This is a genomic window from Larkinella insperata, from assembly GCF_026248825.1.
In the GTDB taxonomy this organism is placed as follows: domain Bacteria; phylum Bacteroidota; class Bacteroidia; order Cytophagales; family Spirosomataceae; genus Larkinella; species Larkinella insperata.
In genome coordinates, this window is sequence record NZ_CP110973.1 from 1,268,432 (window position 1) to 1,383,774 (window position 115,343).

The 115,343-nt window shown below is 53.5% G+C and carries 92 protein-coding genes and 1 pseudogene (2 of these 93 running past the window's edge); 49 read left to right on the forward strand and 44 right to left on the reverse strand.

What is annotated here, in order from left to right; all coding sequences use genetic code 11:
• Both OQ371_RS05120 and OQ371_RS05125 read left to right on the forward strand, forming a co-directional pair.
• Window positions 1-876: the 3' portion of a c-type cytochrome gene (locus tag OQ371_RS05120; RefSeq protein WP_265992710.1), read on the forward strand. The gene continues 3 nt to the left of window position 1, outside the view; 876 of the gene's 879 nt are visible here — the last part of the coding sequence; the start codon falls outside the window, past its left edge; the stop codon is at window positions 874-876.
• A gap of 47 nt (window positions 877-923) precedes the next feature.
• A pseudogene (locus tag OQ371_RS05125) lies at window positions 924-1,370 on the forward strand (DinB family protein); the annotation flags it as partial.
• Here the strand turns inward: OQ371_RS05125 and OQ371_RS05130 are convergent.
• A complete protein-coding gene (locus tag OQ371_RS05130) occupies window positions 1,339-2,307 on the reverse strand; it encodes a sterol desaturase family protein (RefSeq protein WP_265992711.1) in 969 nt (322 codons plus the stop codon). The pseudogene OQ371_RS05125 and the gene OQ371_RS05130 sit on opposite strands and share 32 nt — an antisense overlap.
• 176 nt (window positions 2,308-2,483) lie before the next feature.
• Here OQ371_RS05130 and OQ371_RS05135 point away from each other — a divergent pair, with 176 nt between their 5' ends.
• A complete protein-coding gene (locus OQ371_RS05135) occupies window positions 2,484-3,209 on the forward strand; it encodes a glucosamine-6-phosphate deaminase (protein ID WP_265992712.1) in 726 nt (241 codons plus the stop codon).
• On the opposite strand, the gene OQ371_RS05140 is transcribed toward OQ371_RS05135, so the two are convergent.
• Window positions 3,206-5,134 carry a hypothetical protein gene (locus tag OQ371_RS05140; protein WP_265992713.1) on the reverse strand — a complete coding sequence of 643 codons (1,929 nt, stop codon included), beginning with the start codon at window positions 5,132-5,134 and terminating at the stop codon, window positions 3,206-3,208. The genes OQ371_RS05135 and OQ371_RS05140 overlap by 4 nt on opposite strands.
• Before the next feature lie 137 nt (window positions 5,135-5,271).
• Between OQ371_RS05140 and OQ371_RS05145 the strand changes: the two genes are divergently transcribed.
• The gene (locus OQ371_RS05145) at window positions 5,272-6,351 is read left to right on the forward strand and encodes a ferredoxin--NADP reductase (protein ID WP_265992714.1); all 1,080 of its coding nucleotides are present in this window, start codon (window positions 5,272-5,274) and stop codon (window positions 6,349-6,351) included.
• A 108-nt stretch (window positions 6,352-6,459) separates the two neighbouring features.
• Window positions 6,460-9,354: an excinuclease ABC subunit UvrA gene (uvrA, locus tag OQ371_RS05150; protein WP_265992715.1), complete on the forward strand. Its 2,895-nt coding sequence runs from the start codon at window positions 6,460-6,462 to the stop codon at window positions 9,352-9,354.
• 162 nt (window positions 9,355-9,516) lie between these two features.
• Here uvrA and OQ371_RS05155 read toward each other — a convergent pair whose 3' ends face one another.
• The 3 genes from OQ371_RS05155 to aat form a co-directional block, all read right to left on the reverse strand.
• Window positions 9,517-10,767 (reverse strand): glutamate-5-semialdehyde dehydrogenase, encoded by a 1,251-nt coding sequence (locus OQ371_RS05155; protein WP_265992716.1) that lies wholly within the window; start codon window positions 10,765-10,767, stop codon window positions 9,517-9,519.
• Between the two features lie 15 nt (window positions 10,768-10,782).
• Window positions 10,783-11,811 (reverse strand): glutamate 5-kinase, encoded by a 1,029-nt coding sequence (proB, locus tag OQ371_RS05160; RefSeq protein WP_265992717.1) that lies wholly within the window; start codon window positions 11,809-11,811, stop codon window positions 10,783-10,785.
• A gap of 96 nt (window positions 11,812-11,907) precedes the next feature.
• Window positions 11,908-12,540, reverse strand: coding sequence for a leucyl/phenylalanyl-tRNA--protein transferase (gene aat / locus OQ371_RS05165; RefSeq protein WP_265992718.1), 633 nt, complete (start codon window positions 12,538-12,540; stop codon window positions 11,908-11,910).
• Window positions 12,541-12,902: 362 nt separating this feature from the next.
• Between aat and OQ371_RS05170 the strand changes: the two genes are divergently transcribed.
• From OQ371_RS05170 to OQ371_RS05190, 5 genes are all read left to right on the forward strand, one after another.
• Window positions 12,903-13,607: a GNAT family N-acetyltransferase gene (locus tag OQ371_RS05170; RefSeq protein ID WP_265992719.1), complete on the forward strand. Its 705-nt coding sequence runs from the start codon at window positions 12,903-12,905 to the stop codon at window positions 13,605-13,607.
• A gap of 190 nt (window positions 13,608-13,797) precedes the next feature.
• Window positions 13,798-15,003 carry an argininosuccinate synthase gene (locus OQ371_RS05175; protein ID WP_265992720.1) on the forward strand — a complete coding sequence of 402 codons (1,206 nt, stop codon included), beginning with the start codon at window positions 13,798-13,800 and terminating at the stop codon, window positions 15,001-15,003.
• A 78-nt stretch (window positions 15,004-15,081) separates the two neighbouring features.
• Window positions 15,082-16,341, forward strand: coding sequence for a glycosyltransferase family 4 protein (locus OQ371_RS05180; RefSeq protein WP_265992721.1), 1,260 nt, complete (start codon window positions 15,082-15,084; stop codon window positions 16,339-16,341).
• The gene (argC, locus tag OQ371_RS05185; RefSeq protein WP_265992722.1) at window positions 16,338-17,321 is read left to right on the forward strand and encodes an N-acetyl-gamma-glutamyl-phosphate reductase; all 984 of its coding nucleotides are present in this window, start codon (window positions 16,338-16,340) and stop codon (window positions 17,319-17,321) included. The genes OQ371_RS05180 and argC overlap by 4 nt, the downstream gene beginning before the upstream one ends.
• Before the next feature lie 76 nt (window positions 17,322-17,397).
• Window positions 17,398-19,104: an AMP-binding protein gene (locus OQ371_RS05190; RefSeq protein ID WP_265992723.1), complete on the forward strand. Its 1,707-nt coding sequence runs from the start codon at window positions 17,398-17,400 to the stop codon at window positions 19,102-19,104.
• A 36-nt stretch (window positions 19,105-19,140) separates the two neighbouring features.
• Here the strand turns inward: OQ371_RS05190 and OQ371_RS05195 are convergent, their stop codons facing one another.
• Window positions 19,141-19,587, reverse strand: coding sequence for a LytR/AlgR family response regulator transcription factor (locus tag OQ371_RS05195; protein WP_265992724.1), 447 nt, complete (start codon window positions 19,585-19,587; stop codon window positions 19,141-19,143).
• A 218-nt stretch (window positions 19,588-19,805) separates the two neighbouring features.
• On the opposite strand from OQ371_RS05195, the gene cysM reads away from it, so the two are divergent.
• The 4 genes from cysM (at window position 19,806) to lolA1 (ending at window position 25,205) form a co-directional block, all read left to right on the forward strand.
• On the forward strand, window positions 19,806-20,681 hold the full coding sequence (gene cysM, locus OQ371_RS05200) for a cysteine synthase CysM (RefSeq protein ID WP_265992725.1): 876 nt from the start codon (window positions 19,806-19,808) through the stop codon (window positions 20,679-20,681).
• 117 nt (window positions 20,682-20,798) lie between these two features.
• Window positions 20,799-21,842 carry a quinone-dependent dihydroorotate dehydrogenase gene (locus OQ371_RS05205; RefSeq protein WP_265992726.1) on the forward strand — a complete coding sequence of 348 codons (1,044 nt, stop codon included), beginning with the start codon at window positions 20,799-20,801 and terminating at the stop codon, window positions 21,840-21,842.
• 16 nt (window positions 21,843-21,858) lie between these two features.
• On the forward strand, window positions 21,859-24,396 hold the full coding sequence (locus OQ371_RS05210) for an FtsK/SpoIIIE family DNA translocase (RefSeq protein ID WP_265992727.1): 2,538 nt from the start codon (window positions 21,859-21,861) through the stop codon (window positions 24,394-24,396).
• A gap of 179 nt (window positions 24,397-24,575) precedes the next feature.
• Window positions 24,576-25,205, forward strand: coding sequence for an outer membrane lipoprotein periplasmic chaperone LolA1 (gene lolA1 / locus OQ371_RS05215; RefSeq protein WP_265992728.1), 630 nt, complete (start codon window positions 24,576-24,578; stop codon window positions 25,203-25,205).
• Window positions 25,206-25,378: 173 nt separating this feature from the next.
• On the opposite strand, the gene bshA is transcribed toward lolA1, so the two are convergent.
• Complete coding sequence (gene bshA / locus OQ371_RS05220; RefSeq protein WP_265992729.1) at window positions 25,379-26,515, reverse strand: N-acetyl-alpha-D-glucosaminyl L-malate synthase BshA; 1,137 nt, start codon at window positions 26,513-26,515, stop codon at window positions 25,379-25,381.
• Between the two features lie 199 nt (window positions 26,516-26,714).
• Between bshA and OQ371_RS05225 the strand changes: the two genes are divergently transcribed.
• Window positions 26,715-27,614, forward strand: a complete 900-nt coding sequence (locus OQ371_RS05225; protein WP_265992730.1) for a geranylgeranylglycerol-phosphate geranylgeranyltransferase — start codon at window positions 26,715-26,717, stop codon at window positions 27,612-27,614.
• Between the two features lie 76 nt (window positions 27,615-27,690).
• Window positions 27,691-28,392: a TapB family protein gene (locus tag OQ371_RS05230; protein ID WP_265992731.1), complete on the forward strand. Its 702-nt coding sequence runs from the start codon at window positions 27,691-27,693 to the stop codon at window positions 28,390-28,392.
• A gap of 49 nt (window positions 28,393-28,441) precedes the next feature.
• On the opposite strand, the gene OQ371_RS05235 is transcribed toward OQ371_RS05230, so the two are convergent.
• The gene (locus OQ371_RS05235; RefSeq protein ID WP_265992732.1) at window positions 28,442-29,005 is read right to left on the reverse strand and encodes a hypothetical protein; all 564 of its coding nucleotides are present in this window, start codon (window positions 29,003-29,005) and stop codon (window positions 28,442-28,444) included.
• Between the two features lie 183 nt (window positions 29,006-29,188).
• Here OQ371_RS05235 and OQ371_RS05240 point away from each other — a divergent pair, with 183 nt between their 5' ends.
• On the forward strand, window positions 29,189-29,569 hold the full coding sequence (locus tag OQ371_RS05240; protein WP_265992733.1) for a MerC domain-containing protein: 381 nt from the start codon (window positions 29,189-29,191) through the stop codon (window positions 29,567-29,569).
• 13 nt (window positions 29,570-29,582) lie between these two features.
• Here the strand turns inward: OQ371_RS05240 and OQ371_RS05245 are convergent, their stop codons facing one another.
• From OQ371_RS05245 to OQ371_RS05265, 5 genes are all read right to left on the reverse strand, one after another.
• Window positions 29,583-30,686, reverse strand: coding sequence for a cytochrome-c peroxidase (locus tag OQ371_RS05245; protein ID WP_265992734.1), 1,104 nt, complete (start codon window positions 30,684-30,686; stop codon window positions 29,583-29,585).
• Between the two features lies 1 nt (window position 30,687).
• Window positions 30,688-31,494, reverse strand: coding sequence for an MbnP family protein (locus OQ371_RS05250; protein ID WP_265992735.1), 807 nt, complete (start codon window positions 31,492-31,494; stop codon window positions 30,688-30,690).
• A gap of 12 nt (window positions 31,495-31,506) precedes the next feature.
• Window positions 31,507-32,700, reverse strand: coding sequence for a sialidase family protein (locus tag OQ371_RS05255; RefSeq protein WP_265992736.1), 1,194 nt, complete (start codon window positions 32,698-32,700; stop codon window positions 31,507-31,509).
• A gap of 19 nt (window positions 32,701-32,719) precedes the next feature.
• A complete protein-coding gene (locus OQ371_RS05260; protein WP_265992737.1) occupies window positions 32,720-35,089 on the reverse strand; it encodes a TonB-dependent receptor in 2,370 nt (789 codons plus the stop codon).
• A 91-nt stretch (window positions 35,090-35,180) separates the two neighbouring features.
• Entirely contained in the window at window positions 35,181-35,555 is a 375-nt protein-coding gene (locus OQ371_RS05265) for a hypothetical protein (protein ID WP_265992738.1), read from the reverse strand.
• A gap of 284 nt (window positions 35,556-35,839) precedes the next feature.
• Between OQ371_RS05265 and OQ371_RS05270 the strand changes: the two genes are divergently transcribed.
• The 3 genes from OQ371_RS05270 to OQ371_RS05280 all read left to right on the forward strand — a co-directional run bounded on the left by OQ371_RS05270 (window position 35,840) and on the right by OQ371_RS05280 (window position 40,922).
• Window positions 35,840-36,886, forward strand: a complete 1,047-nt coding sequence (locus OQ371_RS05270; RefSeq protein WP_265992739.1) for a hypothetical protein — start codon at window positions 35,840-35,842, stop codon at window positions 36,884-36,886.
• A gap of 142 nt (window positions 36,887-37,028) precedes the next feature.
• The gene (locus OQ371_RS05275; protein WP_265992740.1) at window positions 37,029-39,842 is read left to right on the forward strand and encodes a TonB-dependent receptor; all 2,814 of its coding nucleotides are present in this window, start codon (window positions 37,029-37,031) and stop codon (window positions 39,840-39,842) included.
• Between the two features lie 3 nt (window positions 39,843-39,845).
• On the forward strand, window positions 39,846-40,922 hold the full coding sequence (locus tag OQ371_RS05280; protein ID WP_374761435.1) for a phytase: 1,077 nt from the start codon (window positions 39,846-39,848) through the stop codon (window positions 40,920-40,922).
• A gap of 84 nt (window positions 40,923-41,006) precedes the next feature.
• Here the strand turns inward: OQ371_RS05280 and OQ371_RS05285 are convergent, their stop codons facing one another.
• From OQ371_RS05285 to OQ371_RS05295, 3 genes are all read right to left on the reverse strand, one after another.
• On the reverse strand, window positions 41,007-41,405 hold the full coding sequence (locus OQ371_RS05285; RefSeq protein WP_265992742.1) for a hypothetical protein: 399 nt from the start codon (window positions 41,403-41,405) through the stop codon (window positions 41,007-41,009).
• 132 nt (window positions 41,406-41,537) lie between these two features.
• A complete protein-coding gene (locus tag OQ371_RS05290) occupies window positions 41,538-43,616 on the reverse strand; it encodes a M16 family metallopeptidase (RefSeq protein ID WP_265992743.1) in 2,079 nt (692 codons plus the stop codon).
• A gap of 88 nt (window positions 43,617-43,704) precedes the next feature.
• Window positions 43,705-45,138, reverse strand: coding sequence for a M16 family metallopeptidase (locus OQ371_RS05295; RefSeq protein WP_265992744.1), 1,434 nt, complete (start codon window positions 45,136-45,138; stop codon window positions 43,705-43,707).
• 239 nt (window positions 45,139-45,377) lie between these two features.
• Here OQ371_RS05295 and OQ371_RS05300 point away from each other — a divergent pair, with 239 nt between their 5' ends.
• Entirely contained in the window at window positions 45,378-45,701 is a 324-nt protein-coding gene (locus tag OQ371_RS05300) for a hypothetical protein (RefSeq protein ID WP_265992745.1), read from the forward strand.
• Here OQ371_RS05300 and OQ371_RS05305 read toward each other — a convergent pair.
• The 5 genes from OQ371_RS05305 to OQ371_RS05325 form a co-directional block, all read right to left on the reverse strand.
• Entirely contained in the window at window positions 45,698-46,918 is a 1,221-nt protein-coding gene (locus OQ371_RS05305) for a cation:proton antiporter (protein WP_310586611.1), read from the reverse strand. The genes OQ371_RS05300 and OQ371_RS05305 overlap by 4 nt on opposite strands.
• A 36-nt stretch (window positions 46,919-46,954) precedes the next feature.
• On the reverse strand, window positions 46,955-48,418 hold the full coding sequence (crtD, locus tag OQ371_RS05310) for a 1-hydroxycarotenoid 3,4-desaturase CrtD (RefSeq protein WP_265992746.1): 1,464 nt from the start codon (window positions 48,416-48,418) through the stop codon (window positions 46,955-46,957).
• A 57-nt stretch (window positions 48,419-48,475) separates the two neighbouring features.
• Complete coding sequence (locus OQ371_RS05315; protein WP_265992747.1) at window positions 48,476-49,351, reverse strand: PE-PGRS family protein; 876 nt, start codon at window positions 49,349-49,351, stop codon at window positions 48,476-48,478.
• A gap of 190 nt (window positions 49,352-49,541) precedes the next feature.
• Window positions 49,542-50,228, reverse strand: a complete 687-nt coding sequence (locus OQ371_RS05320; RefSeq protein ID WP_265992748.1) for a hypothetical protein — start codon at window positions 50,226-50,228, stop codon at window positions 49,542-49,544.
• Window position 50,229: 1 nt separating this feature from the next.
• Window positions 50,230-50,583, reverse strand: a complete 354-nt coding sequence (locus tag OQ371_RS05325) for a PadR family transcriptional regulator (protein ID WP_265992749.1) — start codon at window positions 50,581-50,583, stop codon at window positions 50,230-50,232.
• A gap of 134 nt (window positions 50,584-50,717) precedes the next feature.
• Here OQ371_RS05325 and OQ371_RS05330 point away from each other — a divergent pair, with 134 nt between their 5' ends.
• On the forward strand, window positions 50,718-52,544 hold the full coding sequence (locus tag OQ371_RS05330) for an ABC transporter ATP-binding protein (RefSeq protein WP_265992750.1): 1,827 nt from the start codon (window positions 50,718-50,720) through the stop codon (window positions 52,542-52,544).
• 5 nt (window positions 52,545-52,549) lie between these two features.
• On the opposite strand, the gene OQ371_RS05335 is transcribed toward OQ371_RS05330, so the two are convergent.
• The 3 genes from OQ371_RS05335 to OQ371_RS05345 all read right to left on the reverse strand — a co-directional run bounded on the left by OQ371_RS05335 (window position 52,550) and on the right by OQ371_RS05345 (window position 57,499).
• Entirely contained in the window at window positions 52,550-53,623 is a 1,074-nt protein-coding gene (locus OQ371_RS05335) for a zinc-binding metallopeptidase family protein (protein ID WP_265992751.1), read from the reverse strand.
• A 188-nt stretch (window positions 53,624-53,811) separates the two neighbouring features.
• Window positions 53,812-54,873, reverse strand: a complete 1,062-nt coding sequence (xrtN, locus tag OQ371_RS05340) for an exosortase N (protein ID WP_265992752.1) — start codon at window positions 54,871-54,873, stop codon at window positions 53,812-53,814.
• Window positions 54,860-57,499 carry an XrtN-dependent VIT domain-containing protein gene (locus tag OQ371_RS05345; RefSeq protein WP_265992753.1) on the reverse strand — a complete coding sequence of 880 codons (2,640 nt, stop codon included), beginning with the start codon at window positions 57,497-57,499 and terminating at the stop codon, window positions 54,860-54,862. Before OQ371_RS05345 ends, xrtN begins: the two co-directional genes overlap by 14 nt.
• Before the next feature lie 437 nt (window positions 57,500-57,936).
• On the opposite strand from OQ371_RS05345, the gene OQ371_RS05350 reads away from it, so the two are divergent.
• Window positions 57,937-58,608: a DUF4369 domain-containing protein gene (locus OQ371_RS05350; RefSeq protein ID WP_265992754.1), complete on the forward strand. Its 672-nt coding sequence runs from the start codon at window positions 57,937-57,939 to the stop codon at window positions 58,606-58,608.
• A 104-nt stretch (window positions 58,609-58,712) separates the two neighbouring features.
• On the opposite strand, the gene OQ371_RS05355 is transcribed toward OQ371_RS05350, so the two are convergent.
• Entirely contained in the window at window positions 58,713-59,162 is a 450-nt protein-coding gene (locus OQ371_RS05355; protein ID WP_265992755.1) for a DUF4488 domain-containing protein, read from the reverse strand.
• A 223-nt stretch (window positions 59,163-59,385) separates the two neighbouring features.
• Here OQ371_RS05355 and OQ371_RS05360 point away from each other — a divergent pair, with 223 nt between their 5' ends.
• Window positions 59,386-60,972, forward strand: coding sequence for an N-acyl-D-amino-acid deacylase family protein (locus tag OQ371_RS05360; RefSeq protein ID WP_265992756.1), 1,587 nt, complete (start codon window positions 59,386-59,388; stop codon window positions 60,970-60,972).
• Between the two features lie 14 nt (window positions 60,973-60,986).
• Here the strand turns inward: OQ371_RS05360 and OQ371_RS05365 are convergent, their stop codons facing one another.
• Entirely contained in the window at window positions 60,987-62,435 is a 1,449-nt protein-coding gene (locus OQ371_RS05365; RefSeq protein ID WP_265992757.1) for a DUF1501 domain-containing protein, read from the reverse strand.
• Between the two features lie 10 nt (window positions 62,436-62,445).
• Window positions 62,446-65,631, reverse strand: a complete 3,186-nt coding sequence (locus OQ371_RS05370; RefSeq protein WP_265992758.1) for a DUF1553 domain-containing protein — start codon at window positions 65,629-65,631, stop codon at window positions 62,446-62,448.
• Between the two features lie 252 nt (window positions 65,632-65,883).
• Here OQ371_RS05370 and OQ371_RS05375 point away from each other — a divergent pair, with 252 nt between their 5' ends.
• The 8 genes from OQ371_RS05375 (at window position 65,884) to OQ371_RS05410 (ending at window position 76,579) form a co-directional block, all read left to right on the forward strand.
• Window positions 65,884-66,279 carry a contact-dependent growth inhibition system immunity protein gene (locus OQ371_RS05375; protein ID WP_265992759.1) on the forward strand — a complete coding sequence of 132 codons (396 nt, stop codon included), beginning with the start codon at window positions 65,884-65,886 and terminating at the stop codon, window positions 66,277-66,279.
• 75 nt (window positions 66,280-66,354) lie between these two features.
• Complete coding sequence (locus OQ371_RS05380) at window positions 66,355-67,422, forward strand: NHL repeat-containing protein (protein ID WP_265992760.1); 1,068 nt, start codon at window positions 66,355-66,357, stop codon at window positions 67,420-67,422.
• A 175-nt stretch (window positions 67,423-67,597) separates the two neighbouring features.
• Complete coding sequence (locus tag OQ371_RS05385; RefSeq protein ID WP_265992761.1) at window positions 67,598-69,121, forward strand: c-type cytochrome domain-containing protein; 1,524 nt, start codon at window positions 67,598-67,600, stop codon at window positions 69,119-69,121.
• A 114-nt stretch (window positions 69,122-69,235) separates the two neighbouring features.
• Window positions 69,236-72,697 carry a DUF1553 domain-containing protein gene (locus OQ371_RS05390; RefSeq protein ID WP_265992762.1) on the forward strand — a complete coding sequence of 1,154 codons (3,462 nt, stop codon included), beginning with the start codon at window positions 69,236-69,238 and terminating at the stop codon, window positions 72,695-72,697.
• Window positions 72,698-72,807: 110 nt separating this feature from the next.
• A complete protein-coding gene (locus tag OQ371_RS05395) occupies window positions 72,808-74,256 on the forward strand; it encodes a DUF1501 domain-containing protein (RefSeq protein WP_265992763.1) in 1,449 nt (482 codons plus the stop codon).
• Between the two features lie 117 nt (window positions 74,257-74,373).
• Complete coding sequence (locus tag OQ371_RS05400) at window positions 74,374-74,775, forward strand: nuclear transport factor 2 family protein (RefSeq protein ID WP_265992764.1); 402 nt, start codon at window positions 74,374-74,376, stop codon at window positions 74,773-74,775.
• A gap of 10 nt (window positions 74,776-74,785) precedes the next feature.
• Window positions 74,786-75,379 carry a GNAT family N-acetyltransferase gene (locus tag OQ371_RS05405; protein ID WP_265992765.1) on the forward strand — a complete coding sequence of 198 codons (594 nt, stop codon included), beginning with the start codon at window positions 74,786-74,788 and terminating at the stop codon, window positions 75,377-75,379.
• A gap of 90 nt (window positions 75,380-75,469) precedes the next feature.
• Window positions 75,470-76,579, forward strand: a complete 1,110-nt coding sequence (locus OQ371_RS05410; RefSeq protein WP_265992766.1) for a mechanosensitive ion channel family protein — start codon at window positions 75,470-75,472, stop codon at window positions 76,577-76,579.
• Between the two features lies 1 nt (window position 76,580).
• Here the strand turns inward: OQ371_RS05410 and OQ371_RS05415 are convergent, their stop codons facing one another.
• From OQ371_RS05415 to OQ371_RS05425, 3 genes are all read right to left on the reverse strand, one after another.
• Window positions 76,581-77,651, reverse strand: coding sequence for a helix-turn-helix domain-containing protein (locus tag OQ371_RS05415; protein WP_265992767.1), 1,071 nt, complete (start codon window positions 77,649-77,651; stop codon window positions 76,581-76,583).
• Window positions 77,652-78,042: 391 nt separating this feature from the next.
• A complete protein-coding gene (locus tag OQ371_RS05420) occupies window positions 78,043-79,383 on the reverse strand; it encodes a Gfo/Idh/MocA family protein (RefSeq protein ID WP_265992768.1) in 1,341 nt (446 codons plus the stop codon).
• 64 nt (window positions 79,384-79,447) lie between these two features.
• Window positions 79,448-80,443 (reverse strand): formylglycine-generating enzyme family protein, encoded by a 996-nt coding sequence (locus OQ371_RS05425; RefSeq protein WP_265992769.1) that lies wholly within the window; start codon window positions 80,441-80,443, stop codon window positions 79,448-79,450.
• Window positions 80,444-80,623: 180 nt separating this feature from the next.
• Between OQ371_RS05425 and OQ371_RS05430 the strand changes: the two genes are divergently transcribed.
• Window positions 80,624-82,504, forward strand: a complete 1,881-nt coding sequence (locus OQ371_RS05430) for an ABC-F family ATP-binding cassette domain-containing protein (protein WP_265992770.1) — start codon at window positions 80,624-80,626, stop codon at window positions 82,502-82,504.
• A gap of 130 nt (window positions 82,505-82,634) precedes the next feature.
• Window positions 82,635-83,288, forward strand: coding sequence for a DedA family protein (locus tag OQ371_RS05435; protein WP_265992771.1), 654 nt, complete (start codon window positions 82,635-82,637; stop codon window positions 83,286-83,288).
• A gap of 10 nt (window positions 83,289-83,298) precedes the next feature.
• On the opposite strand, the gene OQ371_RS05440 is transcribed toward OQ371_RS05435, so the two are convergent.
• The gene (locus tag OQ371_RS05440) at window positions 83,299-83,802 is read right to left on the reverse strand and encodes a Fur family transcriptional regulator (protein ID WP_265992772.1); all 504 of its coding nucleotides are present in this window, start codon (window positions 83,800-83,802) and stop codon (window positions 83,299-83,301) included.
• Between the two features lie 243 nt (window positions 83,803-84,045).
• On the reverse strand, window positions 84,046-84,558 hold the full coding sequence (locus OQ371_RS05445; RefSeq protein WP_265992773.1) for a gamma carbonic anhydrase family protein: 513 nt from the start codon (window positions 84,556-84,558) through the stop codon (window positions 84,046-84,048).
• A gap of 248 nt (window positions 84,559-84,806) precedes the next feature.
• Here OQ371_RS05445 and OQ371_RS05450 point away from each other — a divergent pair, with 248 nt between their 5' ends.
• From OQ371_RS05450 to OQ371_RS05520, 15 genes are all read left to right on the forward strand, one after another.
• On the forward strand, window positions 84,807-87,137 hold the full coding sequence (locus tag OQ371_RS05450) for an SLBB domain-containing protein (protein ID WP_265994267.1): 2,331 nt from the start codon (window positions 84,807-84,809) through the stop codon (window positions 87,135-87,137).
• A 33-nt stretch (window positions 87,138-87,170) separates the two neighbouring features.
• Window positions 87,171-88,283, forward strand: coding sequence for a GNVR domain-containing protein (locus OQ371_RS05455; RefSeq protein ID WP_265992774.1), 1,113 nt, complete (start codon window positions 87,171-87,173; stop codon window positions 88,281-88,283).
• Between the two features lie 6 nt (window positions 88,284-88,289).
• Window positions 88,290-89,270, forward strand: a complete 981-nt coding sequence (locus OQ371_RS05460; RefSeq protein WP_265992775.1) for a GDP-mannose 4,6-dehydratase — start codon at window positions 88,290-88,292, stop codon at window positions 89,268-89,270.
• Window positions 89,271-89,279: 9 nt separating this feature from the next.
• The gene (locus OQ371_RS05465) at window positions 89,280-90,623 is read left to right on the forward strand and encodes a flippase (protein ID WP_265992776.1); all 1,344 of its coding nucleotides are present in this window, start codon (window positions 89,280-89,282) and stop codon (window positions 90,621-90,623) included.
• 193 nt (window positions 90,624-90,816) lie between these two features.
• On the forward strand, window positions 90,817-91,503 hold the full coding sequence (locus OQ371_RS05470) for an O-methyltransferase (protein WP_265992777.1): 687 nt from the start codon (window positions 90,817-90,819) through the stop codon (window positions 91,501-91,503).
• Between the two features lie 217 nt (window positions 91,504-91,720).
• The gene (locus OQ371_RS05475) at window positions 91,721-92,638 is read left to right on the forward strand and encodes a nucleotide-diphospho-sugar transferase (protein ID WP_265992778.1); all 918 of its coding nucleotides are present in this window, start codon (window positions 91,721-91,723) and stop codon (window positions 92,636-92,638) included.
• Between the two features lie 49 nt (window positions 92,639-92,687).
• A complete protein-coding gene (locus OQ371_RS05480) occupies window positions 92,688-93,500 on the forward strand; it encodes a class I SAM-dependent methyltransferase (protein ID WP_265992779.1) in 813 nt (270 codons plus the stop codon).
• Between the two features lie 70 nt (window positions 93,501-93,570).
• Entirely contained in the window at window positions 93,571-94,527 is a 957-nt protein-coding gene (locus OQ371_RS05485; protein WP_265992780.1) for a nucleotide-diphospho-sugar transferase, read from the forward strand.
• 11 nt (window positions 94,528-94,538) lie between these two features.
• Window positions 94,539-95,642: a glycosyltransferase family 4 protein gene (locus OQ371_RS05490; protein ID WP_265992781.1), complete on the forward strand. Its 1,104-nt coding sequence runs from the start codon at window positions 94,539-94,541 to the stop codon at window positions 95,640-95,642.
• Window positions 95,643-95,702: 60 nt separating this feature from the next.
• Window positions 95,703-96,503, forward strand: coding sequence for a glycosyltransferase family 2 protein (locus OQ371_RS05495; protein WP_510186337.1), 801 nt, complete (start codon window positions 95,703-95,705; stop codon window positions 96,501-96,503).
• Between the two features lie 14 nt (window positions 96,504-96,517).
• Window positions 96,518-97,798 (forward strand): O-antigen ligase family protein, encoded by a 1,281-nt coding sequence (locus tag OQ371_RS05500; RefSeq protein ID WP_265992783.1) that lies wholly within the window; start codon window positions 96,518-96,520, stop codon window positions 97,796-97,798.
• A 27-nt stretch (window positions 97,799-97,825) separates the two neighbouring features.
• Complete coding sequence (locus OQ371_RS05505; protein WP_265992784.1) at window positions 97,826-98,893, forward strand: glycosyltransferase family 4 protein; 1,068 nt, start codon at window positions 97,826-97,828, stop codon at window positions 98,891-98,893.
• An 82-nt stretch (window positions 98,894-98,975) separates the two neighbouring features.
• Window positions 98,976-100,103, forward strand: coding sequence for a glycosyltransferase family 4 protein (locus tag OQ371_RS05510; RefSeq protein WP_265992785.1), 1,128 nt, complete (start codon window positions 98,976-98,978; stop codon window positions 100,101-100,103).
• 264 nt (window positions 100,104-100,367) lie between these two features.
• Window positions 100,368-101,750 (forward strand): exopolysaccharide biosynthesis polyprenyl glycosylphosphotransferase, encoded by a 1,383-nt coding sequence (locus OQ371_RS05515; protein ID WP_265992786.1) that lies wholly within the window; start codon window positions 100,368-100,370, stop codon window positions 101,748-101,750.
• A 20-nt stretch (window positions 101,751-101,770) separates the two neighbouring features.
• A complete protein-coding gene (locus tag OQ371_RS05520) occupies window positions 101,771-103,258 on the forward strand; it encodes a capsule assembly Wzi family protein (RefSeq protein WP_265992787.1) in 1,488 nt (495 codons plus the stop codon).
• Window positions 103,259-103,328: 70 nt separating this feature from the next.
• Here OQ371_RS05520 and OQ371_RS05525 read toward each other — a convergent pair whose 3' ends face one another.
• From OQ371_RS05525 to OQ371_RS05580, 12 genes are all read right to left on the reverse strand, one after another.
• Entirely contained in the window at window positions 103,329-103,847 is a 519-nt protein-coding gene (locus OQ371_RS05525; RefSeq protein ID WP_265992788.1) for an NADH-quinone oxidoreductase subunit J family protein, read from the reverse strand.
• A gap of 87 nt (window positions 103,848-103,934) precedes the next feature.
• Window positions 103,935-104,498, reverse strand: a complete 564-nt coding sequence (locus tag OQ371_RS05530; RefSeq protein WP_265992789.1) for a NuoI/complex I 23 kDa subunit family protein — start codon at window positions 104,496-104,498, stop codon at window positions 103,935-103,937.
• A gap of 19 nt (window positions 104,499-104,517) precedes the next feature.
• Window positions 104,518-105,669, reverse strand: coding sequence for an NADH-quinone oxidoreductase subunit NuoH (gene nuoH / locus OQ371_RS05535; RefSeq protein WP_265992790.1), 1,152 nt, complete (start codon window positions 105,667-105,669; stop codon window positions 104,518-104,520).
• 75 nt (window positions 105,670-105,744) lie between these two features.
• The gene (locus OQ371_RS05540; protein WP_265992791.1) at window positions 105,745-106,830 is read right to left on the reverse strand and encodes an NADH-quinone oxidoreductase subunit G; all 1,086 of its coding nucleotides are present in this window, start codon (window positions 106,828-106,830) and stop codon (window positions 105,745-105,747) included.
• Window positions 106,831-106,859: 29 nt separating this feature from the next.
• Window positions 106,860-108,200 (reverse strand): NADH-quinone oxidoreductase subunit NuoF, encoded by a 1,341-nt coding sequence (gene nuoF / locus OQ371_RS05545; protein WP_265992792.1) that lies wholly within the window; start codon window positions 108,198-108,200, stop codon window positions 106,860-106,862.
• A 108-nt stretch (window positions 108,201-108,308) separates the two neighbouring features.
• Window positions 108,309-108,806, reverse strand: coding sequence for an NADH-quinone oxidoreductase subunit NuoE (nuoE, locus tag OQ371_RS05550; protein WP_265992793.1), 498 nt, complete (start codon window positions 108,804-108,806; stop codon window positions 108,309-108,311).
• Window positions 108,807-108,960: 154 nt separating this feature from the next.
• Window positions 108,961-110,208, reverse strand: coding sequence for an NADH dehydrogenase (quinone) subunit D (gene nuoD, locus OQ371_RS05555; protein ID WP_265992794.1), 1,248 nt, complete (start codon window positions 110,206-110,208; stop codon window positions 108,961-108,963).
• A gap of 80 nt (window positions 110,209-110,288) precedes the next feature.
• Window positions 110,289-110,792: an NADH-quinone oxidoreductase subunit C gene (locus OQ371_RS05560; RefSeq protein WP_265992795.1), complete on the reverse strand. Its 504-nt coding sequence runs from the start codon at window positions 110,790-110,792 to the stop codon at window positions 110,289-110,291.
• Between the two features lie 74 nt (window positions 110,793-110,866).
• On the reverse strand, window positions 110,867-111,412 hold the full coding sequence (locus OQ371_RS05565; protein WP_265992796.1) for an NADH-quinone oxidoreductase subunit B: 546 nt from the start codon (window positions 111,410-111,412) through the stop codon (window positions 110,867-110,869).
• Window positions 111,413-111,467: 55 nt separating this feature from the next.
• Window positions 111,468-111,839, reverse strand: coding sequence for an NADH-quinone oxidoreductase subunit A (locus OQ371_RS05570; protein WP_265992797.1), 372 nt, complete (start codon window positions 111,837-111,839; stop codon window positions 111,468-111,470).
• A 141-nt stretch (window positions 111,840-111,980) separates the two neighbouring features.
• Window positions 111,981-114,119: a T9SS type A sorting domain-containing protein gene (locus tag OQ371_RS05575; RefSeq protein WP_265992798.1), complete on the reverse strand. Its 2,139-nt coding sequence runs from the start codon at window positions 114,117-114,119 to the stop codon at window positions 111,981-111,983.
• Window positions 114,120-114,315: 196 nt separating this feature from the next.
• Window positions 114,316-115,343 carry the 3' portion of a T9SS type A sorting domain-containing protein gene (locus OQ371_RS05580; RefSeq protein ID WP_265992799.1) on the reverse strand. Its footprint extends 1,585 nt past the window's final position, so only the last 1,028 of its 2,613 coding nucleotides appear in the window; the start codon falls outside the window, past its right edge — the gene reads right to left on this strand; its stop codon occupies window positions 114,316-114,318.

Below are 115,343 nucleotides of genomic sequence, written 5' to 3' on the forward strand. Positions count from 1 at the left end.
CTGATGAAAATCTTGAAGTGGAGCGGTATTTTTCTGGGCGGTATCGTGCTCCTGCTCATCGCTTTTTATACCGTGGTTTATTTCCAGACCGAATCACGCGCCAACAAAGTGTACGACGTCAGGCTGCAATCGCTCACTATTCCAGGCGACTCGGCCTCTTACGCCCTGGGTAAACACATTGCCGGAATCCGGGGCTGTCTGGAATGCCACGGTTCCGATTTGAGCGGCAAGGCCTTTCTGGATGAAAGTACACCGCTGGGTTTATTATACGCGTCGAACCTCACCCGCGGAAAAGGCGGGATTTCCTACACCGATCAGGACTGGATTCGGGCACTGCGGCACGGTTTGGGGAAAGATAACAGGTCGTTGTGGTTCATGCCATCACCGGAAGTAAGCGCTCCGCTTTCGAACCAGGACATGGGCGCTCTGATCTGCTTTTTGAAGGGCCAGCCACCCGTCGATAAAACCCATCCGGCCAAAACGCTGAAACCGTTGGGCCGGTTTTTAACCTTCCTGGGTGAATTTCCGTTATTTCCGGCCGAAGCAATCGACCATGCGGCCAAACCGGTTGACCAGATCCCGGCAGCTGTTGATCCGGCCTACGGAAAATACCTGGCCGTGACGTGCTCGGGCTGCCACGGTGCGAATTTCAAGGGCGGGCCCGGCCACAGTCCCGGCGAGCCCCGGATTGCCGATCTGACTCAGACGGGCAACGTCGGCAAATGGACTTCCGACCACTTCATCACCGCCATGCGAACCGGAAAAACGCCCGACGGCCGTGTGCTCAGCGATTTCATGCCCTGGAAGTACCTCGCAACTACTTACACCGACGATGAACTCAAGGCCATTCATTTATTTCTGCACGAACTAAAGTAAAGCCGCAGCACCGTCCGCTTTTTTCCATCATCCTAACCCACAACGCCATGTCACTTGATCAACTTCTCCAGTCGGTTGAAACCGCCCGCAGCCGCTACATTTCGTCCGTTCAGGAACTGACAGAAGAAGAAGCGCGCTGGAAACCCGATTCGGAAACCTGGAACGCGGTGGAAAACACCGAACATTTGTATTGGGCCGAACACGGTGCCATCTGGGGAATGTGGAAGATTCTGCAAGCCAAACGGGAAGGTCAACCGCCGGTTTGGACTGGCGAACTCATCCACCGGGGCCTGCCGATTGAAGTCATTGTTGAGCGCACGTGGCAACCGAAAGAAAAGGTACCGCCCATTGCCGCGCCCCGCATGGGTGGTGCGGTGGCGTTCTGGCTGGCGGCACTGGCTAGTTTGCAACAACCCCTCACCCAGCTCAGCCAGGAACTGGCCGACGAAGATGCTGAAGCAATCATTCACCCGCACCCGATTTCGGGCCCTCTGGATGTTCGGCAACGGTTTGAATTCCTGCGTTTTCATATCGACCGGCACCGGAATCAGGTGGCCGGTTTACGGGCGCTGATGCTGATTTCGTGACTTCCGGGCGGCCCACCGGGGGCCGGTACGGCTGAAACGGTATGTTGAGCAGATTACCAATCCGCGAATGCTCGTGCCTTTCCAGGTGCGTGTCAACGCCGTACCGCAGGTCTTTGCTTTCCATCCGGGCGTAGGTTCCGAACAGCCGGTCCCAGAATGGGAAAATATTCCCGTAATTGGTGTTGGTTTGCGGCAGGACGTAATGGTGGTGTACGTGGTGCATGTTGGGCGTCACGAAAAACCAGTTGAGTGGCCGGTCGATCCAGCGCGGCAGGTGAATGTTGGCGTGATTGAACTGCGACAGCAAAACCGACAGCGCCTGATACAGCATGACGATCCCGATAGGCGCTCCGGCGATGAGCACCGCCAGCGTGGTGAATCCAAACCGGAAAATGCTTTCGCCGGGATGGTGGCGGTTGGCAGTGGTCGTGTCCACGTAGGCGTCGGTGTGGTGGATGAGATGAAACCGCCACATCCATTTAACGTGGTGCTGCAGCCAGTGAATGGTCCACGCTCCGATCAAATCCAGCAGCAGCAACCCGACAACAAGCTGCGCCCAGATCGGCATATTCAGCCATTGCAGTACGCCAATCTGCTGGTGCACGACAAAATCGCTCGTTTTGAGCAGCATAAAAGCCAGCACAAAATTGACGGCGATGGTCGTCAGCGTGAAAAAGATGTTGATGCCCGCGTGCCCGGCTTTTCGGTAATCCGCATCGGCCTTGCCAAAGTGAAAGAGCGGAAGGGCGCTTTCAATCAGCCAGAAAAATGCAATGCCGCCCACCAGGATCAGGCTGCGGTGCGACGACGGAATCGTTTCAAAATACTGAATCAACCATTCCATAAGCCGTTTTCGCTTTAGTATCCCACTTCCTCTATGAAAATTACTAAATAATCAACCGAAAGACAACAAACAGAACCGTCGGGAAACGGTAAATTAAATCGTAAAATAGATTTGGGCTTTTTCGCGGAGAACTCCGCGGCTTCCGTGTATTTTAGTGCCGAACTTAAATCCTGACCATGAACTTCCAGACTTTCGCCGACTACAAAGCCCTTTCCCAACACACCGCCCAGCACATTGCCGACCTCTTAAACCGCAAGCCCGACGCCCTGATTTGTGCCGCATCCGGCGATACCCCCGTTGGCACCTACCGTGCACTGGTTCAACTGGTAAAAGACGGAAAAACCAGCGTGGACCGCTGTACCTTCGTAGGGCTGGACGAGTGGGTTGGACTAGGGCCGGAAAGCGAAGGAAGTTGCTCAAACTACCTCCAGCGCGAACTCTTCGGGCCGTTGAACATTGGCCCGGAACAATACCGTATGTTCGACGCCAAAGCCGCTGATCTGGAAGCCGAATGTGAACAGATGAACCAGTTTGTGGACGAGCGGGGCGGTTTTGATCTGATCCTGGTGGGGGTTGGCCTGAACGGTCACATCGCCCTGAACGAACCCGGAACGCCGTTTACCCTGAAAGCCCACGTTTCTGAACTGGCCGAAACGACCATCTCTGTCGGTCAGAAGTATTTCAACGAGCCAACGCCCCTGACGCTGGGCCTGACCACGGGTTTGCAACAACTGATGGACGCCCGTGAAGCCATTCTGATCGCCAGCGGCAGCAAAAAAGCGCCCGTCATCAAAGCCGCTCTGAATGGTCCAGTGACGGAAGATTTCCCGGCCAGCATCCTGCAAACGCACCCGAACGGTTTTGTCTGGGTCGACCAAGATGCGGCTGGTGACCTGGCTTAATTCGCTTCCACCGTCACCAGTGCTTTGCCAACCGCGATGCCCGCTCCGCAGGAACTGCTTAGCGACGTGATCGTGTATTCGGTTGAACTCGTCGGAGCAACCGTCAGCACGTAGGGGTTCAAAAACGTTCCGTTCACTTTGCTGCCGTCGGATAGGACGAACGACCAGGGGGGCAGACCGTTTTTGAACGCAACCCGTACCTTGGAGGTCTGGCCGGGACGGATGGTGCCTTCCCCCGCAACGATGGCCTGGCTCACATTCGGGGCCAAGACTTTGATGGTGGTTTCGGACCCCGCCACCGCCGGACTCGTCGAGGTGACCCGCAGCCGCACGGTATTGAGCGTGTCTTTCAGGTACGCCGGGTTGATCACCGCCTTCAGCACACCGTCTTTGTAGGTCGTAGCCAGGCTGGTAAACCGGCCGCTCGTGTCGGCCACCTGCACGATGTACTTGTTGTTGGCGTAAAACCGTCCGCCGGTCGTAAAGGGCACAATAATCTCCGATCCGTGGCAAATCGTGCGGGCCGACAGGTTGCCGGTCGCGATGGTCGATGGCGGGATGTTTACCTTCACAAAGGCGCGACCGCTGTATTCGCCTACCCCGCAGGCCCCGCCCGCCGAGGTGATGGCGTAGGGCGTCGGGTTGTTCGGGGTTACCCGGATCGTGTGCGGGCTTTTCACGATGTTATTTTCATAGGTACCGTCCGACAGCAGAACGAACCACGGCCCTCCCCCACCGAAATCAACGGTCAGTTCGGCGGTTTTCCCTTCGTCGATGCGAATGGTATCGTTGCGCAGCACCGCAACGGCCTGAGCTGCTACGGCCAGATTTTCGGCGTTGCTGTTGATGGACGGCAGCGTGGCCGCTACGCGAATTTTATAGGCTCCTTTGGGCGAAATACCGTACGGCAGCCGCGCCACCAGCGGACTGGCCGTGCCGGAGTTGGAAATGGTGGTCCAGTTGTTGGTTGAGTCGGCCAGTTGCACCACAAATCCGTTGCCCGCCTGATACTTTCCGGTCGCCGTAAATGCCACCTGAAACGGCGTGCCGGTACAAACCCGGAACCCGCCACTCGGTGCTTTGAGGGCAATCTCCGGGTTGGGGTTTTCGTTGACATTGACGATGATTTCGCCCGCAACCGTTCCGCTTCCGCACGGACCGCTGACGTTTACCACTTTGTAGGTGGTGGGTTTATCGGGCGTTACGGTCACTTCGTACGGCGTCGTCATCGTGTTCTGCACCTTCGTCCCGTCCGACAGCATGAACGACCACGGACCGTGACCACTCAGGGCGACGCGGAAGGTGGCCGGTTGGCCCGGCATGACGGTAACCGCATTGCTGCCGTCGGGCAACTCAATCCGGGCGGTGGGTGCGGGCAGAATGCGCAGTGGTTGCGCCGTTCCGTTAACAACGGGATTGGTGGAAGCCACCCGCAGGCTATACCGGCTACCAGCTGCGGTATTGACCGGAATAACGCCCGTGAGCGTTCCGTTTCCAAACGGTCCGGCTTTGGCAGGCTGGCTTAGATTGGTGGCTTTCCCGGCCGCATCGACCAGTTGCAGGACAAATTGGTTATCCGGCGAAAACCGTCCTCCCGACGAGCTGTAGGGCACCGACACGGGCGATCCGGCGCAAATCGCCAGCCCGTTCAAATCGCCCGTCAGCACTTCCGGCAGCGCTACTTTATGGCTGTCAGCCTGGGCGCGCAGGGCCGCCGAATCCACCCGAAACGTGGTATCCCGCTGAAACATGGCCTTGTAGGCGCTATCTCTAAGGTATTTTTCGATCAAGGTATCTTTGCGGATTTCAATCAGCGTATCCAGCCTGAAGCCGGACCGCGCGGTTCGCAGACCAACGCCCGGGCCTCCAAGGCTTATGACGCCCACAATCCCTAAAATGACACCCAATACCGTAAACTTATTCATGCAACCGGGGTTTCAATTTCAAAACGTAATGCTCTTTCCACTGGAGTTGACGAACTTTGCACGACCAGTTTTTACCTACAAAGATCGTTAACTATAACGGAAAGTTAGCAGACCTAGTACAAAGTTAATCAGCCCGCATGAACGAGGAATTGATCCAGCTTCAGGTGTCCGAAATAATTCGGGAAACACGCGATACGAAAACGCTTATTCTGCATCCTACCGACGGCCGAGTGGTTCCGTACCGGGCGGGGCAGTTTCTGACGTTATTGTTTAAACACCTCGGTCACGAAGTTCGCCGTTCCTATTCCCTGAGTTCAACGCCGGGCGACGCATCGCCGGGCGTGGCTTCTGAACCGCTCAGCCTGACCATCAAACGGGTCGAAAACGGCGAAATCTCCCGCTACCTGCTCGATCACCTGGCGGTGGGCGACACCCTGACCAGTTTACCGCCCGCCGGACGGTTTACGCTGGATACCGCTCCCGACGAACAACGGGATATTGTCCTGATCGGCGCCGGCAGCGGGATTGTTCCGCTGTACGGCATTTTGAAACAGGCCCTGCGCGACGAGCCCCAAAGCCATATTACGCTGCTCTACGCCAACACCGATGAACAGAATATCATTTTTTACCGACAGCTTGAAGCCCTGCACAACGAACACGCCGAACGGTTTCAACTGATTCACTTGCTTAGCCAGCCGTCGGACGACTGGCAGAAGGCGGGCAACATCCGGCGGGGGCGGCTAAACAACTGGCTGCTTGAAAACATGCTCCCGGATCTGCTGCGCTTTGAGCGTTCCAGGGCGCAATGGTACGTGTGCGGGCCGTTTGCCTTCATGCGGATGGTGCAGGTGACGCTCGTATACGCCGGTATCCGGCTTGATGCGATCAAAAAAGAAAACTTTGTTATCGAACCCGTTACCCGGACGCCCCCGCCCGAACTCGCCAGAGACCACCGCATCCTGTTGCGGTTTCGCGGGACGGAATATGATATTGATGTTCCGGCCTATAAATCCATTCTGCAGGCGGCTCTTGACCACGGCGTTCCGTTGCCGTATAGCTGCAAAGGTGGACGGTGTTCGAGTTGCGCAGGCCGCGTACGATCGGGCGACGTGCACATGACGATCAACGACGTGCTGACGGAGCGGGACCTGCGAAATGGCTGGATACTGACCTGTACGGGGTATCCGGCTTCGGAGGGACTGATTCTGGATATCTAACCGACATCCCATTCGCTGCCGCCCAAACCGTGGGTCTGTTTTAGTTTGGCCTCCCCGAAACTTCATCACTTTATTTTCTGTTAGAATTTAGAATAAGGCTTTCACAACGTGACAGAAAACAACACCGCCCGCAACACCGGGCTTACCGACATTGAACTGACGGGCTACGAGCAGATTGAGGTATTAGGCGCCCGTGAACACAACCTGAAAAATATTGACGTTACCATTCCCCGCAATAAACTGGTGGTGGTGACGGGAATTAGCGGCAGCGGCAAATCGTCGCTGGCATTTGATACGATTTATGCCGAAGGACAGCGCCGGTACATGGAAAGCTTTTCGGCCTACGCCCGCTCGTTCATCGGCAACATGGAACGGCCCGATGTGGATAAAATCAACGGCCTGAGTCCGGTGATCTCCATTGAGCAGAAAACTACGTCCAAGAACCCCCGCTCGACGGTCGGCACGACCACCGAGATTTACGACTTTCTGCGGCTGTTGTACGCCCGCGCCGGAGAAGCGTTCTCGTACGTGACGGGCCGAAAAATGGAGCGTCAATCCCAGGATCAGATCATTGATACGATTCTGACCCACTACGCCAACAAGAAACTGACGCTGCTGGCGCCGATCGTGAAAGGCCGGAAAGGTCACTACCGCGAGTTGTTCGTGCAGATTGCCAAGCTGGGTTATACCAAAGTGCGCGTCGACGGCGTCGTGCAGGATATTGCGCCGAAGATGCAGCTCGACCGGTATAAGGTCCACGATGTTGAAATTGTGATTGACCGAATTGTTCCCAAGCCGGAAGACCGGTATCGTTTAAGTCAATCCGTGCAGACGGCATTGAAGCAGGGGAAGGGCGCCATGCAGATTCTTGATGAGAAAAACGAGCTGACGTATTTCTCCCAAAACCTGATGGACCCCGAATCCGGCATTAGCTACGACGAACCGTCACCCAACACGTTTTCGTTTAACTCGCCCTACGGTTCCTGCCCGGTTTGTAACGGCCTGGGAGTCATTGAAGAAATTACGGAAGAATCGGTCATTCCGGATAAATCGTTGAGCATCAGCCGGGGGGCCATTGCTCCGCTGGGCGAATACCGCGAACTCTGGTTTTTCCGGGAGATTGAGGTTATCCTGAAAAAATACAAGCTCAGCCTGACGACGCCGGTTGAAAAATACCCGCCCGATCTGCTGCACGCGCTGCTCTACGGAACCGAGGACGAATCCACCATGCCGTCGAAGAAGTTTCCGGGGCAGGACTATTATAATTTCAAATTCGAGGGCGTCATTACCTTCCTCAAACGCCAGCAGGAAACGGCGGATACGGGCGGGCGCTCCGACAAAATTCAGGAGTGGCTGAAGGATTTTACGGTGGTGAAAACCTGCCCGGAGTGCAACGGCGCCCGGTTGAAAAAGGAATCGCTGTACTTCCGGATCGACAACAAAAACATCTCCGAGCTGGCCCGGATGGACATTACCGAACTGTCCGCCTGGATGACGGATCTGGAAAGCCGCCTGTCGGATCGCCAGAACGTGATTGCCAAGGAAATTCTGAAAGAAATCCGCAAACGGATCGGCTTTCTGCTCGATATTGGCCTGGATTACCTCATGCTCGACCGCCCGCTGCGGACGCTTTCCGGCGGGGAAGCACAACGGATCCGGCTGGCGACGCAGATTGGCACCCAACTCGTTGGCGTTCTGTACATCATGGACGAACCCAGCATTGGACTGCACCAACGCGATAACGTGAAGCTGATCGATTCGCTGAAAAACCTGCGCGACCTGGGCAATACGGTGCTGGTGGTTGAGCACGACAAAGACATGATGCTGGAGTCGGACTTTATTCTGGACATTGGTCCGGGAGCCGGTCGACACGGCGGGCAGGTCGTTGGCGCCGGAACACCGGAGCAGTTTTTGCAAAACGGCAGCACCACGGCGGCTTACTTGAGTGGTCGCCGGGCCATCGAGGTACCGAAAGAACGCCGGAAAGGTAACGGCGGTCAGCTAATTATTAAAGGAGCAACCGGCCACAACCTCAAGAATGTAACGTTGAAGTTACCGTTGGGGCAAATGATTTGCATTACCGGCGTGTCGGGCAGTGGCAAATCGTCGCTGATTCACGAGACGTTGTTTCCCATCCTGAACAAGCATTTTTACAAGTCGAAGCGCGAAGCACTGGCGTTCAAGGCGGTGGAAGGGCTTGAGCACCTGGACAAAGTGATTGAGGTAGACCAGTCGCCGATTGGCCGCACTCCCCGTTCGAACCCGGCAACGTATACCGGCATGTTCTCCGAGATTCGCACCCTGTTTGCGGAACTCCCGGAAGCCAAAATTCGGGGCTACAAACCGGGGCGGTTTTCGTTCAACGTCAAAGGGGGCCGCTGCGAGGAATGCGAAGGAGCCGGGATGAAGAAAATTGAAATGGAGTTTTTGCCGGACGTGCACGTCATGTGCGAAACCTGCAAGGGCAAACGCTTCAACCGCGAAACGCTGGAGGTTCGTTTCAAAGGCAAATCCATCGCCGACGTGCTAGACATGACCGTTGAACAATCGCTCGAGTTTTTCACCAGCCAGCCGAAGATTCTCCGTAAAGTCCAGACGCTGAACGACGTGGGGCTGGGCTACATTACGCTCGGTCAACACGCGACGACGCTCTCGGGCGGGGAAGCGCAGCGGGTGAAGCTGGCGGAAGAACTCTCGAAGAAAGATACCGGCAAGACCCTCTACATCCTCGATGAGCCCACCACCGGACTGCATTTTCAGGATATTTCGTACCTGCTGAATGTTCTGAATAAACTGGCCGACAAAGGCAACACGGTGTTGATCATTGAACACAACCTGGATGTCATCAAGGTTTCGGACCACGTTATTGACCTGGGACCCGAAGGCGGTAATAAAGGCGGTCAGATCATTGCAGAAGGCACGCCGGAGAAAGTTGCGAAAGCCAAAGGAAGCTACACCGGCAAGTTTCTGGCTCTGGAATTAGCCGCGGACGGAAACCGTTAAAACAGTTTGGCTCCCGGCGGTTGGCGATTCAGCATAAAATTTTGCTGAATCGCCAACCGCCGGGAGCCTTTCTTATTGGCAGATGAGAAGCTTTCGAATTGGCGAGAAACCGTCTGACTCACCTTCTGCGGAATCGATTTTTGATCGCTACCAAACTGCTGATTACCAGCGCACCTGTCCGTCGCCAACCACAACCCATTTTTCAGTCACCAGCTTTTCCAGCGCAAACGGGCCACGGGCGTGCAGTTTTTGGGTTGAAATCCCGATTTCGGCCCCCAGACCAAACACCCCGCCGTCGGTGAAACGGGTGGAAGCATTGGCGTACACGGCAGCCGCGTCCACTTCCCCCAGAAAACGGTCGACAAGCGCCGAATCCCGGGAAATAATGGATTCCGAGTGGCGGGATGAATACGTCTGAATGTGCGACAGGGCTTCATCCAGACCACCAACCACTTTAACGGCGCACTTATAGTCCAGAAACTCCCGCCCAAAATCGCTCAACTGCGCCCGCTGAAGCGCCGGATACGCAACGGCCGATAAAATCTCGAACGCTTCTTCGTCCGCAAAAACCTCCACGTTCCATTTCGTAAACCCGTCGACCAGCATCGGTAAAAACTCGGCCGCAACGGCCCGGTCGACCAGAATACCGTCCAGCGAATTGCAAACCGAGGGGCGCGATACCTTCGCGTTAATTACGATGTCGCGGGCTTTTTCCAGATCGGCCGTCTGCTCCACGTAGGTATGGCAAACGCCCGCGCCGGTTTCAATGGTCGGCACCAGGGAGTTTTGCCGTACGTACTGAATCAGGGAATCCGATCCGCGCGGAATAATGATGTCGATGTACCGCGTGGCCGTCAGCAGTTCGTTGACTACAGCCCGGTCGGGCGGCATCAGCGCAACGGTGGCTGCGGGCAGGTCAAATTCGGCCAGCACCCGATGAATTAAGCCCACCAACGCCAGGTTGGAATGATGCGCTTCCTTGCCGCCTTTCAGCACACAGGCGTTGCCCGACCGCAGGCAGAGCGAAGCCACATCAAGCGTCACATTGGGCCGCGATTCGTAGATAACGCCTACGACGCCCAGCGGAACGGCCAGCTTCCGGAGTTGAAGCCCCTGTTCAATGGTTCGTTCCAGCAACACCTCGCCATTCGGATCGGGCAGTTGGGCCACCGTACGCAGGCTTTCGGCCAAATCAGCAATCCGTTTTTCATTCAGCAACAGCCGGTCCTTTTTCGGATCGTTATCCGGCATGGCATCCAGGTCTTTCTGGTTTTCCGCCAGAATAGCCGTTGTGTTTTCCAAAACCACGTCCGCCAATCGATCGAGCAAAGCGGTTTTCTGCTCGGACGACAGGCGCCGGACCGAAGCCGATGCCGACTTCGTTTCCTGAAGAAGAGGAGTTACTGTATTCATGACAATACGGTGTTTTTACAAAAGTACAATATCATTGGCATTTGCCACCTCAACATTCTGCTGGTTCAGTTGCGTTACTAAATGGGCCGACGACAAACGGGCGCGGGCAACGGCCACCGCCGAACCGGCTTCGTCGCAAATCTCAACCACCTCACCCGCAGCAAAATCGCCCTCTACTGCCCGAACGCCAACGGCCAGCAAACTGTTCCGCCGGGTCAGGGCCCGAACGGCCCCGGCATCAATCCGCAGAATCCCCGCCGTCAGGCTGCCGCTGCCGAGCCAGCGTTGCCGCGCCGAGGGCGAGCCCACCTGGGGCGCAAAGGCCGTGCCGGTTTCACCCCGCAACGCCCGTAAAATACCGTCGGGTTGTTTAAGCCCAAAAATAGCAACGCGGATGCCCATACGGGTGGCCAGTTTGGCGAAGGTCAGTTTGGAAGCCATACCGCCCAGCCCCAGGGCCGATTTCTCATCCCGGACGATGCCAAAAACAGCCTCGTCCACCTGGTTGACCGTGGGGATGATGTGCCCCTCTTCGTCCAGCAAACCGCCCACCGACGTACAGAGCATCAGCGTCGATGCGCCGAAGCCAACGGCCATGAGCGTGGCTAGTTCGTCGTTGTCGGAAAACTTCAGCTCGCGGTCGCTGACCACGTCGTTTTCGTTAGCGATGGGGATGATGCCGTTTTTCCAAAGCTCCTGCACGGTTTCTTTCAGTTGCAGAAACTGCTGCCGATCGGCAAAGTGATGGCGTTCGCAGAGCGTTTGGGCAACCGGAATGTCGTATTGCGAAAAATAACGGTTGTACACATTCAGCAGGAGCAGGTTGCCCACGGCCGCAGCGGCTTTTCGCTGAGCGATGTCGCCCCGGTATCCCTGGATCAACCCCTTTCCGGCTCCCACGGCTCCGGACGATACCAGCAAGATGTGGTACGAGTGACGCAGTTCGGCAACCTGCCGGGCAATGTCGGCAATTACGGCTTCGTTCAGCGAACCGTCCGGCATGGTAATTGATGCCGTACCGAATTTAATGACTAAGACTGACACGTTTGAATGGAAATAAAAAACATGAACCGATGTATTCCGTCCGCGATGAAGTAAAAGGAGGTGCGAAAATACGAAAGACTACGGATTTAGAGGAATTTAGCCTAAATCCGGTTGATTTCGAAACGAAGGCTCCAGGACGGCGTCGGCAAAGTGGGCTTTCTTTTGCAGGCCTTGCTTCAGCAGCTTCATGTATTCCGTGCGCGGGATCTCGATGGCGCCAAACCGCCGGACGTTGTCGTTGATGAACTGGGTGTCCAGAAGCTCAAAATATTGTTTTCGCAAGATTTCGATCAAGTGGTGAAACGCGACTTTCGACGCATTCGGAACCCGGTAAAACATCGATTCACCAAAAAAAACGGCGCCCAGTGCAACCCCATACAAGCCACCGACCAGCTTGTTTTCGAGGTAGATTTCTACGCTGTGGGCCATGCCCATCTGGTGCAAATCGACGTAGGCTTCGATGATTTCTTCGGAGATCCAGGTCCCGTCGTGTTCGGAACGAGGCAACGCGCACGCCCGCATAACTTGCTCAAAATCAGAATCTACCCGAACTTCAAACGTTTTTTTGTTTAGTATTGGGCGCAGGGATTTGGCGGGGCGGTAGGTATCTAGAGGAATTATGGCGCGGGGGTCGGGCGAATACCAGTAAAGCGTATTGTCCGTGTCGGCCATCGGAAAGATTCCGTTTATGTAACCATAAATCAGGTCATCAGAGGACAGACGGTACATACAGGATGCGGAAAGTTCGTATAACAAATGTATGAAATTATCGATTGGTAAAAAATGATCAAATCAATGAACGTTTACTCAATATTTTCGTTATCATATTGCACAATCGAAACTATTCATTTATCATTGTCGCGCTTTTGGGTAATCACAAAAATGGCAACACCTGTCTATATACCGACTTTCTACCACACAACGCCATTTCGGTTCAGGTCCGAAAGGACCCGATCACTTTGCTTGCCTACGCGGTGAGCATCCGCCCCTGCGGTTCAGCCCATTCTAATTTCAATTTTCAACAAACTTTTTGATCTCAAATCCTGCCGGTTTACTGCCGGTCATGGGTTCATTCATTCGATCAATTCACGATGACTTCTGAAGTAAACAACGATACTTACCTTGTTCAGGTCGCGGATGAAAACCATCTTCAACTCGCCGAAACGATCTGCAAGGAAATGGAGCAAAGCGCCAAGGCTCGGGGTACGGGGATTGCCAAGCGCTCACCCCTCTACCTGATGGAAAAGATGCTGGAAGGAAAAGCCATTGTCGCCACCACGAAAGAGGGCGAGTGGGTTGGATTTTGTTACATCGAAACCTGGGAGCACGGAAAGTTTGTGGCAAATTCGGGGCTGATTGTGCACCCAGAACACCGGAAAAGCGGTATTGCAACCCGCATTAAAAACGAAGCCTTCAAGCTCTCACGCAGAAAATACCCCGACGCCAAGATCATCGGTCTGACGACGAGCCTGGCCGTCATGAAAATAAACTCTGATTTGGGCTACGAACCCGTAACCCTCAACGAACTGCCCGCTGACGATGCGTTCTGGAAAGGCTGTTCGAGCTGTGTCAATTACGACATTCTGACCCGGACCAACCGGAAGCACTGTCTGTGCACGGGAATGCTGTACGATCCGGAGCAGCACAAAAAGACAGAGGTAAAAGAAAACTGGAATTTTCTGAAAGAATCGAAACTCTATGAGCGCTGGATGCGCATCAAACAGCGTATTCTGATGCGTTTTCAGGATCGTCCCCGGACGAGGAAGCCCGAGCGTGAGCTGGAAACCGTCGGGTGACAAAGTCATTTCCTGTATTCACGTGATTTTAAGTCCCTTTCGGCGGTTGGCTGGAAGGGATTTTTTAGTTTTGTGCCTTACTTATCGAAATCATGGAGCAAAGGGGCACGGGGAATAGGGGCAAAGAAACCCAAGCTCCGCGCCGACGGCCCTCCGCAACTTTTTTCCATCCGTTCCATAGTTCACCGTGATGTCGCAACAAAAAAAAGTAGTTCTTGCGTTTAGTGGAGGTCTCGACACCTCGTTTTGTGTGAAATACCTGTCGGAAGATCTGGGGTATGAAATTCATTCCGTGCTGGTCGATACAGGCGGTTTTTCGGAGGCTGACCTGAAAGCCATCGAAGAGCGGGCGTATTCGCTGGGTGTTAAAAACCACGCCACCATCGCCAAAACCAACGATTACTACCAGCAATGTCTGAAATACCTGGTCTATGGCAACGTTCTGAAAAACAACACCTATCCGCTGAGTGTTAGCGCCGAGCGGATTTTCCAGGCCATCGCCGTGGCCGAATACGCCCGGAGCATCGGCGCCAATGCCATTGCCCACGGTAGCACTGGCGCGGGCAACGACCAGGTCCGGTTTGACATGGCTTTCCGAATCATTGCGCCCGACGCCGAGATTATCACGCCCATCCGCGACTTGCGGCTCTCGCGTGAAGCCGAAATTGATTACCTGAAATCAAAAGGCGTGGAGCAGGAGTGGCACAAAGCCGCTTATTCCATCAACAAAGGCTTGTGGGGCACCTCGGTTGGTGGCCGCGAAACGCTGACATCCGGCGGTTTCCTGCCCGAATCGGCCTGGCCGACCCAGGTGACCAAAACCGAACCGGAACAGATTACGCTGCACTTTGATAAAGGCGAGTTGCAGGGCATCGGCGACCAACCCGTCGGTGACCCGATTCAGGCAATTCAGCAACTGACCGAGCTAGCCGGACCGTTCGGCATCGGGCGCGATATTCACGTGGGCGACACCATCATCGGCATCAAAGGCCGGGTTGGCTTCGAAGCCCCTGCCCCGCTGATTATTCTGAAAGCTCACCACGCCATCGAAAAACACGTGCTGACCAAGTGGCAACAGTATTGGAAAGACCAGATGGCAAACTGGTACGGCACCATGCTCCACGAAGGCCAATTTCTGGACCCCGTCATGCGGAATATCGAAACGTTCCTGACCGACACGCAGACTCACGTTACGGGCAAAGTCCACGTTATGCTGGCTCCCTACCGCTTCCAGGTGCTGGGCATCGAATCGCCGTTTGACCTGATGTCGTCGACCTTCGGCAGCTACGGCGAAATGAACAACGCCTGGACCGGCGACGACGTGCGCGGTTTCTCGAAAGTCATGTCGAATCAGGTCATGATCTACGAGAAAGTTAAAGAAGCCAATAATCAATGATGAACGACGGGTTATGAATGATGAATTAGCGGGGAAAGATCCAATAGTTCATCATTCACAACCCATCGTTCATAATTCTTGAAGCCGTTGAACGTAATTATCGACGCCAGTCTTCCGGGTATTGGGTTTTACCACCGTCAGGCCAAAACGGGCGTGAGTCGCGTAGCCGAACAACTCATCAAAGGCTTGCTGGCATCAGACCGGGTACAGCTTTCGCTGGCGGCCCCCACCCACCGGGCCGAAACATTACGGTATGCCCGCGAAACCTTCGGAAAACAGGCTCCCCCGCTGGTCAATCCACCCGGGGAACAACGCTGGGCCAAACTGGAAAACGCGCTGCTCAATCCGTTTTCACCCCAGAGCCTTCCGTCGAAAGTCATCCGGCAACTTTTCTACCGCAGCCACAAAGCCCTGGCTACTGAGCAAGCCCGGTTTTCGGCCGATCGGCTGCCCCGGGGCGCTATTTATCATTCGCCCTTTTTTGCCATACCCGACGACATTGGCCGAATGCCGCACATCCGCAAGGTGCTGACGGTGCACGACCTGATCCCGATTCATCATCCGGAATGGTTTCCGGCGGGTGAACGTGCGGTCCGAAATGCCATCGAAAGGCTGCCCGCAGATGCTCAGGTTGTCACGGTTTCGCAGGCTACCAAAACAGACTTTTGCCAGTATACCGGCTTTGACCCCGCACGCGTAACCCCGATTCACCTGGCCGCATCGCCGGAGTTGTTTCATCCGGTAACCGATACCGCCCAAATCAAAGCTACTCAGCAGCGGTTCGGTCTGGGCCACGAACCGTACCTGCTCACGCTGGCCACGCTCGAACCCCGCAAAAACCTCGATCACCTCATTCGCTGCTTTGTTCAACTGGCCGAACGTGGTGAACTGCCGAATGAGATAAAACTGGTTTTGGTGGGTACGAAAGGCTGGAAAATGGATCAGGTCCTGGGTGAACTGGTGAAAACTGAACGCGTTCGGTCCCGGCTGGTTTTCACCGGTTTTGTACCCGACGAAGACCTGGCAGCTATCTACTCCGGGGCGCTGGCGTTTGTGTATCCGTCGCTGTTTGAAGGCTTTGGCCTGCCCCCACTGGAAGCCATGCAGTGCGGTTTGCCGGTGATTACCTCGAATGTGTCCTCCCTGCCCGAAGTGGTCGGCGACGCGGCCATTCAGGTTTCCCCTACCGATGCTGACGCGCTGGCCCAGGCCATTCTGACGGTGGTTCGGTCGTCGGATTTACGGAAAGATTTAACCGCGAGAGCCCTGCAAAGGGCACAATTGTTCTCGTGGGAACGTTTTGTCAATGAGCACATCAGGCTCTATCAAACTCTATGAATACAATCAATATTGGCATCATCGGCGGAGCGGGCTATACCGGGGGCGAACTGCTCCGGATCCTCCTCAATCACCCCAACGCCCACATTGCTTTCGTTCACAGCAAAAGCCAGGCGGGCAAGCCCGTCTACAGCACCCACACGGATTTGCTGGGGGATACGGAGTTGAAATTTTCGGGAGACGATACCCGTGAACTGGTTAACCAGGAGGGCCTTTCCGTGATTTTTCTGTGCTCCGGCCACGGTGAATCGGCCAAATTTCTGGCCGAAAACCCCATTCCGGACACTTTAAAAGTGATCGATCTCAGCACCGATTTCCGCGATGAATCAAACGGCTTTGTGTACGGTTTGCCCGAATTACAACGCGAACGCATCCAGTCGGCCACCAAAATTGCCAATCCCGGCTGTTTTGCCACCAGCATTCAACTGGCGTTGCTGCCACTGGCGCAGGCCGGACTGCTCGGCGATGCGGTTCAGGTTAGCGCCATTACCGGCTCGACGGGCGCGGGCCAGGCGTTAAGCCCCACCACGCATTTCACCTGGCGGAACAACAACGTTTCGGTTTACAAAGCCTTTACCCACCAGCACCTGACGGAAATTCGCCAGAGCATAACGAAACTTCAATCAGGCTTCGAGCAGGCCATCCATTTCGTCCCGTACCGGGGCGACTTCACCCGGGGCATTATGGCGAATGTTCATACGCCCTATGCCGGGAGCCTGGAAGAAGCCCGTCAGCTCTACGCAGCTTATTACGCCGAACATCCGTTTACGCACCTGAGCGACGCGCCGGTGGATGTCAAGCAGGTTGTCAACACGAACAAATGCTTGCTGCACTTAGAAAAGCACGACGGCCAGTTGTTGATCACCAGCATTATTGATAACCTGACGAAGGGCGCTTCGGGTCATGCCGTTCAGAACATGAATCTGCTGTTTGGTTTGCCCGAAGATACCGGGCTTCGGTTAAAAGCCGTTGCGTTCTAACGGTACGGGTAGCCCGGCGGCATAGGTATGGCCGTTTCAAGATTTGTTTTATTTTTACAAAAAACATTCCGAACCCATGAACGACTTGTCGACAGCAAAACCGTATCCCTGGCTAAAGTATTACCCCGAAGGTGTACCGGCCGACATCGATCCCGATGCCTACACTTCGTTGGTCGAGTTGATCGACGAAGGCTGCCAGCAATTTGCCGATCGGCCCGCTTACGCGAACATGGGGAAACAACTGACCTTCCGGGAAATTTATACGCTTTCCGGTCACTTTGCGTCGTACCTGCAAAACGACCTGAAGCTCCAGAAAGGCGACCGCGTGGTGATTCAGATGCCGAATCTGCTGCAATATCCCGTGGCTCTTTTCGGTATTCTGCGGGCCGGGCTGGTGGTGGTCAACACCAATCCGCTGTATACTCCGCGGGAAATGCAGCACCAGTTTAAAGATTCCGGGGCCAAAGCCATCGTCATTCTCGCCAATTTTGCCGCCAATCTGGAGAAGATCATCGACCAGACTGACATCAAACACATCATTATCACCCAGATCGGCGACCTGCTTGGCTTTCCCAAAAAGCAGGTTGTCAATGCCGTGGTGAAATACGTTAAAAAGATGGTACCGGCGTATCACCTTTCCCAGACGGTTTCGCTCAGTGAAGCCATAAGCCGGGGAAGCCGTCATGCGCTGCAAAAAGTACCGCTTACCGGTTCGGATCTGGCGTTTGTGCAATACACGGGCGGAACAACCGGTGTTTCAAAAGGGGCCGCCCTGACGCACCGGAACATTGTTGCCAACACCCTTGCCGGAAGTTACTGGATGCAGATTGATCGCATTAATGCCCCCCAGTGCATTATGATCACTCCGCTGCCGTTGTACCACATTTACGCGCTGACGGTGAACGCATTCCTGGCGCTCAAAAACGGCTGTCTGAGTGTGCTTATCACGAATCCGCGCGACATGAACGCCTTCATCGACGACCTGAAGAAGTACAAGTTCCACATGTTCGTCGCCCTCAATACGCTCTACAACGGCTTGCTGAACAATCCCCGGATCAAAGAGGTCGATTTTAGCCATCTGCAGGTCGCATCGGCGGGCGGTATGGCTCTGCAAACCTCGGTTGCCGAACGCTGGAAACAACTGACCGGCATCACCATCGCCGAGGGGTACGGTCTTTCCGAAACATCGCCCATTTTATCGTCCAACTCCGTGGATGGCCGCGCCCGGCTAGGTACCATCGGTCTGCCGCTGCCGAGCACGGAAATGAAAATCATGCAGGAAGACGGCACGGAAGCGCCCATGGGGATGCCCGGCGAAATCTGGGCCAAGGGGCCGCAGGTGTTCTCCGGTTACTACAACCGCCCCGAAGAAACCGCCCAGGTGCTGGAAGACGGCTGGTTTAAAACGGGCGACATTGGCGTGATGGATGAAGATGGTTTTTTCCGGATTGTCGACCGCAAGAAAGACATGATTCTGGTATCGGGCTTCAACGTCTACCCCAACGAAATTGAGGATGTGATTGCCAAATGTCCGGGCGTTCTGGAAGTAGCCTGCATCGGGGTTCCCGACGAGAAGTCGACCGAAACCGTCAAGGTTTTTGTGGTCAAAAAAGACCCGAACCTGACCGCCGAGGATATCCTAAAATACAGCAAGGAGCAGTTGACCAACTACAAACGGCCACGCCATATCGAGTTCCGGGAAGAACTACCCAAAAGCAATGTGGGTAAAATTCTGCGACGACCGCTGCGCGATGAGGAACTGGCAAAACTTAAGAAGAAGTAGAGAAAGCGGTTGTAAAACCGCTTTTCTTTTATCCGTTCAGGCCATGGCGTAATAAGCCGTCAGGGGCAGAAACTCCTGCTGAAACGCCACCACGAGCTGCATAAACTGGGTGGTTTTCCGGCGCGACACTTCGATTTCGTGCCCGCTTGTCAGACAAAGCTGCATGCTCTTGCCTGGGCGAATTTCCTGAAGGTAAAGCAGGTTAATGATGCTTTTTTTGTGTGGCCGCACAAAAATTTCGGAGGAAAGACGGCCCTCCAGCTTCTTGAGCGTCAACGATACAATAAGTTCGGAGCCGTCGCTGAAATGGACGACAGTATAATTCCCTTTTCCTTCCAGCCACGTAATTCGGTAAGCAGGCACGCGTTTACGTTGCCCCCAGAAAGGCAGCACAATGTCGGGCAGGTTCAGGTGGCGGGTAACGGCTTGTAACTGATATTCGGAATAACTAGTCCGGGGAGTAGCATGGATCTGTAACTTCATATACGTAGCCGAGGATTGGTAAATCTTACAAAAGTGATTCATAATTATCCACAAAAGCAAGGCCTTTTCAAAGAACCGCAAAAAAAATTGACTTTTTTTGCTTTTTATCTTTACCACTCCTGGTTTGCGCTTATTTCAGGCTTGTTCAAACGGTTTGCAACTTTGAAAAGCGTCCGCGTGTTTGTTCGAAAATGACCCTATTCTTCAGATAAACTTTCATGGCAACCTTATTAGACTTTGTTGGAAATACCCCATTGGTTGAGTTAAAGCGTGTTAACCCTAATCCGGCGGTTACATTGTACGGAAAAATGGAGGGACATAACCCCGGTGGCAGCGTAAAAGACCGCCCTGCCTACAGCATGATTAAAGGGGCCATCGACCGGGGCGATTTGAAGCCGGGAACGAAACTCATTGAAGCCACCAGCGGAAATACCGGCATTGCGCTCGCCATGATTGCCCGGCTTTATAACGTTGAAATTGAATTAGTTTTACCTATGAATTCCACGCGGGAACGCATCCTGACCATGCAGGCTTTTGGTGCAAAAGTTACGCTGATGGAAACCATGGAAGGCGCCCGCGACCATGCCGAAGAACAAGCTCAAAAAGGCGGCTATTACCTGCTCAATCAATTTGCCAACCCTGATAACTACCTGGCCCACTACCGCACAACCGGCCCCGAAATCTGGCAGGATACTCAGGGTAAAATTACTCATTTTGTTTCCTCTATGGGCACCACCGGAACCATCATGGGAACGTCCCGCTTTTTGAAGGAACAGAATCCGGCAATTCAGATCCTTGGCTGCCAGCCCACGGATGGTTCGCAGATACCGGGCATCCGGAAATGGCCCGAAGAATACCTGCCCAAAATCTTTGATCCCAAGCGCGTCGACCGGGTTATTGACGTATCGCAGGAAGAAGCTACCCTGATGACCCGCCGACTCGCCCGCGAGGAAGGCATTTTTGCCGGTATGAGCAGCGGAGGAGCCGTTCATGCGGCCCTCAAACTGGTCGAAGAATTGAACGAGGGCGTGGTCGTCTGCATCATCTGCGACCGGGGCGACCGGTATTTGTCGTCTGATCTGTTCGGCGAATAATCGGACGATAGCCGGAAGCAGCAGGGTTGTCGGGAGCTTGGAGAAATAGTTGGCCCGGCGAGCATTTATCCAGCGGGCGGCTTGCACGGCAACCCTGCCGTTCTGTACATTTGTGTTATGTACAAGCGCGTCATCCTGCCTCTTCTTTTTCGCTTTGATGCTGAACAGATTCACCATTTCGCTACCTCTTTCCTGAAAATTTCGCTGGCTATTCCGGGTTTTCGCTGGTTGGCCCGGCGGTTTTTCACCGTCGATGATCCACGGCTGAAGCGGGAAGTTTTCGGCATTTCATTTCCCAATCCCGTTGGTCTGGCTGCGGGCTTCGATAAAAACGCGGAGTGGGTCGATGAACTGGCCTGCCTGGGTTTTGGCTTCCTGGAGATCGGTACCGTTACCCCCCGCCCCCAACCCGGCAACGAACGTCCCCGGCTGTTCCGTCTGAAAGCCGACAAAGGGCTTATCAACCGCATGGGCTTCAACAACGAAGGCGCAAAAGCGGCCGCCGTTCGGCTCCGGAAACGAACTTCCGGCCCCCGGCTGATCATTGGCGGCAACATCGGAAAAAATAAAAATACGCCGAACGAACAGGCGCTGGACGATTACCTGGCCTGTTTTCACGACCTCTACGATACCGTCGATTACTTCGTTGTCAACGTCAGCTCCCCCAACACACCGGGGCTGCGGGCCTTGCAGGAAAAAGAGCCTTTGATGGCGCTGCTGCAGCGGTTGCAGGACGAAAACCGTCGTAAACCCGTTGCCAAACCGATTCTGCTGAAAATTGCCCCCGACCTGACCGACAGCCAGTTGGACGACATCATCGAGATTGTCCGCACCACCCGGATTGCCGGTATCATTGCGACCAACACCACCATCAGCCGCGACGGATTGCAGACCGACGCCCAGACCGTCGAAAAAATGGGCGCGGGGGGCGTCAGCGGAGCGCCCCTGAAACACCGTTCGACGGAAGTCATTCGTTATCTTTGTCAACAGTCGGGTCACGCATTCCCAGTGATCGGTGTGGGAGGCATCGCCACCGCCGAAGATGCGCTCGAAAAACTGCGGGCCGGGGCCAGTTTGGTGCAGGTCTACACAGGGTTTATTTACGAAGGCCCTGCGTTAGCTAAGCGGATTTGCAAAGTATTGGCAGAAGAGGTAGATTAATGCAGTTTATACGACGATGACACAACCCATCAACCGACAAAATACCCCTCGGACCGAGCGGACGAAAGCACGCCCGGCGTCGGTTCCGATGAAATGGCCTACTTTTCAGGCCGACCAGCGGTCAAGGCTGGCTTTCGGCGGGTTGCTGATGCTGCTGGCCGTTGGGCTGACCGTGGCCTTTTGCTCCTACCTGCTGACCGGGCAGGAAGACCAGAGCGTCCTGAGCACCGTCACCGATTCGTCTCTGCGCGAGTCGGGTGGCGAGATGCGTAATTTTCTGGGCGTCCTGGGAGCCTTCATTGCCCACGTATTCATTTTCCGGTGGTTTGGCGTCGCGGCCCTGGGGCTGCCCCTCATCCTGTTTCTGGCGGGTGGCAAACTGGCCTTTCACCGCGAATGGCTTCCCATCAGCCGGACGACCAAAGCGACCTTATTCTACATGGCCTGGTTTAGTTCGCTGGCGGGGTATATTGTCCTGGCCACCGATTCCATTGGCGACGGTAGCGTCTGGTGTGGTGGTATCGGCTACGAAATAAACGTCTGGCTGTTCAGCCTCATTGGCTGGGGCGGTATTGCCATCATCGGGTTTGCGCTGTTTCTGTTCCTGGTTTTTTTCTACGGGATAACCAAATTCCCTTCGGTTTCCCTGCCGAAACAACCAGTTTCAAAGCCCCGGCCTGCGTATGACAATGCGGAGGCCGAGGAGGAAGCGGAAGAAGTTGACGAAGATGATGTGGAAGACTTTATCGACGTTAAAGCCAAAATGAACGCTGTTCCCCGGCCCCAGCAACCGCCCGTCGTTGCGACGCCTGAACCCGTCGTTGAACCCGAGCCGGAGCCGCAATCTGAACCGGAACCCGAACCGAAGTTTGAAAAAGTAAATGGTAGCAGCAGCCCAAGTCCGGCCGCTAAAAAACCGCTGACCTTTACGATTTCCGACACCACGCCGATTGAACCGTCGGCGGAAGCGTCACAACCCGTTGCAGAGCCCTACGCCGGCCCGACCGATGAGGTGGACGAGGATGCGTTAAAACTGCACGGTTTGTACGACCCAACGCTCGATCTGCCCCGGTATTTGTTCCCGACCATCGACCTGCTGACCGAATACCCCGAGAACCAGAAAGCGCAGGTTTCGGCGGAGGAACTGGAAGCCAACAAAGACCGGATTGTTGATACGCTTCAGAATTACGGCATTACCATCGACAGCATCAAGGCAACGATTGGCCCCACCGTCACGCTTTACGAAATTATTCCGGCGGCCGGGGTCCGGATTTCCAAGATCAAGAGCCTGGAAGACGACATTGCGCTGAGTTTGGCGGCCCTCGGTATCCGGATCATCGCTCCGATGCCGGGAAAAGGCACCATTGGTATTGAGGTGCCAAACAAAAACCGGGAGATGGTTGCGATGCGGTCGGTGATCAGCACGGAGAAGTTTTCCAAGAGCAATTTTGAGCTACCGATCGTGATGGGCAAAACCATCTCCAACGAGATTTTCGTGGCCGACCTCGCCAAAATGCCCCACCTGCTCATGGCCGGGGCAACGGGACAAGGAAAGTCCGTGGGCCTGAACGTGCTGCTGACCTCGCTGATTTACAAAAAGCACCCCTCGCAGCTCAAGCTTGTACTGGTTGATCCTAAAAAAGTGGAATTGACGCTGTTCAACAAGCTGGAACGGCATTTTCTGGCGCAGCTTCCCGATAGTGACGAGCCGATTATCACCGATACCAAGAAGGTAGTCAACACGCTCAACTCCTTGTGTATCGAGATGGACAACCGGTATAACCTGCTCAAAGACGCGCAGTGCCGGAACCTGAAGGAATACAACGCCAAGTTTATCCAGCGCCGGCTGAACCCCGAACGCGGACACAAGTTTTTACCTTACATCGTGCTGGTGATCGACGAGCTGGCCGACCTGATGATGACGGCGGGCAAGGAAGTTGAGCAGCCGATTGCCCGACTGGCGCAGTTGGCGCGGGCCATTGGTATTCACCTCGTGGTGGCCACACAGCGGCCATCCGTCAACGTCATTACGGGTTTGATCAAGGCCAACTTCCCGGCGCGTCTGTCGTTCAAGGTTACGTCCAAGATTGACTCCCGGACCATTCTGGATGCGGGCGGGGCTGAGCAGTTGGTCGGGATGGGCGATATGCTGTTTTCGTCCAACTCGGATATTGTCCGGCTGCAATGCCCGTTTGTCGATACCAACGAAATTGAAGAAATCTGCGAGTTTGTCGGCAATCAGCGCGGCTACGATTCGTCCTACAACCTGCCGGAATTTGCCGGAGACGACTCGGGCAACAGCGAGGAGCGCGAAATTGATCTGGAAAACCGTGATCCGATGTTCGACGAAGCCGCCCGGTTGGTGGTCAATCACCAGCAGGGCAGCACTTCGCTCATCCAGCGCCGTCTGAAGCTGGGTTACAACCGGGCCGGTCGGCTCATCGACCAGTTGGAAGCAGCCGGTATTGTTGGGGCCTTTGAAGGCAGTAAAGCCCGCGAGGTGCTCATTCAGGATGTGAACACGCTGGAAGAAATGCTGAAGAATATGAACTAACGGAAAACAACGGACGAGGGTACTTCGTCCGTTGTTTTTTCTGCCCTTCCCGCATCCCTTTTTCCTCCCCTCCTCCGATTAAACTTTTTCCCGTAAATCTTGTCTACCTACAAAACGGTCAGCAACTTTGCGGGCAATTTTGAGCGAAACAACCCAGCATTTCATAAAAGACAAATCACATGAGAAAAGTAGCCTTATTATGGGCATTCATTTTAGGAATTGCACTCCCTTCGGTGGCGCAGAAAGATAAAAAAGCGTCGGAGATTCTGGATGCGATGAGCAAGAAATACCAGTCGCTGAACTCCTACAAAGCCGCGTTCAGCTACGCTGGCGAGGGCGGTAAGTACAAAGGCGATCTGACGGTGAAAAAGAATGCTTTCCGGCTCAAACTGGCGGGACAGGAAGTGTTCACCGATGGCAAAACGATGTCGACCTACATCAAGGAAACCAACGAAGTAAACGTGCAGGACTACGACGGCGGCTCGTCCGGCGAATTCAACCCGACAAAGATTTATTCCATCTACAAACAGGGCTATAATTACAAATACATCGGCGAACAGAAACAAGGTGGCCAGCCGGTTGACGTGGTGGAGTTGACGCCGGAGAAGAAAAATACGCAGATTACGAAAGTGCAGATCGCCGTCAATAAGAAAGATAAATCCGTCAAGGGCTGGAAACTGACCGACAAAAGTGGTAAAATAACCAGCTATACAATCGACTCATTTACGCCCAACGTGACCGTAGCCGATAACTATTTTGTTTTCGATAAATCGAAATACCCGGGCGTTGAAGTGGTGGATTTGCGGTAAGCCAATACCGGCTGTACGGCGTTTCCGTTTTAAGGAATGTAACATAAAAAAGGCGGCCGTTGTGGCCGCCTTTTTGGATTTTATACTTTTTGCTAGCTCTGCTTTCAGGCTCGTATTCCACAACAGCGCACCCGGCCTTGGCCGCACTTGGGTCAAAATTCGGAAATAACGCTTTAAACCAGCGCCTGGCTTTCCTGAACCACCTTCTCGTAGTAAGATTCATAAAGCGGCAAAATACGCGAAATCTCAAACTCTTTCGCCCGCTCCAGTGCGTTGTGTTTAAAGGTCGGCAGGTTCTCGTCGTTCAGAATGAACAAGGCGTTCTTCACCATGTCGTCAATGTCGCCCACATTACTGAGAAAACCCGTTACCCCCTGTACGTTCAGTTCGGGTAACCCCCCGGCATTGGAGGTGATCAGCGGGACTTCGCAGGCCAGAGCTTCCAGAGCCGCCAGCCCGAAACTTTCGTTTTCGGAGGGCATCAGAAACAGATCGGCTACCGACAGCACTTCCTCCACGGCGTCGAGTTTTCCCAAAAACCGTACATCGTTGTAAATCCCCATGTCCCGGCATAATTTTTCGATGCGGGGGCGTTCCGGTCCATCGCCCGACAGCAACAATTTACTGGGTATCTGCTGATTGATTTTATTAAAAACTTCGACCACATCATCGATACGCTTCACGCGCCGGAAGTTAGACGTATGCACAATCAGCTTTTCGCCGTTCGGGCAAATGGCCATTTTGAAGTGTTCTTTTTTCTGGCGTTTAAACCGGTCGAGATCAATAAAATTCGGAATCACCTCGATCTCCCGCCGGATGGCAAACTGATCGAGCGTTTCCTGCCGCAGGTGTTCCGAAACCGCCGTTACGCCGTCCGACTCGTTGATGCTAAACGTCACGACGGGTTCGTAGGAGGCATCCTTACCCACCAGCGTAATATCGGTTCCGTGCAAGGTCGTAACAAAAGGAACGTTGCGCCCCTGCGCCCGCAGAATCATCTTGGCCATATAAGCCGCCGAAGCGTGCGGGATAGCGTAATGTACGTGCAGCAAATCCAGTTTTTCGTACCGCACCACGTTCACCATCGCGCTGGAAAGCGCCGACTCGTAAGGTGGAAACTGAAACAGTGGATAGGTCGGTATATTTACTTCATGGTAAAAGACGTTCTCGCTGAAAAAATCCAGACGGGGTGGTTGCTGATAGGTGATGAAATGAATTTTATGGCCGGCTTTCGCCAGCGCCTTGCCCAATTCGGTCGCTACCACACCACTTCCCCCGAACGTCGGGTAACATACGATGCCAATTTTCATAAATCAGATAAACGAAGGAGTGATGGAGCGACGGAGTGAAAGCGCGAAGTCAATCACTCCTTTAGTCCTTCAATTACTTCACATAACACGAATTGCCGTCAATTGTGTTCACGGATTCGACCGGACGGAGAAAGATTTTAACGGTGCCAAGGATTCGGCCGGGAAACCGTATCTTTGGTATTGAATGTTTCGTTTGGTCATGAACCCAAAAGTTCGGAGCAAAGCAGCCCGTACGGGTACTCCGCCATTTTACGTATTTGTGTTGGGATTCCTGCGGTTGATCCGGGTGCAGAACCTGCTGATTATCGTGGCTACGCAGTATTTTGCCCGCCTGACGCTCATCGGCCCGCGGGGCGACTGGCCCAGCCTGCTGCTGGATACCAAGCTTTTCTTGCTCTCGCTCTCAACGGTTTGCATTGCCGCGGCCGGTTACATCATCAACGATTACTTCGACATCAAAATCGATATTGTCAATAAACCGGACCGGGTTATCATCGGGCGGTATCTGAAGCGCCAGATCGCCATGGGCGCCCACCAGGCCCTCAATTTTCTGGGGGTGGTGATTGGCTTTTACCTCAGCAAGTGGATTTTCGTGGTCAATGTTTTATCGGTAACATTGCTCTGGTTCTACTCGTCCACGTTCAAACGGCAACCGTTCATCGGCAACTTCATCGTGGCGTTTCTGACGGCCCTGGCGCTCATCGTGCTGGCGGTTTACTATCGCCAGCAAGTGGACCTGCTCCTGATCTATGCCCTGTTTTCGTTTGTGATCACGCTGGTTCGGGAAATCATCAAGGATATGGAGGATGTGAAAGGCGACGCCCGGTTTGGCTGCCGAACACTGCCCATCATCTGGGGACTGCGCCCGACCAAGCAAGTGCTGTACGCCATCATTGCCACCTTTATCGTTTCGCTCTTTACCATCGCGTATTTCCTGCAAAACCAGCAGTTATTCTGGATGTTCGTGATCCTGCTCATCCCGATTGCGTGGCTGGTTTACCGGCTGGTCAGAGCCGATACCAAGCGGGACTTTTCCTACCTGAGTTCACTTTGTAAGCTGATTATGCTCATCGGTGTAGCCAGCATGGCCTGGGTGTAATAACCGTTCAATCAATCGTTTGCCCGGCTCTGCTAACTTTTCCGTACTTTTTAAGTCGACAACCATCCCTCGACTCATGAAAGCACTGCTTTTCTTTTTTGCCCTTGGCCTGACAACGCTGAGCGCAACGGCTCAGGATTGTATGGGCATGAAGTTTAAACCCGGCACCAGCTACGAGATGCTGACGTTTAACTCCAAGGATAAGCCCATCGGTAAGATGGTCTACACCATTAAGGATGTGAAAAAATCGGGCGGTTCGACCCTGATCAGCGTCAGTATGCAGACGTTTGACGAGAAGGGAAAAGCCGCGCCCGAAATTGGAGTCAATTACACCTGCACGGGAAAGGAACTCATCGCAGACCTGTCGGGAATGTTTATGGGGACTTACGAAACCATGAAGGACATGGAAGTGCGGACTAAGCACAATCAACTGGCATACCCTGGCCAATACAGCACAGGCAGCAAACTGCCCGATGGCGAAATGCAGGCCGAGGTCTATAATAAAGGGACCAAAATGATGGATATGGACATGAAGGTGGTCAATCGAACGGTGGAAAGTAAAGAAAACCTGACCACCCCCGCCGGTACGTTCAGCGTCTATAAGATTAATTCCAACATGGAGATGAACAACCGGGCAATGGGCATTCCCGTTCGTTCGACACTTCGTTCCGTCAGCTACCGGGCCAGTGATGTGCTGTTCGACATCAGAACTGAGAACTACAACAAAAACGGAAAACTGCAGAGCTATACGGTTTTAAACAAATTGAGTGGCCAATGATCAACACCGGCCACTCATCACACTCTCTTACTAAGTTTGCTCCGGTTGCCTACTGCACCGCCAGGTCAAACTCCAGATCAACATCGCTGCTACCCGGCCCGGCCGTACCGTCTTTCGTCCCGGCCTGGTGCCGTAGCTGAACGCGCAGTTTACCCGATGCGGCCGCGTTTGTTTTGAGGGTTCCCTTCAAACCGATGGGCAGGTTCTTGGCATCTTTGTCGCCGTAGGTATAGGTTGCCAGCGTAGCCGGGTTGGCGGTAAATACAAACAAGTGCTCGTCACTTTCTTCCGCCACTTCGTCAGAAATGTTTTCCGCGGGGGTTTTGCTTTCATCCAGCAGTTCTACGGTCAAGTCGTAGGTTGCGTTTGGCTTCAGCGTAATTTTATCAAATTTGGTCGGGGCCTGCCCGCCATCACCGTCTTTGTCCTGCCAGGAGAAGGTCTGGGTTGTGCTGGTGCCCTGCTCCGTAAATTTCAGATTGACGGTGGTGATCAGTTCATTTTCGTCGGTCGGCTGCGGCTCGTCGGCCTTGTCATTACACCCGGCCAGCAGCGTCATCGACGCTCCCAGTGCTATCATCCACACCCATTGACGGCTTTGCTTTCTGGTCATGCTCGTTCTTTTTAACGGTTTTAATCGACGGTTTTCCACCGAATTCTTTGCGTTCAGCGGAGGCAAATGTAGTGATACGCAACAAGGTTGCAAAAATAAATGCAACTTTATTGCAAAAATTTTGTCCTATATAAGACCTTGCATTTATTTTTGCAGAGCAAACACGCCAAGATGAAGGAGACTATGAGATTAGAAGAGCTAAACCGTAAGGCCGATTACATTGGAATTAGCGGGTCAATTTTGTGCATCGTTCACTGCCTGATTACTCCGATTCTGCTGGTTTCATCGTCGTTTCTGGCCAATGATGCGGTGCGGGTGGGCTTCCTGAGCCTTGATTATGTGTTTATTGGCGTTAACGTGCTGGCCGTCTACTTTGCCACGCGGCATTTCACCACGCCCGCCGTCAAAATCGGTTTGTGGTTTTTCTTGAGCGTCTTTGCCGTCGCCATCCTGCTCGAAGAGGTAAGCGAAACCTTTGAATACGTCGGTTATGCGGCCTCGCTGAGCCTGGTCCTGACCCACCTGACGAACATCCGGCTGCACCGGCTGCGTCACACCCACTAAAACCGTCGGTGGCTCAATTCGGCTGAAAATTCCGGTTTTCCAGAAATTCGTAATCCGTCAGGGTACGGAGGAAAGCAATGAGGTCGGATTTTTCGTTCGGCGTCAGCGGGATGCCGGGTTTGCCGTTTTTCTTCAGCAACGGGTCCAGTTGGGGCGTATCCTGAACGTCGTTGATGTAATGCTCCAGCACCTGCTCCAGCGTCAGGAACCGCCCATCGTGCATGTAAGGTGAGGTTCGCTCGATGTTTCGCAGGCTTGGTACCCGGAATTTATTGTAATCGTTTAGGTCCAGCGTGATCTGATACCGGCCCAGATCGTAGTCTTTGCTGTTGGCCAGCTGCATCCGCAGTCCGTTGTTGCGGTAACGCTGGTCGGTAAACAACTCCCCGCTATGGCAGCCTGCACAATGTTCCTGAAACAACGCTAACCCGCGCGTTTCCTGCTGGGTTAGGCTCACCCCGGCCTCTTTGCGGGCATACTTATCGTATTTGGAATTGGCCGATACCATCGTCAGCATAAACTGCGACAGGGCCTTCATAAACCGCTCCGTCGTCACTTCTTCCGATCCGAAAGCCGCTTTGAACATGGGTGGATACTGGCCGCTGCTCCGGACTTTCTGCAACACATTCGCCAGCGAATCCCCCATTTCGACCGGGTTCTGGATGGGGGAAATCGGCAGCAGGTCCAAGTCAACAATACCGCCGTCCCAGAAAAAGGCTTCCTGCCAGGCCACGTTCTGAATACCGGGTACGTTGCGGGTCCCGATTTTGTCGCTAATACCGTGGCTCAGCGCGTGGTCATTGTGCGCAAAACCCGCCGTCGGCTGGTGACAGAAAGCGCAACTGATGCTACCGTCTTTTGATAGCAGGCCGTCGTAAAACAGCGTTTTGCCGAGCGCCACCCCTTCCACCGTCAGCGGGTTTTTGCTTAAGTTATAGCGCGGATCGCTAAAGTTGGCCGGTTTCTTCCAGTTGTATGGCGTGGTCTGAAACTCAACCGGCTTGGTGCCCGGACCCGGTTCAATCGGCTCCACTTTTCCGCCGTCGCTCTGACAGGCGACCGAAACGGCGTAAAAAATGATGGAAGCCAGGATTCCGACGTGTTGCCAACGCTTCATATCAATCTGCCTGAACGTTACTGATGCTAAACATTGTCGCGTAATTGGCGGCTACATCCGCCGACAGCGCCGACACCATGATCATCGGCGTTTTAGCAATGCTTAGTGGTTTAACCCCGTTGAATATTTTCATCACGTCGGCTTTCAGCTGTATTCCCGTCGTTCTATCCGCCGTAACCCGGGCTGGCGTAGCTTCAAACGGCAACTGAATGGTTTTTAAATTATTGATGGTCCTTGACTGGTAGCCGCCAAACAGACCGATGTGGTACGTAAAATTCTGTTTACCCGTGGCGTCGGCCTGGGTTGCCGTTGATGTTCCTTCCAGTTTCAGAAAGATGTAACCCGAGTTCCAGTCCCAGTACATCCCCGAAGCCGTACCGGCCGGGTCCAGCGCCCCGGTCCGTTTATCGATCCCCATCGTGTTTCGCAGGCTATCCACCCCCACCACAAAAGTAATGCCCGTGTAATCGCCCGCCGGAATGTTCCGAAGTGAAACGGTTTGCGATGCTGCACTGCGCTCCGACACCAGAAAATAACTGCTGTCCTGGGGTACTACGTATTCCGAACCGTCCGCTTTTTTCAGTTTGATGTTACTGACAAAATAATCCAGCCGGGTGACGACAAACGGTTCTCCGCTACCGTTGGTGTACGTTGTATTATCCAAGTTTAACTCCTGCGACCCAACAACGTTATCAAATTTCAGTTGCACAGTCCCGTAGTTCGGCTCTACCGGTTCTTTCTGGCAAGCCACCAGAACCGTTAAAAAGAGGAATAAACTCATGATGGAAAGGGAGAGATAATTTCTCATAGCATGCGACACTTAGAATGATTCAACCCACCTGCTTACTATAACGCTGTTTTGCCCCTCTTTCTGCTGTTCGTAAGCGACTAATACCCCCTTTTTTGTTGCCAGAACCACCGGATAGGATGCGTTCACCTCGGTTGGGGTGATGTACGTCACGGGTAAAGCCTTGCCACCAACGAGCTTCCGCAGCCCGATTCGCTGGATAAACCGGCTTTCGCCGGCCGCATTTTTAATCGCCATCGACTCGTCCCAAACCCATACCAGTTGACCGTTGACCGTTGTCATCTGGGGATGTTTGGTACGCTCCGACACCATACTTGTCACCAGTTGGGGGGCACCCAGCCGGGCCAGTTTGATACCCGGCCTTTCACCACCCGAAAACCAGGTCACGAACAGGTCACTGCCCACCTGCGCCACGTCAGGACCGGTATGCGGGCAGGCGTTGATTTTCCAGCCGTCGTTGAACACCACCTCCGGCCGGGTAAACGTCCGGCCACCGTCGGCCGAAACCGCGTGGCTGATGTCACGGGCGCCGTCGTCCAGCAAATCACGGTAGACTACGTGAATCCGGTTCTGGTTGTCCACAAACACGTTGGTCCGGCAGCACTGGCAGGCGTTGTCGTCCACCAGGATTTCTTTTCCGAAACCTCCTCCCGCTCCGGTCTGCGCAAATTTCACGGTCCGGCCTTCCTTACCCGATGCTTTTTCATCCAGCCAGGCAATTCCGATTTCGCCGTTCGGTAACCGGCTCACGTTGCTGAAGGAATGCCCTTTGCCCGGCGTCACGTCGCGGTGAACGGTTTTGGGGTCGGCCCAGGTCTGTCCGCCATCGGTTGAGGTTACATACAGCAAATCGCTGGCGCGGGGAGCGTCAGCGGTCGGTTTGGAAACCTCAAACACTGCCAGAACCGTCCCGTCCTTTTTAAACGCCACTTTCGGCATTCCCTCGGCATGGCTCGAAAAAACCGTGGGCGTCCGGACCCGGATTTTCGAACCAAACGTCCGCCCGCCGTCTTCCGATACGGAAAAATAAAAATAGGTTTTTTCTCCTTCTTTTTCCGTCCAGCTCAATACCGGATTGTTGCGCTGGTCGGTGGTCAGGCGGGGCGTCGCGCCGACAAACTGCGGGCTCGAAAGCAGTACTTCTCTGGCGGGTTTCTCCGCAAATCCGAGTAACAAAGCCGCGGCAACGAGAATGATATGTTTCATATTGAACGTGTTTGAGGACTTATTTTGAGAAATTGTACTGAATACCGCCCATTAACGTGCGGGGGGCCGCTGGCGTATAGGTGGTCCGGTCGGTGGTGTTGTTACCGCGCGTGGCGGAAGTCGCGTAAAGTTCGTTGGTTGCGTTCAGCAGGTTGGCAAACACTTCAAACCGCCGGAATGGATACCCCGCCCGCAGGTTGACAACGCTGATGCCCCGCCCGCCAAACGCGCCCCGGTCGTTGTATGAAACCGTGTTGATCTGGTTCTGGTACCACGAACTAATTCGCTGCCACTCCGCCGACACCCGCAAGCCTTTCGCCCACCGGGGCTTATAGGTCAGTTCGGTATTGGCCACCCAGCGCGGAGCCTGGGGCATGTCAAACCCGTTGACGTTCTTGACGGCGTCGGACGCTCGGGTACTCAGGTCGAAATTGACAAACCGGTGGATGGCGTTTGTGCCGCCAAATCGGAAAAACCATTCGCGGGTCGGGCGGTAAGTCAGGCTGTACTCGATGCCGCGGTGTAGAGTTTTTCCCGCCGACTGGTAATCGGTGCTGTTGTCGGGCTGGCGGACGTTGAGCAATTCATTGCGGCCCTCCATCTGGTACAACGCCAGGTCGAGGTAGATTTTGCGGTTCAGCAGCGACGCCCAGCCGCCGATCTCGTAGTTGTTGAAATAAGCCGGTTGCAGGTTGTAATAAAACAGCGGCTCACCCGGCTGAACGTTGACGCGTTTGGTGAAAATTGACGTCAGCCCCGGCGGTGAGAACCCCCGGCTGTAGTTGCCATACAAGCCGCGGTCGCGGCCCAAATCGTAGGTCACGCCCACTTTCGGGGTAAACTGGCGGTACGCTTTCCGGCCACTGCTCTGGTCGAGGTAGTTGTCGTAATGGAACGTCATCTGGTCAAACCGGCCGCCCAGTGAAAGCCGCAGGGCCGGTAACGGGTTTAAATCCAGCTGAGCATACACCGCCGAGTTCAGGATGTCGGCGGCATAATCGGCCAGTTTCAGATCGGGCCGTTCCTGTACCAGTCTGTACCGTTCCACCGATTTTTTGTCGGGCCGCAGCTGCGCTTCCAGTTCAATCTGATAGGCGTTGTAGGACGTAGGCGAAGCATCAACCATCAGCCCCGCCAGCAGGCGGCTGTTCCAGAACGGCATCCGCTGGCTGTGCTGGGCGATCAATCCGTAGCTTGTAAATGCGTTGACGTTTATCTGTCCCGTTGCTTTAGTCGACCCGCTCGTCCAGCGAATGCCGTAACTCGGATTCTGTCCGATTGAATTGTCCCGGAAAAAAGCCGTTATGTAGCTGTCCGAACCGTTTTTCCACTGGTGATCGAGCGTTAACCGGGAGCGGATGGACTTTACGTTGCGGTACGTAAAATCGGAGGTGGAAGTGTATTGGCGGTTATAAAACGCGATGCTGTCGACGCTGCCACCGGTTTGCGAATCATAGTCATTGTACGAAAACGTGCCGGTTAGCCGTGTCCGGCTGGTGAAAGCGTATTCGGCCCGGGCGTTGAACGATACCTTATCGTAGTCGGACCGGGTTTGCCAGCTGTTGCGCTGCCGGGCAACGAAACCGCCCGCGTAAACCCCCAGTTTTTTGGTGAGCATACCGCCCCCGCCGTACTGAATTCGCCCGTAATGCCACTGATCGCCCTGAATACCAATCCGAAACGTGGGTACCGCGGTAGGACGCTGCGTAATGAAGTTGATGGCGCCCCCCACTGCCTCCGGGCCGTAAAGCGACGAAGCCGGACCTTTCATGATTTCGACCGAACTGACCGCGAAGACGTTCATCTCAATCAGGGCATTGTGGTTGAAGACGCCCATTGGCCGAAGCGGCAGACCGTCTTCCAGGTATAGAAAATAAGCGCTCGTGCCAAACGGCTGCCGGATGCCCATACCGTGTTGTTCGTTGTTGTAATTGAGCATCACCACACCCGGTGTTTTGTTGATGAGTTCGGCGAGCAGGGTGGGTTTTGTCTCGTCGATCAGCGTGGGCGACAGCCGGGAAATGGCAACCGGGGCTTCGGTCCGCTTCTGGGCTTCACGACTGGCCGTTACTACGATGGTTTGCAGGTTCTCGACGGTGGGTTCCAGGGCGATTGAAAGCGGTTTTTCGGTCGGCTCGACGGTTTGCTGCTGGTAGCCAACGGCTGAAATCAGGATGCTGGGCGTGGCCGGGTGAAGGAGAAACTTGCCGCCAGCGTCCGTTATAGTGCCGGTGGTACGGTCTTCAGACGAGACGCTCACGCCCGCCAGGGGTTCTTTGGTGCGGGCGTCAAAGATGGTGCCCTGAACTGCCGATTGATTTTGGGCAAGCAGCTGAAAGGGAGCCATTACCACCAAAACGGCAGCAAGGATTTGATACAAAAAGTTCATGAAAAGCAGGTTGAAAGATGGAAAGCAGACCCGTTGGCTTTTGCCAACGGCCAGAAAACAACGCAAGCCATCAGGCTGCGCTATTCGTTCATCAAACCCGCGGAGGCTGGAAGAGAAGGGAGAGCGGAGAAGCGTAAATCTTGATCAGGTATGCGGGCAGGCTGGTGGCCAATCCCACGCTCACCGGGCGAAAGTTGAAAGGCGAAGTAAGCTGAAAGAATAATTGAAAATCAGGCGTCTTCTGAACCCGCTCGGTGGTGGCTTTGTCCTGCTGTTCCTGTTGTGCGTTTAATTTTTTGGCCAAATAACATTTTCCGTCGCAGTGTAATTGCGGTTTGGCGCGGTTTTCGCACAGGACTTTAGCAATATAATCTTTGTTGGCATGGTAATACGCAATCGTCCCCCACTGACTGAAAGTCGGCAGCAGCGTGGCAATTAGCAGGATGTAGGCCAGGACGGTGCGCATATGGTTACAAAATCCGGGCAATAGTACAAAAAAATGTTGATACTGCGTCGTGCCACCTTATTGATAAAGTTTGCAAAAGTCTGTAGATTCGCATACCGACCGTATAATATACTGTAACTGCTTAACCAAAAATGACATTATTCCGTAATGCACTAATTTTTAGTGTGTTTAATTTATTCTGCTCTACTGGTTTCTCGCAGTTAGCGCCTGCTGAAACCAGTGGCGAGTCGTTAGCACACCTATCTTCCTCTTCCGTAAAAAGTACGCTGAGCAATCGTCAGCGCGTGTCGGTTGCTGTCGGAATGGAGCAGCAATTGTTTCCGTCCTATCTGCTGGCCCGGGCGACGATGCCCGCAAAAAGCAAAAACTATCGGCTGGGCGATGGCGACGGCAACGTATCGGTGATGTTTCATAATCCGGGCCTGAACACGTCGGTCCGGGTGGAAGTATCTCCGACTCCCTTCAGCGAAGCGGCCGCCTTTGAATGCGTTTTGCAGGAAGCTGATAAAGATTACGAGATCTCCCCCCGCATCGCCTGGAATTTTGAAAAACTGCGCGGACTGCTGCAACCCACGCCCGTCAACTTTACGGTAACCACCTACATCGATAACGAAAAAGTAAGCCATCGGACGGTGGTAGCGACGATGCGGTCCGTTAACGATTGCCCATATTACTGGGAAGACGACGAAACCGGTACGGGTGATCTGGATCTGAACTACATGTACGTGGCCTACATCAATGAAGATGATCCGGTGGTGGATGAGGTGCTGAGCCAGGCCCTACAAAACGACATTGTGGACGCGTTCGACGGGTATCAGACCGGCGACAAAAAGCGGGTCGATGATCAGGTTTTCTCCATCTGGTACGCGATGCAGAAACGCGGCATCCGCTACAGTTCAATTTCAACCAATTCGAGCACGGGCGTCTCGCCCAACCTCTACAGCCAACGCATCCGGACGATTGACCAGACCTGGAACAACCGGCAGGCGAACTGCGTCGACGGCATGGTTTTGATGGCGTCAGTACTTCGCTCGATTCACATCGACCCCGTGCTGGTGCTCCTGGCCGACCATTGCGTGCTGGGCTACTACCGCGACGCCGAACACAAGGACCTCGCCTGCCTGGAAACATCCATGATTGGTGATGTGGATTTACGGAAAGTAATGTCGGTTCGCCGTCGGAAAACGTCGCGCAAACTCTTCACAGAAGCCCGCCAGCGCGCCCAGCGGCACTACCGCAACTCGAAAGATTATTTTGAGAAAGACCCGCGCTACCGGTTTATTAGTGTCGCCGACGTTCGGAAATCCGGCATCCGGCCCATCGGGCGGTAACGGGTAGATACCAGCATGCACGGCCTTCAAAATGAACTAATTGTAAGGAAGGCCCATGCTATCGTAACGATTTCATAACACCCAATCTTTGTGGCCGCCCGGCGTACGGTGGAATTTTGCATCCATGATCAAACGACATGTGATGAGAAAAATTCTATTGACCTTCATAGCCGTGTTTGTCCTGCTGCAGGCCTATGCGCAGACGGGTGTTGTAACCGGAACGATCATCGACAAACAGAACCTGGCTCTTCCCGGCGCAACCCTGAAAATCACGCCCGGCAACCGGTATACCGTTTCGGATGTACACGGCAAATTCGCTTTTTTGAACGTTCCCGCCGGAAACTACGAGCTGGAAGCTACCTACATTGGCTACCAGCCTTTTCGTCAGCAAATTCAGGTACAAGCCTCCACTTCGGCTCCCCGGCGAATCGTCATGGAAGAAGGCGGTATCCTGATGAATGAAGTGGTGGTGCTGGGCGACCGGCTGCGCGGGCAGGCCAAAGCCCTGAGCCAGCAGCGAAACAACCAGAACATCACCAACATCATCTCGTCCGACCAGGTGGGCCGTTTCCCGGATGCCAACATTGGCGATGCGCTCAAACGGGTACCCGGCATTACGATGCAGAACGATCAGGGAGAGGCCCGGAACATCATTGTTCGCGGACTGGCGCCCGAACTAAACTCGGTGACACTGAACGGCGACCGGATTCCGTCGGCTGAAGGCGACAACCGGCGCGTGCAGATGGACCTGATCCCGTCGGACATGATTCAGACCATCGAAGTCAACAAGACCCTAACGCCCGACCAGGATGCCGACGCCATTGGCGGTTCGGTGAACCTGGTTACGCGGGCCGCTCCGAATGGCCAGCGGATTTCGGCCACGCTTTCGGGAGGGTACAATCCCATCCGCGGTAAAGCCCTGTATACCGGCGGCTTCGTATACGGCAACCGTTTTGCCAACGATGCCATTGGCGTAGTGCTGAGCGGTTCCTACAACAACAACCGGTATGGTTCGGACGACGTGGAAGCCGTCTGGAGCCGCGACGATTTTGGCAACGTTTACATCAACGAGCACGATGTTCGGAAATACGATGTGCAGCGCATTCGCCGGAGTATTTCGGGAGCGTTTGATTTCAAATTAGGCACCAACCACACCATTACGGCCAACGCGATGTACAACTGGCGCGACGACCGGGAAAACCGCTTCCGCCTGCGTACGGACAACATTACCCCGACTTATAACGACAACAACGAGATTATCGGCTACACCGGCCGGATTGGTCGCCAGACCAAGGGCGGAATTGACAACAGCCGCAATAAATCGACCCGCCTGGAAGACCAGCGCGTCCAGAACTACTCCCTGCGGGGGGATCACTTGTTTGGATCGTCGCTGGATGTCGACTGGGCGGTGAGTTATTCAACTGCCAGCGAAGACCGGCCCAACGAGCGGTATATTCTGTTTCGCAAAAGCAACAACACGGTGAGCTTCAATGGCGACACCCGTTTCCCCTCTTTCACACCAACCAGCCTGAGCGCGGGAGACATTGGCCTGAACGAGATCACCGAAAATCACGATTATACGAGTGAGGACGAACTGGGCGTTAAACTGAATTTTCGGGTGCCCCTGTCCATCTTACCCGACCAGAAAGGCCGTCTTCGGTTCGGTGGTCGGTTGCGGTTGAAAACCAAGGATCGGAACAACATCTTCTACGAATTCGAGTCGCCGGGCGATGCGGTGGGCAATCTGGGCAGTGTGCCGACGGTCAACTGGACCGGTGCAAATTTCCAGGCCGGATCGCAGGTGCCGGGTCTGTTTGCCAGTCCACAGTTTTTGGGTGGCCTGGCGTTGGGTAATCCCGCCCTGTTTGAAGCCAGTCCGGTGTCCAGCGAATTTTTAGCGGTTAACTACCGGGCGAAAGAAAACATCGTGGCGGGGTACGTGCGCTGGGATCAGGATTTGAGCGCTAAACTGTCGATGATTGCGGGTGTCCGGCTGGAAAATACCGACATCAACTACACCGGTAACGTCATTGAAGACGAGGAAGACCTGACCGGGCAACGCTCCGTCCGAAACAGCTACCTGAACGTATTGCCCAACCTGTCGTTTAAATACAATGCCACAGACAACATGATTCTGCGGGCGGCCATCACCACGGCGCTCGCCCGGCCCAACTATTACGCCCTGGCACCGTACATCAGCACCCTACCGAGTGACCGCGAAATTCAGGCCGGGAACCCGGATTTGAAGGCAACCTATTCTTGGAATTTTGACCTGATGGCCGAAAATTACTTTGAGTCCATTGGTTTGATTTCGGGCGGGGTGTTCTACAAAAACCTGGCTAATTTCATCTATAATTACCGCAACCAGCAGTACAACACCGCCGACTTTGCGGCCGATTTCCCGGGCGTAGCGAACCCCATTGCAGCGGGGGAAAACTGGGATTTTATCCAGTCGCGCAACGGAGACAAGGTAAACATGTTTGGTCTGGAAGTGGCCTTTCAGCGTCAGCTTGACTTTCTGCCCGGTTTTCTGCGCGGTCTGGGCATCTACACCAACTACACGTTCACCAAATCGTTTGCCGACGGTATTTACAACTCCGACGGCGAAAAGCGCGAAGGCGTGATGCTGCCCGGTACGGCCCCCCACCTGTTCAATGCGTCGCTGTCGTGGGAGAACAAGCGGTTTTCGGCCCGTCTCTCCGGCAACTACACGGCAGCCTACCTCGACGCGCTGGGCGGCAACGACTTTGAGGATGTGTACTACGACAAACAGTTTTTCCTCGACGCCAATGCGGCCTACAAAATTGGCAAAAGCCTGCGCATCTTTGCGGAAGCCAACAACCTGACCAACCAGCCCCTGCGGTATTATCAGGGCATTGCGTCGCGGACCCTACAGGCGGAATTTTACCGTCCGCGGTATAACGTGGGGATAAAGTTTGACCTTAACCGGAATTGATCAATGCGGAGAAAAACCCTCCCAGTGTACGCGTTAGTCTGTTTGCTGGCAGCCGCCTGCTCGAGTAATTTATCTAAAAACACCCATCAGGAGACGGCAATCGGTCTGGACACGACGGTGATCCAGCCGGTTGTCATCACCGATTCGGTCCGGCACGATACCGACGATCCGGCCATCTGGATTAACCCGGCGAATCCGGCGCAAAGCCTGATTATCGGAACCGACAAGGATCGGGACGGGGCGCTGTACGTGTTTGATCTGAACGGAAAAATTCAGGCGGACAAGGTGGTTCGGAACCTCAAACGACCGAACAACGTCGATATCGCCTACGGGCTTCCACTCGGCGGCAAACCGGTGGATATTGCCGTGGTGACCGAACGTGAGGCCAACAAGATCCGGCTGTTCAGCCTGCCCGATCTAAAACCGGTTGATGGCGGAGGTATCGAGGTTTTTTCCGGAGAAACCCAACAGGCACCGATGGGCATCGCACTCTACACCCGCCCTTCCGATCACGCTATTTTTGCGGTGGTTGGCCGGAAAGATGGCCCCAAAGAAAGCTACCTGTGGCAATACCGTCTGGAAGACAACGGAGCGGGGCAGGTTAAGGCAACCGTTGTTCGTAAGTTTGGGGCTTACAGCGGCAGGAAGGAAATCGAGTCCATCGCGGTCGATAACGAGCTGGGGTACGTTTATTATTCCGACGAGCAGATCGGAGTTCGGAAGTATTACGCTAGTCCGGACAGCAGCGGGACAGAACTCGCCCTGTTTGCCCGGACTGGCTTCCAAGAAGACCACGAAGGAATTTCCATTTACAAAACCGGCCCCCAAACCGGCTATCTGCTGGTGTCAGACCAGGGCGCAAATCAGTTCCATTTCTTTCCCCGGGAAGGAACGGCGGGCAAGCCGCACGACCACCCACGTCTGAAGGTCGTCCGGGTAGCGGCCCAGTCGAGCGATGGTTCGGACGTGACCAGTGTGCCGCTCGGCCCCCGGTTCCCGAAAGGGCTTTTTGTGGCCATGTCGGAAGGGAAAGTCTTTCACCTTTACCGCTGGGAAGACTTGCTTGGAAAAGACAAGTAACGCTAAAAAATCCGAAAAGCCGGGCTTCACCCTGAAAAGTGAAGCCCGGCTTTTTTATCGGTTTTGTCGGATTCGCGGACGGTTTTATTTTCGGACCAAAGCAGCCAGAATATTGACAATGTACGTGAGCTGACCTACAAACAGGGCAATTACACTGAAGACAACCCATTTGCCACTTTCCAACGTGTTTGTGTTGAAGACCGGTAAAACAACTAGAAGTAACACGCCTACCGTCAGCAAAAGATGAATAATGGTTAGCATACCGTTGGGCATTTTCCCTTTTAGTTTCACCAACCAATACCCTGCTCCAAGCAACAGAAGGAGGACAGATCCGGCCAGAACGAAGGAGAGACTGGCAATAACGAAATACGTGTCATAGAGTTGAATATCAACGGTATGTTGAGGAAACAGCAACCGGATCAGGACAAGTGCCGGAATTGCCAACCAACAAATGAGATACGGTTTACTAAGTACAACGCGCATTACAATCCGACTACTTTAGGTATGAAGAATGGGTGCAAAGGAAACAAGCCGTGTCTTATTATAATCTCTATTTTTAAATGGCTTCGGTGACTAAGCCTGCGTGGCTTGTGCTAGCCACCGAAGCCTCTTCTTCTACTGAATTGCAAACTCCTTATCATCCAGCCCTTTGTTCACCACCAGCGACTGGGTTTCCATCTTCATTGCCATCGGTCCCAGGTTTTGAACCAGGGTGTACGGAAATTTCACCCCGTTCACATCCTTGTAATCACTGAAACTAACATTGACCGCCATGTCGCCCTGCGGAGTCTGTTCGACGCTGGTGCTCTGGACTTTCAACCCACTTTCCACATCGTAGAAAACGGAGAACGATTTCCCTCCCAACGCGATGTCTACTTTATAGGCATCTTTGCCGTTTACTTTCTCGGTTCCGGCCAGCGTCGTTTTCGCGCCAAACGAGCTAAACAGCAATTCGGGGAAGAGCGACGCTTTCAGGATTTCAATTTTAGCTTCGTCGTTGGCCAGGTCTTTTGACTGACCGCCCCCTTCCACTTTCACTTTCGTGCCGTCGGAGGTTATTTTTTGCACCACCTGACCCATTGCCGTTACCGCTAGTACAAACTTGGTCAGCCCTTTCTGCTTGCTTTCAATGTCAATTTTAGTGCCTTGAATTTCAGTGGTCAGTTTCTGGCTGAAGTCCGAGATTTTGGCAACGGCGTCTTTCCCGCCTACGGCCGTCAGGTACTTCCCAATGACCTGATCGACCGTCACACCCGCGGGGGTTGTTGTCAGTTTGCCCGGGGCCGGAGCGTCTACTTTGTTACCGTTCATGTCGTAATACACCACTTCGCCAAACCGTTTCAGTTTGTCGGCTACTTCGGCGGCTTTGCCAACCACCACGATGTAGGCATGTTCCGGATCGATGAGCTTAGAAGCCGACGATTGAATTTGCGCATCCGTTACGGCTTCGACGTTTTTCAGGTAATTAGTGAAAAAGTCTTCCGGCAACTTGTAGCGGGCGGTGTTGATCGCAAATTCGGCGATGGTTTCGGGGTCTTCGAGCGTAAAAATAAAGTTACCGGTGAAGGTATTCTTCGTGTGGCTCAGTTCGTCGGCCGTCGGTTTTGAGTCGCGGATGGCTTTCAGCTCGTTCATAAACTCCGCCACGGCGCTGTCCGTTACGGCATTCCGAATGTTGGCATTGGCCCGGAACCGGCCCACCAGCCGATCGCTCGTCAGCGACGAGTAAGCGCCGTAGGTATAGCCGTGTTTTTCGCGCAGGTTGTTGAACAGCCGCGCATCGCCACCACCCAGAATGTCGTTGGTCAGGCTGGCCTGGATGGCCTCCGGGGTATACGGCTTGAGCTGAACCGGATGCGTGATGTACACCACCGACTGCACGGCGCTGGGCCGATCCACCATCGCAACGACTGTTTTCGCGGGCGGTTTTGGCATCTCATAGTCTGGCTTCGGAACGTCGCCCGGCTGCCATTTTCCGAAGTATTTCTCGACCATCGACCGGGCTTCTTCGGGGGTAATATCCCCCACCACGGCCAGGTAACCGATGTTGGGCCGGTAATAGGTTTCGTAAAACTTGCGGCAATCTTCGAGCGTAATGCGGTCCACGGTTTCCTCCGAATCCGGTTCGCCATAGGGGTGATCTTTGCCGTAGACCAGAATGCTGCTCACGCGGGTGGCAATGGCCGCCGGACTATCTTTCTGCGACGCCAGCCCGGATTTGGTCTGCTTTTTCAGCTTGTCCAGTTCCTCCGGCGTAAACTTCGCGTTCAGCACCACATCCGACATCAGCTCGAGCATTTTCGGCGTATGCTTTTTCAGCGACATGGCGTAAACGCCCGTTGGCGAGGTGCTCAGCGTGCCACCGATGAGGTCCACGGCTTCGTCGATCTGGTCTTTGGTCCGGGTTTTGGTTCCGGTTTTAATCATCTGGCCGGCAATGCTGACGTAGCCCGCCTTGTCGCCTTCGCGAATGGGCAGGTAGTCCAGAAGCAGGCTGAAAGCCACGCGGGGCAGTTTGTTGTTCTGCACCACGAACACCTTCAACCCGTTGGCGAGCGTAAAGGAAACGGGTTTTCCAACCTTAATGGTGGGCGCCGGGCCATCCGCCGGCAGTTTCGACCGGTCAAGCGTTTGTGCCTGGGCCGACAGACCGAGGGCGATTAACCCCGCAGCCAGTATGGATTTCATTTTCATCGAAATCAAAAATTCGTTATCAGGATTTCTTTTGGAAAGAAAAATATCTTCTCTTTAATCTTATCTCTACCGTCTCTTTTGGCGTTTCTTAGTCGCCTTTGCCTTCTTTTTTCGGCTCCATCGCTTTTGGCAGGTAATACAACACCACCCGGTTTTCTTTCGTGAGGTACTTGTTGGCCACCCGGCGCAGGTCTTCTTTCGTCACCTTGTTGTACCGTTCCAGTTCGGTGTTGATCAGATTGGCATCACCCAAATACATTTTGTAGTTGGCCAGGCTTTCGGCAATGCCGGCGACTCCCGCGTTTCGGTTCACGAAACTGGTTTCAATCTGGTTTTTCACTTTCTGAAACTCGGCATCGGTCACCAGGTTCTTCTTTACTTTTTCGATCTCTGCGTTCATACCGGCTTCCAGATCTTCGGCCTTGACGCCCATGTTGGCGATTCCAATGGAGATAAACAGGCCCGGGTCTTCCGTCGACAGCGGAAAGACGCCCGTTTGTACGGCTTTTTGCTGTTTATCCACCAGTTCCTTGTTCATGCGCGAACTTTCACCGCCCGCCAGCAGGGTTTGCAAAACGTCCAGCGCGTAATAGTCCGGATCGCCCTGTGCCGGCATGTGATACGCCTGGAAAACGCCCGGCAGCGAAACGTTGTCATAAACAATATCGCGAACCTCGGCTTTCTGGGCGGGCTCTTTTACGTTCGGGCGGTACGGGGTTTTCGGGCCCTTCGGAATCTCGCTAAAGTACTTGTCTATCAGCTTTTTGGTTTCGTCCGGGTTGATGTCTCCGGCGATGGACAGGATGGCGTTCTGCGGGATGTAAAATTCTTTGTAAAAAGACCGGAACTCGTCAATTTTGGCGGCATTCAGGTCTTCCATCGAGCCGATGGGCGCCCATTTGTAGGGGTGAACCTTGTAGGCATGGCTCAGCACCTGCGGGAAGAAGCTGCCGTAGGGCTGGTTTTCGTACCGCTGGCGCCGTTCTTCCTTCACCACTTCGCGCTGGGTTTCCACGCCTTTTTCATCCACCTTGGCGTGCAGCAGCCGTTCTGATTCCAGGTAAAGACCAAGTTCCAGTTTGTTGGAAGGCAGGATTTCGAAATAAAAGGTGCGGTCGTTGGAGGTGTTGGCGTTCAACTGCCCCCCGGCGGCTTTAACAATTTTCATGTATTCACCCCGTTTGATGTTATCGGACCCTTCAAACATCAGGTGCTCAAAGAAGTGCGCAAAACCCGACCGGCCCGGTTGTTCGTTTTTCGAGCCGACATGGTACATCATCGTGACGGCCACCAGGGGCGTTGTGTTGTCCTGATGCAAAATAACGTGCAACCCGTTTGGCAGATCGTATTCGGTAAATTTGATACGCGGGGCGGTTTGGTCCGCCGGTGTCGTCTCTGCTTTTTTCGGAGCCGCTGCGGTGGGTTTAGGTGCGGGCCGGGGGGTGGGCTTCTTGGGCGTTTGCGCTACGGCCGACCAGAACAGGCACTGGCTCAAGGCAACATAAAGCACGGTTTTTTTCATAAAATGGTTACTAGAATGGAGAATAGGTTGATTCCGGCAATCCGGCCTTTACCAAATATACAATTGTTTTTTTTCGAGTAAACGGTCTTCCGGTAAGCCAGGCGGCAAAGTTTGTCAAAAGGCTGAAAGTGAGGGATGAGTGGCAATTTTGGGCGGCTAATTTATTTTAAATTGATGAGGATCAAGAGCCAGACGGTATTTTTATCAGACCCTATCGCTGGCCGTTTAAGAATCTGATTATGATTGTGATTAGGGTTCCGTTTTTATGGGTGAATGGCATGGCGTTGTTCCCGTTTGTGCTGGTGCGCACAAAACGCCCGGATGCCGTCTTGCTCCACCACGAGCGCATTCACCTGCGGCAGCAACTGGAATTGGGCATTCTGCCGTTTTACGTCTGGTACTTGGCTGAATACCTGATCCGGCGCTGGCAGTACGGCGAGCATTATGCGGCCTACCGCAACATCAGCTTTGAGCGCGAAGCCTTCGAAAATGAATGCGATCTGGCCTACTGGAAGACGCGCCCGTGGTACGGTTTCTGGAAATACCGGACCTCCAGCTTTTAAAGCGGCTCGGTTTCGCGGTAGCTGATGACGCCCAGCATCATTACCAGCGCCGTCAGGATCACCATCACCATCAGAATACCGTCGCGAAAACCGACCAGCTTCAGGTTTTCCGGAATGCTCAGGTACAGCAGAATGGTAATCAAGCCGCGGGGCGCAATAAACACCACCGGGTTGATGCTGCCCGGCAACGAAAACCGGAGAATACCGGCCCGCACCGTATACAGAATGATCAGCAGTAAGAAGCTGACAATCAGAGCATCCGTCTCAATCAGCGCCTGTACATTGGAGGCATATCCAAACAGCAGAAAGAAAAATGTTCGGACGATGAACGCGCCTTCCGCCGTCAGGTTTTTAAACTGATCGAGCTCCTTTTCAAACAGGTCGTTTTTGAAAATTTCGTCGAGCCGCCCCCGGATAAAAAGCTCGGTATTGTTCAGGAATAACCCGAAAACTAGAATGAGCAACAGTGGCGAAAGCTGGTAAATCCGGCTGACCGCGTAGACCAGAAAAAGCACGGAGATAATGGGCAGAAACTTGATGTGGTGGCTAATTTTACTGATCAGGTACAGCAGAAAGAAACAGCAGATCAGGGAAATAACGACCATGATCAGCGTGTCCTTGGCGAAGGAAAGAACCGAGAAAATGCCACCCGATGCGTTGTAGACCAGGAAGTTAAAAATCATAACGCCCAGAATGTCGGACAACGACGATTCGTAAACGATGAACTCGCGGCTGAGGGGGTTGAGGTTGCGGGCTCCGGGAACGGCCACGGCGCTGCTGATCACCGCAAACGGCATGGCAGCCACCAGGCACTTGAAAAAGGACGCTTCCATCAGCACGTAAAACAAGGCGGCCATGAGCAGCGACGTGACCAGAATCGACGCCAGCGACGACCAGAAGGCCCGGCGAATGATTCCGAATTTATCGCCGGTCAGTTCCAGTTCGAGCGCCCCCTCCAGGACGATCAGAATCAGGCCCAGCGTGCCGAGCGTGGGCAGAATGGTATCGACGTACGGCAGTTGAAAGGCAAAATAATTTGTAACCTGCCGCATCAGCATTCCCAACACCAGCAGCAAAATGACCGACGGCAATTTGTAGCGGCTGCTGAGCAGGTCGAAAACGTAGGAAATCAGAACCGATAAACTAAAAATGATAATCAGGTACGAGGTATCCATGCCGTCGAATTTGGCTGCAAAGACGCAATATACGGCTTTCACTCGTTCGGTAGCCAGCCTGGCCCCTTCCTCGGCGACTTAAATCAGGTCCGTCGCAATTTTAGCCGACAGCAGACAGAGCGGAATACCGCCCCCCGGATGAACGCTTCCGCCCACAAAGTACAGGTTCCGGAACTGGTGCGAGAAGTTGGCGTGGCGCAGAAAAGCCGCAAACCGGTTGTTGGAACTGTTGCCGTACAGGGCGCCCTGCGAGCTTGAGGTCCGGCTTTCGATGCTGCGGGGGTCCAGAATGGATTCGCAGGCAATCAGTGCAGCCACATCGACACCCAGGTTCTGGCTCAGTTTCCGGATTACCTGCTGCCGGGTCCGGGCGATCAGGGCATCCCAGTCCTGGCCGGAATTGTTCGGGGCATTGATCAGAATAAACCAGTTTTCGCAGCCCGGCGGGGCATCATCCGGTTTGTGTTTGGACGTGATGTTGAGGTAAACCGTGGGGTCGTCCGAGAGGGTTTTCCCGTTAAAAATCCGGTCGAATTCGGTTCGGTAATCATTGCTGAAGAAGATGTTGTGCAACCCCAGCTCCGAAAATTCTCGTTTGATTCCCCAGTAAAAAATCAGGCCTGAGCTGGATTTCGGCTGGCGTAAAATCCGCTCCGGCTGCCGGGCATTGGGCAGCAGCTTTCGGAACGTGCTCACCACGTCCATATTTGATACAACGGTGTCGTACAGCCGGGGTTCAGCCCCTTCGGTTACCACACCCACGATCCGCTCCCCTTCCGTCACCAGCTTCGTTACGCGGGTGTTGAAATGAAACCGGACGCCCAGTTCTTCGGCCAGCCGCACAAGACTGTTGGTAATACCGATCATGCCGTTTCTCGGGAAAAACGCGCCGATGTTGTACTCCAGGTGCGGAATAATGTTCATCGTGGCCGGTGTCTGGTACGGATCCGAACCGTTGTAAGTTGCGTATCGGTTGAAGAACTGCACCAGCTTCGGGTTTTGAAACCGCTGCTCATTGGCCCGGTTCATGGTTTTGAAAACCTCCAGTTTGGGCAGATTCAGATACCCGTGGAGCGCATCGCGGTTAACCCAGGTGGATAACTTGTGCAGCGATCGGTGCAGAAACAGCTTTTCGGTGATCGCGTACTTGGTGGCACTATCGTCCAGATGAGCCAGCAGGTGCTCGGCGGATTCGCCCAGATTGGTTTCTACTTCGCGGGCAAAAGCCGTTCGGTCGGCCCAGGCGGTCAGCCGAGTGCCGTCATCCCAGAAATACCGACAGGTTTCGTCCAGCCGAATGTAATCGAAGTAATCTTTGGGATTACGCCCGGCCAGTTGGAACAACTCATCGACCAACTGCGGCATGGTAAAAAGCGACGGCCCGGCATCAAACCGAAAGCCGTCCTGCCCGAAGCCCGACAACTTCCCACCGGGATATGCATTGGCTTCAAACACATCAACTTCGTATTCTTTGACCGCCAGCCGAACAGCGGCCGCAATCCCGGCAATTCCGGACCCAACAATAGCAGCGGATTTTGGCAAAACAAGGGGAATTTAAGCGTTTCCGACGGAGAAGCTCGTTTTCAACCCGTCAACTTCCTACAACCGTTTGTAGTAGTTCAAGGTTACAGAAGCCTGGTTGCCTTTTTCGGGAAGGGTGTAATAGCCGTTGTTGTCTCTGCTGAAGCAAATGGCCTCACTCTGCGTACCGATTGGGTCCGTCGCCAGCGATTTGTAGCTGTTTTTCTGCAGCACATCCGCCAGCGACTGGCCACCTTGCCGACGCCAGTGATATGCTCCAAAGTAGGATATCAGCAGAATTTCGTTGCCATCTTCCGAAACACTACCGCCCGTGATCATGCTCAGGGGAAGTTCTCCGTAATAATCCGCTTTGTTGACCTCAGTCGTGCTCTGCGGATACGCCAGCCGATAGACGCGGACTTTGCTTTCATCCTTCGTTACCACCCACAAGTCGCGGGTTTGCGGATCGAGCAGGATGGCTTCGGCGTTGCGCGGACCGTCGGAATACCGGAAACTGATTTGATCAATACCGCCGACGGTTTCTTCCAGGTTTTTCGGTTCCGGAAACCGGTAAATATAGCTAACGTCGTTCTGCTTGAAATTATCGCCAATATCAGCCAGGTAAAGGTACGAGACCCCGTCCTGCGGGCCGGGCCCGATGGCCAGATCTTCCCAGTCGCGGTTAACGATGCCGGACAGCGGAAACCGTTTTTCCAGCTTGCCATCGGTGGTCATCAGGTTGATCTGGGCGGGGGTTCCGCTGTCTTCCTGTACCCACAACCGACCGTCCATCGTGCGGCTGGCCACCATCCCGGAGGCTTCGTCGACCAGTCCGGGCTGAACAGGGAATTTCTCCGGCGTGGTGGAAAAGCGGTCGGAAGATTTGCTGGGGAAGATTTCGTTGCAGGAAAAAAGCGTTAGCAGCAGAAAGACAGTCAGATACCGGAAATGCATTCGTCTCAAGGTTGGTTGTATAGTACAAATAACGTTAAAACCGGGGCATCTGATTGTGGGAGCCACGGAATTTTGAGTAAACGCGTGTCAGCGGGCAATCGTGTAAGGAAACCGTTCGCGGTAAAGTTGCCGGAATGTTAGCGTATAAATCAGCAGAACGCAGGCCAACGCCGTCGAAAGGGGGTACGCCTTAACCGTTTTTGGTGGAGGAAGGAATCGGTTTTTTCAACACCGTACGAAGAGCCGTGATGGTGGCCAGCATGTATAACACCGCCGACATTTCAACCCAGGCCATTATGGCTGCTTCCACCACCGGTGGCGACGACCCGCCCAACGCCGTCAGAAAATAGTGATAAATGACGTACAGGACATAAGCCCCAAGGTTGGCCGCATTGAACCAGTTTACGGGCTGATCAACCAGGAATGAACCGCCGTTCCTTCGCGCCAGGACCACCCACCCGACCAGAGAAGCCAGCACACCAATCAGCAGATTAAAAATCCCGACCAACAGAAAAGCGTGTACCTCTTCGCTCCATTGGGTGTAGCCGTTGATCCCGTAGAAAACAGCAAATAAGACGGCCGGCAGCAGCTTGTTGGTCCGGAAATACGACTGAAAACCCGTCCAGACCAAGCGTTCCAATCGTTTGGCCCTGTGGCTCTGATAGGTTTCCTCCATGTTCAGCAGACCCTGCCGCCCGCCAAACCCGTCGTGAACTTCCCGCAACGCCTGCCCGAACGGCATCCCCCGCTCCGTTCGCTCGGCAATACCGCTGGCGTAGTGATCGGTCAGTTCGGCAATCAGCTCTTCGTTGATCAGCCAGTTTTCTTTCCGCAGGTGGCTGTCGATTGCTTGCAGTTGAGCGGGGTTCAGGGTCATATCAGACAGCTGGTTTTAACGAAGTAGCTCCGCCCTTCAGGAGTTGTTGCAGGTTTTCCAGCATGACGGCCAGTTCCGTAATACGCCCGGCGGCTTCGGTATGGCCATCTTTCGTCAGCGAATAATACTTCCGCGCCCGGCCTTCTACCACCTGCGTTTCGGTCGTCAGCAGCCCTTCGGCTTCGAGCTTGTGCAAAGCCGGGTAAAGCGCTCCCTCGGTGACGTTCATCTGGCCGGCCGTCAGCGCCTTCACTTTCTGGGTGATTTCATAGCCGTACATCCGTTCCTGCTCTTCCAGAAGCCGCAGGATGATGACGGAGAGGCTGCCTTTTAAAAACTGCTGATTGGTGCTCATGGCAGCAAGTATACACACAAAATCAATATACTTATAAATCTTATGTATATATTTCTCTAATGTGTTACAAAGAATCGTGCAGTTCGTTTCGACAAGTACCGTAATCCTGACCGGAAGCCGTATCTTTGCGGAACATGAAAACGTATTTTCGCCTACTTTCATACGCCCAGCCCATCGGCCGCTTTCTGACGCCGTTTTTGTTGACGTCGTTGCTAGCCAGCGTGTTTGGGGTATTGAACTTTACCTTACTGATTCCGTTGCTGGATGTCCTGTTTGACAAAGTTGACCCCGTGGAACTCCAGAAACTGCTGAGCCAGCCCGCACCCACCTTGTCGCTTGAAAACTCGCCCATCGACGTCTTTCGCTATTATTTCGCCCGCTTTTTTCAGGAACACGGTAAAATCGGAGCGCTTCGCTTCGTGTGTAGTGTGGTGGTCCTGTCGGTTATCCTGAACAACCTGTTCAAGTACCTTTCCGTCCGGCAAATGGAAACCTTCAAGGCCCGGATGGTGGCCCGGTTGCGGGAAAAGGTTTTTACCAAAGCCATTCGACTGCACCTTGGTTTTTTTTCGAACGAACGCAAAGGCAACCTCATCGCCCGCATCCTGACCGACGTTCAGGAAGTTGAAAATTCGATTGCCAACAGCCTCTCGGCGGCTTCCAAAGAGTTTTTTCTGCTGGTTGCCTACATCGTAGCGCTGTTCAAGATTTCGGCCAACCTGACCTTTTTTGCCCTGCTGGTGATCCCGGTTTCGGGCGGCTTTATTGCCATGCTCGTCCGGCGAATGAAACGGGATGCGCAGAGCGGACAACAGCGGCTGAGCGGCATTCTGAGCCTGCTCGACGAAACGTTTGGCGGCATGCGCGTGGTGAAAGGCTTCAACGCCGAATCGTTCATTACCCGGAAGTTCCAGGTCGAAAATGAAGGCTATCGCCAGTCGGTCCGGTCGCTGGCCAACCGGCGCGAACTGGCCTCGCCCTTCTCGGAGGCCATGGGCGTAACGGTTGTTGCCCTGATTCTGCTCTACGGCGGCTCGCTGGTGCTGAACAACCAATCGGATTTGTCAGCTTCGGATTTTATTACGTTCATCGCGATTTTTTCCCAGGTTACGCGCCCGGCCAAGGAGATTTCCAACGCCTTCAGCGGCTCACAGCGCGGGATTGCGTCGGGCGAACGGGTGCTGGAGCTGATCGATACCGTCCCGGCCATTCAGGATAAGCCCAACGCCACTGAGCTAACCGGTTTTCAGCGGAACATTGAGGTTAAAAACGTTTCATTTGCTTACCAGGCCGACCGCCCGGTGTTGAAAGGCGTCAATTTCACGCTCGAAAAAGGCAAAACCATCGCACTCGTCGGTGCGTCGGGGGGCGGTAAATCAACCATTGCCGACCTGATTCCCCGCTTTTACGACCCTGCTGCCGGGCAGATTCTGATCGACGGCGTTGACCTGCGGGATTGCACCACGCAGTCGCTCCGGAATCTGATGGGCATCGTGACGCAGGAAAGCATTCTGTTCAACGATACGGTTTTCAACAACATCGCCTTTGGCAGCGAGGCCACGGAGCAGGAAGTGATACGGGCCGCCCAGATCGCCAACGCCCACGATTTTATTATGGCCCAACCCGAAGGCTATCAGACCGTTATCGGCGACCGCGGAGGCCGCTTGTCGGGTGGACAGCGGCAGCGCATCAGCATTGCCCGCGCCGTGCTGAAAAACCCACCGATCCTGATTCTGGACGAAGCAACGTCGGCGCTGGATACGGAGTCGGAAAAACTGGTGCAGGAAGCCCTAACGCGCCTGATGGCCAACCGAACCTCGCTGGTGATTGCCCACCGGCTGAGCACCATTCAGCACGCCGATGAGATTCTGGTGGTGCAGAACGGCGAAATTGTCGAGCGCGGCACGCACCAGGATTTGCTGGGGCTGGACGAAGGGTTTTACCGGCGGCTTACCGTCTAAAACCGTCAGTCGGTTCCATTCCGCCGGGTTTGGTAACACACCTGATGGATGAAGCTTAGCTTTTCCATGACACCGGGCGGGATAACAAACGGGTACAGATCGGCGTGGCCCATGCTGCGGTTCAGGTTATTCATGGCAAACGACAACGGTCCCCATAAGTCCATCAGGGCTTTAAAGTCTTCCGGATCGTAGGGATCGGTTTTCTCGATTTCTACCCCGCTCATGGAGTCAACCAGCGACTGAAACTTGACGCTCAGGCCAAACGCGTGCGCGGTTTCAAGCGTATCCAGAATGTGCAGGTAATGCGCCCAGGTCTCGGCCCAATCTTCCCACGGGTGGGCGGTGGCGTAGGCGCTGATGTAGTTAAGATTCCAGCCCGCCGGTGGCCCCTCCCGGTAATGCCGCTTCAGGGCATCTTTGTAACTCTGGCGTTCGTCGCCAAATAGGTCACGGTACGCGTCGATTCGCGCGGTGTTCCGAATCAGTCGATCCCAGTAATAATGCCCTATTTCGTGCCGGAAGTGGCCCAAAACCGTGCGGTATGGTTCGTCCATCTTCTGGCGGGTCATCTCCCGCTCGATGTCGTCCGCTTCCACGATGTTGATGGTAATCAGCCCGCGCAGGTGACCGGTCCGGACCCGGCGTTGGGTGCCGTCGGCCAGAAAATCGAAGGAAAGGCCGTTGTCGGGATCAACCGATTTGCTCATCAGCGGCAGCTTCATGCGCCGGAGCGCGTAAATCAGGCGGTGTTTGGCGGTTTCGATGCCCTTCCAACGCAGCAGGTACTCCGGCTTGCTCAGGTTGGGGACGGTCCGGTTCAGCTGGCAGGCTTCGCAAAACCGGGAACGGCCGCTTTGGTCTTCCACCAGCCAGTTACAAACCCCGTACTGGTGGTTGGCGCAATAGCGGTACAGGGTGTCATCCTGACCGTAAATCTGAAAAGTTTCGGCGTCGTTCGCAACCAGCGGAAGCAGTTCCAGCTGGCGAGCCAGAAAACCGAGCGGATATTCACACTGCGGACAACGGCTGTTTTCGAAATAAATCGGCTCTCCGCAGTGCGTGCATTTAAAAAGTTTCATACTCCAACAGGTTGAAGGATTCCCCGGAGCCCTCCTTTCCTATATCTGACGTTCAACAATTTCCCTAGTAACGTCTTTACGCTGAAATGGTTCGTTTGTCCGCCGTATATCGGTCGGAATGTAAACAAAACCGCCAACGCCCATCGGACGCTGGCGGTCTACACACCCAACGCATTACAGAGTTTAGTTCAATACCACGCTTTCACCGCATCTTCCAGCGCACCGGGCCGGTCAACGGTTACGTTCAGCAGCGCAAAGGGTGGTTCGCCCCAGAGCATTCGCCAGCGGAAATCCGTCTGGCTGATGGTGCGGCAGAAGCCGTTGGAAAACCACCAGACGGTATAAAGCCGCTCTTTCCCGCGCTGCAACGATCCCACGTAGACCCAGCGCCCATGTATCTGTTTTTCGGCCACCGCGCCAAACGTGTACCCGCTCCCCCGCCAGCAAACCGTTGGGCTGTGTTCCGCGCTGTAGGCCGTTCGAACGGGTTTCAGATACACCAGCACCCCCTTTTTGCTGTACTGCCAAAAGCCGTTATCCACCGGTTTGCTCGCATACCCCGCCGGAACGGCAACCCGGACGGGAACGGCGGGCTGGCTGCGCTGAATCAGTCCGAAACCGGCCAAGCCCGCAACCCCGTAAACCAGCGCCAGCCGCTTCCAGGCCAGATGGGCGCCGGCAGGAAACGGTGTTCCGAACCGTTGATAAAGCCGGGGCAGACTCAGGTTTAAGGGCAACAACAGATAAAGCGCCAGACACGCCAGCCCAACCCCGTCGTGCAGCGGATCGTCGGGTACAATGTAAAACAGCACCAGCGTGAGCATCCGGATCAGGTTGGTCAGCAGCACCAGAAGGACAGTTCCAAGCCCCACTGCCGCCAGCCATCCCACCGACAGCCGCGTTTGGGTCCGGTTTTCGAGATGGATGATCAGAAACAGGCTGGCCAGCGCCGATAAACCCGTCATCTGTAAACCCATGCAGGCCGGGTCGATGGCAAATTCATGACCGTTCAACTGAATCAGGTTGCCACTGGCCGTGGCCTCAACGCCCACATGCCGCAGCAGAGTCGTCACCCAGCTACTCAACTGCAACCGGATCGGAAAGCCAAAAACCGTCGCCAGCCACCTCAGTACCGGCGACATCAGCAGCAAGCCGCCCAGAACGCCCAGCCAGCGCCCCCGCGCAGGCGTCAGCATGACGTAGACGGCCAGCGCCAGCCCGAGCCAGAAGGTCAGATCAGTTCCCTGCATACCGCCTTTTTTGCCAGCTATAGCCCATCCAGAGCGCCAGCAGCAACAGTAAAGCCCATTCGTGCGGTTCGGGCACGGCGCCGGTGTTTTTCAGGGTTGCGTTGCCCAGGCCGTCCGACGTCTTTTTGATTTTAAAACGGTCGTAGTCCTGCAGCGTTTCCAGGACCAGCAAACTCGACAGGGGTGAAACGATATGAGCCTGCCGGGCCTCGGCAATCAGCGACTCCTGGCGGAAGTCCGGCGAAAAATAATGCCGCCCAATTTGGTTCAGCAAGTGGTTGTAGGCATACAGCCGAACCAGATGGTCCGGGGCCGCGCTTGCTTCGAGAACCGTTTTTCCACCATCCGGCCGGCGAACAATCCGAACGCCTGACTGCGGCAGGAAAGTCGATTGATTCGCTACCGTCGGCGCAGCAAACTGCCTTTGCCGGAGCAGGGATTGCAGTTCCTGGATGGAGCCGTAATCCGTTTGAAAAATGCCAAACTCGCTCAGGGTTTTCACCAGATCAGACGGTTTCGACAGGCAGAAAGTCCGCACCGGGGGTTGATTAACGCGCTGCTGACTCAAAGCCCGGGCGTAGGAACTCCCCGCCAGGTCTTCGAGTTGCGGCCCCGTCTGGGCGCCTTTTGTGACAAACAGTGCCGAACCCGGATCCGGAATCCGGTAAAACGGAAAGACGCTGAAACGCTGCTCCAGCAACTGGTCGATCAAGTCGTCACGGTTGCCCGGGGTCAGTTGAATCAGTTCGTCCGTGTACACCCAGACTGGGCGCTTTTCGGCCATTGTTAACACCGCATCAATGTCTGCTTTGGTCCAATCCTGGTGCAAATCGAGGTAGATCGCCCGTGGATCGAACGCTTCCAGGTTCTGCCGGGCGGGTTGGAGTTGGTAGGTATGTCCGTTAAACCGAAACCCGCCGGTCGCCAGGGCCGGGGCGTCGAAACGAATTTCCCAGCGCGGCTGGTAGGTTGATTCCCGGAGAAGGTGTTTACCAAGCGGCTTTTCAAACCAGCCGGTTTTCAGGTAATCGGATAAGACCGGGTGCTGGGGCTGCTGCGAAAAGTCCAGCTTTACGGTTTCGGTAGCGTTCCGGCCGTCGGGCCCGTCAAACCAGGGATTTTCGTAGACCAGTTGCGGTACGTCACCCGATTCGTTTTCCAGCCGAAGGGGCGACGTGATGCCAATCTTTACCTGCCGCGTCTGGCCCGGCATACACGGAAACACCCGTACCGTTATCCGATTGCCTTCCCGCCAGTGGACCACCGACGGATCACGCTCTTCGACGCCCACAATGGTTCGGTAAGCGCTGTCGGCTTTCGCCTTGGTGGTCAGCACGCCTTTTTCCTCGCGCCCGTTAATCCACAACGACAGCGACGTAACGACCGAACCCGGCGACAGGTGAAACGTGTACAATGCTTCCTGTTGCATGTACTGATTACCGTTGTAAACCTGCAATGTCTTTTCAGTGTACGCCAGCCGGTATTCCGGATAAATCCGGGTTTGCGTCAATACGTTGGTGGTTCGTAGGTCCGTACCCGACCATAAGCGTTCTTCATTCTCGTGCCGGAAGTTATAAAGCATCCCGATGAGCTTATTTCCACCCACATCCCATGTTTTGCTCGGTTTTCGCAAGGCCGTAGCAATCATCACCAGCGGATCATGGCGCTTCAATTCCCACTGATGTTCAAACACCTTGTTGCCCCAGTCGTCAACCTGGCTGTAGACGGAGCCGGTTTTCAGGTATCGTTGCGTAATCCAGTTGTTCGGCAGTTGCTGGGCCAGCAGAATCCAGACGGGTAGCTCGTCGTCTTTTCGGGCAGCAATGGCGTTTGTGGTGTATCGAATCCGGGTATCCAGCTGAGTCCACTGATGAACAAACCAGAACGCAATTGCCAGCGGTACAAAAAGCCCGGCGGTGATGGCCGGTTGCCGGTGCTCATGATCCCGCCAGCTTTGCCAGAGTATGCTGCCAACCCCGATGGTGAGGACGAAGGGAATAAAAATGTGACCACCAACGCCCAACAGAACCAGCCCTAAAAATCCGTAAGGGTAGTAGGGAAGTGCATAAATGGTTTGGTACAGGAACAGACACCACACAACCGTCAGGACAAACAGCAGCACCTGCTGACCGCGAACCGACAAACCGTTCAACCAAGCTACCCCAAGGAGTGCCATTCCGGCCAGTACCAGCAACCCCTGCAACCACGGCACGGACTCGTGGAAAACCGGCAAGTCGCGGTTCAGGGCGTAGGCGCTCATCAGCCACAAAACCATCATGGACAGACGGGCCGGTCGCCCCTGCTCCGGTTGCGTCCGGGAAAACCGCAGCATTTTATTGGTCAACAACAAAATAGTGTAGGCCGTCGCCAGGCTGTAATGAAAGACGAACAGAGCGAAGTTGTGCGCAAAACCGTTGCGGGCCCCATACCAATCATACCCGCCGAAGATCAGGGCGGACACCCCAACCGCTACCAGACCCCAGCCAAACAGCGGCTGCCGGAAAACCAGCCACCACCAGGGCGGTTGATTGATGGGCCCGGGAGTCGTACTAGTAGAATTTATAGACTCAAAAGGGGAAGATGAAACCAAGTCGGCCTTGGTTGGCGGGTTGAAATGTGTGTCCATATTTTCTTATTGAAAAGAACTTTGTAAAGCAAAGTAAAAGAGAGGTGATTGTCAATATCTGCCCGGCATTTTATTTTACAGGCTTCTATACAACCTTGACAGTTAAACGCTTACCTAAAAATCAATTCCATCGGTGGTCGTTCTGGTCTACCATTCACAAGCGGAGACTCCATAAAAGCCGTAGATCGCCAAGGTCACTACAGGGGAAGCAACTAGTTGCGACGAAAAAAGAAGGCATGACCAAATGCAAGGAAGGTAGGCCGGGCGGATTGTTTTGATTTGATCAGACCAGAGGATAAGTTTACAGCCCAGTACAAAAAATAAACGTAGACAGAAGGGGTGCTTTTGTGGTTAGGTAGTAACCGGCTACCCGGTTATCGCCTGTGAATCAAAATATTTCATCAAACAGCAGTTGTCAGGATTTGCCTTTTTTCAGCATGAGAACCCGTTTTGTAATCGTTTTCGGTCTGGCCTGCCTGACCTTTTTACCGTCGGTCTGGGCGCAGAAAAATGTCCGGCTGCAAGGTAATGTCAGCGGATTAGGCTCAACGATGATTTACCTCAAGAAAACCGATAACACCAACAGTCGGCCCGTCGTTGTTGATTCAACCCGGTCGGCCGATGGACGGTTTTCGTTCAGCCGCAGCATTCCGGAAGTTGATTTTTACAATGTGGTAGCCGCTGGTCTGCCGGGTCAGGTGCAGTTTATCTGGGACGGCGATCTGACGCTCGAGGGCACCCGCGACCTGTTTCGGGAATCGGAAATCAAGGGCTCCCCGCTCACCGACAGCTGGCTGAAGTTCCAGAACGAGGTAGACCGCCCGTACCGCGATGTGCTGATGGATTTGTACAACGAGCGCCAACGGTCGAGCAGCGATACGGCAATTGCTACCCGGGTGGCGCGGGAAGAGAAACGACTCAAGCAGGAGCAGATTCAAAAAGTGGCCCAGCAGATTCGGGAAAACCCCGACTCGCAGCTGAGTCTGTATCTGTTGAACTGGTACTGGACGCAGCTACCGAAAGCCGAAGCCCGTGCTATGTACGAAAAATTAAATCCATCGTTGAAAAATCATTCGCTGGCGAAGCGTCTGCAAAACCAGCTAAAATAAGTAAGGCTTTCTTTTTTTGCCCTATTCTGCAAATTGGCGGCACCCATGTCTACGATTTGTAAACATGGGTAAGAGGCCCAACTTCTTCACCAAAAATCAACACATCAGTCGTTTACCCGCACGTAGGTTTCGGTGATTATCCGGTCAATGCCTAGTTTTTCAACCTTCTCTACCCCTTTTTGAACCAGGGTGTCCCCCGCTATTTTCACCACGAATTCAAACTTGTTGTTCTCCCAGGCCGGATCGATGTAGTATTCCAGATGCTCGGTATAAACACTGTCGGCCAACGTATATTTTCCACCACCGGCCGAGAACGCAGCCGCCGAATCCTTGCCCGTGCGCCTATCATGACTCATGAACGCAAAGTGCGTCGGATTGATCATTTTAATCATTTTGACGTTCGGATTAAAGGTGGAAAAAGTTGTATCCTTTTGCGAAGCAGTAGCCGAAACTAATTCCCAGGTTCCGATGATGGGCGGGGCCGACGATTTTTGCTGGCAGCTGCTGATGACCGAAATAAGGGCGACAAAAAGAGGCAGAGTTCTAAATTTCATAAATCAATACGCTGTAAATCAATTTACAACAAACAAAGGAATAACGATTTTGATGGAGGTATTCTAATTTGCTCACCCCCGTTTTAGCAATAAATAAAACTTGGCGGAAGAGAAAAACCTCCGCCGTTTCCATTCTTGGGCCGTTGGTAAATACCGTATTTGTTCGGTAAGTTAGTAGTTTCAAGTGATATTTAGCGGGTCTGTTCATTATCCTTACCGAGTCATGAAGTTTTTCCTCTACCTCTTTTTCCTTACCTCCTTCGCTTACGGCCAATCGTACGATCTGGTTATCAAAAACGGTCGCATTGTCGACGGAACCGGCAACCCCTGGTACTACGCCGATGTGGCCATCCAGCATGGGAAAGTAGTCCGGATCGGGACGATTCCGGCCACGGATGCCAAAACCGTCCTTGATGCCCGCAACCAGATCGTCGCCCCCGGTTTCATCGACGTTCATACGCACGTGGAAGGCAGCTTGCAGGACCGCCCCGGCGCTGAAAATTTTCTCTACGACGGGGTTACGACGCTCGTTACCGGCAACTGCGGCAGTTCGGCCACCAACCTACGGCTTTTCTACGATTCGCTGCGGGTCAGCGGCTTTTCACCCAACGTGGCCTCGATGATTGGTCATAATACCGTGCGGTTAAAAGTAATGAAAATGGCCTTCCGCGAACCAACCGCCAGAGAGCAGACCGAAATGGAAGCCCTGGTGGAACAGGCCATGAAAGACGGCGCGGTGGGTCTTTCAACGGGTTTGATCTACACGCCCGGCACCTACGCCCACACGCCCGAGATCGTCAATCTGGCCAAAATGGCGTCGCGTTACGGCGGGGTGTATGCATCGCACATGCGCAACGAAGGGCAGGAGGTCAAGAAAGCCATTGAAGAAGCGATTCAGATTGGCCGCGAAGCCCAGATTCCGGTCGAGATTTCGCACTTCAAAGTTGCCAGTAAACCCATTTGGGGTTCCAGCGCCGAAACCGTTGGTATGGTGGAAGCCGCCCGGCGCGAAGGACTTGACGTCACCGTTGACCAATACCCTTACACGGCCTCGAGCACTTCGCTTTCGAGCATCGTTCCCTCCTGGGCGCTGGCCGACGGTGATTCGGCCACGCTGACCCGCTTCCGCGATCCGGCCACCCGCACCAAAATCCGGAAGGAAATGCTCGATGCCTTAAAGAAAAACGATCGTAAGAACTACGACTACGCCGTGGTGGCTTATTATCCGGCCGACACCGCCTTCAACGGCCTGAGCATTAGCAAAATTAACCAGAAGCTGGGCCGCAAAGACAAAGCCGATGCGGAAGCAGACCTGGTGCTGGAATTGATGGAAAAAGCGGACATGAAACGGATTCAGATGGTCTATCACACCATGTCGGAGGAAGACGTGGCGACTATTATGCGCTACCCAAACACGATGGTGGCATCGGATGCGGGCGTGGCACGGTTCCAGTCCGGTATGCCGCACCCGCGCGGATATGGTACGAACGCCCGGGTGTTGGGGCGGTATGTTCGGGAGAAAAAAGTAATTCCGGTGGAAGAAGCCGTCCGGCGGATGTCGTCGCTGCCTGCCCAACGGTTTAAGCTCGAGGACCGCGGGATTCTGAAACCCGGCTATGCCGCTGATCTTGTGATTTTCGACGAAAAAACCGTGTCCGACCAATCCACCTATGAAGCTCCCCACGCCTATTCGACCGGGTTCTCATACGTGCTGGTCAACGGCGTGCCGGTGATTGAGAACGGGCGGCACAACGGCAAACGTCCGGGGCAGGTGCTGATGGGCAAGGGCTATGCCGGCAAAGCGGAATAAACCGGCTGCCGGTTTTACGCCAAAATGCCCTTCACCAGTTTTCCTTCCACATCGGTCAGGCGAAAACGGCGGCCCTGGAATTCGTAGGTCAGCTTTTCGTGATCGATACCCAGCAGGTGCAGCAGCGTGGCCTGAAAATCGTGGACATGCACCGGATTGCGGGCGATGTTGTAGCCAAACTCGTCGGTTTCGCCGTAGGTGATTCCGGGCTTCACGCCCCCGCCCGCCATCCACATGGTGAAGCAGCGCGGGTGGTGGTCGCGGCCGTAATTATCTTTGGTCAGCTTGCCCTGTGAGTAGTTCGTGCGGCCAAATTCACCGCCCCAGACCACCAGCGTATCATCCAGCAAACCGCGTTGCTTCAGGTCCTGCACCAGAGCCGCCGACGCCTGATCGGTGGCTTTACACTGTTTGGCCAACGCCTTGGGCAGATTACCGTGCTGGTCCCACCCCTGGTGATACAGTTGCACAAATTTCACATCGCGTTCCAGCAACCGGCGGGCCATCAGACAGTTGGCAGCATAGGTCCCCGGGTTGCGGGCCTCTTCACCGTAGAGATCAAATACCCATTCCGGTTCGTCGGACAGATCGTTCACGTCCGGCACAGAGGTCTGCATCCGAAACGCCATTTCGTACTGCGCAATGTGGTTGGAAACCTCCGGATCGCCGTACAGTTCTTCCTGGACCTGATTCAAATCCTTCAGGGCATCGAGCATGGACCGCCGGTCCGCCGAGCTGTAGCCGCTGGGGTTGCTCAGGTACAGCACCGGATCGTTGCCGGAGCGAAACTGCACCCCCTGGTGTTTGGACGGCAAAAAACCGTTGCCCCACAAGCGGGCGTACAATGGCTGATCCTGCGGGGCGTCTTTCGACACCATCACGATAAACGCGGGCAGGTTTTCGTTGGCAGTTCCCAACCCATAACTCACCCACGAACCGATGCTGGGCCGCCCGGCCAACTGATTTCCCGTCTGAAAGAACGTCAGCGCCGGGTCGTGGTTGATCTGCTCCGTATACATGGACTTGATGAAACACAGGTCGTCGGTTACTTTAGCCGTGTAGGGCATTAGCTCGCTTACCCACGCGCCACTCTTGCCGTGCTGCCGGAACTGGTACGGCGAACTCACCAGCGGCAGGGCCGACTGCTGGGCGCTCATACTCGTCAACCGCTGCCCCTTCCGAACCGATTCGGGCAGGTCCTGGCCGTGCATTTTTGCCAGATGGGGTTTATAATCAAACATTTCTAATTGCGACGGTCCTCCGCTCTGAAACAGATACACCACCCGCTTGGCCTTCGGAGCGCGGTGGGGCACGGTATCGATCCGCTCGGCCGGACTCGAGAACAGCCCGGAAGAAGGCAGCAGCGAACCCAGCGCCAGCGTGCCCAGGCCCCACGATGCCTTGTTCAGAAAAGACCGCCGGTTGAAAGTATCGGCCAGACTTTGCGCCAGTTTCTCGTTCATCGTTTTAGGGTTAATGTTTGGTAATAAAAGCTTCCGAGTTCATAACCGTACTGGCAACAACGGCACCAGCCGCCAGCGCGGGCTTCTCGCCATCGCTCGGCAGTTGGTATTCGCCCGCCTGAAGCCAGCCCTGCATTTTGGCGGGGCTTTGCCGAAACTTGCGGTACTCCTGTTCGTACAGTTTCGTCAGAATTGCCAGCTCCTTTTCCACCGGTTTACGGCCGGTCAGCAACCGGAATAGCTGTGTCAACCGATCCGGTAACGCTTTCGATTGTTCAAACGACCGGGCGGCCACCACTTTAGCGGCTTCCACAAACTGCGGATCGTTGAGCAGCACCAGCGCCTGCAGGGGCGTTGAGGTTTTCTGCCGCTGCACCACGCAGTAGCTCCGCGAAGGCGCGTCGAACGTGTTCATCGACGGGGGCGGGTTGGTCCGGCGCCAGAAGGTGTACAGGCTCCGGCGGTACAGCTTTTCGCCTTTGTCCTGCTCATACGTGGTGTTGTTGACCGCCCACAAGCCTTCGGGCTGGTATGGTTTCACGCTTTCGCCCCCCAAACGACCCGACAGCAGGCCGCTGGAGGCCAGGGCGTTGTCGCGAATCATTTCCGCCGTCAGCCGGAACATCGGCCCCCGCGCCAGCCAGGTGTTTTCCGGATCTTTCTTCAGCAAATCCGGCCTTCTGTGCGACGATTGCCGGTACGTTGCCGACATCACAATCAGTTTTTGTAGGGCTTTTACGTTCCAGCCCGACTCCCGAAACTGAACCGCCAGCCAGTCGAGCAGTTCCGGATGCGTCGGCAAGTTGCCCTGATTGCCGAAATTGTTGGCCGATTTAACCAGTCCCGTACCGAAATAAGTCTGCCAGTACCGGTTGACCACCACGCGGGCCGTCAGCGGGTTGTCCGGATGCAGTAACCATTTGGCCAGCCCGAGCCGGTTTCGGGGATATTCTTTCGGGAACGGCAGGATACTGGCCGGAACGTCGGGCCGCACGCGCTCGCCGGGGGCGTCGTAAACACCGCGTTTGAGCAGGTACGTAGGCCGGGGCGTTTTCATTTCTTCCATCACCATCACCTCCGGAACGTCTTCCATGATGCGGTTGCGTTCCGCCCGGAGTTTTTGCAGTTCGGCGCGCTGCTGCTGGTAGGTCGCCGACACCGTGTGGAGGTAATAGGCCGGGTCGGGAGTGAGTTGCGGGTCGGCTTTCGCCAGCGCCTGCACTTCCGGCGGGGTCAGTTCCCGGTTATACACCACCAGTTCATCGAATGAACCTTTCTTGAAACCCGTTCCGCGCATATCGGCGCCCACCATCAAGCCCGTTTGCGAACCGTTAAACAGGATGTCTTTGTATAGATTATCTTTTTCGGTCACCAAAGCTGCTTCTTTGCCATCGACGTACAGCCGCAGCCCGCGGGCTTTGCTCGAACCGTCGTAGGTCATCGTCAGGTGAATCCATTTTTCCTTGGGCAACACTTCTTTTCCAATCCGGACGATGTTGTTGTAGGGCCAGGTGTGGGCCATCAGCAGTTCCGCCTTGCCATCGCGCAGGTTCAGAAAATACCCCCGGAAGTTGTACAGAATATCGCCGTTGCCCTTGTGGACGAGCGCGGCTTTATTTATCCCTTTCGGAATGTTGATCCAGACACCGATGGTAAACGGCTGCGACCGGTTGAAAATACCGACCTCGCCCAGTTTCAGAATATCGTCGCCGTTGGATTGAAACGCCTTGCCGTGTTTCCCCGGCACCAGCACCGGATCGAGCACCTTGCCGGTGTCTTTCCGGCTAACGGCGTTCAGAAACGTACCGTTGACCAGCTTGTCAAACGTAAAATGAGCCTGCAACCCTTTCTGAAAATCAAACGGTATGGCCCGATCTGTTTTGGCCTGCCACTGCGCAAAAGCCGATTGCTCCTGCGATACGGTTTGGCTCAGGGCCGTTTCGGCGGTTTTGATTCTGGTATCTAAAAACCGAAGCAGGCTGTCGTGCTTCGATTCGGTCAGCAGCATCGTCGGCACCGGCATGGCGTCGTCCCAGGAAATTTGCCCGGCTTCGTCGACGTTGTTGAAAAAGGCAAACAGGCTGTAATAATCCTTCTGGCTGATGGGGTCGTACTTGTGGTCGTGGCAGCGGGCGCACTCGACAGTCATGCCCATCAGGGCCGTTCCGACGGTATTGGCGCGGTCGGCTACGTATTCTACTCGAAATTCCTCGTTGATGATTCCGCCCTCCATGTTCTGGGAGTGATTGCGGTTAAAGCCGGTCGCCAGCCGTTGCTCGCGGCTGGAATGCGGCAGCAGATCGCCCGCCAGTTGCCAGGTAACGAACTGATCATACGGCTGGTTGCGGTTAAACGACCGAATAACCCAGTCGCGCCAGGGCCACATCGGCCGGTACCGGTCAACGGTGTACCCATGCGTGTCGGCGTACCGCGCGATGTCCAGCCAATCGACGGCCATTTTTTCGCCGTAGTGTGGTGATTTTAGCAACCGATCCACCACTTTTTCGTAGGCGTTGGGCGAGCGGTCGGTCAGAAAGGCATCCACTTCGGCTACGGTTGGCGGCAAACCCGTCAGGTCGAGTGTCACCCGGCGCAGCAAGTTCTCCTTGTCGGCTTCGGGCGAGGGCCTAAGCCCCTGCTCTTCCATTTTACTCAGGACAAAATAGTCGATGGGATTTTTGGACCAGCGCGTATTTTTCACGGTCGGCAAGTTCGCTTTTGTCGGTCTGATCAGGGCCCAGTGCGGTTTGTATTCCGCGCCCTGTTCAATCCACTTGAGGAGTACGGCTTTTTCATAATTCGTCAGCGCCCGGTTCGACGCTTTGGGCGGCATCATCTGGTCTTCATCCGTGGTTACCAGTCGGTAATACACCTCGCTTTCGGCCAGATCACCGGGCACAATGGCGTGTTTTTTGTGCTTGGCTTTTTTCAAAGCCGCCATCGCCCCTTCGCGGGTAGCCAGTTCAAGGTCGCCTTTCTGACTGGCTTTATCGGGACCGTGGCAGAAAAAGCACTTATCCGACAGAATTGGTTTGACGTGCAGGTTGTAGTCAACCTTGTCGGGAAGCTGATCGGCCAACTGTTCGATTTCGGCCGGCTTTTCCACTCCTCCACAACCCTGCATCAGCCAGATTGTGCCCAACCAGGCCAATGCTGTCAGAAACCGTGTGCTACGAGTTGTCCGTTTAAGCTCCATTCCGCGTTGAATAACTAAATACGTTGTTGACCGGATGATCGTTTCCTTGGTAAAAACATCTGTCTGGCCAGAATCTACTAGTTAATTTTAATGGCAATTCATTGGACTATTCCCGTAATATACCAGAATTTATCCACAGTTGAGCAACAAGTCCGTGCATTTCTGCGCAAAGTGACCCGTCGGGAAAGCGGTAATTCGAAAGTTATCCTTTAAATTGGAGGTTAGCTTTGTTTAACTTAGCCCAGAAATAGTATGACAGAACCGGATTGGCAGGAGCAAACGCTCGAAATGCTGGAAGATCAATACTGGGAAGAACCGCTGCTGGCCGATAACCGGCACCAGAAAATCCACGCGCTCCGGCAAACGCCCCTGAATCAGTTCAGTACGGAAGATATTCGGCTAATGATTGGGCACGGTATGTCACTGCCGTACCTGATTCCGCTGGCCATCGACCGGCTAAATAAAAACCTGTTCGCCGAAGGAGATTACTACCCCGGCGACCTTTTACAGAGTGTTCTGAATGTTGATCTAAGTTTTGGGTTGACAAATCGCCAACTTTGGCAGTATATTCACCAACTTATTATAAAGAATTTGTTCGAACTGGAAGAACGAGGCATCAACACCGAACGCTTTCTCGAACTATCCTGACCACCTGCCTGCGGGCTTTGATCCGTGGGATGAACCTTATAACCATCTATTCCCAACCTTTTTGTAGTTAACCTTATGGCTTCTAAATCTGTCAACCGACGCACCTTCCTCAACCAGGCCGCAGCCGCAACCGCCGTCGGATTAGCTATTCCCAACATTAACTTCGGAGCGCCCCCCAAAGCCGATGAGGTGGTGATCGGGCACGGTTCGCACCGCTACCGCGTGGTGCCAAACTGGGGTGTGCTGGACGCAGGCAAAAACCCGGTTAATGATTGCCACGAGATGGTGGAAGACGCCAAAGGACGGCTAATTCTGCTGACCAACGAAACCAAAAACAACATTATCATCTACGATAAATCGGGCAAACTGCTTGAAACCTGGGGCAACAGCTACCCCGGCGGACACGGTTTGACGCTTTCCAACGAAGGGGGAGACCAGTTTCTTTTTATCTGCGACAACAACCGGCACCAGGTCATCAAAACCGACTTGAAAGGCAAAGTCCTGATGACGCTCGATTATCCGAAAGAAACCGGAAAATACGATTACCCCACCCAGTTTACGCCCACAGAAACCGCTATTAACCCCGCCAACGGGGATATTTATGTGGCCGACGGCTACGGTTTAAACTACATTACGCAGTACGACAGCAAGGGCAAATACATCCGGCACTGGGGTGGCAAGGGCAGCGAAAACGGCCAGTTTGACTGCTGCCACGGCATCCTGGTCGATACGCGCAACAAAGCCAATCCGACCCTGCTGATCACCGACCGACGGCACAACTGCCTGAAACGGTTTACGCTCGACGGCAAATACCTGTCCACCATCGCCCTACCCGGTTCCTACATCTGCCGACCGGTGCTGCACGGTGATATGATTTACGGCGCGGTTTTCCGCAGTACGTCGGATGCCTATCCGAACTCGGGTTACATCCAGATTCTGGACAAAAACGACAAGGTGGTGTCGACGCCGGGCGGTACGGCTCCGGTTTACAAAGACGGTAAACTCGAAGAACAGCGGAAGGACATGACCAGCACGGCTTTCATGCACCCGCACGATGTGCTGGTTGATGGCGACGAGAATGTTTACGTGCCGCAGTGGGCTTCGCAGAAAACCTACCCGGTTAAATTACAACGTGTTAGTTAACTGAGCCGGTGCGCTGCTAAGTGCTTTTTGCCTAGCTGGCTTCAGGAATGCTATAAAACCGTCAGGCCGGGCCAAGAACAAATGGGGTCCGGCCTAATTGGGTATGGGCAGTCGGTTGAGCACAACCGGCGGTCCAGAATTTGAAATTGATCCTACTCCCGACTTAATCAATTCAATGCTTAGTTTAATTCTCCTGCAGGCCCCCTCTCCCCAACCTTCCGAGTGGGCGCTGTTTCTCGGACGGTTTCACCCGCTGATCGTCCACCTGCCCATCGGTTTTCTGCTGATTGCCGGCTTGCTGGAACTAGACCGGGTAACGCGCCGACAAAGCGTTAGCTCTCACACCATTACACTGATTTTGTTCTGGTCGGCGGTCAGCGCAACGATGGCTTGTATTTTCGGATACCTGCTTTCGCTGGGTGGTGGCTACGACGAACAAACGCTGAGCCTGCACATGTGGGAAGGCATTGGGGTGGCGGTTTTTGCCTGGATTGCCTGGGCCGTCAAACACGAACGCATCGGCCCCCGGATTCGGCTGGGGCAGTTGTTTTACTTCCCGGCCCTGGGTGTGGGCATCCTGTTGCTGCTGGCGGCTGGCCACGAAGGCGGTTCGCTCACGCACGGTTCTGATTTTCTGACCCAATACACCCCCGAACCGTTTCGGTCGCTGGCGGGCATTCCGCCCCGGGAGCAGACCGTTGAAGACATTCCCGTCATTACCGACGTCAATCAGGCGATGGTGTACCAGCAAATCGTGCATCCCATTCTGAAAACCCGGTGCATTCAATGCCACAATCCGGAAAAATCGAAGGGAGACCTGCGGCTGGATTCTCCCGAAATGATCAGGAAGGGCAGCGAAGACGGCCCGATTGTCGTGGCTGGGAAAGCCGATCAAAGCCGTCTGATGAAGGTCTGCCTGTTGCCGGAAGAAGACGACGATCACATGCCACCCAAAGGCAAGCCCCAGCTCAACGAGAACCAGCTGGCCCTGCTGACATGGTGGATCAATCAGGGGGCGCCGTTCGACAAACGAGTGGCGGAACTCAAGGTAACGGACGACATTAAACCGGCTCTGGCCTCGCTGGGACCCGGAAGCGCCACGGGTGGTCAGGCGGTTGCCAGCGGCCCGGCCCCCGAATCGCCGGTTTTGACCATGAAGCTTCCGGCGGCCGACCCCAAGGCCGTTGATGAATTACGCAAAACGGGCCTGCTGATTCTGCCGTTGTCGAAAGAACAAAACCAATTGGAAGTCAGCGCCGTCAACGCCCGGACGTTCAGCGATGCTCAGGCTACGGCCCTGCCCAAACTGAGCCAGCAGATTGTGTGGCTTAAATTGGGTGATACCGAAATTTCTGATGCGACACTCGCCCAGGTGGCTCAGTTGAAGAACCTCCAGAAGCTGCATCTGGAACAAACTAAAGTAACCGACGCGGGGCTTAAAAACCTGAAAAGCCTGCCTTACCTGGAATACCTGAATCTGTACGGCACCGCCGTAACCGATGCCGGCTTGAAGGAACTGGCCGGAATGAAAAACCTGAAAACCGTATACCTCTGGCAAACCAAAGTGACCGACGCGGGTGTGGCGGAGTTGAAGAGGACAATGCCAAATCTGGAAGTCAACATGGGGCTGGGCGAAAGCTCCATTGCGCAGTTTGCGAAAGCCGATTCAGCGGCCAACGGGTCCGATAAAGCCAAGTAATCGAGTCAAATGTCAAGAAAGTACACTTTTTTGTAACCAAATTGGCTATTTACCGATTTATTTTATATAATTTTGTAGATTCTTTGCATTTTTCCCCCAAAAACTTCTGTTCGTATGCGTCATTTAACCGACATACGATTTCAATCCCTGCTTTTAAGTACGGCAGTCGGGCTATTCGCAATGGCCGTCTGGAGTGCCTGTGATCCCCATGTCGACAAACCGGCAGAACTGGTAGCGCTGGAAGGCAGCCTGCCCGAAAAAGTTGATTACAATCTGCACATAAAGCCGATTTTGTCCGACCGCTGTTTTGCCTGCCACGGCCCCGACAAAGCCAAACAACAGGCGGGTCTGCGGCTCGACACCCCCGAAGGCGCGTACGAAGCCCTGGCCGAAAGTGGCAAAACGGCCATTGTGCCCGGCAGTCTGGCCAAAAGCGAAGCTTACCACCGCATTGTTTCCAGCGACCCGGAATACCGGATGCCGACGCCCGAATCAAATCTGGTGTTGACCAACGAGGAGAAGGCCCTGCTCGTGCGCTGGATTGAACAGGGGGCCGAATACAAACCGCACTGGTCGCTGATTGCGCCGACCCTAACGGAGGTTCCCAAGGTAAAAAATGCAGCCTGGCCCAAAAATGAAATCGACGGGTTCGTTCTCAGGAAACTCGAAGAGAAGGGCCTCACACCGAATCCTGAAGCCGACAAGGCAACCCTGCTGCGCCGGGTGACGCTCGACCTGACGGGTCTGCCCCCGACGGTGGCCGAAGTCGACGCTTTTCTGGCCGACCAATCGCCCAACGCTTACGAAAAGGTGGTAAACCGCCTGCTCAACAGTCCGCATTACGGCGAACGCCAGGCCGCTGAGTGGCTGGATGCCGCCCGGTATGCCGACACCCACGGTTATCAGGACGACGGCCTGCGAACCATGTGGCCCTACCGCAACTGGGTTATTACGGCCTACAACAAAAACCTGCGGTTCGATAAGTTCATCACCTGGCAACTGGCGGGCGATATGCTGCCGAATCCGACGCAAAACATGCTACTGGCGACGGCCTTTAACCGCAACCACCAGCAAAGCCAGGAGGGCGGTATTGTGGACGAAGAATACCGGGTGGAGTATGTCGCCGACCGGGTCAATACATTCGGGAGAGCGATGCTGGGCATGACCGTCGAGTGCGCCCGTTGCCACGACCACAAATATGACCCCATCAGTCAGAAGGATTATTACAGCCTGTTTGCCTTTTTTAACAACAACAACGAGCGCGGCCAAATTCCGTACAACGGCGAACCCGCCCCAACCATTACGCTTACCTCCGCGGCTACCGAAGCCCAACTGAAGTATATCCACGAAAACATCAAGCCCTTACAAGAGCGCCTGAACATCAACCGCCCGGAATACCAGCAGGCATTTGGCCGGTGGCTGACTGAGGCCGAACGAAGCCCCAGATCGTCGATCAACGAGGGACTGACGGCGCACTATACCTTCGACGAAGCCGACCGGCTGGATTTCAAAGCTTACGAACATTCGGAGGAAAAGAAAATTAAAGACGCCGAGCGAAAAAAAGAGTATGAGTTAAAGAAAAAGGAAGAAGAACGGCGGAAAAAACTGGGCTTGCCGGAGCTGAAGCAGCCGGTGGTTCCGAAAACCCGTGAAGAACTGGAAAAAGACCCCCGCAATGCGTTCCGCAACCAGATCAACGATACGCTTCCGGCGCGGCTGGCGGGCGATCCCGAAAGTTTACCGTACCAAGTGAAAGGGCGGGTTGGCATGGCGCGCTACCTGAAAGGCGACAGCAACATTGAACTGCCCCGCAAAGTCGGCTTTTTTGAGCAGAACCAGCCTTTTACGGTCAGCGCCTGGTTCAATGTAGCCAAACCGGGGCTTGAAGGAATGCTGATGGGCAAGTCGAACGGGCCGTTTGACGGCAACCGGGGCTACCAAGTTGAACTGCTGAAAGACGGACGGTTTAAACTGACGATCAACCACGTCTGGCCCGACAACAGCCTGGATGTCGAAACCGTTGGTAAAATTCGCTATAAACACTGGTTTCATCTCGCCATGACCTACGACGGGTCGGGCCGGGCGGGCGGCATTAAGCTGTATCTGGATGGCCAACCAGCTTCCCTGCAACTTGTGACCGACAACCTGCGACACAGTATCGATCATGGACAAAACGGCCAGAACTGGACAGGCTCGCCGTTTTTGATCGGGCGGATTCACGACCACTACATCAAAGATTACGCCGTTGACGAGCTACGGATTTATAACCGCAGCCTGACCCCGCTGGAAATCCCCGCGCTGGCGGGTCAGCCGGATGCGCTGACGACGGCTTTGCGTACCCCGGCCGCGAAACGCACGGCAACCCAGCGCGCCGGATTGTATACGTATTACGTCACCAACCACGATTCAACCTACCGGAAAGCCTTTGCAGAAGCGCAGGCATTGCGGGCGAAGGAGTTAGGGCTTTACAACAACTCCCACCAGGTAATGGTGATGAAAGAGCGGAAATACCCCCGCAAAACCTTCCTGCTGAAACGGGGAGCCTACGATGCACCGGGCGAAGAAGTAAAAGCCGAAACGCCTGCCCAACTGATGCCGTTCCCGGCGGAATACCCGAAAAACCGGCTGGGGCTGGCTAAATGGCTGCTGCACCCGGATAATTCGCTCTTCAGCCGCGTCATGGTCAACCGGTTCTGGCAGCAGTATTTCGGGCAGGGTCTGGTGAAAAGCAGCGACGACTTCGGCAACCAGGGCAACCTTCCCTCCCATCCCGAACTGCTGGACTACCTCGCCGTTCGGTTCCGGGACGGCGCGGGCGCATCGGGCGTCTGGAACGCGAAAGCCCTGCACAAGCTGATTGTCATGTCGGCAACGTACCGGCAATCTTCGGTGGCGGATGCCAAAAAGCTGGAAGCCGATCTGGACAACTCGCTGCTCTCGCGCGGCCCGAGCTTCCGGATGTCGGCCGAACAGATCCGGGACATTGCCCTGGCGTCCAGCGGGTTGTTGACCAAGAAAATTGGCGGCCCCAGCGTTCATCCGTACCAGCCCGCCGGCATCTGGGAAGCCCTGGCGACCCGGAATGCCATCAATTACGTGCAAAACCACGGCGATAGCTTGTACCGCCGGAGTCTGTATACGGTCTGGAAGCGGTCTTCGCCCCCGCCGATGATGCTCAACTTCGACGCATCCGAACGGCATACATGCATTGTCAAACGGCAAAAAACCTCGACGCCCCTGCAGGCCCTGGTCACCCTGAACGATCCGCAGTTTGTGGAAGCCGCCCGGGTGTTGGGCCAAAAAGCGTGCGGCATGGGGCTTCAGGAAGAGCCGTTGATTGATTATTTATTTAAAGCCGTCACCAGCCGCCCGGCCCGCCCGACGGAAACGGCGCTGATGAAGCAATTGTACGTGGAAGAACTGGCCGATTTTCGAAAAAATCCGAAACGAACCGCAGCCTTGTTGAGTGTAGGGGAATTCCCGGTCGATGCCAGAATTCCGAAACCGGAGCTGGCCGCCTGGACAATCGTGACCAGCACCATCATGAACGTCGACGAAGCCATTATCAAACGATAACCCTCCGCTCAGCTCTAAATCTTCTCTGTTTAACTCCGCGAAACGATTCAAAACCATTTCGCAGCGTTTAGCGGAGAGTAATAAAGTTAAGCGAAGAAAAATTGAAGGTCATGTACAACCTGGAAGACGAAATACACGATCAGTTGAGCCGCCGGAACTTTCTGGGAAAAACCAGCGCCGGTCTGGGGGCCATGGCCCTCGCGTCGCTGCTCAATCCCGGTAAGGCGCTGGCGGGCAGTGAGGAAACCCGGGCGCCGGGCAAACCGCACTTTTCGCCCAAGGTAAAGCGGGTGATCTACCTTTTTCAAAGCGGAGCGCCCTCGCAGTTGGACCTGTTCGATTACAAGCCCAAGCTGGAAACCATGTGGGGGCAGGATTTGCCCGAATCCGTACGCAAGGGGCAGCGCCTGACGGGTATGACGGCCGGACAAAGCCGGTTTCCGCTGGCGGCTTCCAAATTCAAGTTTGCCAAACACGGCCAGAGTCAGATGTGGGTCAGTGAACTGCTGCCGTACACCTCCCGCATCACGGACGATCTGTGTTTCATCCGGTCGATGCACACCGAAGCCATCAACCACGACCCGGCGGTGACCTTCTTTCAGACGGGTTCGCAGCAGGCCGGGCGGCCGTCGTTTGGGTCCTGGGCCAGCTACGGGCTGGGTTCCGACAACCAGAACTTACCGGCGTTTGTTGTGCTGCTCTCGAAAGGCCGCGACGGCGACCAACCGCTATACGCCAAGCTCTGGAGCAACGGTTTTCTGCCCTCGGTGCACCAGGGCGTGGTGTTCCGCTCCGGTCCCGACCCGGTTTACTACCTCAACAACCCGCCGGGCATCGATAAAACCAGCCGTCGGCGGATGCTCGATTACCTCGGCAAACTGCACCAGGAACAATTCAAACACGTACTCGACCCGGAAATTAACAACCGAATGGCGCAGTACGAAATGGCGTACCGGATGCAGACGTCGGTGCCCGAAACGCTCGACATTTCGAAAGAACCAAATTACATTTTCGACCTGTATGGTCCGGATTCGCGCAAACCGGGCACGTTTGCGGCCAACTGCATCCTGGCCCGTAAGCTCATCGAAAAAGATGTCAAGTTTGTGCAGTTGTACCATCAGGGCTGGGATCAGCACGGTAATTTGCCCAACGATATCAAGATCCAAACCAAGAGCGTCGACCAGCCGTCGGCAGCCCTGATCATGGATTTGAAACAGCGCGGACTGCTCGACGATACGCTGGTGATCTGGGGCGGGGAGTTTGGCCGGACGAATTATTCGCAGGGAAAACTCTCGAAAGAAAACTACGGCCGCGACCACCACCCGCGCTGTTTTACGGTCTGGATGGCGGGCGCGGGCGTCAGGAAAAGCATGGTGTACGGCGAAACCGACGAGTTTGGTTATAACGTTGTCAAAGACCCGGTTCACGTTCACGACTTTCAGGCCACCATTTTGCACCTGATGGGCATCGATCACGAAAAACTGGTTTTCAAACACCAGGGCCGCCGGTACCGGCTAACCGATGTGCACGGAAAAGTGGTAAAACCGCTGTTGATGTAAGCTTTTTCAAGACTTCACTACTCCAAAAGCCCGCGGCTAAAAACCGGGGGCTTTATTTTGGCTTGAACAATCCTGGTTCTCCTTCCTATATTTGCGCCAAACTAACCTCCTACATTGATGGCTGCTTTAGACGTTGTGAAGAAATACTACGATTGCTTCAATCAGAAAGACTGGAACGGTATGCTGGCGCTCGTTTCACCCGACATCCGCCACGAACCCAACCAGGGCGAAGCACGCATTGGTCTCGAAAAATTTACGGCTTTTGTCCACCACATGGACGAATCGTACGACGAAACGCTGACGGACATGGTTTTCTTTACCGAACCGGCGGGTCAGCGCGTTGCTGTTGAATTCGTCGTCAACGGTGTTTATAAAAAGGCGGAAGAGGGCCTACCCGCGGCCACGAATCAAACCTACATAGTGCCAGCGGCTGCCTTTCTGGAAGTGGCCAACGATCAAATTACCCGCGTAACGACGTACTACAACCTGCCGCACTGGATCAAAGCCGTTTCGGAATAAACCGCAGCCAATGCAGTCACTTTCTTTCCAGACGAAACAAGGACGGGAGATCGAATCGGTTTTCGACGGGCTGGCGGCCCTGCGCATCGCCGTCTTTCGCGACTACCCGTATCTTTACGAGGGCACGATTGACTACGAGAAAGCGTATCTGAAAACCTACTCCCGGTCGGAGCGGTCGTTTCTGTTTGCCATATACGACGGTCCGGCGATGGTGGGGGCCACGACCTGCATTCCGTTGAGCGATGAAACCGCCGACGTTCGGCAACCGTTCGAAGCCGCGGGTTTTGACGGCAGTACCATCTTTTACTTCGGCGAGAGCATCCTGCTGCCGGAATACCGGGGCCTGGGTTTAGGGCACCGGTTTTTCGATGAGCGGGAAGCACACGCCCGCAGTTTTGGGCGCTACCAAACGGCCTGCTTCTGCGCGGTCGAACGTCCGGAAGACCACCCGGCCAAACCCGCCGATTACCGCCCCAACGACGCATTCTGGCTCAAGAGAGGGTATTCCAAAGTTCTCTCTTTACGCACATACATGGAATGGCCGGATCGGGGCGCTGAAGTTTCGACGCGCAAACCAATGGTATACTGGATGCGGGATTTGTGAGCATTCAGGGCGCTTTTGGCTAAAAATCTTTGCCACAACGTGCCAACAATTTCCGGTTTTGCGGCTTTTATAGTAAACTCCTCTAAAACCATGAACTGGACAGATTTTTGGGATAATTTCAGCCAGATTGGTCCTGAAATCGATCGCTGGCTGCGACATAATCGAAAGCTATCGGGCTGGTTGCTGCTGGCAGTAGCCATCGGTCTGGGGCTGCTGGTCAATCTGATTACGACGCAAATTGTGCGGATTGTTCTTCGTCGGCGCCATGTCGAAGTGCTCGGGCTGCTGCGGCAATACATCCGGAATGCCTTCTATTTGTTTGTTCCGGCCCTGTTTTTCCTGATCATCACCAACGTTCAGGAGCGCGCTTTTCAACGGTTTCCGTACGCGTCGAAGGCCGCTGAAGTGATCTTTGTGATTGCAACGACCTGGCTGGTGGTGCAATTGCTGAAAGTTGGGGAGCGAATTATCATCCGGCAGTACGATACAGCCAGCGACGTTAACCTGCATTTGCGCAAGTTTGTCACCCAGATCGTATTTGTCCGGCAAATTGTCACCATTGTCGTCATTACGGTGGGGTTTTCCATCCTGCTGCTATCGTTCAACGGTGGTCGGAAAATCGGTTTAAGCTTCCTGACCTCGGCCGGGATCGCGTCGGTTGTGATCGGTTTTGCCGCCCAGCGCACCATTGCCAACCTGCTGGCCGGTATTCAGATTGCCTTTACGCAGCAAATTCGCGTCGATGATGCCGTGGTGGTTGAAAACGAATGGGGCCGGATTGAGGAAATCAACCTGACCAATGTCGTTGTGCGGGTCTGGGACCGTCGGCGGCTGATTCTGCCCATCACTTATTTCATCGAAAAACCATTTCAGAACTGGACCCGCTCACAGGCTTCGGTGCTCGGGTCAGTGCTGCTGTACCTGGATTATACGGTACCGGTTGAACGGGTCCGGGAGAAAGCCACCGCACTGGTGGACAATAACCCACTGTGGGACAAGGAGGTGTGTGCCGTGCAGGTAACCGATATTCAGCCCACCTGTGTTGTAGTGCGGATTCTGACCTCGGCCCGAAACTCCGGTGAAAGCTTTGACCTCCGGTGTTTTATCCGGGAGAATATTCTGGCCTTTCTGCGCGATGAATATCCGGAAAGCTTACCCAAAACCCGGTTCCAGTTGAGCGAAACCAATCAGCCAGCTTAAGCTAACAAACCTGCATAGATTCGCACCATACCGTCAGATCCATCTCCAATAAATCAAGCAATAAAAAGGCTCTCATTTTATTCGGAAGAAACCCGAAATATTTTTTAAAAGCGGTAGTAAAATGGGTTGCGTGCTTGTAGCCTAATAATCGGCTAACTTCGGCTATTTTTGTATTTCCTTCGGCCAGCATCGCTTTTGCTTTTTCCATCCGGAAGGTCTGAAGATACCCAAAAACGGTATTGCCAAAAACTACCTTGAAGTGCTTCTTTAGGTTGTATTCATTCGTACCAACTTGTCTGGATAACTCCTTTAACGAAAACGTTTTATCCGGATTATTCTCAATAATTCGCTGAACCTGGTGCATTTTTTCGGCTTCTTCCTTCTTTACTCCCGGATAAACAGGATCCAGACGAAGCTGTTCGTACTGATCAAGCTGGACCGCCAATAGCTCGATAACTTTGGCCTCCATATACAGCCGTTTGCTGTAGCCACTTAGTGAGCAATGTAGAATATCGTACAGTAGCGCGTTAATTCTGGGGGTGATGGGTAAGTTTTGGTGACTGAATTGAACCGGAACACGCTGCTCCAAACTTTCCCGAAACTCGTTGCACAAAGCCGTTGTAGCGGGGAAATAGCTAAAGAATAATTCCGGCGTTAAATTAATGGAAAAGGTTTCGCTGGCTTTATTCGGCTTCAGCTCAATTGATACAGGACGGTTCGGTAACAACAAAATATTATGCTCCTGATCGGAAAAAATAAAGCTTGGGTCATTACTACTACCAACACTATACAAACAATCCGCCCGAATAGAAAATAGCATGTGGATATGAGGGCTGATAACGTCAAAACGGCTTTTGATCTTTTTTCGTGAATTCACCTTTCCGTACCAGATATGAATACCGGCTGAAATAAATTCGTAGCTACAGGCATCCACTCCTTCTTTCTGATAACAGTCACGTTCTTCTACAATTTTATCTTTCTCTTTTCCAAAAAAATCAGGGTTATAGTGAATGGATGTCGTCTCTTTTATTCCTCTTAGACCAATGTTTTTTATTCCTCCTTTTTGCGTCATTGATTCTCAATTAACCTTCGTTTCAATCCCCGGCTATTCTCTCCCTTCCGGCCGTAAATCTAATTAGACTTCGTCTAAATTAAATTAGACTCTTCTAATCTGAGATTAAAATTGCCGCTCCATCTGTGAACTGAGTCAACAATAGGCGTCACTCCACCGCCTGCTTAAGTACCTATTGGACAGTCTGTTTCCCGAGTTGGAGCCGCTTAACGGGGTTGGGTTACGTGTGGGTTACGGATTGGCGCAACGGTGAGTATATCAAAGAAGGTTGGGCGGAACCAATATGCTTATCAGACTCATAGCAAAAAAAGATGCCTCGTTTGGGATTTGACAACCGAAAAAGGGCGCCGTTGGCGCCCTTTTTCGGTTGTTGAGAATGTCTGCGATGCGCTTACACGGCTGTGGTTTTGCCCGGTACGGCAACCGGATAGAAACCATCCGCGTTGGGCAGCACTTTCGGTTTGGCATCCCAGGCCAGCTTTTCGGGGAACAGGTCGATGTTGGAGTTTAACGCTTCGTCCCATTTCACCATTTTGCCCGAATACGTCGCCATCCGGCCCATGAGGGCCGTCAGCGTGCTTTTCGCGCCGTTTTCGGCATCCTGGAATTTGTATTCGCCTTTGGCAATGGCCGCAAACAACTCGTCGTGCTCGATCTGGTACGGATCGCCGTCGCCTTTACCGTTGTGCGTATAGATCGAATTGCCTTTGTAGTCTTTTAGAATGCTGTTCCGCCCGAAGGAATCGACCCGCCCTTTCGTGCCCACAAACTGCTCATCCACCTTGCTGTACGTTCCTTCGTAGTGGCGGCACTGGCTGTTGATCAGCGTGCCGTCTTCGTACACGTAATCGACGATGTGGTGATCGAAGATTTCGCCGTACTCCTTACCGGTGCGTACCTGCCGACCGCCCGTTCCCTGGGCCGAAACCGGGTAGCCTTTTTTCACCCAGTTGGCCACGTCGATGTTGTGAATATGCTGCTCGTTGATGTGATCCCCGCAAAGCCAGTTGAAGTAATACCAGTTCCGCATCTGGTGTTCCATTTCGGTTTGGTTCGGCTGACGCGGTTTCACCCAGACGCCCCCGCTGACCCAGTAAACCGAACCGCCCACAATATCGCCCAGGGCGCCGTCATGGATGCGTTTGATCATCTCGCGGTAATTAGGCTGGTAGTGGCGCTGCAAGCCAACCACCACGTTCAGTTTTTTCTTCTTGGCTTCTTCGGCAGCCGCCAGCACCCGCCGAACACCCGGCGCATCGGTAGCGACGGGTTTTTCCATGAAGACATGTTTGTTTTGCTTCACGGCTTCTTCAAACATCATCGGCCGGAAACCCGGAGGAGTTGCCAGAATCACGACATCAGCCAGTGGAATGGCTTTTTGATAGGCATCAAAACCGACAAACTTGCGTTCTTCCGGCACGTCGACCCGCTTGGCCAGCTCTGGATTTTGATTTAAGATTTTGTAGGCTTCGTCCAACTGATCGCGGAAGGCATCGGCTATTGCCACGATTTTAACATTCTGCTTGCTCTTCAGAGCCTGGAGCGCGGCACCTCTTCCCCGGCCACCGCAGCCAACGAGTGCAACTTTGATGGTATCATCAGCCGAGCTATGAAAGCCATAGGAAGATGCAAAAGAAGGCAGGGTCGTCAACAGGGCACCGCCTGTTAAGAGGCCGGATTGTTTCAGAAACTCCCGGCGGCCGGCATCCCGGCGGTTGGATTCGTTTGACATAAGGAAAAAGTTTAGCAATAAGGGGTGTAACGTCTGATGACACGTACTCTAAAATAGGTTTTCTTCAATACTCCTCGATCAAAGGTGGGTTATAATACGCCTTGATTTCTTCGTCCGACGGTTTTTTGGCGGGCCGTACGATCCGAAAACCAACAAACGACGCACTCGTCAGCCACCACTCGCTTTTGGGAGCCTGTGGGTCGAGCATTTTCCAGGCCGGAGCCGAGGGCGTCCGGGCTGCCGAGCGCAACACCTCCGGGGCATCGTCCCACGAACCTCCGCGAACGGCGTTCGGATACAACTGCGTTACCTTGGCATACGGTTCTTTCACTTCCCCTTTCGCTTTTTTGGCGTAATAATCGGGGTAATACTGATCGAGCGTCCATTCCATCACGTTGCCATGCATATCGTGCAGTCCCCACGGATTCGGCTTCTTTTTGCCAACCTGTTTGTAGGAACCATCGCTGTTGCCGTTGAACCAGGCAAACTCGCCCAATTTCTTTGCATCGGCCCCGAACGAATAGGGGGTAGTGGTTCCGGCGCGGCAGGCATATTCCCACTCGGCTTCGGTCGGTAACCGGTAAAATACGCCGGTTTTAGCGTACAGCCACGCACAGAAGTGAATGGCCGAATACTGCGTCATGTTAATGGCTGGATAACCAGCCCGGCCCATCCCGAACGACATATCAACATAAGGTGGACTCGGCCGCGTGGCGGCATCCGTTTTTGCCATATCAAAACCGGGATTTTTAGCCGCCATTTCCTTTTCCATGTTGGCAAACGAAAACAGGTCGAACAAATCCCAGGTTATTTCCATTTTTCCCATCCAGAATGGCTCAATGGTTACTTTGTGCTGCGGTCCTTCGTCGGGTTTACGGCCTTTCTCGGCCGCCGGGCTGCCCATCGAAAACGTTCCGCCCGGAATGGCCACCATATCATAAACGAGGGTGCTGCCGGGAATGGGTTGGGTATACGGTTTGGTTACATCGTCGGTCACCTGCGCCCGACTACTTACTGAAAGTGCACACGCTATGCTAAATAGAGCAATCGATTTTCGCATGAATTGGGTTAATGGATTAAGATAGTAATTCGTTAAAGGGAAACGGCCCGGAAATTTACCACTTTTCAGTTGAAAATTCTAAGTTACTCTGCCGAAAGCGAGCGTACAGGAACGTTTTAATCCGGAACTCCCCCGAATGGCTTCGGCGATCCCGTCCGGGTTGTGTATCTTTGCTGTACAATGAATTATTTATCCGCAGAAAATCTATCCAAATCCTTCGGCGACAAATGGTTATTCCGGAACGTCACGTTCGGAATGAGCCGGGGAGATAAAGTAGCCATCGTTGGGGCAAACGGAACCGGCAAATCTACGCTGTTGTCGATCCTGTCGGGGCAAACCCCACCGGACGAGGGAATTGTCAGCATTCGAAAAGATATTTCGGTCGGCTTTCTCGACCAGCAACCGCAGTTAGACAATGCCCTGACGGTCATTGAAGTCGTGCTGGCGGGCGACAATCCGGCCCTAACGGCCATTCGGCAGTATGAAAAAGCCCTGGTTTCCGACAATCCGGATGCCCTCGACCGGGCCATGCAACAGATGGACACGCTGCAAGCTTGGGATTACGAAACCCAGATGAAGCAGATTCTGGGTCAGTTGGGCATTCACGACGTTTCGCAGCCGGTTTCGACGCTCTCGGGCGGGCAGCGCAAGCGGGTCGCTATGGCGCAGGTGCTGATCGAAAATCCGGATTTGCTGATCATGGACGAACCGACCAACCACCTCGACCTGGAAACCATCGAGTGGCTGGAAAATTACTTGTCGACCAACAACTCCACACTCCTGCTGGTCTCGCACGACCGGTATTTTCTGGACCGGGTCTGCAACCAGATTGTTGAACTCGATCAGCAAACGCTTTTCAGTTACAAAGGCAACTACGCCTACTTCCTGGAAAAGAAAGCCGAGCGCCAGGCCGTTTTTGCCGCCGAAGTCGACAAGGCCAAGAACCTTTTCCGGCGCGAGCTGGACTGGATGCGCCGGCAACCCAAAGCCCGCGGCACCAAAGCCCAATACCGGATTGATGCATTCGACGACATCAAGGACAAAGCGCACCAGCGGGTGGGCAACGACCAATTGGAGCTGAACATCCGGACGCAGCGGCTCGGCAGCAAAATCATCGAACTCGAAAACGTCAGCAAACAGTTTGGCGAAAAAGTGCTGCTCGACCACTTTACGTATACCTTCCGGCGCAACGACCGCATCGGGATCATCGGGAAGAACGGCATGGGCAAAACCACCCTGCTGAACATGATCACCGGCGAACTGCGTCCTGACTCCGGCAAGATCGTTACGGGCGGAACCGTCAAAATTGGGTATTACACACAGTCGGATCTGGTCATTCCGGAAAACCAGCGGGTGATTGATGTGGTGCAGGAAGTGGCTGAAGTAATGAAACTCGGCACGGGCGAAACCGTAACGGCTTCCCAGTTCTTGCAGCATTTTCTATTCGACCGCGCCAAGCAGTACGATTACGTGCACAAACTGTCGGGGGGCGAAAAACGGCGGCTGCAATTGCTGCTGGTCCTGGTGCAAAATCCAAACTTCCTGATTCTGGATGAGCCCACAAACGACCTGGACATTACGACGCTGAACGTTCTGGAAGAATTTTTGATGAATTTTCCGGGCTGCATACTGCTCGTCTCGCACGACCGTTATTTCATGGATCGGCTGGTTGAGCACACCTTTATCTTTGAAGGCGATGGCAAGGTTGCCGACTTTCCGGGCAACTACACCGACTACCGGGAGCGGAAAGCCAGCGAACCCGCCGAGCGGAAACCGGCCGAGAAATCGAAACCGGCTTCCGTGGCTCCGGCACCGGAAAATAAACCCGCGGTCAGTACCGAAGGCAAACGCAAGCTTTCGTTTAAGGAGCAGCGGGAATATGAAGCGTTGGAAAAAGAAATTGAGGAACTTGAACAACGGAAAAGCGGTTTATTGGGTCAGTTGAACAATGGTTCCGGCAACCACGAGGAACTGACGGCGTGGGCCCGGGAAATTGAGCAACTTGATCAGCAAATTTCCGAAAAATCAGACCGCTGGCTTGAGCTGGCAGAACTTTTATAATTGTGAATGGGTGAACGAGCGATTAACGGGTCCGCCCGTGCGGTAAATAGTTGACGCGGTCAGTTACTCAAAAATCGCAATTTTTGATCTATTCATCCAGTCGTTCATTTCCTTATCCACCCTTTAAACTATGGACCAAATCGTCGACTTTTTCAAATACCTGCTCGATTCGAAAGAGATTATCCAGACGGGCGGTTTGGTGCTGATTACGTTGATTATTTTTATTGAAAACGGCATCTTCTTCGGCTTTTTTCTGCCGGGGGATTACCTGCTCTTCCTGTCGGGTGTTTTTGCCGGAACGGGGGTCCTGCCGGTATCACTGCTGGTGTTGCTGTCCTGTATTTTCGGGGCCGCGGTGACGGGTTCGCTGACGGGCTATCTGACGGGACGGTATTTCGGCGACCGGTTACAAAACCGGCCCGACTCGCTGTTTTTCAAGCAAAAATACATTGAAACTACCCGCGAATACTTTTTGAAATACGGTAGCCGGACCCTGATTGTCGCCCGGTTTTTGCCGGTTGTCCGCACGTTTGCACCCATTCTGTCCGGCCTGATTCGGATGAATTTCCAGTATTTTATGCTCTATAATGTGATTGGCGGGGCCGTTTGGGTGTTTTCGCTGGTCGGAGGTGGTTTTTATTTCGGCGAGAAATTCCCGTGGATCGTCGATTACGTCCACTACATCATCATTTTTTTTCTGGCTATTACCACTTTTACGGTGATCCGGGGCTACATCAACGCCCGCCGGGATATGAAGCAGCCGAAGGAAACAATCAGCGAATAACCTCCGCTACTCAGTTGCTGTTTGCGTTGGCCGCAGCGGCTTTCGTCCGGGCCACACACATTTCATCGTTGCATTCGCCGTAAAAAACCAGGGAGTGCGACTCCACCTGGAATTGCATCGTGTGGCCAACGGTGGTCTTGATCAGTTGCAAACGCGGGTCGCAGAACTCAATGACCCGGTGACAGTTGACACAGATCAGGTGCGCGTGCTGCTGCCGCCCGAGCCCTTTTTCAAAACGGCTTTTCGTATTGTCTTCGTCGCCAAACTGGTTTTTCCGGACCAGTCCGCAATCGACCAGCACTTCCAGGGTATTGTAAACCGTAGCCCGGCTGACGGCAAACGACCGCTGGTGCATGGCCTGATACAAATCTTCCGCATCAAAATGATCGTCGCGGGAGTACACTTCTTCCAGAATGGCGAACCGTTCGGACGACCGGCGCAGTCCTTTTTTGAGCAGGTATTCTTCCAGTTTGTTTCGGGCTGTTGTCAGTAATGAGGGTGTTGAATCCAGCATATCAGTAGGGAAGTGATGGCTCCGAAAAGGCTGAAGTCATACACGGTGGAAACCGCTGCTAATCAATCTAATGCAGATTAGCAACTTATTTAGACTAATTTCAAACAAAAATACAACCCAAAGCAATGCAATGCAACTGATTTTATAAGTACTTTTGATTAAATTAGGCAATTTCCCAACATGAATCTAACCACTCATTTTCAGCCATTTATCAACCTACTTAAGCTGCAAACCGCTGACTGATTAGTCCTGATACCACCCGGCGTACATGACGTAATTATTGGCCGTCCGCATGAATACTTCACCGAGCTCGGGCGTTACGTTTTTCAGGAAACGGGCGGGATTTCCGGCGTAAATTGTTCCCGGAGGCACAACGGTATTTTGCGTCACAATGGCTCCAGCCGCAACGATCGAGCCGGTTCCAATTACCGCGCCATCCATCACAATGGCTCCCATCCCGATCAAAACCTTGTCTTCGATGGTACACCCGTGCACAATCGCGTTGTGGGCGATGGAAACGTAGTTGCCGATGGTAGTCTTAAATTTCTGGTAGGTACAGTGAATAACTGCCCCATCCTGAACGTTGCAATAATCACCCAGTGTAATGGAATTGACATCACCCCGTACTACGGCGTTGAACCAAACCGTGCAATTTCTTCCCATGACTACTTCACCGACAATGGTCGCATTATCGGCAAACCAACATTCCTCACCAGTTTTGGGATGGATACCACGCACAGACTTTATTAAGGCCATCTTAGCTGAGTTCTATTTTATCCGTTAATTATAGAGCAATCGTCGGGCGAAATAGCGTTTTTTTTGAATAAAAAGCCACTTTAAGACCATTGACTATAAAAAGCGGCAGAGAATCAATCAATTCGTACCTTTGTGGGCCAGATTACTTTCACTGCATGAACCGTAGCAGAAGACCATCTTATTTCTCAACGCGTCGTACCCCTTCGTTTTTGCTGTTGCAGCAACTTCCTGTGCTGTTCTTCGTTTTCATGCTGCTGATAGCCAGCGCAGCTTTTGCCCAGCAGCCCTCGCGGGCCGATCAACTGAACGACGAACAGATTATTGAATTTTACCAGCGGGCCCAGGCCAGCGGCCTGACCGAAATGCAGATCGAGCAGGCGGCCATGTCGCAGGGATATACCGTCAGCGACATTGCTAAAATGCGGCAACGAATGGCCAAAATCAAGCAGCAATCCAATCGGTCGGGCCAGCTATCCGTCGATACACTCATCAACCGGGCGCAGCAGGGCTCGCTGTCCCAACGGCCTTACGCGCTAAGCGATAGCCTGAATATGCTGCGACGCGACACCGTCCGCCGACCCTACATTTTCGGTTCTTCATTATTCAAGGGCACGAGCCTGACCTTCGAGCCAAACCTGCGAATTGCAACCCCCCGGAACTACGTGGTCGGCCCCGACGACGAACTGGTGGTAGAGATTTACGGAAATTCCTCCGAAAGCTTCCGGCTGCCCGTAAGCCCCGAAGGATCGGTCCGGATGCTCAATCTGGCTCCTATTTTTGTAAGCGGCCTTACCATCGAGCAGGCCGAACAGCGGATTATCGGGCGGCTCCGGCAGGCTTATCAGGGACTGAACCGGCCCGGCAGCGGCACCTACGCGTCCGTGACCCTGGGCAACATCCGCAGCATCCGGGTGACGCTGGTTGGTGAAGTCCTGGTGCCGGGCACCTACACGATTTCATCACTGGCAACGGCTTTCAACGCGCTGTATCTGGCGGGCGGACCCAATCCCGAAACGGGGTCTTTCCGCGATATTCAGGTCATTCGCAACAACCGGGTGATCCGGACCATCGACCTGTACGATTATCTGCTTCGGGCCGACAAAAAAGACGATATACGGCTGCTGGATCAGGATGTGATCCGGGTCAACGACTACGGCGTTCGGGTGGAGGTGCTCGGGCAAGTCAAACGCCCCGCCATTTATGAAGTCAAACCGGGCGAAACGCTCAAAAACGTGCTCGGTTTTGCCGGTGGTTTTACCGACCGGGCCTACACCTTTTCGCTAACGCTGCGCCGGAACACTCCGCGCGAGTTACGCATTTCAACCATTACCCAGGAACAGATCGCTGCCTTTGTCCCTCAGTCGGGCGACCGCTACACGATCGGTGAAATTCTGGGCCGCTACGAAAACCGGGTCCAGTTGACGGGCGCCGTGATGCGTCCGGGCGATTACGCGCTGGGGGATGACATTACGTCGGTACGTTCCCTCATCAGCCGGGCCGAAGGGCTACGGAAAGACGCCTTTCTGAACCGGGCAGTCTTGTACCGGGAACGCGAGAACATGGACCTGGAAGCCATTCCGTTCGATGTGGGGCGGCTGATGCGAAACGAAACGGAAGACCTGCCCCTGATGCGGCAGGATAGCGTGCACATTTACGCCGTTCGCGATCTGCGGGAGCCGTACTACGTCAGCATTGAGGGAGCGGTCAACCGGCCCGATACCCTGCCGTTTATTAGCAACCTGACCGTAACCGACCTGATTGCGCTGGCAGGCGGTTTTCAGGAGGGAGCAACGCCCACCCGGATTGAAGTGGCCCGGCGGATTCGGGAGGATACCACTAAAATGACGGGTCGTGAAACCGTTCAGATTTTTCAATTTGCCATTGACCGCGACTTGCAGCTTCAACCGTCCGAAGCGCGGTTTCTGCTCAAACCGTTTGATGTGGTCTACGTCCGGACTTCACCCCGTTATGAACTTCAGCAAAATGTTGCCGTGTTTGGCGAGGTGATGCACCCGGGCAACTACGCCATTGAGTCCCGGTCCGAACGCATTTCGGATGTGCTCCGGCGTGTGGGTGGGCTGAAGCCCGAAGCGTTTCTGCCCGGAGCCCGGTTTTCCCGGCGCGGAACCGTCATTGCCACCGACCTGGGGGCCATCCTGGAGGATCCGGGGGTGCCGGGCAATTTGCTGCTGGAAGTCGGCGATTCGCTGATTATTCCCAAGCGGCCCGAAGTTGTTACCATTGAAGGCGCCGTTCTCAATCCGTCGACGGTGGGCTTTACCGAAGGCTTTAATTTCAGGGATTATGTCACGCAGGCCGGTGGCTATACCGACAATGCGCGGCACAAAAGATCGTACATAGTTTACGCCAACGGCCTGAAAGACCGGACCAAACGGTTTTTGTTTTTCAGAAAATACCCAAAAGTTGAACCGGGTTCGCGGGTGATTGTTCCATTTGGACCGCTAACCGAAGAACGGCGTTTGACACCCGGTGAGCGCGTTGGCTTGATTACGGTGATTGGTACCATGACGGTTACGCTGGCCACCGCCGTTCTCAACCTAGCCCGATTGTTTCAATAATTTTATTCAGCGCCACGTCTATCAGGTCGCTTCATGTCAGTAACAACGCAAAAACCAGCCGCAGGCTCCGAAATGGAGGATGACCTGATCCAGATCCGGCCGGGTGATATTGGTAAGTTTTTACGGCGCAGCCGCCGGGCGGTGCTGTTGTTTGCCGCCTTGAGTACGGTGGTCGGACTTTACTACGCCTTTTCCAAACCGGATGATTACAAATCGCAGGTAATCGTCATGCCCGAAGTGGCAACGGGAAGTTCGGGCGGGGCCGGTGGTCTTGGATCGCTGGCGGGTCTGGCCGGGATCAACCTGGAAAACGCCGGTAGTGACGTTATTCGTCCTGATTTGTACCCCAATGTGCTGCAAAGTTTACCGTTCGCCCTGCAGGTGCTGAAGCAACCGGTATATTCCAAAAACTACGGAGCAACCATGCCGCTGCAAACGTACCTGAAACGCCAGGGACAGCAGACGGCTTTCCAACGGCTGGTTGGTAGCAACGGCGATACACCGGCCGATTCAAAACCGGCTTCGGTGCCCCTGCCTGATCCCAAAAATTACAGCAAGGCCTTGCAGATCACGCCCGAGCAGGAAGGATTGGCCGCTATGCTGATCAGCCGGATTACGACGACCTACGAACGCCGAACCGGGATGGTAACCATCGAAGTGATCATGCCCGACCCCGTGGTGGCTGCCACCGTCGCCCGCCTGTCGCTCGAATACCTGACGAATTACATCACCAGCTACCGGACGCAGAAGGTTCGGAATCAGGAACGGTTTCTGGTTCAGCAGGTCGAACAGGCCCGGCGACGGTATCAGGCCGCCGAATACGAGCTGGAAAGCTACCGAGACCGCAACCGAAGTCTATACAGCGGTCTGGCCCGCATTTCGGAACAACGGTTACAGGCGGACTACATGCTGGCCCAAAACGTTTTTAACGATTTGTCCCGGCAGTTGGAGCAAACCAAAATCAGGGTCCAGGAAGAGACGCCCGTTTTTAAAATGCTGGAACCACCCCGGATTCCATTGCGACCCAATGGCCCGAAGCGGATGTTGATTATTGTGGCCGCCATAGCCGCGGGGGTCTTCGCGGGCCTGGGCTGGACACTGGCGAAAATGATTTTAGAACGAGCCACCGTACCGTATAAAGAATAGCGAACTATGAAAAAAGCATTGATTTGTGGTGTCTCAGGGCAGGATGGTGCGTATCTGGCGCATTTGCTGCTGCAAAAAGGCTATGAGGTATACGGCGGTTCGCGCGATGCCCAGATGTCGTCGTTCGGGAACCTGAACCGGCTGAACATCCGGCCGCAGGTGAAGCTGGTATCGGTCAACATCAACGATTTTCGCAGTGTGTTGCAGACGCTGTTGAAAATCCGGCCCGACGAAGTGTATAACCTGGCGGGCCAGAGCTCGGTGGGGCTGTCGTTTGAACAACCCGTCGAGACCCTGGAAAGCATCAGCGTGGGCACCCTAAATCTGCTGGAAGCCATTCGGTTCAGCGACCTGCCGATCCGGTTGTACAACGCCGGCTCCAGTGAGTCGTTCGGCGACACGGGCCGGTTGGCCGCCAACGAAGAGACACCGTTCCGGCCCCGCAGTCCGTACGGGGTAGCCAAAGCCGCGGCATTCTGGCAGGTTGCCAATTACCGGGAAGCCTACCAGCTTTTTGCCAGCACCGGTATACTTTTCAACCACGAATCTCCCCTGCGCCCCGAACGGTTTGTAACGCAGAAAATCGTAGCAACCGCCTGCCGGATTGCGAAAGGCAGTGATGAAAAACTGACGCTCGGGAACATTGACATCGCCCGCGACTGGGGCTGGGCGCCCGATTACGTGGAAGCGATGTGGCTGATGCTCCAGCAGGACAAGCCCGACGATTACGTGATTGCTACGGGACATACCCGCAAACTCAAGGATTTCATCCGCATCGTGTTCGAGCAGGTAAATCTGGACTGGGAAGAGTACGTGCAGATCGATCCGTCGTTTTTCCGCCCCACCGACCTGGCCGAAGGAAATGCCAATCCTGCCAAAGCCTTATGGCATTTTGGCTGGGTGGCCAAGCACAAGATGGAAGACGTAGCCCGGCTGATGGTTGAGGCCCAGCTCAGTGGTGTAGCTCTTCCGACGGTTCCTGATTAACAGAACTTTATGATTGATTCACCTCCCAAAAAGCTGAGCGCAACAGCCCGAAGAGCTTTTGCCAATGCTGGATGGGTTTTCTTCGACCGCATTTTTCGGATGGCCACGGCTTTGCTGGTTGGCGTGTGGTCGGCGCGGTATTTGGGACCGTCTCAATTCGGCTTACTCAATTTTGCGAGCGTCTTTCCAACCGTGCTCACATCGCTGGCCGGTTTGGGCCTCGCCAATGTGCTGGTGACGGAACTGGTTCGTAACCGAGAATATTCCGAAAACCAGTTGTTGGGAACGTCTTTCATTCTGCGGCTCGTAGCCGGGACGGTCTCTCTGTTTGCCATTGCGGTTACCGTTCGTGTTCTGTACGGCGATCAGCCGGTTTTGCAGGCCATGATTTTGTTTACCAGTTCCGTACTGGTTTGCCAGAGTGCCGATGTCATCGACCTCCATTTTCAGTCGCGCGTCAAATCCAAGCTTTCCGTTATTGCCAAATCCATTGCCTTCCTTTTATCAACAGCATTACGGGTTTATTTTCTGGCCAATCAATTCAGCCTGCTGGCTTTCTCTTCGGTTGTTTTTGTTGAGGTAAGCTTATCGGCGTTCATTCTGATTTTAATTTACAACCGGCAGGAAGGGCAACACATCCTCAACTGGCGTTTCAGCCGTCGGCTGGCGACGTACTTGCTGCATTTGTCCTGGCCCATCATGATATCGGATTTTTTCATCTTTATCTACATGCGGGCCGACCAGTTTATGCTAAAGGAACTGGCAACCGATCTGGAGTTGGGCAAATTCAGTGCGGCTTTACGGCTTTCGGAAGTGTGGTATTTTATTGCGACGGCCATCACCTCATCGTTTTACCCGACCATCGTCAGTTTAAAAACCCAGAACGAAGAAGCGTTTCAGCGGGCTTTCCGGCAGTTGCTGACTCTGCTGCTGTCCATTAGCATCCTGATCGCAATTTTTATCACGCTCGCGGCTCCCTTTATCATTAATTTGCTCTACGGGCAGCAATACGAAGGGGTCGACGATATTCTGGTCATTCATATCTGGTCGGCGGTATTTGTTTTTATGGGCGTTGGCAGCAGCTACTGGTTTATCCTGCACGACCATCAACGTCTGCTGCTGGTCCGAACCATCGCCGGGGCCGTGATCAACATCCTGCTGAACTTTGTTTTGATTCCCCGCTACGGTGCTGTCGGAACTTCCATTGCGACGCTCATTGCACAAATGACGACGGCCTATTTCGTAAACTTTTTTATCGCCAAAGCGCGTCCGGTTTTCTTCGTTCAGACCGCAGCGTTCGCGGATGTGTTCAAGCTGACTTTGCTCCGGGAGCGGCTCAAACGCACACCCTGACTCCGCGCCTTGATGCCATAAACCGTGCAGCATTAGCTCTTCATTTCTACGCTTCCGGCCGGGTCTGAATTAGATAAAAAGTGCCATACAGATCAGCAAACTCCTACTGAATAAAAATATCTTTCTATTTCCAGCAATAAGCCTTTTTTTTGCCTCTAGTTCATTACGTTCCCAGGCCCAACTAATTACGCTTATGATTGGATACCTCATTGGTAAACTTCTGCAAGTTTTGCCGTATGAATACGGCGTCAGCTACAACAATTATAAAACGTTAAGCCACGAATTTGGTCATTTTAAAAGCGCTCAGAAGTGGCAATCGATCGATAAAAGCAGTAAGCCGATTCCCTGGTACACCTATCCGGCCATTGAATTTATCAATCAGCTGGATTTATCCGACAAAAGGGTTTTTGAGTATGGCTCCGGCAACTCGACCCTGTTCTGGGCCAGCCGGTGCCGGAAGGTAGTGGCAATTGAAGACGACAAAAAATGGTATGACACCATTCGGACTCGTTTGCCGCAAAACGTCGACTACCGGCTGATCGAGAACAAAGACGAGTATGTCACTGCTATTCAGCAGTTTCCTGATCTGTTCGATATCATCATTATTGACGGGAAATACCGTTTTGACTGCACGGCCAACTCCCGCGACCGGCTGTCGTCGACCGGTTTTTTCATTCTTGACAATGCGGACTGGCACCCGAAACCATCGAAGCTGCTTCGCGAGTCCGGCCTTATCGAAATCGACATGGCCGGCTTTAATCCGATCAACGGCTATACAACGACAACCTCTTTCTATTTATCGCGGCAGGTTGACTTCAAACCGGCGCACGATCGCCAGCCTATTCCCGGCATTGGCAGTATGCCCAACTCAGCCGAATAATTTAACCTGCTCTTTTTCAATAAGTTTCTTAATTTTATTGAGCCGACGGGCAACTTTTTAAGGCCGGATGCTGTCTTAAAAGGTAGCCGTATTTTCTTTTTGTTTCGTCGAAAATGCCTGAATTTCATATTGCTTTCCTGAAAATCGGCGTTACCAAAGTAAATGTGATCAAGCGAAGAGGCTTTTTCTTAACCAATTACCTAACCTCAACGTACCGATGCAATTTGACGTACCCATCCTGTTTCTTCTCTTTAACCGACCCGATCTAGCCCGCCAGGTACTTAACCGCATCCGGCAGATTCAGCCCCGGGAATTGTTTGTGTCGATTGATGGCCCACGCCCTAACCATCCAACGGATGCCGAACAGGTGGCTCAAAGTATTGCCCTGCTGGACGAAATTGACTGGCCCTGTCAGGTTCACCGGTTAATACAGGACCAGAATCTGGGTTGCCGCCAGGCCGTCAGTACGGCAATTACCTGGTTTTTTGAGCAGGTTGAAATGGGCATCATCCTGGAAGATGACTGCCTGCCCGACCCCAGCTTCTTTACCTTTTGCCGGGAAAACCTTCACCATCACCGGGATAACGCAACGGTTATGCACATAGGTGGTGTGAATTTTCAAAACGGTCAGTGGCACGGCGACGGCTCCTATTTTTACACCAAGATCTGTCACGTCTGGGGCTGGGCGAGCTGGCGCCGGGCTTGGGAAAAGTACGACGTTTCGATGGATTCGTACCCTGTTTTTCGCAAGCAGAACCGAATTGCCGACCTTTTCAGCGATCCTAAAGTTCAGGAATTCTGGATTGAAGCCTTTGACAGCGTTGCCTCCGGGCGCGTCAGTAGCTGGGCCTACCCGTGGGTGTACACGATCTGGATCAACAACGGTCTTTGCATTTATCCCAACCGGAACCTGATTACCAACATTGGTTTTGGCGGAGATGCTACCCACACCCGCGACGACAACGATTCGCTCGCCAACCAACCGCTGCAAGCCATCACGGAAGTCAAACATCCGGCCTTTCTAATTGAAAATGTGCAGGCTACCGACTATTCAGCCAATAATTACTTTAAAAAACCGGGGTGGATGGCCATAAAAACAGAAAGTCTGAAAAGACGCCTGGGTCTGAAAAATTAGTTTTATTTTTGGATTTGCTTACGAGCACAACGACCAGGAAACCGCCTTTATGACCTGCCATATTTGCAATACCCCATCGAACGACTCTTTCCAGGTGAAAGTATTGTTCAAATATGATGTCACCTATTACCGCTGCCGGGAGTGCGGCTTTATTCAGACCGAAAGCCCGTACTGGCTGCCCGAGGCTTACGAATCGGCCATCACTTCGCTGGATATCGGGCTGGTTTCCCGGAACGTAACCTGGGCTCCCACCGTTGAAGCCATCATCCGGAAATGGTTTCGGCCGGAAGGGCCGTTTCTGGATTACGGGGGCGGTTATGGCTTGTTTGTCCGCATGATGCGCGACCGCGGTTTTGCGTTCATCCGGCAGGACCAGTATTGCGAGAACCTCTTCGCCAAGCATTTCGACATGACCGATCAGCCACCGGGGCAGACTTACGAGCTGGTTACCGCTTTTGAAGTGTTTGAGCACTTACCTGACCCGGTGGCTACCGTCGATCAGATGCTGCAGGCCGGGAAAAGCATCCTGTTTTCCACGAAAGTTCAGCCCAACCCGAACGTCACTCCGGAAACCTGGTGGTATTTCATTCCCGAAACGGGGCAGCACGTTGCCCTTTATAGCCTGGAATCGCTACAGCGGCTGGCTAAACGGTTTGGCTTGCAGCTGTTTAGCGACGGACACGATTTACACCTGATGACGGCTAAATCCATTGATCCAACCTGGTTCCGGTGGTTGACTCACCCGAGAAAGGTTCAGTTATTCAACCGATTCCACTCCTATAAAGCCCGGCCTTTATTGGATCAAGACTTCCAAAAAGTATATGATTCCGTGAAGACACAACCACTTAAAGACCTTATTTGATAGCGTCGCCTTTATTTTGTACCTTAATTGCGAAATTAGCAATTGAAAAAATATTAGGCCATCTCCCTCAGTGTCTACACAATTAGATATTCCGGTTCTGTTTATCTTATTCAACCGGCCTCGGCACGCACGCAAAGTCTTAGAACAAATCCGTCAGGCACAACCCAAGGAGCTTTTTATCGCCATTGATGGCCCCCGTCCCAATCACCCCACCGACCGGGAGCAAGTCGCCCAGTGCACAGCCCTGCTCGACGAGATCGACTGGCCCTGTCAGGTGTACAAGTTGATTCAACCCCGGAATCTGGGCTGCAAACGAGGGGTCAGTACGGCGATTACCTGGTTTTTTGAGCAGGTTGAAATGGGCATTATCCTGGAAGATGACTGCCTGCCCGACCCCAGCTTCTTTACCTTTTGCCGGGAGACGCTGCTCTACCATCAGCATAACTCGAGCGTTATGCATATTTCCGGGGTTAATTTCCAGGGCGGGCAGCGGCACGGTGATGGCTCGTACTTTTATTCGAAAATCTGTCACATCTGGGGTTGGGCGACGTGGCGCCGGGCCTGGGCCAAATATGACGTTTCGATGCAGTCCTACGCTGAATTTCGCCAAAACCAGGTCATCAAAGATCTGTTTACGGATCAGAAAGTGCAGCAATTCTGGACGGAAGCCTTCGACGGGGTCTACGCGGGGCAAATTGACACCTGGGATTACCAGTGGTGTTACACCATCTGGACGAGCGGTGGTATCTGCGTCTGCCCCAACCAGAACCTGATTTCCAACATCGGTTTTGGGCAGGACGCTACGCACACCAAAGAAGACACCGAGTCGACGGGGAATCAGCCTTTACAGACACTGACCGAGATCGTTCACCCCCGATTTCTGATTGAAAGCCGCCGGGCCACCGAATATTCGTTGCATAAGTTTTTCCGAAAAGTGAGCGGGATCAAACAAAGAATGGAGAATATTACGAATAAACCCGGCTTGAAAAACGTGAAAACCACCTTCAGGAAGCATTTGCTTCCCTGAAAGATTCCTGCATGAAGATATTTTTTGACCATCAAACGTTTTCCCAACAAAACTACGGCGGTATTTCCCGGTATTTCTGTGAATTGATTGCCGGCATCAACCAGCAACCTAACGATCATCAGGCTCATTTGTCCCTGCTGGTGTCCAACAACGCTCACTTAAAAGAGAAAAATCTTCCGGCCTGGCCTTTCTTTCCCGGTCAGCCATTTGCCAGAACCCAGCCTTACCTCTATAAGTTAAACAAGGCGTTCTGCCGATTGGAGATGCAATTTCGGTCGTACGACGTTTTCCACGCTACTTATTACGAACCCTATTTTCTTGAACACATCCGGAAACGCCCCGTTGTGGTAACCTTTCTGGATATGATTCACGAAAAGTACTGCAATACCTTTCCTGAACTGGCCGCCGATCATCAGGTGATGACCTGGAAAAAGGAGATTGTCAATCAGGCATCAGCCATCATTGCCATCTCGGAAAATACCAAGCGGGATTTGGTGGAGTATTACAACGTTCCTCCGGAGCGCGTCCGGGTTATCTACCTCGGCTCATCGGTTTCGGTGGAAACCCCTTCCGTCGGCGTGGCTGCTTCCGCGCCTTATCTTCTGTTTGTGGGCAACCGGGGAATGTACAAAAACTTTGGTCCTTTCATTCAGGCCGTGGCTCCGTTGCTGCGCCAACACCAGATTCGGCTTATCTGCGCGGGCGGTGGAGCTTTTTCACCCGGCGAAGCCGCCGTTCTTCAACAGTTGAACCTTACGCAGCTCGTCGAACAGCAGCCGATCAATGACGCAACCCTGCGGAAGTTGTACAGCCAGGCGTTGGCATTTGCGTTTCCTTCTCTCTACGAAGGATTTGGCATTCCGGTGCTGGAAGCCTTTGCGTGCGGTTGCCCCTGTCTGCTCAGCGATCGGAGTTCACTACCCGAAGTAGCGGGGTCCGCAGCCGTTTATTTTGACCCGGAAAACGCCGATTCGATGTACAGGGCGGTCGAGCAGGTTCTGACCGATTCGGCCCTGCGGCAGCAACTGAGCCAACTGGGTCGGCAGCAATTGGCGCTTTTTTCCTGGGAAAAAACCGTCCGCGAAACCCTTGATCTGTACCAGAGTTTGCAATAACCATTTTACCGCTTAGAAAGAGTCTCCGGAATCTGCTCAATAGCCGAGCCGCAATTTCCTATCTTTGCAGCCTATTATCACCCAAAAGAATCGTTTCCCGCTCAAGGGCCTTCGTATTTACTTATGCCGCCACTGGTTTCCATTATCACCGTCTGTTACAACAGCCAGCAACACATTGAACAAACCATTCAATCGGTGGTGAACCAGACTTATGCGTCAATCGAGTACATTCTGGTGGACGGCAAGTCGACCGATCAAACCGTCGCGATCATTGAGCGGTACGCCCGGCAGTTTCCGGACCGTATCCGGTACATTTCCGAACCCGATACCGGTATCTACAACGCCATGAACAAAGGCATCCGGCTGGCAACCGGGGAGCTGATTGGTATCATCAACAGCGACGACTGGTACGAAACCGACGCAGTAGAACGGGTCGTGAAGGCTTATCAGGCGCATGGGCAGGCCGTTTACCACGGTATTCAGCGAACGTTTCTGGACGAGCAGGAAGCTTTCCTGATTCAGACGCACGCCAGCCAGCTCCCGAAAGGCAACATTGAACATCCGACCTGCTTCGTTCCGGCTTCACTCTACCAAACCCACGGCTTGTTCAGTGAGCAATACCGGTACGTAAGCGATTACGAGCTGATGTTACGCTTAATGAAGAACCAGACACGGTTTATACCACTGAATGCCATTATCAGTAACTTCCGTCAGGGGGGGGCTTCCCACAAGGCCGAAGCCGTCTGGGAAAATCTGCACCTCTGGCACGAAAAAGGTATACTGACGCGGCCACAATACCTAACCTGGCTGTATAAAGACAAACTGAAAGTGTATACCAAACGGCTGACGGGCCGCGCGTAATGAGGATAAGCACCTTGCTCTATATCGCTCTGCTGATTGGTTTGTTCGGAACCGTAACCAACCTGATCTTCATCAGCCCCTTACCGTCGCTGCTGGCCCTGGCCGTACTGCCTTACCTGTTTCTCCGCCAATCGGTTTTCGTGATTCCGCGGTTTATTTATTACCTCTACATCTATTTTCTGTTTTCGCTGGCGGGAATCCTGATTTACTTTCCGGCCTCTCTGGCCAATTTCGGTTTTTACCGGTACGACGGTAACTTCATTATTTCGTACCTACCCCTGCTGCTGATTTCTTTTTTTTCGTACAATATTCCCGTCGACCGGCTTTTTAAGCGGTTCCTGATCTTCGCTACGGCCGTCAACGCGGTGGCGTTTATGCTGAATCTGGTTCTGACCCGGTTTGCGGCCATTACCGACTGGGGCAATCCCGAAACTTATTTTCACGGCTTTTTCAAAAGTACCAACGGGGCGGGCGGTTTCATCAGCATTGTGCTGTCGCTCAACATTGTACTATTTTTGCAGGAACGAAAGCGGAAGTGGCTGCTCCTGATTCTGGTCAATTTTGTTTTTCTGATTGCTACCACTTCGCGCGGGTCCATGCTGGGACTGATGGCCGGTTTCGCGTTTTATTTCTTTGACCGCACCAATCGCCAGTACCTGATCCGGCTTGCGCTGTTTGCGATTGTGGCCGTTCAGTGCGCGGTTTTAACGTATACCTATCCGCTTTACGATCTCTACGTCCGCGATGCCGATCTGAGCGAAGGTGGGGCCAGCACGTACATCTCCCCGCTTTTTGGCGAGGTCAGTACCAAATCGGCCAACGTCGCCATCCGGGCCCTTGAGACCTGGCCCCGCGCGGTCGATTGTTTTCTGCACTCTCCCCTGATCGGAACGGGTTTTGGCTCGGTGAACGATACGCCCCTGCGATACAAAGGCATTCCTTACGTGCTGAGCCTCAACGACCAGCCAAAGAAACTTTTTAACGATGCCCACGCCCACCACTCCTACCTGCACATTCTGGGCGAGCAGGGGCTGATCGGCCTCGGAATTTTTCTCCTGTTCTGGTACGCGCTGTATCAGTACCTGCGCAAGGGGCCCGAAAGCATCGTGCAAAAGTTTTTACTGGTTTCGTATTTCAACCTGTCCGTCATGAGTTTCACCGAACACCGGATTACGTCACCTTCCAACGCCCTGCCACTGGTCATTGCCTTGTGTTTATACATGCTGAAGCGAAATTACGACGCCAGAAAGAAGAACTCCGTGGTTCATGTCGGGAGTGTGGAAAGCAATCTCTAATTTTACGCCGTTCAATTACAAGCCTCTATGAATCATAAATCTGTTGTCGTTAACGCCCGATTTCTGACGCAACCCGTAACGGGTACGCAGCGCGTAGGCATCGAACTCGGGATGCGGCTCAAGAATCTGGTACCGGATATTACGTTTTTGACCCCTCATAATATTCTGCAGAAAGACATTGCGACCGACTTAGGCGCAACGGTTTATGGCCGCACCAAAGGTTACATCTGGGAGCAGATCGAAATGCCGATGTATCTGCAAAGCCAGGATAGCCCGTTGCTGGTCAATCTCTGCAACACCGCCCCCATCGTTTACGACAACAAAATCGTGACGGTGCTGGACTTGTCCTTCCACCGGCATCCGGAGTGGTTTTCGAAAAAATTCTCGCTGTTGTACAACTTCACCGTTCCGCGCATTGTCCGGTCGGCTCATAAGGTGCTAACAATCAGCGAATATTCGCTCAACGACCTGCACCGGTTTTATGACGTTCCCCGGTCTTCGCTGGATATCATTTACCCGAGTATCTCGGATATATTTCTGTATCCGCCCGCAAAAGGCGAGAATCCGTACGGAAAATACATCCTGGCAGTTTCGTCGCTCGATCCGCGCAAAAACTTCAAAGGACTAATTCAGGCGTTTCAACAGGCCAAATTTCCGGATACGAAGCTGGTGATTGTGGGAGCGGCTCACAAAGTCTTTGCCGATTCTGGGCTTAAGGAACTGATTGAAAACGATCCTTCCATCATTTTCACCGGTTATCTGAGCGACGAGCAACTGGTTAATCTTTACCAGCACGCCCTGTTTTTCGCCTATCCGTCCTTTTTCGAGGGCTTCGGTATTCCCCCGCTCGAGGCCATGTCGTGCGGCTGCCCCACGCTGGTGTCCGACACCACGAGCCTGCCTGAAGTTTGCGGGGACGCCAGCGTCTACGTGGACCCTTACGACATTGGCAGCATTCGCGACGGTCTGGTTAAACTCTACAGCGACGAAGCCCTCCGTAAGACGCTGGTTGAAAAAGGGCGTGGGCGGGTCGAACGGTTTAGCTGGCAGCAGTCGGCCGAAAAACTCGCCGGTATCATTTCGAAATTAGTTTAGAGCGCCCCAGCGATGGAGTAAGAGCGGGAAGAAACGACTTCCTACCCTATCGCTGGTCACTCCTCACTTCTCTGGTCAAAACATGCTTGATAAAAAGATCGCCCTGATCCACGAATGGCTGGTGACCTATGCCGGTTCGGAAAGTGTGGTCGAACAGATTTTGGCGCTGTACCCCCAAAGCGACCTTTTTACCCTGGTTGACTTTTTGCCCGACTCGCAGCGGCTGCTCATCCAAAATAAAACCGCGACGACGAGTTTTATCCAGAAATTGCCGTGGGCCAAGAAAAAATACCGCTCCTATCTGCCGCTGATGCCGCTGGCCGTGGAGCAGTTCGACGTCAGTGCCTACGACGTGGTCATATCAAGCAGTCATGCCGTAGCCAAAGGCGTACTGACCGGACCTGATCAGCTTCACATCTGCTATTGTCACTCGCCCATGCGCTATGCCTGGGATTTGTACCATCAGTATTTAAGCGAGAGCGGACTTAAAACCGGCTTCGGAGGGGCCATTGCCAAACTGATTCTGCATTATATACGGCTTTGGGATTACCAGTCGGCGCAGCGTGTTGATCATTTTGTGGCCAACTCTCGTTACATCGCCCGGCGCATCAAAAAAGTCTACGGCCGCGAAGCACACGTCATTCATCCGCCCGTTAACACCCAGCAGTTTGCCCTGTGCCAGCAAAAGGATAACTATTACCTGACGGCATCGCGCATGGTGCCCTACAAGAAAATCAACCTGATCGTTGAAGCCTTTGCGGCCATGCCCGACAAACGGCTGGTGGTCGTTGGCGATGGACCCGACTTTGAGAAGATCAAACGGCTGGCGACCCCGAACATTGAATTGTTGGGTTATCAATCGAACAGCGCGCTGGTTGCGTATATGCAGAAAGCAAAAGCATTTGTTTTTGCGGCCGAAGAAGACTTCGGGATCATGCCCGTTGAAGCGCAGGCCTGCGGAACGCCGGTGCTGGCATACGGTAAAGGTGGGGCGCTGGATTCGGTCGTTGATCAAAAGACGGGATTGTTTTTTGACCGGCAGGAGGTGGCCTCCCTCATCGAATGCGTACAGCGGTTTGAGCGAACTGCCGACCGATTTGAACCAATTACCATACATCAACACGCTCAGGGCTTTAGCAACGAAAACTTTCGTTTTGCCTTTGAACAATATGTCACCGGTAAGATAAGAGAAGGCTTTACAAGAAGCTAGACTCTTTAACTATCTGATTATTAAATAGAACTATCACAGGAATTAAGTTATTAATTTTCCCTTAGGATAAAAAATGACTTATTTTTCAATAATTTTCTACGGAAAATCGTACAAATAGGGTGAACTTAGAGTTAATGGACCGGGTTTGCCCCAGCCAGTGATCTCTTTATAATAAGTGTCTTTCATTTGTTACGGAATCCAGGGGGAGCGGTTTGGCAGACGAATAAGTCTGTCTTTGTATAAGCCGTTCCAAACGAATTACTTATGAAACACCGATTTTCTTTTCTACTGCGACCATTCAGCGCAACGATGGATATTATTTTCCTCGATATCTGCTTTGCGCTGGCCTACCGGCTGAAATTTGGTACAACGGAATCCCTCTTTGAAGTACCTTACGTAACGCTCTTTTGGTTTATAAACGCAGCCTGGTTACTGATTTTATTACTCAACAAGCCTTATAATTTTTCCCGTCTGACCTTTACGATCCAGAACCTGCTGGTGGATCTGGCAAAATTAATTGGACTGCATATTGCGCTGGTTTCGGTTTTCTGGGTATTCACGAAAGGCGGCTACTCCTATTCCCGAGAGCAGCTTTTGCTCACCTATGTTCTGTTTCTCTGTGCCGGTTCGCTCTGGCGTTCGGTTGTCCTGATTCTGCTAAAAGTATACCGGGCCATGGGTTACAATACCCGACGATTTGTCGTGGTGGGGTATGGGCCGCTCTCCCGGAGTATTCAGACGTTCTATCAGATGTACCCGGAGATCGGCTTCAAGTTCTACGGTTACTTTGATAAAATGACCCCCGACAACGCTTCCTCGCTGCGGGGCGATTATAGTTACTTGAAGGATTACATCGTTCGCAACGAAATTGACTGCGTGTACTGCTGTTTGCCTTACATTGATACCGAACAGCTGCGCGACATCATGAACTTTTCGGAAGAAGCGAAGTATCAGGTCAAACTGATCGTCGATTTTAAAGGCTTCCTGACAAAAGGGGTTACGGTTGAATACCACGATGTTCAGCCGGTAATCAGCATGTCTACGCACTATCTAGATGACTTGCGGGTCAATCTGTTCAAGCGGACCTTTGACGTATTTTTCTCGGCGGGTGTTCTTTCGCTGGGTGCGCCGTTGTTCATGGTTATCGCCGTAATCACCAAACTCAGCTCGAAAGGGCCGGTATTTTATTCCCAGGAGCGAATCGGCAAATGGGGAAAACCGTTCCGCATTTACAAATTTCGCAGCATGTATCCCGATGCCGAACAAGGCGGCCCGGCCCTTTCAGCAGGCAATAAAGATCATCGGATTACCCCCTGGGGCCAGTTCATGCGTAAAACCCGGCTTGACGAAATTCCCCAGTTCTACAATGTTCTGCGGGGTGATATGTCGGTGGTCGGCCCGCGCCCGGAACGGCAGTATTTTATCAACCAGATCATCGAAAAATCGCCTGAATACAAGTATTTATTAATGGTTAAACCCGGAATTACTTCCGTTGGGCAGATCAAATTTGGCTACGCCGAGAACGTGGAGGAGATGGTTCAGCGCCTGTGGTACGATCTTGAATACCTACAGAACGTTTCTTTTTCTACCGACGTCTGGCTAATCTTCCAAACCGTTCGGGTAATGATGCAGGGCCGGGGGAAATAAACTTGTATAAGGTATTGAATATGAATATAAAAGCCGGATTAGTATATTTTTTAGTCTGCTGTTTTTGTAATCCGGTTGTTGCTCAGCGAGCTTATTTTCCTAAAACAACTCGGTATGATTTCCAGGTAGGCGCCTACCTTTCATCGGGCGAACGCACTCCCTTCTGGCTGAGAGCTAATCAGTTCGGCATCGTCCCGACCACGACGCCCGCCGGAACGCTCCGGCTCGGCGTTTCTTCGGATTACGGCAAACCCGTATTAGACAGTGGTAACATTCGTCAGAAGAAGTTTGACTGGGGATACGGGGTTGAAGTTGTGGGGAATGCGGCTACAAATTCCAAGTTGCTGCTTCCGGAAGCCTACGTAAAGGCCCGCTTTGGACGGATCGAGCTGTTCGCCGGGCGTCGTCGGAACGTTTACGGTTTGGTCGATACGACGCTGACCTCGGGTTCCTACATCTGGTCGGGCAATACGCTGCCCATTCCTGTGATTCAGATCGGTACGCAGGGCTTTGTTCCGTTGCCTCTCACGAAAAATTTTGTGTCTTTTCTGGCCTTCTACAATCATGGCTGGTTTGGGAACGATCGGCTGGTGACCGGCACGTATCTGCACCAGAAAGCACTATATGCCCGATTGGGCAAACCCACTGGAAAGCTAAAATTGTACGCCGGTATGAACCACCAGGTTCAGTGGGCGGGCTACTCCGAACGGCTTGACAACAACATCTCCGCGGACGGCTACCTGCCTTCGAACCTCCGGAGTTACTGGTACATGATAACCGCCTACCAGGGCGCCACCCGGCTCGATCCAACCTTGTCTTCTTTTGAAGAAAACCGGGTCGGTAATCACTTGGGAACAATTGATTTGGGACTGGAACTCGACCTCGGGTCGACGAATCTTTTGCTCTACCGCCAGAACATCTACGACGACGGTTCCCTGTTTTATTTGACCAACATTCGCGACGGTCTGAACGGTCTTCGCTTAAAAAATACCCGCACCGAACGTTCGTTCTTTCGCATCAATGAGTTCCTGACGGAGTTTCTCTATACCAAGAGCCAGGGCGGTCCCGAATTTGTGCTGGCCGATCCGTCGAAACGGGGCCGGGATAATTACTTCAACCACTCCCAGTACATTGATGGCTGGACCTATAAAAACCGCACCATCGGAACACCATTTCTAACACCGGGTGTCGATGTCCGGGCGGGTCTGCCCAACGGAGCCATTGCCAACAACCGCGTCAGTATGCTGCATTTCGGCTTATCCGGTATGATTGGGAATGTCGCGTGGATGGGTAAACTTTCGTACAGCGACAACATTGGTACCTACAATGAGCCGTATTACGACAGTCCGAAGCAGTTGTCATCTATGCTGAGTTTGATGGCCCCAGTCACGCTGGGCGCCTTGGGTGACTTTCAGATCAGTGCAATTTTTGCTTCAGATTCCGGAAAACTTTTGTACAACTCAACGGGTGGCTACCTCGGGGTGCGTAAGATCATTACATCGCGGTAATGCCCTCCCTTAAAAACAGAAAAAGGTCCGCCGTATGGCGGACCTTTTTCTGTTTTTAAGAACTCTATTTTTAATAATGCCGATCGCCAGGTTCGCGTTTCCCGAGCATCACCGCCCCAACCATTGCTACCAGCAGCAGTACCGACGCCAACTCAAACGGCAGGAGATAATCCTTGTACAATACGATACCCAAATTTTCAACCAGACCCACTTTCTCGCTGTAAGTCGCCGGGTTATAGGTTGCCATTGATGACACCCGGAATACGGCTACCATCACCACCAGCATTACTCCGCCAACGACCACAGCCGCCAGCTTGGTAATCGTTGTTTTCGACTCTTCGTCTTCCTTTTTCAGGTTCAAAAACATGATGACGAACAGAAACAATACCATAATCGCGCCGGCGTAAACAATAATGTTAACAGCGGCCAGAAACTGGGCATTTAAGAGGATATAATGGCCCGACAGGGTAAAGAACGTCAGGATCAGCGCCAGTACGCTGTGGATTGGATTTCGGGCCGTCACTACGAAGGAGGCACTCAGCAGTGTAATTGCCGTTAAAACGTAAAAAAGTATTTCAGTAGGCTTCATTTTTTAAGTATCGTTTAAGGTTTGAGGTTTAACGTTTAAGGCTTATCTCAAACGGTAAACCCCAAACCTCAAACCTCAAACGACAATCTACGTGGCTGATCGGGAAAAAGACGGTTCGGTAGGAGTTGCCTGCACATCCGGATTGGTACGGACATACCGGTCGTCCAGCTTCTCGACCAGTTGGTCTTTTCCGTAAATCACCTGATCGCGCTCGGTGAAGATGGGAACCATCCGGTCGTGCCGCAGATAGACGGCCTGTTTGGGGCAGGCTTCTTCGCACAAACCACAGAAAATACAACGCAGCATGTTGATTTCGTAAACCGCTGCGTACTTCTCTTCCCGGTACAGCTCTTCTTCGCCTTTTTTACGTTCGGCTGCCACCATCGAAATGGCTTCGGCCGGGCAGGCTACGGCGCAGAGTCCGCAGGCGGTACACCGTTCGCGTCCTTCTTCGTCGCGTTTAAGCACGTGATGCCCCCGAAATACCGGTCCCAGGTACCGTTTCACTTCGGGATACGCAACCGTCACTTTCTTGCCAAAAAAGTGCTTTATGGTAATGGCCAGCCCTTGAGCGATAGCCGGGAGATACATCTTCTCCGCTAGCGTCATCTCCTTGTTGCTGACTTGTTTAGATCGATTCGTTAATTGCATAGTGAGTAGGGAACGTTAATCAGGATCGCTGGGGCTGAACAACTGGTTTGGGAGCACGCGCCGACGACACCATTGCCAGCACAACCATTACGATTACAATGGCCCAGCTGGCGTATTTGATATCATACAGCAATCCAAAGCCCGTTACAACCACATTCAGGACGGAAAGCGGAATAAAGCTTTTCCAGCCCAGGTTCATCAGTTGGTCATACCGGAACCGGGGCAGCGTCCAGCGGACCCACATGAAGAAGAAAATGAAGAAGAAAATCTTGCCAAACAGCACGATTGTTCCAATCAGGGTAGCCAGGTTATGGCCCAAGGCTCCTCCCAGCGAACTCGTCAGGGTTTCCCGAACCCAATCCATACCGGGATAGTTGTAACCGCCAAAGTAAAGCGTTGAAATCACCGCCGACGACACAAACATGTTGATGTATTCTGCAAACAGGTAAAAGCCGAGTTTCATGGAGCTGTATTCGGTATGATACCCACCGACGAGCTCGGTTTCGCACTCCGGCAAATCGAACGGGGTCCGGTTACATTCTGCAAACGCACAGGTCAGAAAGATAATGAAACCCAGCGGCTGGTTGAATACGTTCCAGGCCATACCGTGCTGCGCTTCCACCATAGCCCGGAGGGACAACGAACCCGTCATCATCAAAATGGCAATGATGGACAGACCGAAAGCAATTTCGTAGCTGATGTTCTGAGAAGCCGCCCGAATCGCCCCGAGGAGCGAAAATTTATTGTTCGAGGCCCATCCGCCAACCATTAGACCGTATACGCCCAGGGAAACCACCCCGAAGATATACAGAATACCGATGTTGATTTCGATGCCCTGCACCGGCACCACCAGATCTTCGTACCGAACGCTTTCTCCGAATGGAATCACTGCGCTCGACATCAAAGCCGTCAGGATGGCCAAACACGGACCGAGGATAAACAGCCATTTGTTGGCCTGCGACGGAATGAAATCCTCCTTAAAAAACATTTTACCGGCGTCGGCCAGCGGCTGGAATATACCGCCCGGTCCCGCCCGGTTGGGACCGAAACGGTCCTGAATAAAACCGGCCACTTTCCGCTCTGCCCACGTTGAATACATGGCAATCAGGAGGGTCACGCCAAAGACGACGAGAATCAGAATGGCCTTTATAATGAGTTCTGTTAGGTTCATAATGGTATGACGTTAGAAGTGAGACCGAAGAGATTTGAAACCATTTACGCTCTGGTCGGTCTTCTGGTTTGCCAATCAGGGTTCCGGGTCATTGGCGTGCGGCAGAACCGGAGCAAACCGTTCCGGTGGTAATTGCTGAATGCCCAGTTGCGACGTATCGCGCTCTTCGTGAACGTCGGTGTAGGTAGCAGCCGCCAGCTTTCTCTGAAAATCCGGTTTTACCGTATCACGACGGTATTTGTTGGCCGAAATAACCGAACTGCGCGAGATTTTCGTAGGCCCTTCAATTACCCAGTCGCTGGTGTTCTTTTTCTCGAACCGGCAGGTGTTGCAGATGAATTCCGTCACCTCGTTCCACTCATTTTTCCGCGCCGTCACCCGGATGACTTCCTCGCCCCGGTACCAGAGCGTTACGTTGCCCGAGCAGGTTGGGCAATCGCGGTGCGCGTCAACCGGCTTGGTAAACCAAACGCGGTTTTTGAAGCGGAAGGTTTTGTCGGTTAAGGCACCTACGGGACATACGTCGATGACGTTCCCGGAGAAATCGTTATCAATGGCCTTTTCTATGTACGTTCCGATTTCAGCGGCATCGCCCCGGCCCAACACGCCGTGAACGCGTTTCTGCGTAATCTGGTCGGCGGTAAACACGCAACGGTAGCACAGGATGCAGCGCGTCATGTGGAGCTGGATGTAAGGGCCAATATCCTGTTTATCAAACGTCCGGCGCTCTTCTTCGTAACGGGTGGTGGCCATCCCGTGGTTGAAGGCAAAGTTTTGCAGGTCGCACTCGCCAGCCTGATCGCAAACGGGGCAATCCAGCGGGTGATTGATCAGCAGAAACTCCACGATGGCTTTGCGGGTCGAAAGAACCTGTTCGTTGGTCGAGTTTTCAACAACCATACCGTCCTGAACCGGCGTGATACAGGAAGCCACCAGCTTGGGCATTGGCCGCGGATCTTTGGCGGAACCAGCCGCTACCCGAACCAGACAGGCCCGGCATTTTCCACCACTGCCTTTCAGCGGTTGGTAGTAGCACATGGCCGGTGGGGCAACATCACCACCAATTTTTCGGGCTGCCTGCAAAATGGTCGTTCCCGGTTCCACTTCGACTTCAATACCGTCGATGGTGACTTTAAATAATTGCGGTTGTGTATTTTCCATTTAGCTATAGCGTCCAATAAATAATTAAACTACACCAGGGCCATATCTCCTTTGAATACCGCGCCCGGCTGGGTGGCTTCGGAGGGGTTGGTGATATGCCACTCAAATTCGTCGCGGAAATGGCGGATGGCACTGGCTACCGGCCAGGCCGCAGCGTCGCCGAGCGGACAAATGGTGTTTCCTTCGATCTTTTTGGCCACATCGACCAGCAGATCAATATCGCGTTGGTTGCCGTGACCGTATTCGATCCGGTGTAAAACCCGCTCCATCCAGCCGGTTCCTTCGCGGCAGGGGCTACACTGTCCGCAGGATTCATGGTGGTAGAACCGGGCGAAATTCCAGGTATTGCGGACAATGCAGGACGTTTCGTCGAAGACAATGAAGCCCCCCGAGCCCAGCATGGTTCCGGTCTGGAAACCGCCATCCGACAACGATTCGTACGTCATCAGGCGCGGATCACCGTTGGCCAGCTTCAGAATCAGGTTGGCGGGCAGAATGGGTACGGACGATCCACCGGCCACCACGGCTTTCAGGTGGTGCCCGTCGCGAATACCGCCACACCATTCATCGGAGTAAATAAATTCTTCGACGGGAACGCCCAGTTCAATTTCGTACACGCCCGGCTTTTTGATGTGGCCCGAAGCCGAAATTAATTTGGTTCCGGCACTCCGGCCAATACCGATAGTGGCATAAGCCTCGCCCCCGTTGTTAATAATCCAGGAGGTGGTGGCAATGGATTCAACGTTGTTGACAACCGTCGGGCTCTGGTAAAGGCCCTTCACGGCCGGGAACGGCGGTTTGTTGCGTGGGTTGCCCCGTTTGCCTTCCAGGGATTCCAGCAGGGCTGTTTCTTCGCCACAAATGTAAGCGCCACCTCCGGGCTGCACCACCAGCTCCAGATCATAGCCCGTACCCAAGATGTTTTTCCCCAGAAAACCGGCGGCTTTGGCTTCGGCAATCGCTTTTTCAAGAATGCGAACAACGTACATCAACTCACCCCGTACGTAAATAAAGGATTTGTTGGCGCCCAGCGCGTAACTGGAGATGATCATGCCTTCGATGAGAACGTGCGGGAGGTTCTTCATCAGGTAATGGTCTTTGAACGTACCGGGCTCCGATTCGTCGGCATTGCAGACCAGATAGCGGGGCACGCCCTCGGGTTTAGCCAGGAAGCTCCATTTCATGCCCATCGGAAAGCCTGCGCCACCCCGACCGCGTACGCCAGACTTCTTCACTTCTTCAACCACTTCATCGGGTGTCATGGTCTTAAGCGCCTTCTCAACAGCGGTATAACCACCCTGTTTCCGGTATACATCGTAGGTTTCGATGCCGGGAACGTTAATATGTTCGAGCAGAATCTTTTTGCCCATAGTGAGTAGAAACTGGTTTAAATCCTAGTGGCGAAAAGGTCTGGTATTTTTACCATCGCTTCCGCCCTTACCGGAGCTTGTTTATTTAAAACGAAGAGAGCCTAAGCGTTATTTACTCAACTCTTCGATGATCTCATCGACGCGCTTCTTTGTCAGATGCATGTAATATTGTTCCCGAATCTGGAAAACAGGACCCATCCCACAGGCGGCCAGACATTCCACTTCTTTCAGGGTAAATTTCTGATCCGGGGTTGTTTCGCCCGCCTGAATACCCAGCTTCTGTTTCAGATAATCGTAAACCTCTTCGCCCCCCATCAGGCAGCATGGTCCCGTTCGGCAATACTCAATAACGTGTTTACCAACCGGATCTAAGTGGAACATGGTGTAAAACGTGGCCACTTCATAGACCTCAATGGCCTGAATGTCAAGCATCCGGGCGACATAATCCATTACCTCGGGACTCAGCCAGCCCCACTGCTCCTGGGCCAGGTGTAACAACGGTAACAGAGCCGACTTTTGACGGCCTTCCGGGTAACGGGCTATAATTTCCTGGGCTTTTGAAAGCCGTTCGGGGGTAAATTCTACGGTATTTTGCGTTTCCGTCATATCGGTTTACAGCAGGTATTCTTCAAACTTCCTGCCACCTCAACGGAGCAGGTTCAAATTTATACGCGACAGGCTTCCTTGAACTTAGCGATTTCCAGCCTTGCTAAACTTTCTTGTCAGCAGAAATGGACATCTTGCTTTCTACCGCGCCGAATTATCCGTCCAATTCGCCCGCAATTACGTTCAGGCTACTCATAATGACAATTGCATCTGAAAGCGTCAGGCCTTTGCACATTTCCGGGTAAGCCTGATAATAGATGAAGCAGGGCCGCCGGAAATGCAACCGGTAGGGCGCCCGGCCGCCGTCGCTGATCAGGTAAAAGCCCAGTTCCCCGTTTCCGCCTTCAACGGCGTGGTAGACCTCGCCCACCGGCGCATCGATCTCACCCATCACAATTTTGAAGTGATAGATCAGGGCTTCCATGTTCCGGTAAACTTCTTTTTTCGGCGGCAGATAATATTCCGGTGCGTCGGCAAAGTGCGGGCCTTCCGGCAGGTTTTCGATGGCTTGCTCAATGATTCGCAGGCTCTGCCAGATTTCTTCGTTCCGCACCATAAACCGGTCGTAGGTGTCACCACTTTTGCCCACCGGAATTTCGAATTCAAAATCCTGGTAGGACGAATACGGGTTCATCACGCGCACATCGTAGTCAACACCGGCCGCCCGCAGGTTTGGGCCGGTAAAGCCGTAATTCAGGGCCCGTTCCGCCGTAATGCCACCCACGTCAATGATGCGGTCCATAAAGATCCGGTTGCGGTTGAAAAGCTTCTCGAACTCGCGCATAATGGGCGGAAACCGTTTAATGAAGGCCCGGATTTTCCGAATTGCTTCGGCCGACAGATCGCGTTCCATACCGCCGATGCGGCCCATGTTGGTAGTCAGACGCGCTCCGCAGACTTCTTCGTAGATTTCGTAGATATTTTCGCGTTCTTCGAACAGGTAAAGAAAGCCGGTAAAAGCTCCGGTATCAACCCCAAGAATACCGTTACAAATCAGGTGGTCGGCAATTCGGGCCAGCTCCATCATGATAACGCGGATGTACTCGGCCCGCTTCGGCACGGTGATTCCCAGCAACTTCTCGACCGTCATGTGCCAACCGAAGTTATTGATCGGCGACGAACAGTAGTTCATTCGGTCGGTCAGCGTAGTGATCTGGTAGAACGGACGCCGTTCGGCAATTTTCTCGAAAGCCCGGTGAATGTAGCCAACGGTTTGCTCACCCGAAACGATTTTCTCCCCATCCATTTGCAGGATGTTCTGAAAAATACCGTGTGTAGCCGGGTGGGTAGGACCGAGGTTGAGGGTCGTTAACTCATTGACGTACTGAACCGATTCGCCAGACTTTGCCGGCAAATCACTGCCGGGTACATTTTTATTCGATATATCGAGTACGGTGCTCATGTAGTTTACGTAATGAAGGTTTGATGGTCAACTGGTGAACAGGATTTAAACAGCATTACCGCCACCTAACCACCGAAAACCTATCGACCAAATAATGCATCAATTTTATCTTCCCGCGTGGGATCTTCGAGCGGGTACTCTCTCCGCATCGGGAAATAGTCCATGTCTTCCATGTTCAGAATCCGCTTTAGATTCGGATGCCCATCAAAGATGACGCCGAAGAAATCGTAGGTTTCGCGCTCCATCCAGTTGGCACTCTGAAAAACCGTCGTCAGAGTCGGGATGTGCAGACCATTTTCCGCCAGAAACACCTTGATGCGAATCCGGAAATTGTTGACCAAACTATGAAGTTGATAAACGATGCAGAATTCTCGCTCCGGCTCCGGGTCGTCGGGATAATGAACACCGCAGAGCGTCGTCAGAAAATTGATCTGATACAGGGAATGATTTTTCAGGTACTCAATCATCGAAACGATTTGCTCCCGACTGGTTGAAAGGGTCAGCATGCCGTACGGTTCGTCAAAATCGTAGACATTTTCACCAAACTGGCGGATCAAATCTTTAGCAACTTCTTCGTTGGTCATGAAAAGAGGTCGAGTTGTTGAATGGTTGAATGGTTGCAGGAGCCATGCAGCAGCTTAACCATTCAACCATTGAATCATTGAATATTATACGATTCCAGCAGATGCTGGTATTCGGATGAATTCCTTCGGCGCAGGGATTCGTTTTTGGCCAGTTCCTGGACCTGCATCAAGCCGTCCAGAATCTGCTCCGGACGCGGTGGGCAACCCGGCACGTAAACATCCACCGGAATGATGCGGTCGATGCCCTGCAGAACGCTATAGGTATCGAAAATACCCCCACTTGATGCACAGGCGCCAATGGCGATAACCCAACGAGGTTCGGCCATTTGCAGATAGACCTGCTTGAGTACCGGTGCCATTTTCTTGGCAATCGTTCCGGCTACCAGCAGGACATCAGCCTGACGGGGTGAAAAACTCGGACGTTCGGCACCAAACCGGGCAATGTCATACCGTGATGCCATGGTCGACATAAACTCAATGCCGCAGCAGGAGGTTGCAAAAGGGAGCGGCCACAGCGAATTTGCCCGGGCTAATCCAATGATTTTATCGAATGAAGTCGCCTGAAAACCGGCTCCGCTGTAGCTATCGGGTGCCTCGACGATTTTTATGTCACTTGCCATAGTGTTCGGTTGTTTGTTGATAACAACAGATAAACATTTAATCCTGAGTTTCAGTTTACTCCCACTTCAAAACGCCCTTCTTCAGGATGTAATAAAATCCGGACAGCAGCAGTCCCATAAACAACACCATTTCCACAAATCCCGTCGTACCCAGTGTCTTAAAATTGACGGCCCAAGGATACATAAAGATTACTTCGACATCGAACAGAACAAAAAGAATGGCAATGAGAAAGTATTTAATTGAAATTGGTGCCCGGGCGTCTCCCTGTACCGGAATACCGCACTCAAACGGGTCATCTTTCTTTACGCTGTTTCGTTTCGGACCAATGTTGTGCGTGACAATCATGGTTGTCACGATAAATCCCAGCGCTAATCCCAATTGAATGAGAATAGGCAAATAATCAGAAGGCAAATAGGTTGTGTTCATACTAGGTTGCAGAAAGCGCGCAAGTTAATGATATTTTAAACACAAATTTACTGTTCAAATTTACCAAATAACCACGGATTTATCAACATAAAAGGGGCTTGTCAATCCATTGACAAGCCCCTTTTATTACATACTTAGTCCCTATTTTATCCAAACACGCCGGGTAGCCTGATAGCCGTCGGCCTTGATTTGAACAACGTAATTACCTACGGAGAGAGCCGACAGGTTGATGGCCACCTGGTTATCAAAAACCGGCACCGAGGTTTTATAAACGACCTGACCGCTTAAGGTTGAGACGGTTATGTTGGCGTTTTTGATATTTTCTTTGATTTCAAGCCGTACAATACCGTCGGTGGAGGGATTCGGGAAGGCGATGATTTCGTTGCCGGCCTTCTCGTTTCCGATGTACGGAACTTCCTTGGAATACGGTGAATAACAAACGATGGACGTAGCGCCCAAGGCAAATGTCGTTTTGGAACGAGCCGCATAAAATCCGTTTTGGATTACTTTGATCACGTCCGAATTGCCCGCGACCAGCTTACCGTCCGTTTGCCAGTCATACTGTCGTTTGGCGGCCGGAGCCCCAGCCGGGGGAATTGCCTGCAGGGAGAAAGGGCCGCGCTGTTCGACGGTCGGAGCGGTCTGACGGGGCTGAATAACGAGGTTGGCCGGAGCCGATACCGCCGATGTACAGCCGTAAAGATTGATTGCCCGCGCGGTATAGGTGCCCGCCGTTCCGACGGTGAGCTGCCGGGATGTGGCGTTGGTGCTCCAGATGATGTTATTAGCAGCTGGTGCATCGGTGGTAAAGGTAAACGTCGAATCCGCACAAGCCTGCTGCTGCCCCGTCTGCGTGATTTTTGGCGTTACCGGAACCAGCGGAGCCGCTATGGTAACCGACGGAGAAATGAAGGTGGTACCGGTAGCATCTTTCGCAATGGCGTAATAGGTACCAGGCGTCGTAACATTTAGGGTACTGCCTTTCTGGCCGTTGCTCCAGGTAATGTTGGTAAGAGCAAAAGCCGTATTATCCCGATCCCGAACCTCCGTTTGCAGGCTCAGACTAACGCTCTGGTTGGTCGACGCACAGCCCACCGTCAGGGCTGGTGTTGGCAGAGGCAGCAACGGAATCGCTCCGCTAAAGAACCGCTCGTTCATGCTGGCAAACCAGGCTTCAGCATACTGACGCAGCCCGTCGCCCCCGAAGTGAGTTCCACCGTTATTGTTTTCGGCGTCGTACCGTGGGATCTGAATGTTGTCGGTTTCGGGTCCGGCAAAAACGTTGTTGTTGAACGTACCGATCACCTGATTTTGAGCCGCGATAACGCCGGGTTCAACGCGGCCCAAGTTGTAAGACGAACGAGCCAGCATCCAGGAAGGGTACCGCCGGGTATCAGCCCGGGTTTTGTTAATCAGCAACTGCATGGAAACGCGGTACTGCTCCTGCTGAATTCGCAGGTGGTTATCGGTTTCGCCCTGTTGCCACAACACCGCGCGCAAGCCCTGAAGAGAACTAAAATACCGTAACGAAACCAGCAAATTTCCGTAGGGCATACCGGCGGGCAGGTTCTGTTCCAGAAAGACGTTTTTCGTTGTTCCCCCGTCGAAGCTTTCCGTCCAGTTATGAATGGCCGTGCCAGCCCAGGCGGTGTTGATAAACAATACCGGGACGTTATACCGGCGGGTAATCATGTCCCCCAGCAAACCCCAGCACCAGGCACTCTGCCCCCGTGGCCCCACAAGTGCATCAGCCCCGAGTTGCCGAAAACTGAGCGAAGGCGGATTATCGAGCGAATTGGTAGCCGTGTTGTCGTAGGTAATGCAGTTAACCCGATCATCGGTTGCGCCCTCGGCTCCGCGTTGCTGGAAACCCTGGGCGTTCGACTGACCGGTGATAATGAAAACCTCACCAATACCAATTCGCAGCACGTTGTCCTGCCCGATCAGGGTATTGCCCTGCCAGGCCCGCGCTTCCAGCCGGTACCAGCCGCCCCTACCCTGAATAGCGCCCTGAAACAGACCGCCTTTCGGCTCCGTTTGTATGGTCTGCCAACCCGTCTCAAGGCCCTGGCCTTCATTCATGGGCACCAGACGCGCTTCTACTTTCGTGATGGGCTGTGTATAAGAGCCGGAAATGAATATCGTACTGTTGTCGCTTTGATCCCGTTGGAAAACGGCCCGGCTGGCAGGATACGTTATTTTTAACTGTGCAAGGGTAGGATACCCGAAAAGAAAAAAGCCCGCTATGCTAAGCATCCGGGTAAATGCATTCAATTTCATTCGTTAATACGTAATCGTTCTTAATTCAATACCTTCTATTTATAAATGACCTGATTACTATTTTGTGCAGATAGGAAGATGAAAGCCCATACGGGCTTTCATCTTGTGCAATTACTCAACAAATATTCGTCTTTTTTTTGGGAAAACAAAACGGTTTTCTGAAAGCCGATAACGATCCCTGCTACGACTTAACTTCCTATAAACCAATTAGTAAACGTTTCGAAACATTAAATGTTGCTGATCGGACATTCAGAATATAATGACCCGCCGGAACCGTTGACAAATTCCAGGTTCTTTGCCGATTAAAGTCTTCCACCGTAGTTTTCCAAATAACCTGCCCGCTCAGTGTCATTAAGGTCAGCGTGGCATCGGTAATGTTTTCCAGAGTTTCCAGGGTTAATTCTTTATCCGGACTGGGATTTGGATAGATACTCAGGCCCTCATTGTCGATAATGAGCGTGAAAGCGATTGGAGCCGAAAAGTCAGACGCACAGACCAGATTGCCTTCGTAAGCCAGGTAGGCCCGGGTTCGGTAGGCTCCGGTTTGGTCAGCCTTAATAATTGACGTGCGCGGCTCAACCGCGACATTATCCCGTTCCCACAAGTAATAGTCACCCTGCCGGGTTCCGGCCGCTTCCAGTGTATAGGTACCAATCTGCTGAACGGTTGGCACCGACGGTACGGGTTTTACATCAACCACAATGCTGGCAGAGGTCGGCGAAAAGCACCCGTTTGCATCCCGAACCCGGGCAGCATAGGTATTTGACCGCGTCGCGACGATACTTTGCGTTGAATCGCCTACGTTCCAGAACGCTTTCAGTGAGCCGCTGGCCGTTAATGTCACCCGCTCCCCATCGCAGAAGGTAGTGGAGCCGCTGGCCGTAACGGTGGGCGGAGCAGGCAACGCATTGACCTGAATAGATACCGTATTGGAGGGGTCGGAAAGGCAATTATAAATGTTGCGGGTTCGAACCATGTAGTTTCCGGGCTGGTTAATCGTGATGCTCCGCGCCGTCTGTCCGCTTTCCCAAACGTAATTTGCTTCGGCGGTCGAGGTCAGGGTAACATTCTGATCAGCGCAGAACGTGGTCGGGCCGCCCACACTGATGGTCGGGCGGTTGGGCAACGGATCAACAATGATGGCAACCTGATTGGACTGCCTCGAGATACAACCGTTCTGATCGGTAACCGTCAACGAATACGTTCCTCCCCGACGAACCTCAA

What these genes read in the sequence shown, in the direction of transcription:
- OQ371_RS05530 (WP_265992789.1), bottom strand. Translation starts at nt 104,498, where the DNA reads ATGCAATTAACGAATCGATCTAAACAAGTCAGCAACAAGGAGATGACG.
- argC (WP_265992722.1), top strand. Translation starts at nt 16,338, where the DNA reads ATGAATACAATCAATATTGGCATCATCGGCGGAGCGGGCTATACCGGG.
- aat (WP_265992718.1), bottom strand. Translation starts at nt 12,540, where the DNA reads ATGTACCGTCTGTCCTCTGATGACCTGATTTATGGTTACATAAACGGA.
- OQ371_RS05505 (WP_265992784.1), top strand. Translation starts at nt 97,826, where the DNA reads ATGAATCATAAATCTGTTGTCGTTAACGCCCGATTTCTGACGCAACCC.
- OQ371_RS05170 (WP_265992719.1), top strand. Translation starts at nt 12,903, where the DNA reads ATGACTTCTGAAGTAAACAACGATACTTACCTTGTTCAGGTCGCGGAT.
- OQ371_RS05440 (WP_265992772.1), bottom strand. Translation starts at nt 83,802, where the DNA reads ATGCTGGATTCAACACCCTCATTACTGACAACAGCCCGAAACAAACTG.
- OQ371_RS05190 (WP_265992723.1), top strand. Translation starts at nt 17,398, where the DNA reads ATGAACGACTTGTCGACAGCAAAACCGTATCCCTGGCTAAAGTATTAC.
- bshA (WP_265992729.1), bottom strand. Translation starts at nt 26,515, where the DNA reads ATGAAAATTGGCATCGTATGTTACCCGACGTTCGGGGGAAGTGGTGTG.
- OQ371_RS05445 (WP_265992773.1), bottom strand. Translation starts at nt 84,558, where the DNA reads ATGGCCTTAATAAAGTCTGTGCGTGGTATCCATCCCAAAACTGGTGAG.
- OQ371_RS05320 (WP_265992748.1), bottom strand. Translation starts at nt 50,228, where the DNA reads ATGACCCTGAACCCCGCTCAACTGCAAGCAATCGACAGCCACCTGCGG.
- OQ371_RS05300 (WP_265992745.1), top strand. Translation starts at nt 45,378, where the DNA reads ATGATTGTGATTAGGGTTCCGTTTTTATGGGTGAATGGCATGGCGTTG.
- OQ371_RS05250 (WP_265992735.1), bottom strand. Translation starts at nt 31,494, where the DNA reads ATGAGAAATTATCTCTCCCTTTCCATCATGAGTTTATTCCTCTTTTTA.
- OQ371_RS05370 (WP_265992758.1), bottom strand. Translation starts at nt 65,631, where the DNA reads ATGGAGCTTAAACGGACAACTCGTAGCACACGGTTTCTGACAGCATTG.
- OQ371_RS05410 (WP_265992766.1), top strand. Translation starts at nt 75,470, where the DNA reads ATGAACTGGACAGATTTTTGGGATAATTTCAGCCAGATTGGTCCTGAA.
- OQ371_RS05390 (WP_265992762.1), top strand. Translation starts at nt 69,236, where the DNA reads ATGCGTCATTTAACCGACATACGATTTCAATCCCTGCTTTTAAGTACG.
- OQ371_RS05420 (WP_265992768.1), bottom strand. Translation starts at nt 79,383, where the DNA reads ATGTCAAACGAATCCAACCGCCGGGATGCCGGCCGCCGGGAGTTTCTG.
- OQ371_RS05205 (WP_265992726.1), top strand. Translation starts at nt 20,799, where the DNA reads ATGTACAAGCGCGTCATCCTGCCTCTTCTTTTTCGCTTTGATGCTGAA.
- OQ371_RS05515 (WP_265992786.1), top strand. Translation starts at nt 100,368, where the DNA reads ATGAAACACCGATTTTCTTTTCTACTGCGACCATTCAGCGCAACGATG.
- cysM (WP_265992725.1), top strand. Translation starts at nt 19,806, where the DNA reads ATGGCAACCTTATTAGACTTTGTTGGAAATACCCCATTGGTTGAGTTA.
- nuoH (WP_265992790.1), bottom strand. Translation starts at nt 105,669, where the DNA reads ATGAACCTAACAGAACTCATTATAAAGGCCATTCTGATTCTCGTCGTC.
- OQ371_RS05295 (WP_265992744.1), bottom strand. Translation starts at nt 45,138, where the DNA reads ATGAAAAAAACCGTGCTTTATGTTGCCTTGAGCCAGTGCCTGTTCTGG.
- OQ371_RS05245 (WP_265992734.1), bottom strand. Translation starts at nt 30,686, where the DNA reads ATGAAGCGTTGGCAACACGTCGGAATCCTGGCTTCCATCATTTTTTAC.
- OQ371_RS05575 (WP_265992798.1), bottom strand. Translation starts at nt 114,119, where the DNA reads ATGAAATTGAATGCATTTACCCGGATGCTTAGCATAGCGGGCTTTTTT.
- OQ371_RS05395 (WP_265992763.1), top strand. Translation starts at nt 72,808, where the DNA reads ATGTACAACCTGGAAGACGAAATACACGATCAGTTGAGCCGCCGGAAC.
- nuoD (WP_265992794.1), bottom strand. Translation starts at nt 110,208, where the DNA reads ATGAGCACCGTACTCGATATATCGAATAAAAATGTACCCGGCAGTGAT.
- OQ371_RS05540 (WP_265992791.1), bottom strand. Translation starts at nt 106,830, where the DNA reads ATGGAAAATACACAACCGCAATTATTTAAAGTCACCATCGACGGTATT.
- OQ371_RS05570 (WP_265992797.1), bottom strand. Translation starts at nt 111,839, where the DNA reads ATGAACACAACCTATTTGCCTTCTGATTATTTGCCTATTCTCATTCAA.
- OQ371_RS05380 (WP_265992760.1), top strand. Translation starts at nt 66,355, where the DNA reads ATGGCTTCTAAATCTGTCAACCGACGCACCTTCCTCAACCAGGCCGCA.
- OQ371_RS05210 (WP_265992727.1), top strand. Translation starts at nt 21,859, where the DNA reads ATGACACAACCCATCAACCGACAAAATACCCCTCGGACCGAGCGGACG.
- OQ371_RS05510 (WP_265992785.1), top strand. Translation starts at nt 98,976, where the DNA reads ATGCTTGATAAAAAGATCGCCCTGATCCACGAATGGCTGGTGACCTAT.
- OQ371_RS05425 (WP_265992769.1), bottom strand. Translation starts at nt 80,443, where the DNA reads ATGCGAAAATCGATTGCTCTATTTAGCATAGCGTGTGCACTTTCAGTA.
- OQ371_RS05315 (WP_265992747.1), bottom strand. Translation starts at nt 49,351, where the DNA reads ATGCATTTCCGGTATCTGACTGTCTTTCTGCTGCTAACGCTTTTTTCC.
- OQ371_RS05195 (WP_265992724.1), bottom strand. Translation starts at nt 19,587, where the DNA reads ATGAAGTTACAGATCCATGCTACTCCCCGGACTAGTTATTCCGAATAT.
- OQ371_RS05490 (WP_265992781.1), top strand. Translation starts at nt 94,539, where the DNA reads ATGAAGATATTTTTTGACCATCAAACGTTTTCCCAACAAAACTACGGC.
- OQ371_RS05290 (WP_265992743.1), bottom strand. Translation starts at nt 43,616, where the DNA reads ATGAAAATGAAATCCATACTGGCTGCGGGGTTAATCGCCCTCGGTCTG.
- nuoF (WP_265992792.1), bottom strand. Translation starts at nt 108,200, where the DNA reads ATGGGCAAAAAGATTCTGCTCGAACATATTAACGTTCCCGGCATCGAA.
- OQ371_RS05405 (WP_265992765.1), top strand. Translation starts at nt 74,786, where the DNA reads ATGCAGTCACTTTCTTTCCAGACGAAACAAGGACGGGAGATCGAATCG.
- OQ371_RS05345 (WP_265992753.1), bottom strand. Translation starts at nt 57,499, where the DNA reads ATGGACACACATTTCAACCCGCCAACCAAGGCCGACTTGGTTTCATCT.
- OQ371_RS05465 (WP_265992776.1), top strand. Translation starts at nt 89,280, where the DNA reads ATGATTGATTCACCTCCCAAAAAGCTGAGCGCAACAGCCCGAAGAGCT.
- OQ371_RS05475 (WP_265992778.1), top strand. Translation starts at nt 91,721, where the DNA reads ATGCAATTTGACGTACCCATCCTGTTTCTTCTCTTTAACCGACCCGAT.
- lolA1 (WP_265992728.1), top strand. Translation starts at nt 24,576, where the DNA reads ATGAGAAAAGTAGCCTTATTATGGGCATTCATTTTAGGAATTGCACTC.
- OQ371_RS05130 (WP_265992711.1), bottom strand. Translation starts at nt 2,307, where the DNA reads ATGGAATGGTTGATTCAGTATTTTGAAACGATTCCGTCGTCGCACCGC.
- OQ371_RS05520 (WP_265992787.1), top strand. Translation starts at nt 101,771, where the DNA reads ATGAATATAAAAGCCGGATTAGTATATTTTTTAGTCTGCTGTTTTTGT.
- OQ371_RS05430 (WP_265992770.1), top strand. Translation starts at nt 80,624, where the DNA reads ATGAATTATTTATCCGCAGAAAATCTATCCAAATCCTTCGGCGACAAA.
- OQ371_RS05565 (WP_265992796.1), bottom strand. Translation starts at nt 111,412, where the DNA reads ATGGCAAGTGACATAAAAATCGTCGAGGCACCCGATAGCTACAGCGGA.
- OQ371_RS05450 (WP_265994267.1), top strand. Translation starts at nt 84,807, where the DNA reads ATGCTGCTGATAGCCAGCGCAGCTTTTGCCCAGCAGCCCTCGCGGGCC.
- OQ371_RS05225 (WP_265992730.1), top strand. Translation starts at nt 26,715, where the DNA reads ATGAACCCAAAAGTTCGGAGCAAAGCAGCCCGTACGGGTACTCCGCCA.
- xrtN (WP_265992752.1), bottom strand. Translation starts at nt 54,873, where the DNA reads ATGCAGGGAACTGATCTGACCTTCTGGCTCGGGCTGGCGCTGGCCGTC.
- OQ371_RS05155 (WP_265992716.1), bottom strand. Translation starts at nt 10,767, where the DNA reads ATGAATACAGTAACTCCTCTTCTTCAGGAAACGAAGTCGGCATCGGCT.
- OQ371_RS05460 (WP_265992775.1), top strand. Translation starts at nt 88,290, where the DNA reads ATGAAAAAAGCATTGATTTGTGGTGTCTCAGGGCAGGATGGTGCGTAT.
- OQ371_RS05240 (WP_265992733.1), top strand. Translation starts at nt 29,189, where the DNA reads ATGAGATTAGAAGAGCTAAACCGTAAGGCCGATTACATTGGAATTAGC.
- OQ371_RS05560 (WP_265992795.1), bottom strand. Translation starts at nt 110,792, where the DNA reads ATGACCAACGAAGAAGTTGCTAAAGATTTGATCCGCCAGTTTGGTGAA.
- OQ371_RS05230 (WP_265992731.1), top strand. Translation starts at nt 27,691, where the DNA reads ATGAAAGCACTGCTTTTCTTTTTTGCCCTTGGCCTGACAACGCTGAGC.
- OQ371_RS05385 (WP_265992761.1), top strand. Translation starts at nt 67,598, where the DNA reads ATGCTTAGTTTAATTCTCCTGCAGGCCCCCTCTCCCCAACCTTCCGAG.
- OQ371_RS05175 (WP_265992720.1), top strand. Translation starts at nt 13,798, where the DNA reads ATGTCGCAACAAAAAAAAGTAGTTCTTGCGTTTAGTGGAGGTCTCGAC.
- OQ371_RS05235 (WP_265992732.1), bottom strand. Translation starts at nt 29,005, where the DNA reads ATGACCAGAAAGCAAAGCCGTCAATGGGTGTGGATGATAGCACTGGGA.
- OQ371_RS05375 (WP_265992759.1), top strand. Translation starts at nt 65,884, where the DNA reads ATGACAGAACCGGATTGGCAGGAGCAAACGCTCGAAATGCTGGAAGAT.
- OQ371_RS05350 (WP_265992754.1), top strand. Translation starts at nt 57,937, where the DNA reads ATGAGAACCCGTTTTGTAATCGTTTTCGGTCTGGCCTGCCTGACCTTT.
- OQ371_RS05415 (WP_265992767.1), bottom strand. Translation starts at nt 77,651, where the DNA reads ATGACGCAAAAAGGAGGAATAAAAAACATTGGTCTAAGAGGAATAAAA.
- OQ371_RS05135 (WP_265992712.1), top strand. Translation starts at nt 2,484, where the DNA reads ATGAACTTCCAGACTTTCGCCGACTACAAAGCCCTTTCCCAACACACC.
- OQ371_RS05260 (WP_265992737.1), bottom strand. Translation starts at nt 35,089, where the DNA reads ATGAACTTTTTGTATCAAATCCTTGCTGCCGTTTTGGTGGTAATGGCT.
- OQ371_RS05145 (WP_265992714.1), top strand. Translation starts at nt 5,272, where the DNA reads ATGAACGAGGAATTGATCCAGCTTCAGGTGTCCGAAATAATTCGGGAA.
- OQ371_RS05330 (WP_265992750.1), top strand. Translation starts at nt 50,718, where the DNA reads ATGAAAACGTATTTTCGCCTACTTTCATACGCCCAGCCCATCGGCCGC.
- OQ371_RS05435 (WP_265992771.1), top strand. Translation starts at nt 82,635, where the DNA reads ATGGACCAAATCGTCGACTTTTTCAAATACCTGCTCGATTCGAAAGAG.
- OQ371_RS05525 (WP_265992788.1), bottom strand. Translation starts at nt 103,847, where the DNA reads ATGAAGCCTACTGAAATACTTTTTTACGTTTTAACGGCAATTACACTG.
- OQ371_RS05335 (WP_265992751.1), bottom strand. Translation starts at nt 53,623, where the DNA reads ATGAAACTTTTTAAATGCACGCACTGCGGAGAGCCGATTTATTTCGAA.
- OQ371_RS05355 (WP_265992755.1), bottom strand. Translation starts at nt 59,162, where the DNA reads ATGAAATTTAGAACTCTGCCTCTTTTTGTCGCCCTTATTTCGGTCATC.
- OQ371_RS05140 (WP_265992713.1), bottom strand. Translation starts at nt 5,134, where the DNA reads ATGAATAAGTTTACGGTATTGGGTGTCATTTTAGGGATTGTGGGCGTC.
- OQ371_RS05400 (WP_265992764.1), top strand. Translation starts at nt 74,374, where the DNA reads ATGGCTGCTTTAGACGTTGTGAAGAAATACTACGATTGCTTCAATCAG.
- OQ371_RS05280 (WP_374761435.1), top strand. Translation starts at nt 39,846, where the DNA reads ATGCGGAGAAAAACCCTCCCAGTGTACGCGTTAGTCTGTTTGCTGGCA.
- OQ371_RS05470 (WP_265992777.1), top strand. Translation starts at nt 90,817, where the DNA reads ATGATTGGATACCTCATTGGTAAACTTCTGCAAGTTTTGCCGTATGAA.
- OQ371_RS05365 (WP_265992757.1), bottom strand. Translation starts at nt 62,435, where the DNA reads ATGAACGAGAAACTGGCGCAAAGTCTGGCCGATACTTTCAACCGGCGG.
- OQ371_RS05360 (WP_265992756.1), top strand. Translation starts at nt 59,386, where the DNA reads ATGAAGTTTTTCCTCTACCTCTTTTTCCTTACCTCCTTCGCTTACGGC.
- OQ371_RS05265 (WP_265992738.1), bottom strand. Translation starts at nt 35,555, where the DNA reads ATGCGCACCGTCCTGGCCTACATCCTGCTAATTGCCACGCTGCTGCCG.
- OQ371_RS05255 (WP_265992736.1), bottom strand. Translation starts at nt 32,700, where the DNA reads ATGAAACATATCATTCTCGTTGCCGCGGCTTTGTTACTCGGATTTGCG.
- OQ371_RS05275 (WP_265992740.1), top strand. Translation starts at nt 37,029, where the DNA reads ATGAGAAAAATTCTATTGACCTTCATAGCCGTGTTTGTCCTGCTGCAG.
- OQ371_RS05480 (WP_265992779.1), top strand. Translation starts at nt 92,688, where the DNA reads ATGACCTGCCATATTTGCAATACCCCATCGAACGACTCTTTCCAGGTG.
- OQ371_RS05455 (WP_265992774.1), top strand. Translation starts at nt 87,171, where the DNA reads ATGTCAGTAACAACGCAAAAACCAGCCGCAGGCTCCGAAATGGAGGAT.
- OQ371_RS05285 (WP_265992742.1), bottom strand. Translation starts at nt 41,405, where the DNA reads ATGCGCGTTGTACTTAGTAAACCGTATCTCATTTGTTGGTTGGCAATT.
- nuoE (WP_265992793.1), bottom strand. Translation starts at nt 108,806, where the DNA reads ATGACGGAAACGCAAAATACCGTAGAATTTACCCCCGAACGGCTTTCA.
- OQ371_RS05325 (WP_265992749.1), bottom strand. Translation starts at nt 50,583, where the DNA reads ATGAGCACCAATCAGCAGTTTTTAAAAGGCAGCCTCTCCGTCATCATC.